The 115343-nt window shown below is 62.3% G+C and carries 101 protein-coding genes, 2 tRNA genes and 4 pseudogenes; 65 read left to right on the top strand and 42 right to left on the bottom strand.

All coding sequences use genetic code 11. From position 1 onward, the window contains the following. The first annotated feature begins 224 nt into the window (after positions 1-224). The 4 genes from secA to NCT03_RS12050 all read left to right on the top strand — a co-directional run bounded on the left by secA (position 225) and on the right by NCT03_RS12050 (position 5790). Positions 225-3038: a preprotein translocase subunit SecA gene (gene secA / locus NCT03_RS12070; RefSeq protein WP_250465707.1), complete on the top strand. Its 2814-nt coding sequence runs from the start codon at positions 225-227 to the stop codon at positions 3036-3038. Between the two features lie 171 nt (positions 3039-3209). Then, on the top strand, positions 3210-4451 hold the full coding sequence (gene argJ / locus NCT03_RS12060) for a bifunctional glutamate N-acetyltransferase/amino-acid acetyltransferase ArgJ (RefSeq protein ID WP_284503181.1): 1242 nt from the start codon (positions 3210-3212) through the stop codon (positions 4449-4451). 26 nt (positions 4452-4477) lie between these two features. Continuing rightward, positions 4478-5341, top strand: a complete 864-nt coding sequence (locus tag NCT03_RS12055; protein WP_244826292.1) for an ATP-binding protein — start codon at positions 4478-4480, stop codon at positions 5339-5341. A 5-nt stretch (positions 5342-5346) separates the two neighbouring features. Next, positions 5347-5790, top strand: coding sequence for an NUDIX domain-containing protein (locus tag NCT03_RS12050; RefSeq protein ID WP_250465704.1), 444 nt, complete (start codon positions 5347-5349; stop codon positions 5788-5790). On the opposite strand, the gene NCT03_RS12045 is transcribed toward NCT03_RS12050, so the two are convergent. From NCT03_RS12045 to NCT03_RS12005, 9 genes are all read right to left on the bottom strand, one after another. Then, entirely contained in the window at positions 5787-5978 is a 192-nt protein-coding gene (locus NCT03_RS12045) for a DNA gyrase inhibitor YacG (RefSeq protein WP_244826290.1), read from the bottom strand. The genes NCT03_RS12050 and NCT03_RS12045 overlap by 4 nt on opposite strands. 67 nt (positions 5979-6045) lie before the next feature. Beyond that, entirely contained in the window at positions 6046-6801 is a 756-nt protein-coding gene (gene zapD, locus NCT03_RS12040; protein ID WP_244826289.1) for a cell division protein ZapD, read from the bottom strand. A 147-nt stretch (positions 6802-6948) separates the two neighbouring features. After that, complete coding sequence (coaE, locus tag NCT03_RS12035; protein WP_250465701.1) at positions 6949-7554, bottom strand: dephospho-CoA kinase; 606 nt, start codon at positions 7552-7554, stop codon at positions 6949-6951. A 16-nt stretch (positions 7555-7570) separates the two neighbouring features. Continuing rightward, positions 7571-8482 carry a prepilin peptidase gene (locus tag NCT03_RS12030; RefSeq protein ID WP_250465699.1) on the bottom strand — a complete coding sequence of 304 codons (912 nt, stop codon included), beginning with the start codon at positions 8480-8482 and terminating at the stop codon, positions 7571-7573. 31 nt (positions 8483-8513) lie between these two features. After that, complete coding sequence (locus NCT03_RS12025) at positions 8514-9722, bottom strand: type II secretion system F family protein (RefSeq protein ID WP_250492734.1); 1209 nt, start codon at positions 9720-9722, stop codon at positions 8514-8516. After that, positions 9719-10912, bottom strand: a complete 1194-nt coding sequence (locus NCT03_RS12020) for a GspE/PulE family protein (RefSeq protein WP_250492733.1) — start codon at positions 10910-10912, stop codon at positions 9719-9721. Before NCT03_RS12020 ends, NCT03_RS12025 begins: the two co-directional genes overlap by 4 nt. A gap of 74 nt (positions 10913-10986) precedes the next feature. Beyond that, positions 10987-12276 carry an HlyC/CorC family transporter gene (locus tag NCT03_RS12015; RefSeq protein WP_250465693.1) on the bottom strand — a complete coding sequence of 430 codons (1290 nt, stop codon included), beginning with the start codon at positions 12274-12276 and terminating at the stop codon, positions 10987-10989. Positions 12277-12435: 159 nt separating this feature from the next. After that, positions 12436-12512: transfer RNA gene (locus NCT03_RS12010), tRNA-Pro, on the bottom strand. Between the two features lie 41 nt (positions 12513-12553). Next, entirely contained in the window at positions 12554-13546 is a 993-nt protein-coding gene (locus tag NCT03_RS12005) for a polyprenyl synthetase family protein (RefSeq protein WP_244826283.1), read from the bottom strand. A 247-nt stretch (positions 13547-13793) separates the two neighbouring features. Between NCT03_RS12005 and rplU the strand changes: the two genes are divergently transcribed. The 4 genes from rplU to proB all read left to right on the top strand — a co-directional run bounded on the left by rplU (position 13794) and on the right by proB (position 16915). Then, positions 13794-14105 (top strand): 50S ribosomal protein L21, encoded by a 312-nt coding sequence (rplU, locus tag NCT03_RS12000; protein ID WP_244828118.1) that lies wholly within the window; start codon positions 13794-13796, stop codon positions 14103-14105. 52 nt (positions 14106-14157) lie between these two features. After that, complete coding sequence (rpmA, locus tag NCT03_RS11995) at positions 14158-14418, top strand: 50S ribosomal protein L27 (protein ID WP_014192314.1); 261 nt, start codon at positions 14158-14160, stop codon at positions 14416-14418. A 210-nt stretch (positions 14419-14628) separates the two neighbouring features. Continuing rightward, positions 14629-15747 carry an Obg family GTPase CgtA gene (gene cgtA, locus NCT03_RS11990; RefSeq protein ID WP_250465691.1) on the top strand — a complete coding sequence of 373 codons (1119 nt, stop codon included), beginning with the start codon at positions 14629-14631 and terminating at the stop codon, positions 15745-15747. Between the two features lie 49 nt (positions 15748-15796). Continuing rightward, a complete protein-coding gene (gene proB / locus NCT03_RS11985; protein WP_250465689.1) occupies positions 15797-16915 on the top strand; it encodes a glutamate 5-kinase in 1119 nt (372 codons plus the stop codon). A gap of 102 nt (positions 16916-17017) precedes the next feature. Here the strand turns inward: proB and NCT03_RS11980 are convergent, their stop codons facing one another. Further along, a complete protein-coding gene (locus tag NCT03_RS11980) occupies positions 17018-17581 on the bottom strand; it encodes a CNP1-like family protein (RefSeq protein ID WP_370652138.1) in 564 nt (187 codons plus the stop codon). On the opposite strand from NCT03_RS11980, the gene NCT03_RS11975 reads away from it, so the two are divergent. Beyond that, complete coding sequence (locus NCT03_RS11975; RefSeq protein ID WP_244828158.1) at positions 17541-17687, top strand: hypothetical protein; 147 nt, start codon at positions 17541-17543, stop codon at positions 17685-17687. The two genes, NCT03_RS11980 and NCT03_RS11975, sit on opposite strands and share 41 nt — an antisense overlap. Here NCT03_RS11975 and NCT03_RS11970 read toward each other — a convergent pair whose 3' ends face one another. Further along, complete coding sequence (locus tag NCT03_RS11970; RefSeq protein WP_244826279.1) at positions 17688-18338, bottom strand: RNA pyrophosphohydrolase; 651 nt, start codon at positions 18336-18338, stop codon at positions 17688-17690. It abuts the gene before it with no gap. A 295-nt stretch (positions 18339-18633) separates the two neighbouring features. Between NCT03_RS11970 and NCT03_RS11965 the strand changes: the two genes are divergently transcribed. Further along, positions 18634-20370, top strand: coding sequence for a proline--tRNA ligase (locus tag NCT03_RS11965; RefSeq protein WP_250465688.1), 1737 nt, complete (start codon positions 18634-18636; stop codon positions 20368-20370). Between the two features lies 1 nt (position 20371). Next, complete coding sequence (locus NCT03_RS11960; protein WP_244826277.1) at positions 20372-20971, top strand: MarC family protein; 600 nt, start codon at positions 20372-20374, stop codon at positions 20969-20971. Positions 20972-21019: 48 nt separating this feature from the next. On the opposite strand, the gene NCT03_RS11955 is transcribed toward NCT03_RS11960, so the two are convergent. Together NCT03_RS11955 and ffh are read right to left on the bottom strand one after the other, a co-directional pair. Further along, a complete protein-coding gene (locus NCT03_RS11955; protein ID WP_244826276.1) occupies positions 21020-21571 on the bottom strand; it encodes a hypoxanthine-guanine phosphoribosyltransferase in 552 nt (183 codons plus the stop codon). A gap of 115 nt (positions 21572-21686) precedes the next feature. Next, a complete protein-coding gene (gene ffh / locus NCT03_RS11950; protein WP_244826275.1) occupies positions 21687-23054 on the bottom strand; it encodes a signal recognition particle protein in 1368 nt (455 codons plus the stop codon). A gap of 121 nt (positions 23055-23175) precedes the next feature. On the opposite strand from ffh, the gene NCT03_RS11945 reads away from it, so the two are divergent. From NCT03_RS11945 to NCT03_RS11935, 3 genes are all read left to right on the top strand, one after another. After that, entirely contained in the window at positions 23176-24087 is a 912-nt protein-coding gene (locus tag NCT03_RS11945) for a cytochrome C assembly family protein (protein ID WP_244826274.1), read from the top strand. 28 nt (positions 24088-24115) lie between these two features. Next, positions 24116-24466: a PP0621 family protein gene (locus NCT03_RS11940; RefSeq protein ID WP_244826273.1), complete on the top strand. Its 351-nt coding sequence runs from the start codon at positions 24116-24118 to the stop codon at positions 24464-24466. 974 nt (positions 24467-25440) lie between these two features. After that, complete coding sequence (locus NCT03_RS11935; protein ID WP_250465687.1) at positions 25441-28446, top strand: ribonucleoside-diphosphate reductase subunit alpha; 3006 nt, start codon at positions 25441-25443, stop codon at positions 28444-28446. A 159-nt stretch (positions 28447-28605) separates the two neighbouring features. On the opposite strand, the gene NCT03_RS11930 is transcribed toward NCT03_RS11935, so the two are convergent. Continuing rightward, a complete protein-coding gene (locus tag NCT03_RS11930; protein ID WP_244826271.1) occupies positions 28606-30000 on the bottom strand; it encodes an MFS transporter in 1395 nt (464 codons plus the stop codon). A 119-nt stretch (positions 30001-30119) separates the two neighbouring features. Here NCT03_RS11930 and NCT03_RS11925 point away from each other — a divergent pair, with 119 nt between their 5' ends. From NCT03_RS11925 to NCT03_RS11910, 4 genes and pseudogenes are all read left to right on the top strand, one after another. Next, positions 30120-30332, top strand: a complete 213-nt coding sequence (locus NCT03_RS11925; RefSeq protein ID WP_250465684.1) for a DUF3820 family protein — start codon at positions 30120-30122, stop codon at positions 30330-30332. Positions 30333-31028: 696 nt separating this feature from the next. Continuing rightward, positions 31029-32288 carry a ribonucleotide-diphosphate reductase subunit beta gene (locus tag NCT03_RS11920; RefSeq protein WP_250465682.1) on the top strand — a complete coding sequence of 420 codons (1260 nt, stop codon included), beginning with the start codon at positions 31029-31031 and terminating at the stop codon, positions 32286-32288. Between the two features lie 104 nt (positions 32289-32392). Then, positions 32393-32729 (top strand): annotated as a pseudogene (locus NCT03_RS11915) (hypothetical protein). A gap of 31 nt (positions 32730-32760) precedes the next feature. Then, positions 32761-33489 (top strand): histone H1-like DNA-binding protein, encoded by a 729-nt coding sequence (locus tag NCT03_RS11910; RefSeq protein WP_244826268.1) that lies wholly within the window; start codon positions 32761-32763, stop codon positions 33487-33489. Positions 33490-33753: 264 nt separating this feature from the next. On the opposite strand, the gene NCT03_RS11905 is transcribed toward NCT03_RS11910, so the two are convergent. The 9 genes from NCT03_RS11905 to NCT03_RS11865 all read right to left on the bottom strand — a co-directional run bounded on the left by NCT03_RS11905 (position 33754) and on the right by NCT03_RS11865 (position 42085). Continuing rightward, positions 33754-34233 carry an outer membrane lipoprotein gene (locus NCT03_RS11905; RefSeq protein ID WP_244826267.1) on the bottom strand — a complete coding sequence of 160 codons (480 nt, stop codon included), beginning with the start codon at positions 34231-34233 and terminating at the stop codon, positions 33754-33756. Positions 34234-34250: 17 nt separating this feature from the next. Beyond that, a complete protein-coding gene (locus NCT03_RS11900) occupies positions 34251-35189 on the bottom strand; it encodes a carbohydrate kinase family protein (protein WP_244826266.1) in 939 nt (312 codons plus the stop codon). 136 nt (positions 35190-35325) lie between these two features. Then, complete coding sequence (gene tpx / locus NCT03_RS11895) at positions 35326-35826, bottom strand: thiol peroxidase (RefSeq protein ID WP_250492731.1); 501 nt, start codon at positions 35824-35826, stop codon at positions 35326-35328. Positions 35827-35941: 115 nt separating this feature from the next. Beyond that, positions 35942-37357, bottom strand: coding sequence for a DUF3426 domain-containing protein (locus NCT03_RS11890; protein ID WP_250492730.1), 1416 nt, complete (start codon positions 37355-37357; stop codon positions 35942-35944). A gap of 49 nt (positions 37358-37406) precedes the next feature. Then, positions 37407-38309: a 50S ribosomal protein L11 methyltransferase gene (prmA, locus tag NCT03_RS11885; protein ID WP_244826263.1), complete on the bottom strand. Its 903-nt coding sequence runs from the start codon at positions 38307-38309 to the stop codon at positions 37407-37409. A gap of 14 nt (positions 38310-38323) precedes the next feature. Then, positions 38324-39697 carry an acetyl-CoA carboxylase biotin carboxylase subunit gene (accC, locus tag NCT03_RS11880; protein WP_244826262.1) on the bottom strand — a complete coding sequence of 458 codons (1374 nt, stop codon included), beginning with the start codon at positions 39695-39697 and terminating at the stop codon, positions 38324-38326. Positions 39698-39880: 183 nt separating this feature from the next. Beyond that, entirely contained in the window at positions 39881-40354 is a 474-nt protein-coding gene (gene accB, locus NCT03_RS11875) for an acetyl-CoA carboxylase biotin carboxyl carrier protein (RefSeq protein ID WP_244826261.1), read from the bottom strand. A gap of 529 nt (positions 40355-40883) precedes the next feature. Then, on the bottom strand, positions 40884-41423 hold the full coding sequence (locus NCT03_RS11870; protein ID WP_250492728.1) for a TlpA family protein disulfide reductase: 540 nt from the start codon (positions 41421-41423) through the stop codon (positions 40884-40886). A gap of 14 nt (positions 41424-41437) precedes the next feature. Next, on the bottom strand, positions 41438-42085 hold the full coding sequence (locus NCT03_RS11865) for a UDP-N-acetylmuramate--alanine ligase (protein ID WP_244826259.1): 648 nt from the start codon (positions 42083-42085) through the stop codon (positions 41438-41440). Positions 42086-42303: 218 nt separating this feature from the next. On the opposite strand from NCT03_RS11865, the gene mpl reads away from it, so the two are divergent. The 16 genes from mpl (at position 42304) to pyrF (ending at position 59520) form a co-directional block, all read left to right on the top strand. Further along, positions 42304-43698 carry a UDP-N-acetylmuramate:L-alanyl-gamma-D-glutamyl-meso-diaminopimelate ligase gene (gene mpl / locus NCT03_RS11860; RefSeq protein WP_250492727.1) on the top strand — a complete coding sequence of 465 codons (1395 nt, stop codon included), beginning with the start codon at positions 42304-42306 and terminating at the stop codon, positions 43696-43698. Then, positions 43695-44294, top strand: coding sequence for a YqiA/YcfP family alpha/beta fold hydrolase (locus tag NCT03_RS11855; protein WP_244826257.1), 600 nt, complete (start codon positions 43695-43697; stop codon positions 44292-44294). Before mpl ends, NCT03_RS11855 begins: the two co-directional genes overlap by 4 nt. An 81-nt stretch (positions 44295-44375) precedes the next feature. Next, complete coding sequence (locus NCT03_RS11850; protein WP_250492726.1) at positions 44376-46466, top strand: ribonuclease catalytic domain-containing protein; 2091 nt, start codon at positions 44376-44378, stop codon at positions 46464-46466. Between the two features lie 61 nt (positions 46467-46527). Further along, positions 46528-47376 carry a shikimate dehydrogenase gene (aroE, locus tag NCT03_RS11845; RefSeq protein ID WP_250492725.1) on the top strand — a complete coding sequence of 283 codons (849 nt, stop codon included), beginning with the start codon at positions 46528-46530 and terminating at the stop codon, positions 47374-47376. Continuing rightward, positions 47376-48128 (top strand): monofunctional biosynthetic peptidoglycan transglycosylase, encoded by a 753-nt coding sequence (gene mtgA, locus NCT03_RS11840; protein WP_244826254.1) that lies wholly within the window; start codon positions 47376-47378, stop codon positions 48126-48128. The genes aroE and mtgA overlap by 1 nt, the downstream gene beginning before the upstream one ends. A gap of 443 nt (positions 48129-48571) precedes the next feature. Next, positions 48572-49453, top strand: coding sequence for an IclR family transcriptional regulator (locus NCT03_RS11835; protein WP_250492740.1), 882 nt, complete (start codon positions 48572-48574; stop codon positions 49451-49453). Continuing rightward, positions 49450-50412, top strand: a complete 963-nt coding sequence (locus tag NCT03_RS11830) for a 2-dehydro-3-deoxygalactonokinase (RefSeq protein WP_244826253.1) — start codon at positions 49450-49452, stop codon at positions 50410-50412. Before NCT03_RS11835 ends, NCT03_RS11830 begins: the two co-directional genes overlap by 4 nt. An 18-nt stretch (positions 50413-50430) precedes the next feature. Next, the gene (locus tag NCT03_RS11825; protein ID WP_250465664.1) at positions 50431-51117 is read left to right on the top strand and encodes a 2-dehydro-3-deoxy-6-phosphogalactonate aldolase; all 687 of its coding nucleotides are present in this window, start codon (positions 50431-50433) and stop codon (positions 51115-51117) included. Next, positions 51114-51893: an SDR family oxidoreductase gene (locus tag NCT03_RS11820; protein ID WP_250492724.1), complete on the top strand. Its 780-nt coding sequence runs from the start codon at positions 51114-51116 to the stop codon at positions 51891-51893. The genes NCT03_RS11825 and NCT03_RS11820 overlap by 4 nt, the downstream gene beginning before the upstream one ends. Positions 51894-52006: 113 nt before the next feature. Then, the gene (locus tag NCT03_RS11815; RefSeq protein WP_244826250.1) at positions 52007-53014 is read left to right on the top strand and encodes an arabinose ABC transporter substrate-binding protein; all 1008 of its coding nucleotides are present in this window, start codon (positions 52007-52009) and stop codon (positions 53012-53014) included. Between the two features lie 59 nt (positions 53015-53073). Further along, positions 53074-54588, top strand: a complete 1515-nt coding sequence (gene araG / locus NCT03_RS11810) for an L-arabinose ABC transporter ATP-binding protein AraG (protein ID WP_250465661.1) — start codon at positions 53074-53076, stop codon at positions 54586-54588. Between the two features lie 24 nt (positions 54589-54612). Continuing rightward, the gene (gene araH, locus NCT03_RS11805) at positions 54613-55629 is read left to right on the top strand and encodes an L-arabinose ABC transporter permease AraH (protein ID WP_244826248.1); all 1017 of its coding nucleotides are present in this window, start codon (positions 54613-54615) and stop codon (positions 55627-55629) included. 75 nt (positions 55630-55704) lie between these two features. Beyond that, the gene (locus tag NCT03_RS11800) at positions 55705-56493 is read left to right on the top strand and encodes an SDR family NAD(P)-dependent oxidoreductase (protein ID WP_244826247.1); all 789 of its coding nucleotides are present in this window, start codon (positions 55705-55707) and stop codon (positions 56491-56493) included. Further along, positions 56484-57359: an SMP-30/gluconolactonase/LRE family protein gene (locus tag NCT03_RS11795; RefSeq protein ID WP_244826246.1), complete on the top strand. Its 876-nt coding sequence runs from the start codon at positions 56484-56486 to the stop codon at positions 57357-57359. The genes NCT03_RS11800 and NCT03_RS11795 overlap by 10 nt, the downstream gene beginning before the upstream one ends. Before the next feature lie 82 nt (positions 57360-57441). Next, positions 57442-58575, top strand: a complete 1134-nt coding sequence (locus NCT03_RS11790) for an aldose 1-epimerase (protein WP_250492723.1) — start codon at positions 57442-57444, stop codon at positions 58573-58575. A gap of 132 nt (positions 58576-58707) precedes the next feature. Continuing rightward, complete coding sequence (gene pyrF / locus NCT03_RS11785; RefSeq protein ID WP_250465655.1) at positions 58708-59520, top strand: orotidine-5'-phosphate decarboxylase; 813 nt, start codon at positions 58708-58710, stop codon at positions 59518-59520. A gap of 156 nt (positions 59521-59676) precedes the next feature. On the opposite strand, the gene NCT03_RS11780 is transcribed toward pyrF, so the two are convergent. The 3 genes from NCT03_RS11780 to thiL are packed head-to-tail and all read right to left on the bottom strand — an operon-like array spanning position 59677 to position 61750. Then, the gene (locus NCT03_RS11780; RefSeq protein ID WP_244826243.1) at positions 59677-60177 is read right to left on the bottom strand and encodes a CinA family protein; all 501 of its coding nucleotides are present in this window, start codon (positions 60175-60177) and stop codon (positions 59677-59679) included. Positions 60178-60216: 39 nt separating this feature from the next. Then, positions 60217-60756 (bottom strand): phosphatidylglycerophosphatase A family protein, encoded by a 540-nt coding sequence (locus NCT03_RS11775; RefSeq protein ID WP_244826242.1) that lies wholly within the window; start codon positions 60754-60756, stop codon positions 60217-60219. Then, positions 60746-61750 (bottom strand): thiamine-phosphate kinase, encoded by a 1005-nt coding sequence (gene thiL, locus NCT03_RS11770; RefSeq protein ID WP_250492739.1) that lies wholly within the window; start codon positions 61748-61750, stop codon positions 60746-60748. The genes NCT03_RS11775 and thiL overlap by 11 nt, the downstream gene beginning before the upstream one ends. A gap of 263 nt (positions 61751-62013) precedes the next feature. Here thiL and NCT03_RS11765 point away from each other — a divergent pair, with 263 nt between their 5' ends. The 4 genes and pseudogenes from NCT03_RS11765 to NCT03_RS11755 form a co-directional block, all read left to right on the top strand. Further along, positions 62014-64308, top strand: coding sequence for an NADP-dependent malic enzyme (locus NCT03_RS11765; protein WP_250492722.1), 2295 nt, complete (start codon positions 62014-62016; stop codon positions 64306-64308). Positions 64309-64759: 451 nt separating this feature from the next. Continuing rightward, the gene (locus NCT03_RS11760; protein WP_250492721.1) at positions 64760-65278 is read left to right on the top strand and encodes a ribonuclease; all 519 of its coding nucleotides are present in this window, start codon (positions 64760-64762) and stop codon (positions 65276-65278) included. 15 nt (positions 65279-65293) lie between these two features. Continuing rightward, positions 65294-65401, top strand: a pseudogene (locus tag NCT03_RS34380) (barstar family protein); the annotation flags it as partial. A 69-nt stretch (positions 65402-65470) separates the two neighbouring features. Further along, positions 65471-65866 (top strand): annotated as a pseudogene (locus NCT03_RS11755) (barstar family protein); the annotation flags it as partial. Between the two features lie 98 nt (positions 65867-65964). On the opposite strand, the gene NCT03_RS11750 reads toward NCT03_RS11755, so the two are convergent. Then, entirely contained in the window at positions 65965-66702 is a 738-nt protein-coding gene (locus tag NCT03_RS11750) for a 16S rRNA (uracil(1498)-N(3))-methyltransferase (RefSeq protein ID WP_244826238.1), read from the bottom strand. Between the two features lie 64 nt (positions 66703-66766). Then, a complete protein-coding gene (locus NCT03_RS11745; protein WP_244826237.1) occupies positions 66767-67180 on the bottom strand; it encodes a VOC family protein in 414 nt (137 codons plus the stop codon). Between the two features lie 347 nt (positions 67181-67527). Between NCT03_RS11745 and tkt the strand changes: the two genes are divergently transcribed. Both tkt and gap read left to right on the top strand, forming a co-directional pair. Then, positions 67528-69579, top strand: a complete 2052-nt coding sequence (gene tkt / locus NCT03_RS11740; RefSeq protein WP_250465645.1) for a transketolase — start codon at positions 67528-67530, stop codon at positions 69577-69579. A gap of 42 nt (positions 69580-69621) precedes the next feature. Next, positions 69622-70632, top strand: coding sequence for a type I glyceraldehyde-3-phosphate dehydrogenase (gene gap, locus NCT03_RS11735; RefSeq protein ID WP_244826235.1), 1011 nt, complete (start codon positions 69622-69624; stop codon positions 70630-70632). Positions 70633-70820: 188 nt separating this feature from the next. Here the strand turns inward: gap and NCT03_RS11730 are convergent, their stop codons facing one another. Continuing rightward, complete coding sequence (locus NCT03_RS11730) at positions 70821-71516, bottom strand: FadR/GntR family transcriptional regulator (RefSeq protein WP_244826234.1); 696 nt, start codon at positions 71514-71516, stop codon at positions 70821-70823. Between the two features lie 231 nt (positions 71517-71747). Here NCT03_RS11730 and NCT03_RS11725 point away from each other — a divergent pair, with 231 nt between their 5' ends. Both NCT03_RS11725 and alc read left to right on the top strand, forming a co-directional pair. Further along, complete coding sequence (locus NCT03_RS11725; protein WP_244828113.1) at positions 71748-73067, top strand: C4-dicarboxylate transporter DctA; 1320 nt, start codon at positions 71748-71750, stop codon at positions 73065-73067. Positions 73068-73108: 41 nt separating this feature from the next. Next, positions 73109-74128 (top strand): allantoicase, encoded by a 1020-nt coding sequence (gene alc / locus NCT03_RS11720; protein WP_250492720.1) that lies wholly within the window; start codon positions 73109-73111, stop codon positions 74126-74128. A 185-nt stretch (positions 74129-74313) separates the two neighbouring features. On the opposite strand, the gene fur is transcribed toward alc, so the two are convergent. Then, on the bottom strand, positions 74314-74742 hold the full coding sequence (gene fur / locus NCT03_RS11715) for a ferric iron uptake transcriptional regulator (protein WP_244826232.1): 429 nt from the start codon (positions 74740-74742) through the stop codon (positions 74314-74316). Positions 74743-74973: 231 nt separating this feature from the next. Between fur and NCT03_RS11710 the strand changes: the two genes are divergently transcribed. The 9 genes from NCT03_RS11710 to NCT03_RS11670 all read left to right on the top strand — a co-directional run bounded on the left by NCT03_RS11710 (position 74974) and on the right by NCT03_RS11670 (position 84386). Further along, positions 74974-75765: an outer membrane protein assembly factor BamE gene (locus NCT03_RS11710; RefSeq protein WP_244826231.1), complete on the top strand. Its 792-nt coding sequence runs from the start codon at positions 74974-74976 to the stop codon at positions 75763-75765. 102 nt (positions 75766-75867) lie between these two features. Beyond that, complete coding sequence (gene dapB / locus NCT03_RS11705; protein WP_250492719.1) at positions 75868-76665, top strand: 4-hydroxy-tetrahydrodipicolinate reductase; 798 nt, start codon at positions 75868-75870, stop codon at positions 76663-76665. Positions 76666-76670: 5 nt separating this feature from the next. Next, on the top strand, positions 76671-77336 hold the full coding sequence (locus tag NCT03_RS11700) for a MotA/TolQ/ExbB proton channel family protein (RefSeq protein WP_244826229.1): 666 nt from the start codon (positions 76671-76673) through the stop codon (positions 77334-77336). 14 nt (positions 77337-77350) lie between these two features. After that, complete coding sequence (locus NCT03_RS11695) at positions 77351-77779, top strand: ExbD/TolR family protein (RefSeq protein ID WP_250465639.1); 429 nt, start codon at positions 77351-77353, stop codon at positions 77777-77779. 460 nt (positions 77780-78239) lie between these two features. Next, positions 78240-80834 carry a leucine--tRNA ligase gene (gene leuS / locus NCT03_RS11690; protein WP_250492718.1) on the top strand — a complete coding sequence of 865 codons (2595 nt, stop codon included), beginning with the start codon at positions 78240-78242 and terminating at the stop codon, positions 80832-80834. Positions 80835-80887: 53 nt separating this feature from the next. After that, entirely contained in the window at positions 80888-81439 is a 552-nt protein-coding gene (locus NCT03_RS11685; RefSeq protein ID WP_244828112.1) for an LPS-assembly lipoprotein LptE, read from the top strand. Positions 81440-81461: 22 nt separating this feature from the next. Further along, positions 81462-82562: a DNA polymerase III subunit delta gene (holA, locus tag NCT03_RS11680; RefSeq protein ID WP_250492717.1), complete on the top strand. Its 1101-nt coding sequence runs from the start codon at positions 81462-81464 to the stop codon at positions 82560-82562. Positions 82563-82688: 126 nt separating this feature from the next. Next, a complete protein-coding gene (locus NCT03_RS11675) occupies positions 82689-83960 on the top strand; it encodes a glutamate-5-semialdehyde dehydrogenase (RefSeq protein WP_250465734.1) in 1272 nt (423 codons plus the stop codon). A 9-nt stretch (positions 83961-83969) separates the two neighbouring features. Then, a complete protein-coding gene (locus tag NCT03_RS11670) occupies positions 83970-84386 on the top strand; it encodes a CopD family protein (RefSeq protein ID WP_244826225.1) in 417 nt (138 codons plus the stop codon). Positions 84387-84396: 10 nt separating this feature from the next. On the opposite strand, the gene NCT03_RS11665 is transcribed toward NCT03_RS11670, so the two are convergent. Further along, complete coding sequence (locus NCT03_RS11665) at positions 84397-86025, bottom strand: hypothetical protein (protein ID WP_502800368.1); 1629 nt, start codon at positions 86023-86025, stop codon at positions 84397-84399. A gap of 337 nt (positions 86026-86362) precedes the next feature. After that, on the bottom strand, positions 86363-87202 hold the full coding sequence (locus tag NCT03_RS11660) for a MurR/RpiR family transcriptional regulator (RefSeq protein WP_244826223.1): 840 nt from the start codon (positions 87200-87202) through the stop codon (positions 86363-86365). Between the two features lie 300 nt (positions 87203-87502). Between NCT03_RS11660 and edd the strand changes: the two genes are divergently transcribed. The 7 genes and pseudogenes from edd to NCT03_RS11620 all read left to right on the top strand — a co-directional run bounded on the left by edd (position 87503) and on the right by NCT03_RS11620 (position 95202). Then, positions 87503-89392, top strand: a complete 1890-nt coding sequence (gene edd, locus NCT03_RS11655; RefSeq protein ID WP_250492715.1) for a phosphogluconate dehydratase — start codon at positions 87503-87505, stop codon at positions 89390-89392. 85 nt (positions 89393-89477) lie between these two features. Further along, on the top strand, positions 89478-90110 hold the full coding sequence (gene eda, locus NCT03_RS11650; RefSeq protein ID WP_250492714.1) for a bifunctional 4-hydroxy-2-oxoglutarate aldolase/2-dehydro-3-deoxy-phosphogluconate aldolase: 633 nt from the start codon (positions 89478-89480) through the stop codon (positions 90108-90110). Positions 90111-91191: 1081 nt separating this feature from the next. Continuing rightward, a pseudogene (locus NCT03_RS11645) lies at positions 91192-91299 on the top strand (hypothetical protein); the annotation flags it as partial. Positions 91300-91742: 443 nt separating this feature from the next. Continuing rightward, positions 91743-92072 carry a DUF2827 family protein gene (locus NCT03_RS11640; protein WP_250492713.1) on the top strand — a complete coding sequence of 110 codons (330 nt, stop codon included), beginning with the start codon at positions 91743-91745 and terminating at the stop codon, positions 92070-92072. 59 nt (positions 92073-92131) lie between these two features. Continuing rightward, the gene (locus NCT03_RS33810; RefSeq protein WP_284503178.1) at positions 92132-93004 is read left to right on the top strand and encodes a hypothetical protein; all 873 of its coding nucleotides are present in this window, start codon (positions 92132-92134) and stop codon (positions 93002-93004) included. 328 nt (positions 93005-93332) lie between these two features. Beyond that, the gene (locus tag NCT03_RS11625; RefSeq protein WP_244826209.1) at positions 93333-94697 is read left to right on the top strand and encodes a GntP family permease; all 1365 of its coding nucleotides are present in this window, start codon (positions 93333-93335) and stop codon (positions 94695-94697) included. Positions 94698-94707: 10 nt separating this feature from the next. Beyond that, entirely contained in the window at positions 94708-95202 is a 495-nt protein-coding gene (locus NCT03_RS11620; RefSeq protein ID WP_250492711.1) for a gluconokinase, read from the top strand. 107 nt (positions 95203-95309) lie between these two features. Here NCT03_RS11620 and purB read toward each other — a convergent pair whose 3' ends face one another. The 3 genes from purB to NCT03_RS11605 form a co-directional block, all read right to left on the bottom strand. Continuing rightward, positions 95310-96698 carry an adenylosuccinate lyase gene (gene purB, locus NCT03_RS11615; protein WP_244826207.1) on the bottom strand — a complete coding sequence of 463 codons (1389 nt, stop codon included), beginning with the start codon at positions 96696-96698 and terminating at the stop codon, positions 95310-95312. Between the two features lie 95 nt (positions 96699-96793). Continuing rightward, entirely contained in the window at positions 96794-97501 is a 708-nt protein-coding gene (murU, locus tag NCT03_RS11610; RefSeq protein WP_250492710.1) for an N-acetylmuramate alpha-1-phosphate uridylyltransferase MurU, read from the bottom strand. Positions 97502-97507: 6 nt separating this feature from the next. Continuing rightward, positions 97508-98533 (bottom strand): aminoglycoside phosphotransferase family protein, encoded by a 1026-nt coding sequence (locus NCT03_RS11605; RefSeq protein WP_250492709.1) that lies wholly within the window; start codon positions 98531-98533, stop codon positions 97508-97510. Positions 98534-98776: 243 nt separating this feature from the next. On the opposite strand from NCT03_RS11605, the gene NCT03_RS11600 reads away from it, so the two are divergent. The 4 genes from NCT03_RS11600 (at position 98777) to rsmA (ending at position 104522) form a co-directional block, all read left to right on the top strand. Beyond that, on the top strand, positions 98777-101167 hold the full coding sequence (locus NCT03_RS11600) for an LPS-assembly protein LptD (RefSeq protein WP_244826204.1): 2391 nt from the start codon (positions 98777-98779) through the stop codon (positions 101165-101167). 125 nt (positions 101168-101292) lie between these two features. Beyond that, positions 101293-102657, top strand: coding sequence for a peptidylprolyl isomerase (locus NCT03_RS11595; protein ID WP_502800367.1), 1365 nt, complete (start codon positions 101293-101295; stop codon positions 102655-102657). 6 nt (positions 102658-102663) lie between these two features. After that, complete coding sequence (gene pdxA / locus NCT03_RS11590) at positions 102664-103665, top strand: 4-hydroxythreonine-4-phosphate dehydrogenase PdxA (protein ID WP_250465609.1); 1002 nt, start codon at positions 102664-102666, stop codon at positions 103663-103665. A gap of 47 nt (positions 103666-103712) precedes the next feature. Then, positions 103713-104522, top strand: coding sequence for a 16S rRNA (adenine(1518)-N(6)/adenine(1519)-N(6))-dimethyltransferase RsmA (gene rsmA, locus NCT03_RS11585; RefSeq protein WP_250492708.1), 810 nt, complete (start codon positions 103713-103715; stop codon positions 104520-104522). A 3-nt stretch (positions 104523-104525) separates the two neighbouring features. Here rsmA and NCT03_RS11580 read toward each other — a convergent pair whose 3' ends face one another. Then, positions 104526-104753, bottom strand: a complete 228-nt coding sequence (locus tag NCT03_RS11580) for a hypothetical protein (RefSeq protein WP_244826201.1) — start codon at positions 104751-104753, stop codon at positions 104526-104528. 175 nt (positions 104754-104928) lie between these two features. On the opposite strand from NCT03_RS11580, the gene NCT03_RS11575 reads away from it, so the two are divergent. Beyond that, positions 104929-106197 (top strand): metallophosphoesterase family protein, encoded by a 1269-nt coding sequence (locus tag NCT03_RS11575; protein WP_250492707.1) that lies wholly within the window; start codon positions 104929-104931, stop codon positions 106195-106197. A gap of 4 nt (positions 106198-106201) precedes the next feature. Beyond that, positions 106202-109651 (top strand): ATP-binding protein, encoded by a 3450-nt coding sequence (locus tag NCT03_RS11570; RefSeq protein WP_250492706.1) that lies wholly within the window; start codon positions 106202-106204, stop codon positions 109649-109651. On the opposite strand, the gene NCT03_RS11565 is transcribed toward NCT03_RS11570, so the two are convergent. Beyond that, a complete protein-coding gene (locus NCT03_RS11565) occupies positions 109648-110721 on the bottom strand; it encodes a helix-turn-helix transcriptional regulator (RefSeq protein ID WP_244826198.1) in 1074 nt (357 codons plus the stop codon). The two genes, NCT03_RS11570 and NCT03_RS11565, sit on opposite strands and share 4 nt — an antisense overlap. 164 nt (positions 110722-110885) lie before the next feature. Between NCT03_RS11565 and NCT03_RS11560 the strand changes: the two genes are divergently transcribed. Further along, positions 110886-111332 carry a hypothetical protein gene (locus NCT03_RS11560; protein WP_250492705.1) on the top strand — a complete coding sequence of 149 codons (447 nt, stop codon included), beginning with the start codon at positions 110886-110888 and terminating at the stop codon, positions 111330-111332. Positions 111333-111549: 217 nt separating this feature from the next. Here the strand turns inward: NCT03_RS11560 and NCT03_RS11555 are convergent. From NCT03_RS11555 to tolA, 5 genes are all read right to left on the bottom strand, one after another. Further along, positions 111550-111625, bottom strand: a tRNA-Lys gene (locus tag NCT03_RS11555). A gap of 165 nt (positions 111626-111790) precedes the next feature. Further along, positions 111791-112540 carry a tol-pal system protein YbgF gene (ybgF, locus tag NCT03_RS11550; RefSeq protein WP_250492704.1) on the bottom strand — a complete coding sequence of 250 codons (750 nt, stop codon included), beginning with the start codon at positions 112538-112540 and terminating at the stop codon, positions 111791-111793. A gap of 55 nt (positions 112541-112595) precedes the next feature. Then, positions 112596-113102 (bottom strand): peptidoglycan-associated lipoprotein Pal, encoded by a 507-nt coding sequence (gene pal / locus NCT03_RS11545; RefSeq protein ID WP_244826195.1) that lies wholly within the window; start codon positions 113100-113102, stop codon positions 112596-112598. A gap of 54 nt (positions 113103-113156) precedes the next feature. Then, positions 113157-114449 carry a Tol-Pal system beta propeller repeat protein TolB gene (tolB, locus tag NCT03_RS11540; protein ID WP_244826194.1) on the bottom strand — a complete coding sequence of 431 codons (1293 nt, stop codon included), beginning with the start codon at positions 114447-114449 and terminating at the stop codon, positions 113157-113159. 120 nt (positions 114450-114569) lie between these two features. Then, positions 114570-115343 (bottom strand): cell envelope integrity protein TolA (gene tolA / locus NCT03_RS11535; protein WP_250492703.1); only part of this gene is annotated, 774 nt, incomplete at its 5' end.

Raw genomic sequence — 115343 nt, 5'->3', positions numbered from 1 at the left:
GCGCAAGCCTTATTCGGCAACCGCGCCGGAACAAACTTTCAAACGGTTGACTGTCGCGTTCCCCCGACGCGCGCGAGCCCACGCGGACGTAAGGTCTGCCAAACTCGCGTGCTAAAATTCCCGATTCGATTTCACCCAATGGACTTAAGTCGCCGGGGTTCTCCGAACTCGGACGCAGCAAGCAACATGCGCCCATCCGAAGCCGCGACGCAGACACTGATCCGATGACCACCGGTTTCCTTCAGAAGATTTTTGGCAGCCGCAATCAGCGGCTGGTCAAGCAGTACCAAAAGACCGTTGTGGCGATCAACGCCCTCGAGCCGACCGTCGAGAAATACACGGACGATCAGCTACGCGCGAAGACGGACGAGTTCCGCCAGCGCGTCGCGAGCGGCGAATCGCTCGACGTGCTTCTGCCCGAGGCATTCGCGGTCTGTCGCGAAGCGAGTCGGCGCGTCCTGAAAATGCGCCACTTCGACGTCCAGTTGATCGGCGGCATGGTGCTGCATTACGGCAAGATCGCGGAAATGCGCACGGGCGAAGGCAAGACGCTCGTCGCCACACTCGCCGCGTATCTGAACGCGCTGTCGGGCCGCGGCGTGCACGTCGTGACGGTGAACGACTACCTCGCGCAACGCGACGCCGAATGGATGGCGCGTCTCTACAACTTCCTGGGTCTTTCGTGCGGCGTGAATCTGTCGCAAATGGAACACGGCCAGAAGCAGGAAGCCTACGCGGCGGACATCACTTACGGCACGAACAACGAATTCGGCTTCGACTATCTGCGCGACAACATGGTCTACGAGACCAACGCGCGCGTGCAGCGGCCGCTCAACTTCGCCATCGTCGATGAAGTGGATTCGATCCTCATCGACGAAGCGCGTACGCCGCTCATCATTTCCGGTCAGGCCGAAGATCACACCGACCTCTACGTGCGCATGAATGCGCTCCCGCCGCTGCTCGAACAGCAGATCGGCGAGGAGAAGGCGGACGGCACGGGCGTCGAAAAGCCGGGCGACTACACGCTCGACGAGAAAGCGCGTCAAGTGTTCCTCACCGAATCGGGCCATGAAAAGGCGGAGCGTCTGCTTGCCGAATGGGGTTTGATCGGCGAGGGCGAAAGTCTCTACGCGCCGCAGAACATCACCTTGATGCACCACGTGTACGCCGCTTTGCGCGCGCACACGCTGTTCTTCCGCGATCAGCACTATGTCGTGCAGGGCAGCGAGGTCGTTATTGTCGACGAATTCACGGGCCGCATGATGACGGGCCGCCGCTGGTCGGACGGTCTGCATCAGGCAGTGGAAGCCAAGGAGCACGTGCAGATCCAGAGCGAAAACCAGACGCTCGCTTCCATCACGCTGCAAAACTATTTCCGCATGTATTCCAAGCTGTCCGGCATGACCGGCACGGCTGACACGGAAGCCTACGAGTTCCAGGAAATCTACGGTCTGGAAACGGTCGTGATCCCGACCAACCGGGCGCCGAAGCGTGTCGACAAGCAGGATCAGATCTACAAGACATCGAAGGAACGTTACGACGCCGTCATCCGCGACATTCGCGAGTGCGTCGAACGCGGTCAGCCAACGCTCGTCGGCACGACGTCCATCGAAGCGTCGGAATTGCTCTCCGGCTTGCTCACTCAGGCAGGCATTCGCCACGAAGTGCTGAACGCGAAGCAGCACGCGCGCGAAGCGGCCATCGTCGCGGAAGCGGGGCGTCCGAGCGCCGTGACCATTGCGACCAACATGGCCGGTCGCGGCACGGACATCGTGCTTGGCGGCAATGTCGAGAAGCAGGCTTCGTTCATCGAGGCGGATCTTTCGATTGCCGAAGGCGAAAAGGCCCGGCTGATTCAGAAGCTGCACGACGAATGGCAGATGCTGCATGACACCGTGAAGGAAGCGGGCGGCCTGCATATCATCGGGACCGAGCGGCATGAATCGCGCCGTATCGACAACCAGTTGCGCGGCCGCGCGGGCCGTCAGGGCGATCCGGGTTCGTCGCGCTTCTATCTTTCGCTGGATGATCCGCTTCTGCGCATTTTCGCGGGCGACCGCGTGCGCGCGATCATGGACCGCCTGAAGATGCCGGAAGGCGAGCCGATCGAAGCGGGCATGGTCACGCGGTCGATCGAAGGGGCGCAGCGCAAGGTGGAAGCGCGCAACTTCGACATCCGGAAGCAACTGCTCGAATACGACGACGTCTCCAACGATCAGCGCAAGGTGATCTATCAGCAGCGCAACGAGTTGCTGGAAGCGACGGACGTGCAGGAAACCATCGCGGCCATGCGTCAGAGCGTGATCGGCGACCTGGTGCGCAACTTCGTGCCGGCGGGCAGTATCGAGGAACAGTGGGACGCGCCCGAGCTCGAAGAAGTGCTGCGCAATGACTGGTCGCTCGATCTCGCCGTGCAGGAGATGATCAACGAGTCGAACTCCATCGACGCCGAGGAAATCAACGAAGCCGTGCTCGCCGCCGCCGACGAAGCGTACGAGGCGAAGGTCGCCATGGTCGGCCGCGATTCATTCAGCGCGTTCGAACGCTCGATCATGCTGCAGACGCTCGACAGCCGCTGGCGCGAACATCTGGCCGCGCTCGATCATCTGCGTCAGGGCATCCATCTGCGCGGCTATGCGCAGAAGAACCCGAAGCAGGAATACAAGCGCGAGGCGTTCGAACTCTTCGCGGCCATGCTCGACGAGGTCAAGCAGGAAGTCACGCGCGTCGTGATGAACGTGCAGATCCAGTCGCCGGAGCAGCTCGAAGAAGCCGCCGAACAGTACGAAGAGCGCGGCAGCCATCTGGAGAACGTGTCGTTCACGCACGCGGACTTCAACGCGCCGGCGGCAGCGCCCGCGCCCGCCGCGGTGGCGGCATCCGCCGCCGCGCAGATGGTCAATCAGGCTATGTCCGCAGGCGACGACGTCAGCGTCGTCACACGTTCAGCCGACGATCTGCCGAAGGTCGGCCGCAACGACCCGTGCCCGTGCGGCAGCGGGAAGAAGTACAAAAACTGTCACGGCAAGCTGGCTTAATAGGCTGCTCAGACGAAACGGACCAAGCGACGCAGCAATGCGTCGTTTGTCCATCTGGCGCTTTCGCGCGCGTTTCACGGCGTCGCTCCGCTCCCGGCGCGCGTCAGTCCTTCATCCTGTGCCGGCCTGGTCTTCTCACCGGCACGCGTCACCTACAGCTGAGTCGCGAACATGGCCGTCAATTTCCCCTCGATCGATCCCGCAGCGCTTCATCCCGTCGCCGGCGTCACGCTAGGCTGGGCCGAGGCGAACATTCGCAAGCCCAACCGCAAGGACGTGCTGGTCATTCGCGTCGATGAAGGCGCGACCGTGGCGGGTGTGTTCACGCAAAATCGTTTTTGCGCCGCGCCGGTAATCGTCTGCCGCGAGCATCTCGAAGCCGTTCGCGCGGGCGGCAAGGGCATTCGCGCGCTCGTCATCAACACGGGCAACGCGAATGCGGGCACCGGCGAGCCGGGCCTCGTGATCGCTCGCGAGACTTGCGCGGAGCTTGCGCGCCTCGCGAACCTCGACGCGCAGCAGATCCTGCCGTTCTCCACGGGCGTGATTCTCGAGCCGCTACCGCTCGATCGTCTGAAAGCGGGCTTGCCTGCCGCGCTGGCCAATCAGCAGGCCGCGCACTGGTTCGAAGCCGCGCAGTCCATCATGACCACGGACACGCTGCCGAAAGCCACGTCGCGTCAGGTGCGGATCGACGACCACACGGTGACCTTTTCGGGCATCAGCAAGGGCGCGGGCATGATCAAGCCGAACATGGCCACCATGCTCGGTTTCCTCGCCTTCGATGCCAACGTCGCGCAACCCGTGCTCGACGAACTGGTGAGGCACGTTGCGGATCGCTCGTTCAACTGCATCACCATCGACGGCGATACCTCGACCAACGATTCATTCATCCTGATCGCGTCGGGCAAATCGAGCCTGCCGGCAATCACTTCGACGGATTCACCCGCTTACGCTGCTTTGCGCGATGCAGTCACTGCCGTCGCACAAGAACTGGCGCAGCTCATCGTGCGCGATGGCGAAGGCGCGACCAAGTTCATGACGATCACCGTCGAAGGCGGCAAGGACGTCGCGGAATGCCGCCAGATTGCTTATGCAATCGGCCATTCACCGCTCGTGAAGACCGCGTTCTATGCGTCGGACCCTAATCTCGGGCGTATTCTCGCGGCAATCGGCTATGCGGGCGTGGCGGACCTCGACGTCGGCAAGGTCGATCTTTACCTCGACGACGTGCTCGTCGCGAAAGCGGGCGGGCGTAACCCCGAGTATCGCGAGGAAGACGGCCAGCGCGTGATGAAAAAGAGCGAGATCGCGATTCGCGTGCTGCTCGGCCGTGGCGACGCACAAGCCACCGTTTGGACCTGTGACCTTTCGCACGATTACGTGAGCATCAACGCCGACTATCGCTCCTGATCCGGCGCGCCCAAGAAAAAGACACCATGGACAAGCTCGAACAATTCCTCACGCGTGCCGAAGCGGTGCTGGCGCGCATCGAAGGCATGTTGCCGCCCGCGGCGCCGGAAATCGACTGGGAATCCGCAGTGGCGTTTCGCTGGCGCAAGCGCCAGGGGCGCGGCTATCTGCAGCCGGTGACGGCTGTTTCGCAGATTGCGCTGGATGATCTCCAGAACATCGACCGTCAGAAAGGCCTGATCGAACAGAATACGCGTCAGTTCGTGCAGAAGCTGCCCGCCAACAATGTGTTGCTGACGGGCGCGCGCGGCACGGGTAAATCGTCGCTCATCAAGGCTTGCCTGAACGCGTATTCGAAAGACGGCCTGCGTCTGATCGAAGTCGACAAAGACGATTTGCACGACCTTGGCGATATCGTCGATCTCATTTCAACGCGACCGGAACGCTTCATCGTGTTCTGCGACGATCTTTCCTTCGAGGAAGGCGAGTCTGGCTACAAGGCGCTCAAAGTCGCGCTCGACGGCTCGGTTGCCGCGCAGTCTGACAACGTGCTCATTTACGCGACGTCGAATCGCCGTCACTTGATGCCCGAGTACATGAGCGAAAACGAGACGTACAAGCACACGTCCGATGGCGAGATTCATCCGGGCGAAGTCGTCGAAGAGAAGATTTCGCTGTCGGAGCGTTTCGGGCTGTGGGTGAGCTTCTATCCATTCAAGCAGGACGATTATCTGGCGATCGTCGGCCATTGGCTGAAGCATTTCGGCGTCGATGAAGCCGAGATTGCCGGCGCTCGTGGCGATGCGCTCGTCTGGGCGCTCGAGCGCGGTTCGCGTTCGGGCCGTGTTGCATGGCAGTTCGCGCGCGACTGGTCGGGACGCAAGCAATGACGGACATGACCGACGCCAGGCACGAGAACGAGGCGACCATCGATCTTGCGCCCGATGGCCGCAAGGTGACGAAAGTGGCCGTCGGCGTCATGGTTCAGCCGGACGGGCGCTATCTGCTTGCGCAGCGTCCGCCGGGCAAGCCATACGAAGGTTACTGGGAATTTCCGGGCGGCAAGCTGGAAAGAGGAGAGGGCGTCGAGGCTGCGCTTGGCCGGGAGTTGCATGAAGAGCTGGGTATCGACGTGGTCGCCTGTGAACTTTGGCGCACGCTCGAACACGATTATCCGCATGCCTACGTGCGGCTGTTTTTCTGCAAAGTGACGGAGTGGAAGGGCGAGCCGCTCGGGCGCGAAGGGCAGGCTATCTCTTGGCAGACTCTGCCGGTGGACGTGGCGCCGCTGCTGCCTGCAGCCATTCCCATTCTGGAATGGCTCGCCGAAGAAGCTTAGTTCAGGCTGCCGCGCGTGTCGTCGTCAGGCGGCGTTTCCTGGGCGTTGCCTCCGATCTTGTACTTTTCGGTGGCCCAGGCGCCCAGATCGATCTGCTTGCAACGCTCAGAGCAGAAAGGACGAAAACGGTTTTCCGGTACCCAGCGAACTTCCTTGGCGCAGGTCGGGCATTTGACGACAGTGGTCATGACGATGAGACGTAACGAATGGAGCGGGCTTCGATCTATCCTCGATACGAAACGGAAATGCTCGGGTTCAAAGGCTGCAAAGCGTCAGATGAAAGGGCACGTCGACATCGACGGCGCGCGGCTTGAGATCGCCGTCCTGCACGGTGAAACGCACCCACAGCATGTACTTGTTTGCGCTTGCTTCGGGAATCACGCGAACTTCTTGCGACACCCGCACCTGCATTAGTTGATACGTTCTGCCGGACAACATCTGCTGATAGCTGCCCTGCATGGCCATGACTTTAGACGCCTGGCCGGATTCGCGCGCAAGCCGCAATACGATGGCGGCGGCGTCGCGCAAAGCGAGCATGGGCATGACCCATTTGGCGATGTCCTGCCGGCGCTCTTCCACCGGCAACTGCTGCCACGCGTAATACGAGGGCAAATCGAATTTGCACGTACCGCCGGGAATGATCGTACGACTACGAATACTTGCGAGCCACTCGTTGTCCGCAAGATGCTGGCCGGTCTTGCCGTGCATGTCCGCAAGGCCCGCGAGCGTCTGTTCGATCTCGCCCAGCACCGCTTCCAGCGCTTCTTGTTCGATCCCGGGATTGCCGCGAAAGGGCGCGAGCGTCTGGCGCTGGCGCTCCAGTTCCTTCATGAGATCGGCTTTGAGGTCCGTACGGCCCGCGACTTCGGCGATCTCGAAGAGCGTGATCAACGCGACATGATGCTCCCGCGGATCTTCCTGAGTCAGAAAGAACGTGAAGCGCTCGAACAGGTCTTCGAGACGCAACAGCGTCCGGATTCGCTCGTTGAAGGGATACTCGTAAAGGATCAAGCGCTCGCCTCGGCGTAGGTCGGTTGCTTCCCCGGCAGGGAAGTCAGGACATTCTAATGCTGCATCCCTACCCTAGCAAATCGCGCCACATTTAGGTCGATTTCGAAGCATTTCGATAATTTCGCCCATGCCGGCCGCAACGAACGCTCATTCGGACGCCAGCGCGAGATAGCGGGCGTGCAAGGTGTCGACATGACGGGCGAGCGTGTCCAGCGTGGATGTTTCATCGTTTATGACGATATCGTCCGCTGCTTCGAGGCGTGCTTTCCGCGTTGCCTGCTTCGCAATGATCGCAAGCACTTGTTCGCGCGCAAAGCCATTACGCCGCATGACGCGCGCGATCTGCGTTTCCACCGGGCAATCGACCACCAGCACGCGTGACACTCGCGTCTTCCAGTTGCCCGATTCCACCAGAAGCGGTACGACGACGATGTGATACGCGCCCGTTGCAGCCTGCCGCTGACGCTCGGTCTCCGCGCGAATCAGCGGATGCACGATGCCTTCGAGCCGGGCCTTCGCGGTATCGTCGGAGAAGACGAGCGTGCGCATTTTCGTGCGGTCGAGCGAGCCGTCGGTTGCAACGAACTCTCGGCCAAACTCATTCGCGATAAGCGGCATCGCGACGCCGCCCGGCGCTGTCACCTGATGCGCGATGAGATCGGTATCGACTAGCGGCACGCCGCGCGCCGCGAAAAGATCAGCGACCGTGCTTTTGCCGCTGCCGATGCCGCCCGTCAGACCGATGCTGAACATCCGTGGCTCCTTGTCGTCATCCGAACAAAGCATAAAGCGGCGTACCGATAAAAAGCGTGATCGCGCCGCCCGCCGCGAGGAACGGCCCGAACGGCAGCGGTTCTTCGAAGCGCATGCGCCCGCGCCACGTCGCCACGATGCCGAAGGCCGCGCCCGCGACCGCCGAGATCAGCACGACCTGCGCAAGCGCTTCCCAGCCGAGCCACGCGCCGATAGCCGCGAGTAGCTTGAAGTCACCATAGCCCATGCCTTCGACGCCGCGCGCGAGTTTGAAGAGCCAGTAGACGCACCACAGGAAAAGGTAGCCCGCGATGGCGCCGGTCACGGCATCGTGCAGGGTCGCAAACCCGCCCGCGCCGAAATTGACGATGAGCCCGGCCCAAAGCAGAGGCAGCGTCAGCACATCGGGCAAATAGCGCGTGTCGTAATCGATGAGACTGGCCGCCAAGAGCGTCGCGCACAGCCCGAACGCGGCGAACGCGGGCCAGTCCGGTCCGAACGCGTAGAGCGAAAGCGCGGCGAACGTGGCCGTCGTCAGTTCGATCAGCGGATAACGCGGGCTTACGCGCGCGCCGCATGACGCGCATCTTCCACGCAGAGCGAGATAGCTGACGACGGGAATGTTTTCCCACGCGCGCAGGACGTGACCGCAATGAGGGCACGCACTGCGCGGCACGGCAAGGTTGAAGCGTTCTGGGTAGGAATCGCCTTCGGGCTGCGGAGCATTTGGAAGCGCTGCATCGACTTCGGCGCGCCAGGCGCGTTCGAGCATGACCGGCAAGCGGTGCACGACGACGGTGAGAAAGCTGCCGATCACGAGGCCGAACACGATGGCGAAGCCGTACTGAACGGCGTACGGAAGCGCGGCAAAAGCCGCGAAATAGCGGCTGGCGTAATGAACGGCGGATGGATCGAACAAAGGCTGCATGTTAGTGAAACGATGGCTTTGGCCCGCGATGCTACACCACGTTGCCGAGCTGAATGATGGGAAGATACATCGCGATGACGAGACCGCCCACGAGCGCGCCCAGCACGGCGATCACCACGGGTTCGCACAGACTCGCAAAGGTGCCGATGCGATCGTCCACCTGCCGGTCGGCAAGGCTCGCGAGATCGAGCAGCATGGCGTCGAGCGAGCCGGATTCCTCGGCGACGGCGATCGGCTGTACGACGTCATCGGGGAAGCACCGCAGCGCGCGCATGGCGGCCGCGAGACGCTCGCCGCGCCGCAGACGCACGGCGATCTCCACGGTGGCGTCGTCGAACACGCGATTTCCGGTGGCCTGAGTGAGCGAATCGAATGCGTCGGAGAGTGGCGTGCCGGCCGCGAGCAGCGTGCCGAGCGCGCGGCTCCAGCGCGCCACTGCAAGCGAGCGCAGCAACGTGCCCGCGAGCGGCAAACGCAGCGCGGCGAGATCCGCGCGCCGTCGCGCCTGCGGTGACCGCTTCAGCCGATGTACGCCGATCAGCGCCACGCACGCGCAAACCACCACGAACGGCACGCCATGACGCGCGACGCCGTCCGATAGCGCGAGCACGAAGCGGGTCGGCGCGGGCAGGGCGGCGCCGAAGCCGTCGAAGATCGTCTTGAAGGTCGGCACGACGCCGATCAGCAGCCCCGCCGTGATCGCGAGCGACAGCAGTAGCACCATCACCGGATAGGTCAGCGCGGCCCGCAGCTTCGCGCGTTGCGACGCGCTGCGCTCGCGGTCATCGGCGATACGTCCGAGTACGGCAGGCAGCGCGCCCGCCACTTCGCCGACCGCGACGAGCTGACAATACAGCGCATCGAACGAAGCGGGATGACGCGCTAGCGCCGCCGAAAACGGCACGCCGCGTGTAATGTCGCGGGCGAGCGTGCGCATGAGACGTGTCAATCCGCCGCGCGAACCGGCATTGGATAGCATGTCGAGCGCATTTGCGAGCGGCAGTCCCGCGCGCAGCAAACCGGCGAGCTGACGCGTAAAGACCGTGGTCTCGATCCCTTTCGTGCGCGGCGCCGGGGCCCGGCCGAGTGCCTCCAGCCCGATGACGATCACGCCGTTGGACCGAAGCGACGCGCGCGCCGATGCGGCATCGGCGGCGATGGTCTTGCCGCTGCGGCGCCGGCCGTCGGCATCGACGCCGCGCCACGCGAAGCGCGTGTCCGTGGATTCGTCGCGCATCATGCGATTTCCGTGGCCTCGGTGGCTTCCGCGACGCTCGTCACGCCCTCGCGAACGCGTGCGAAAGCGGCATCGCGCAAGGCGGGCATGCCGTGCAGTTGCGCCGTGCGGGCAATGGCGTGCGTCGCCGCGCGTCCGACGATGAGTTCGCGGATGTCATCGGAAACCGGCATCACCTGATGCACGCCGACGCGCCCGCGATATCCGATGCCATGACACGCCGGACACCCACGCGGCTCGAACGGCCGGATGCCGTCGTCTAGCGTAAGTGGCGCGGGCGCGCGACACGCCTCGCACAGCTTGCGCACGAGCCTTTGCGCGGTGACGAGCCGCAGCGCGGATGCGAGGTTATACGGCGCGACGCCGATATCGATCAGCCGTGCGATAGCCGCGGGCGCGTCGTTGGTGTGCAGCGTCGAGAGCACGAGATGGCCGGTCTGTGCGGCTTTCACGGCGACGTCGGCGGTTTCGGCATCGCGGATTTCCCCGACCATCACGATGTCCGGGTCTTGCCGCATGAACGCGCGCAAGGCGACGGCGAAGTTGAGCCCCGCCTTGTCGCGCACGTTCACCTGATTGATACCCGCGAGTTGAATCTCCACCGGGTCCTCGACCGAGCAGATGTTGCGCGCCTCGGCGTTGAGCATCTGCAGGAAACAATAGAGCGAGAGCGTTTTGCCGCTGCCGGTCGGACCCGTCACGAGCACGAGACCATGCGGCGCGCGAATGGCGGACTCGACCGTGCGGCTTTGCTGCGCATCGAGCCCGAGGGCATCGAGCGAAAGAGCGGGCGGCAGCGCGTCGAGCCTGCGCAATACCAACTTTTCGCCGAACACGGTCGGCAGCGAACTCACGCGATAGTCGCCAATCTGCCCGCCCGCCAGCGCGAGGCGCAGCCGCCCGTCCTGTGGTACGCGCCGCTCGGCGATATCAATCCGCGCCAGCACCTTGATTCGCGTGATGACGGCATCGCGCAGATGCGTTGGCGGATGCCGCAACACATGGAGCACGCCATCGACACGCAAACGAACGCGCCAGCCATGCTCGCCCGGCTCGATGTGGACATCGGACGCGCCGCGCGACGCCGCTTCGCGCAACGTATCGGCGACGAGCGTGACCGCGGGCGCGTCTTGATCGGAAGGGGACTCGGGTGCCGGATCGGCGGTTGAAGCAAGGCGAAAGGGAGAATTCATGCGCGTGAGCCGGTCGATGTCGGAAGGCTCCGATCATCTCGCGGCGCACGGCGCGTGCGTAGTCGTCCGAATGGCTAACGCTGCGGGCGTTTGACCGGCGCGACGGGGCGGAAAATCTTGACCGTGCGGATGGCTTGATCGTCGCTGCGCATGACTTCGAAATACACGCCCGCGATGCGCACCGACACGTCGCCGTCCGGAATGTCCTCCAGCGTTTCGAGGATCAGACCGTTGAGCGTCTTGGGGCCATCGGTCGGCAGGGTCAGCTTGAGCCAGCGGTTGAGTTCGCGCAGCGGCATGCTGCCCGCCACGATGCACTCGCCTTTGTCGTCCCAGCCGCCCCGCGAACCTGCGCCGCGCGGAATCGTCGTCGTGAATTCACCGATCAGTTCTTCGATGATGTCTTCCGGCGTCACGAGCCCCTGCAATTCGCCGTATTCGTTGACGACGATCGCGATTCGCTGGCCGCTTTCCTGAAAGTACTGAAGCTGCTGGAACACGGGCGTTCCGGTCGGCACGAAGTAAGGCTCGGCGAGCAGCGCGCGCAGCGTCTCGCGTTCGAGTTCCTGGTTATGCAGCGCGGACAAGGTCTTGCGCACGTGGAGCACGCCTAGCACGCGGTCGATATCGCCCTGAAACACCACCAGCTTATTGTGATAGCAGGTTTCGAGCTGATGCAGAATTTGGTCGAAGGGCGCATCGAAGTCGAGCGCTTCAATGCGTCGGCGCGGGATCATCACGTCATCGACGGAAATGTTCTCCAGATCGAACAGATTCAGCAGGATGCTGCGGTGCTTGGTCGGCATGAAACTGCCCGATTCCAGCACGATGGTGCGCAATTCTTCCGGCGAAATGCGCTGATCGCGGCCGCCTTTCGTGTTGATGTGCAACGCGCTCAGAATGGCGTTGGCGAAAAGATTTACGAACCACACGAGCGGCCGCGCGATGCGCATGAGCGGCGAAAGGATCAGGCTCGCGGGCAGCGCGACTTTTTCGGGATACGTCGCGCCGACTATTTTCGGCGCAATTTCTGCGAACACGATGATGAGAAACGCGACCATGCCCGTCGTGATCGACAGGACCATGTTGTTGTGGCCGAAAGTCTTGAGCGCAATCGACGTGGTGAGAACCGGGATGATCGTATTGATCAGGTTGTTGCCGATGAGAATGACCGAAAGCAGTTGATCGGTCTTGGCGAGTAGTCCTTGCGTGGTGCGCGCGCGCAGCGATCCGTGACTGGCAAGGAACTTCAACCGATGGCGATTGAGCGCCATCATCGACGTTTCGGAGATCGAGAAAAAACCGGAAAGAATGAGCAGCAGAAAGATGGCGCAAATTTGCGCCCATAAGGGAAGGTTGTCCACGCGTTGATCGAGTAGGGGCGGTGATGGGGACGACTATAACAGACGGTTTTATTGACTTGCCTGCTGCGTGCACGCGCTTGGCGGACCCATGGCAGACGCGTAAATCAGCCGCGCAAAAAAAAACCCGCATGGCGGACCATGCGGGTTTTTCAGCAATTCTGGTCGGGGTGAGAGGATTCGAACCTCCGGCCTCTACGTCCCGAACGTAGCGCTCTACCAGGCTAAGCTACACCCCGAATTTGTTTTTACCTGGACTTTAGAGGCGGTTTAGTCTGTTTCAAGACTGCCTCGACGTCGAGTAAGAACATAATTCTATCAGGCTTTCTTTGTAAATGGAATCTGGAAACGAAGAAATCGCGCTTGCCGCGGCGTGCGCTTCCTTGCGCGCGCACTCCAGCGTGTGATCGAGCGCGCCGGAAGTCGTAATGGCGTGGAAGATTGTATCGAATCGATCCGTGCCGCCTTGCTCGATCGCCTCGCGCGCGAGTGTTGCTTGCTCCGGCGTGCCGTGCTCCATCAAATAGATGAGCGGCAGCGTGGGCTTGCCTTCGCGCAGGTCGTCGCCGGCATTCTTGCCCATGGATTCAGGCGTACCGGTGTAATCGAGCCAGTCGTCCATGATCTGAAACGCGGTGCCGATGCGCCGGCCGAATTCCGCCGCCGCTGCTTCCGTGCGCGCGTCAGAGCCTGAAAGTACCGCGCCGAGCTGAGCCGCCGCTTCGAAAAGCTTCGCCGTCTTGTAGCGGATCACCTGCATGTAACGCGCTTCGTCCACGTCCGGATCGTGCATGTTCAGAAGCTGCAGCACTTCGCCTTCGGAGATGACGTTGGTCGCGACGGATAAAATCTCCATCACGCGCATCTTGCCGACGGTCACCATCATTTCGAACGAGCGCGAATACAGGAAGTCGCCGACCAGCACGCTCGCGGCATTGCCGAAGAGCGCATTGGCCGTCTTGCGGCCGCGACGCAGGTCGGATTCGTCGACCACGTCGTCGTGGAGAAGCGTCGCCGTATGAATGAACTCGACCACGGCAGCCAGTTCATGCCGGTGCCCCGTCGTGTCCCCGAGCGCGCCCGCGACGAGCAGCAAGAGCGCCGGCCGCAAGCGCTTGCCGCCCGCGCCGATGATGTACTCGGAAATCTGGTTGATGAGCATCACTTCTGATGCCAGGCGCTGCCGGATGACGCGATTGACCTGCTGCATGTCCTCGGCGATCGGGGCAAGCAGTGCGGCGGCGTTGGGAGGGGAAGTGGCGGTGGACGACATGATCGGCTAATAAGGTGATGCGGCGGATTATAAGGCGAATCCGACTGACCACGCGTGTCGGGCGCGAGCATCGGAGGCGTTTGCCTGCGAAATCGGCGTCAAATCGGACTGTTTTCGCCGAGGATCGCGCCGTCATGCACAACGCACGGGATTGTCAATGCGTTTTGACGAAGCCTCTAACCCTATGTATAATCTCGTGTTTTCCTCGCGCGGTGCGTGGAAAAATGAATTCAGAGTGAGGTTCTCAATGTACGCGGTCATAAAAACCGGCGGCAAGCAGTACAAAGTTGCCGTTGGCGAAAAATTGAAAGTAGAACAGATACCGGCAGACATTGACGCTGAAATCACGCTCGACCAGGTTCTCGCAGTAGGCGAAGGCGAATCGATTAAGTTCGGTGCGCCGCTGGTCAGTGGGGCTTCCGTCAAGGCTACCGTGGTCTCCCAAGGTCGTCATGCCAAAGTGACCATCTTCAAGATGCGTCGCCGGAAGCACTACCAAAAGCACGCTGGCCATCGCCAGAACTACACCGAACTGCGCATCGACGCGATCAACGCCTAAGGCGTGGTCGCATCGTTATCGTTACGCGGAAATCGGTTAAGGAGCTAATCAAATGGCACACAAAAAAGCAGGCGGGTCTTCCCGCAACGGCCGCGACTCAGAATCGAAACGCCTCGGCGTGAAGGTTTATGGCGGCCAGGCAATCAACGCAGGCGGCATCATCGTTCGCCAGCGCGGCACGCGCATGCACCCGGGTGAAAACGTCGGCATCGGCAAGGATCACACGCTGTTCGCGCTGGCCGACGGTCACGTCAAGTTCGTGACGAAGGGCGCAGCAAGAAAGCACACGGTCGTCGTCGTCCCGGCAGCTTAAGTTTTACTGCACGGGCTTCAGGACCGACAAAGGCCCCGCGAAGTTCGCGGGGCCTTTTGTTTTTTGGATGCGCGAAACGCCGCATCGCCAGGAATTCTTCATCACCATGGCTGGCGCACGTCAGTCACGGCAAAATAGTATCTCGACCGGAATTTGAGCTTCAATGCTTGTTCCGGTCTCATCGAGCAGAAACACGGGACGGAGCAACGCATGAAGTTCATTGACGAAGCGAGAATTGAAGTCATCGCCGGCGACGGGGGAGATGGCAGCGCGTCGATGCGCCGCGAAAAATTCGTCCCGTTCGGCGGACCGGACGGCGGCGACGGCGGTCGCGGCGGCAGCGTCTACGCAGTTGCGGATCGCAATATCAATACGCTGATCGACTACCGGTTCTCGAAGAAGCATCAGGCGCGCAACGGCGAAAACGGTCGTGGCGCGGACTGCTACGGCAAAGGTGGCGACGACATCACGTTGCGCATGCCGGTCGGCACCATCATCACGGATCAGGACACGGGCGAACTCATCGCCGATCTGACCGAACACAATCAGCAGATTCTGATTGCCCAAGGCGGCTCGGGCGGCCTCGGCAATCTACATTTCAAGTCGAGCACGAACCGTGCGCCGCGTCAGAAGACCGACGGCAAGCCGGGCGAGCGCCGCATGCTCAAGCTCGAGCTGAAGGTGCTCGCGGATGTCGGTCTGCTCGGCATGCCGAACGCGGGGAAATCCACGTTTATCGCGTCGGTGTCGAACGCGCGGCCGAAGATCGCCGATTATCCCTTCACCACGCTTGCGCCGAATCTCGGCGTGGTGCGCGTGGGTCCGAGCAAGAGCTTCGTGATCGCGGACATTCCCGGCCTGATCGAAGGCGCGGCGGAAGGCGCGGGGCTTGGGCATCGCTTTCTGCGTCACTTGCAGCGCACGGGCGTGCTGTTGCATCTGGTCGATCTCGCCCCGTTCGATGAAAACGTCGATCCCGTTGCCGAGGCGAAGGCCATCGTCAACGAACTGCGCAAATACGACGAGTCGCTCTACGAAAAGCCGCGCTGGCTCGTGCTGAACAAGCTCGACATGGTGCCGGAAGACGAACGTCGCGCGCGTATCGACGACTTCGTCGAGCGTTTCGAATGGACCGGGCCGGTGTACGAGATTTCGGCGCTGACCGGTCAGGGTTGCGAGGCGCTCATCTACGCAATCTACGACTACATTTCGCAGAACTCGGACGCGTCGCGCGCGGCCGAGGCCGAGGATCTCGCGGCGGACGTGCGCTTTCGCGACACGCCTGTGAAAGAGCAAGCAGACAAAGACGTAGACGAAGACGAAGAGTAACGACGCGGCCCGCCCGCGTGGGCCGCGACATCCGAGGAGAATGCGCACGATGCGTTCGGTCATCGCCGCTGCGAAGCGAATCGTAGTGAAAGTAGGGTCCAGCCTCGTTACCAACGACGGGCGCGGGCTCGATCATGCGGCAATCAATCGCTGGGCGGCGCAAATCGCGGCCTTGCGCGAGCAGGGCAAGGAAGTCGTGCTGGTGAGTTCCGGCGCGATCGCGGAGGGCATTCATCGGCTTGGATGGACCAAACGTCCGCGCGAAATCGACGAATTGCAGGCCGCCGCCGCCGTCGGGCAAATGGGGCTCGCGCAGGTCTACGAGAGCAGCTTCGGCGCGCACGGCATTCGCACCGCGCAGATTCTGCTGACGCACGCCGACCTGGCCGACCGCGAGCGCTATCTGAACGCGCGTTCCACGTTGCTCACGCTGCTGCGTCTGGGCGCGGTGCCGATCATCAACGAGAACGACACGGTCATCACCGACGAAATCAAGTTCGGCGACAACGACACGCTCGGCGCGCTCGTGGCGAATCTGATCGAAGGCGACGCGCTCGTCATTCTCACCGACCAACGCGGCCTCTTTACCGCCGATCCGCGCAAGGACCCGAGCGCGACGCTCGTCGAACAGGCGGACGCCGGCACGCCCGAACTCGAAGCCATGGCGGGCGGCGCGGGTTCGAGCCTCGGACGCGGTGGCATGCTGACGAAGATTCTCGCGGCGAAGCGCGCGGCGCATAGCGGCGCGAACACGGTGATCGCAAGCGGCCGCGAAGCCGATGTGCTCACGCGGCTCGCTTCCGGCGAGATGATCGGCACGCAACTCATCGCGCGTACGGCGCGCATTGCGGCGCGCAAGCAGTGGATGGCGGATCACCTTCAAATGCGCGGTCACGTGGTGATCGACAACGGCGCGGTTCAGAAGGTCATCGCCGAAGGCAAGAGCTTGCTGCCGATCGGCGTGATCGACGTGAAGGGCGCGTTCGATCGCGGCGAAGTCATCGCCTGTTTGGACGACGAAGGACGCGAAGTGGCGCGCGGTATCACGAATTACAGCAGTTCAGAAGCGCGGCTGATTCATCGGCGGCCGAGCGGCGAGATTGAAACGGTGCTCGGCTATATGCTGGAGCCGGAGCTGATTCACCGCGATAATCTGGTGCTCGTCTGAGACTTGATACGTAAAAGGCCCGCTTGAAAGCGGGCCTTTTCGCATGAGTTGAGCGCACGTTCGACGCAACTCAACTCAACGTAAACTCAACGCAACCCAACTTCAGCGCACGTTGATGGAACTCTGTGTGCGCTTGTACTGAATGTTGCTGGCGATCTGCTTGGCCGTGCCGACCGGCAGTTTGCTCGTGCAGAAATAATCCTGATACAGCGCCGCCTGATACGCATTCAATTCGCCATTCTCTATGCGGCGAAAGTCGAATGCGACCTCGCGATCCCAAGCCGTACCGTTATCGTTGATGCTCGCGTAGCGGCGCCATTCGTAGGTATCGCAGCGAATGCCTTCGTAATTCACATTGCGCGCGCCGCTCGGGCTCGTCGCGACGATCACATAGCGAATGACGCCATCCTTGCCGACCGAAAGCGAAGTCTTGTCGACGGCGAAAATCAGCGGCGTATTCTGCGACACGTTGAACGCAAGCAGATTCGAGGCTTCGGGCAGCGGCGGAAGCGTATCGACCTTTTCCTCGGTCCACTCCGGCTTCTGGTCGAGCAGATAGGTGAAGACGCCATCGTCCTGTGTGGACGGGCCTTTGTTGCTTGAGCAGGCAGCGAGCGTGGCCAGCATGGCCACGGATACCGCAGCGGACAACGCAAATGAACCAATGGCTTTCAATTCGATCTTCCCGAAAACAGGTGCGCATACGGCAACGGCACGGCGAATTGCTCGCCGTGCCGTGCTCAGTGTCAAAGTAAAAGAAGAACCGCAGTGATCAGTCGCACGAAGACCGCTGCACGATGATATGCACTTCCTCGCTGATCGTGCATTCTGCCTGAACCTCGTTGCCAGCGACGGTTACGGCAGGTGCTTCGATCGTCATCGTCTGGACGACGCGTGGATAGCGTGGTCCGTGATGCGCGACGCGCTCGCCGCGTTCGACGCGGGAGTTGGTACGCCGCAAGAAGCGGGATAGCTCGGTCAGAGCCAGTTGATAAACGTCACGCTTGAACTCGATTACCGCATCCAGCGGGACCCAGTATTCGTTCCAGCGCCAGGCATCGAATTCCGGATGGTCCGTCGCGCGCAGGCAAATGTCACAGTCGCGTCCCACCATGCGCAGCAGAAACCAGATCTGTTTCTGTCCGCGATAATGTCCGCGCACTTCGCGCTTGATGAACTTATCCGGCACCTCATAACGCAGCCAGTCGCGCGTGCGACCGACGACCTTGACGTGCTCCGGAAGCAAGCCGGTTTCTTCGTGTAACTCCCGATACATCGCTTGCACAGGGGTCTCACCGTACTTGATGCCCCCTTGCGGAAACTGCCAGGAATGTTCACGCAGCCGCTTACCCCAAAACACTTCGTTGCGCGCGTTCAAGAGGATGATGCCGACGTTCGGGCGAAAGCCTTCACGATCCAGCATACAACCACCTTCGAATCCTTTAAAATTGCTTTGATTATAAACAGATAACGGGCACGGCGTATTGGAATCAACCCGCGGAACCGGCCTTCGTCATTAGCCCGGGTTCGAAGCACGCATAAGCGACTTTTTGCCAGAGCACTCCGCGTGCGGCAAAATCTTCTTCCGTTGGCCGAAGTAGCGCATCGACGCGCTGCCTCTGCTCCGTACAAAGCCGTCGTCCGTCCCGTCGTTCACACGTATCGCCAGTTTCGAGAGCCAGAGCTTTCGAAGCGCGTGGCGCATTTGGAAAACTCGAATGAAAGCATCCCGTTTCTTCATCGGCACCCTGAAAGAGGCGCCCTCCGAGGCCGAAATCGTCAGCCACAAGCTCATGATGCGCGCTGGCATGATCCGTCGCGTCGCGGGCGGCATTTACGATTACCTGCCAATCGGTTTGCGTTCGGTACGCAAGGTCGAGGCCATCGTGCGTGAAGAGATGAACCGCGCGGGCGCGCTCGAACTGCTGATGCCCGCCGTGCAGCCGGCCGAACTGTGGCAGGAATCGGGACGCTGGGAACAATACGGCCCCGAACTGCTGCGCTTCAAGGACCGTCACGACCGCGACTTCGTCATGGGCCCGACGCACGAGGAAGTGGTGACCGAGATCGCGCGCAGCGCAATCAAGAGCTATCGGCAGTTGCCGGTGAACTTCTATCAGGTGCAGACGAAGTTCCGCGATGAAATCCGCCCGCGCTTCGGTGTCATGCGTGGCCGCGAGTTCATCATGAAAGACGCGTATTCGTTCGATAAAGACACGGCCGGCCTCGCCGAGTCGTATCGGAAAATGTTCGATGCCTACGTGCGCATCTTCACGCGCATCGGCCTGGAGTTTCGCGCCGTCGCGGCGGACAACGGTTCGATTGGCGGCAGCGGCTCGCATGAATTCCACGTGATCGCTGAGACGGGCGAGGACGACATCGCGTATTGCCCGGCTTCGGATTTCGCGGCGAACGTCGAGGCTGCCGAAGGCGTGCCGCTCATCGCCACGCGCGCTGCGCCCGCCGAAGAGCTCAAAAAGACGCCGACGCCCGGCAAGGCGAAGTGCGAAGCCGTCGCCGAGTATCTCGGCATTCCGCTCGAGCGCACGATCAAGTCGATCATTCTCGCCACCGACAACGAAGGCGCCGAGCCGACCATCTGGCTTCTGATGCTGCGCGGCGACCATTCGTTGAACGACATCAAGACGGGCAAGTTGCCAGGCCTCAAGGGTTATCGCTTCGCGACGGAAGCGGAGATTTTCGAATGGTTCGGCACGCCGCCGGGCTATCTCGGCCCGATCGGCACGAAAAAGCCGGTGCGCGTAATCGCCGACAGCACGGTCGCGAACATGAGCGACTTCGTGGTCGGCTCGAACGAAGTGGATTTCCACACGACCGGCGTGAACTGGGGCCGCGATCTGCCCGAGCCGGAAGTCGCGGATATCCGCAACGTCGTCGCGGGCGATCCCTCGCCGGACGGTAAGGGCACGCTCGAAATCTGTCGCGGTATCGAAGTGGGCCACGTGTTCCAGCTTGGCACCAAGTACTCGGATTCGATGGGCGCGACCTTCCTCGACGAAAACGGCAAGCCCGCGCCCATGCAGATGGGCTGCTACGGCATCGGAATCACGCGTATTCTGGGCGCAGCCATCGAACAGAACTTCGACGACAAGGGCATCATCTGGCCGGAAGCCATTGCGCCTTTCGAAGTCGTGATCTGCCCGATGGGCTACGATCGCAGCGAAGCCGTGCGCGAGCAGGCCGACAAGCTCTACGCGACCTTGCAGGAAGCCGGCCTCGACGTAATTCTCGACGATCGCGGTGAGCGCCCGGGCGTGATGTTCGCGGACTGGGAGTTGATCGGCGTGCCGCATCGCATCGTCATTGGCGATCGCGGGCTCAAGGACGGCAAGTTGGAATATCAGGCGCGCCGCGATACCGAAGCCACACTCGTGCCGGTGGACGAGGCAGCGGGCATGGTGACGGCCAAGATTCGTGAGGCGCTCGCGAAGTAACGTGCAATACAACTTCCTGTCGGCGACGATTCTGCTTCTGTTGATTACCGATCCGCTCGGCAATATTCCAATCTTCATCAACGCACTGCGCGGCGTCGCTATCGAGCGGCGTCGCGTCGTGATCTTGCGGGAAGTGGCGATTGCGTTCGTGATCCTGCTAGTGTTCATGCTGGCCGGCGACCGCTTCCTGCGCGCGATGAATTTAACGGATCTGTCGTTGCGTATCGGCGGCGGGATCGTGCTGTTTCTGATCGCGCTGCGGATGATCTTTCCGCATCCCGACGGCCCGATGGGCGGCGACTCGCGCGGCGGCGAACCGCTTATCGTGCCGCTCGCCATTCCCGCGCTTGCGGGACCGTCCGCGCTTGCCACTGTAATGCTGCTGACATCGCAAGCGCCGGGGAAGATGCTGGAATGGATCGGCGCGCTCACGGTCACCATGGTCGTGTGCGCCATCGTGCTCGTGCTGGCCGAGAAGATTCAACACTGGCTCGGCGAGCGCGCGGTGACGGCATTCGAGCGCTTGATGGGGCTCGTGCTCGTGGCCATTTCGGTCGAGATGATGCTCACGGGCATACGGACCTTCGTGCATCAGCTATGAAAAAAGCGGCCTCGGCCGCTTTTTTTTCACTGACTACCGAACGAACGCTCATGCGCCTTCGGTCAGCGCGCGAATGGTCGGCAGATTCCGCCAGTAACCCTTCGCGTCCATGCCGCAGCCGAACACATAACGGTCCGGCACTTCGAAGCCGCAGAAATCAGGACGCAGCGGTTTCGCCTTCGGGATGATCTTCTCGCACAGCACCGCCGACAAAAACTGCTTCGCGCCCATCGCCATGATGCGGTCGCGGATAGCAGCCATGGTTTCGCCTTCGTCGAGGATATCGTCGAGTACGAGTACCACGCGATCTTTCACCGATTCGGCCGGCGCCACGCGCCACTGCATTTCGCTGCCGCCCTTGATGGCGTTGCGATAGCGCGTCAGATGGATGTAATCGAACTCGAGCGGGAAGTCGAGATGCGGCAGCAGCATGCCGGTGAAAACGGCCGCGCCTCCCATGACCGAAAGCACGAGCGGGAAATCGTCGCTCGTTGCCGCCTTGATGGCTGCAGCCATGCGTTCGATCGATGCGTTGACGGCTTCGACCGAAACGATCTCTTCGGAGTGGCTGAAAATATGGAGAGCTTCTTCGCGATTCATAGAGGGAAGCGGGGAGGCGGACTACTTAGTGTGGAAAGAAACGGCGGCGTGCGCCCTATGATAAACCCGCGCTCCTCGCGGCGTTCGGCGCGAGCGCGGGCCTGTTCTGTCGCGCCTAGCGCATGCCGGGCATCATGCCCTTCATGCCGCGCATCATCTTTTGCAGGTTGCCGCCCTTGAGCTTCTTCATCATGCCGCGCATTTGCTCGTACTGGTTCAGCATGCGGTTGACTTCCTGCACATGCACGCCCGCGCCCGCCGCGATACGACGTTTGCGCGCGGCCTTGATGAGCTCGGGCTTCGCGCGTTCCTGAAGCGTCATGGAATTGATGATGCCTTCCATGCGACGCATCTGCTTCTCGGCGTTGTTCATGTCCGCGCCTTGCGCCGCTTGCTGAAACTGCGCGGGCAGCTTGTCCATGAGCGAAGAGAGGCCGCCCATTTTCTTCATCTGCGAGAGCTGCGCCTTGAAGTCGTTCAGGTCGAAGTCACCGCCTTTCTTGACCTTGTCGGCGAGTTGCTGCGCGGCTTGCGTGTCGACGCCGCGCTGCGCTTCCTCGACGAGCGCGAGAATGTCGCCCATGCCGAGAATCCGGTTCGCCATGCGATCCGGATGGAACACTTCGAGACCGTCGAGCTTTTCCGCGACGCCGACGAACTTGATCGGCTTGCCGGTGACATGACGCACGGAGAGCGCCGCGCCGCCGCGCGAGTCGCCGTCGAGCTTGGTGAGCACGACGCCGGTGAGCGGCAGGGCGTCGTTGAACGCCTTGGCGGTGTTGACCGCGTCCTGACCGAGCATGGCGTCGACGACGAAGAGCGTCTCGGCGGGCTTGAGCAGCGCGTGTAGCTCGCTGATCTCCTTCATCATGGCTTCGTCGATACCGAGACGGCCGGCCGTGTCGACGATCACGACGTCATGGTAGTGACGCTTGGCCCAGTCGATTGCCGCGCGCGCGATATCCGCGGGCTTCTGATCCGGCTCGGACGGGAAGAAGTCCGCGCCGACCTGCTCGGTCACCGTCTGCAACTGACGAATAGCCGCCGGACGATACACGTCGACAGAAACCGTCAGCACCTTCTTCTTGCTCTTTTCGCGCAGCAGCTTGGCGAGCTTGCCGGTGGTCGTGGTCTTGCCCGCGCCCTGCAAGCCGGCCATGAGAATGACGGCGGGCGGCGTGACCGCGAGATTCAGTTCGGCGGCCTTGCCTTCGTAGTCGCCGCCGATCACGGCAGTCAGTTCGCGCTGCACGACGCCGACGAGCGCCTGGCCCGGCGAAAGGCTCGACAGGACTTCCTCGCCGAGCGCCTTTTCCTTCACCTTGGCGATGAATTCGCGCACGACCGGCAGCGCCACGTCTGCTTCGAGAAGCGCGAGACGCACTTCGCGCAGCATCTCCTGCGTGTTGGCCTCGGTGAGGCGGGCCTCGCCGCGCAGCGTCTTGACGACGCGCGCCATCCGTTGAGTGAGGTTGTCGAGCATGGGGAGCGCTATAGAATGCGGCCCAGAATTCACAGTGACATGGCGCGCTCACCGCGCTGCGCACTATGCTGGCGCAAGGGTGAAGGCGTCGCGGAACCGGGGCCTAGTGTAAACTTCGAACATGGATATTGTACTGTATGCCCTCACTGCGCTTCTCTACGGCGGACTAGCCGTGGCGGGGTGGCGCGCGCATCGTCATACCGCCGTCGAACCGGCGCTGGCGGGCGTGCCTGCGGGCGTAGGCTCGATGACATCGACGTCGCGCGCATCGGGCATGAGCGGTGTCGGGCGCGCTTTATTATTAGTGGCATTGCTGGTGCATGGCGTTCTGCTGCACACCACCATCTTTCCGCAGAACGCGATGATCTTCGGCTTCGCGTTCGCGCTCTCGGCCATGTTCTGGCTGGGCGCGGGCATCTACTGGATCGAAAGCTTCTTCTTTCCGCTCGACGGCCTGCGTCTGCTCGTGTTGCCGCTCGCTTGCGTGGCGTCCTTGCTACCGCTTCTGTTCGGCGGCGTGCGCGTGCTTTCCTATTCCGCCGCGCCAATGTTCAAGCTGCATTTTCTGATCGCCAATATCGCTTATGGGCTGTTCGCCATCGCGGCGCTGCATGCGGTGCTCATGTTGCTGCTCGAGCGCCGGCTGCAGCGCATGCGCGGTCTCAACACGCGTCATGCGGCCAATGGCGGCTGGCTCGCGAGCTGGCTCGATACCTTGCCGCCGCTGCTTACGCTCGAAAAGCTGCTGTTCAGATTGATCGCGGCTGGCTTCGTGCTGCTTACGCTGACGCTGGTGTCGGGCATCGCGTTCAACGAGCAACTGGTCGATCGCGCGCTGCGTCTCGATCACAAGACCGTGTTCGCGTTCCTTTCCTGGGTAATGTTCGGCGCACTGCTGACCGCGCGACGCGTATCCGGCTGGCGCGGACGCGCTGCCTTGCGCTGGGTGCTCGCTTCGTTCGTCGCGTTGCTGCTGGCTTACGTGGGCAGCCGGTTCGTCTTCGAAGTGCTGCTGCATCGCGCAGTGGTGTGAGCGCGGCATTTCCAACCTGTTCAAGTCGATGCGAAACTTCATTCTTCTGATCGCGCTCTTCTTCGTGACCCAATGGCTCCTGAAGAAACTGCGCCGCGCCAACGAGCGCGCTCAAGCCGATGCGCGTTCGTCGGCGGGAAGCGGCGCGCCGGGTTCATCGGGCGCTGCGGGTGCTGCGGGTGCCACTGGTGCGCGTCGCACGCGTGGCGGCGCCGCTGCGAGCGATGCTCCGCAGCTCACCGATCCGCTCATCCGCTGCGTGCAATGCGGCGTGCATACGCCACGCAGCGAGTCGATCGTGGTGGCGGGACAGCGCTTTTGTTGCGATGAACACGCGCGACGTCATGCCGCGAGCCCACGAGGGCGCGACGCGCGTTGAGCCTTCGGTGCCGAAACGAACATGCGCCGCCTCACGTCGAGGATGTCTTGCAGACCGCAAAGGCGCGCTGTTCCCGCAAAGGCCGTGCTGCGGTAAGCACGGTCATCCTCCCTTGACACGCACTAAGCGCATGCGGCGGCTACTTAGCCAACCGTGAACATGAGATGCGGTTTGCGGCTCTATATTGCGGCGAGCGCAGTCTCATACATCTAAACTCTCGCCGACTGCGAACGCCTGTATCGCCAGGATGGCTTCGGCGCGAACGTCCCGCACGCGCAAAAACTCGAAGCGGCCTTCGCGTATAGCGCAATCACGCGCCCGATTCACGCCTGTCCACACATCTTGACTTCGTTATAAACGCCTCGCGGAAGCTCTGTCTCGCTGCGCCGCAGCAAGCTCACGCCCGATCCCTTGCCGTGCTTTGACGCAGCAAAAGTCAACCCCGTGAGCGCATGGTCAGAGCAAATAAAACTTTTTGAGACTGTGCGAAAGTCCACTATACTTGGTGCCGAGAGACGTACTTTGCACTATATCTTGTGTTGTTGAGGCGGCGCCCGCTCTAATGAGCCGGCGCCGTCGGCTTTCCGGCGTAAGAGAAGTTGGCTGGCCCGGGGCGGTGCGCGCGACGCTTCCATCTGCGAGGAATGGGGCATCGGGTGTATCGAGCGCCAGCAAGAAGCACCGTGAAGAAGGCATGCAAGCGAACGTGAGTCGGAACGTGAGTTGAAACGTGAAATCGCGTCGACCGACACCGCGCGCCAACGCGGGCATCGCATGAGACGCCAGAAACAATGCGGGCCGTTATCGGCGTTATTTTTTGCGCGATTCGTGTTCCGAGCCTGCTGTATTCACAGCCTGGCTTTACCGTCAAACATCGCGCGTGTCGCATCGGTTCAACGACGACAGCAAACGCGCGCGGCATAAGTGATAAATCCGCGGACCATCCGCACCATCGAACATCAGGAGTTTTGCACATGCAAACCACCGAGAACGCCACGACTTCCTTCGAAGGCGCATCCGCGCGGCCGCAGGGCGGCGCCAATGCATCGGGCGCGCCAGCGCTCGCGCCGAACACGACGTACGCGGACTACAAAGTCATCCGCCGCAACGGAAGCGTGGTGTCGTTCGAGCCGTCGAAGATCGCCATCGCGGTCACGAAGGCGTTCATCGCCGTGAACGGCGGTCAGGGCGCGGCGTCCGCTCGCGTGCGCGAACTCGTCGACCAACTGACGCAAGCCGTCGTGCGCGCGCTCGTGCGCAGCCGTCCGCATGGCGGCACGTTCCATATCGAAGACATTCAGGATCAGGTCGAACTCGCGCTGATGCGCGGCGGCGAGCACAACGTCGCGCGTGCCTATGTGCTGTATCGCGAGAAGCGCACGCAAGAGCGCGCGCACGCGCCGGAAGTCCGGGCGAACGCGAGCGGCATCAACGTGGTGGACAACGGCGTCACGCATCCGCTCGATCTGGACGCGCTCAAGGCTCTGATCGTCTCGGCCTGCGCCAATCTGGGCGATGCCGTCTCCGCCGATCCGATCGTCGCCGAAACGGTGAAGAACCTGTACGACGGCGTGCCGATGAGCCAGGTCTACGACTCGGCCATCCTCGCCGCGCGCACGATGATCGAAAAAGACCCGGCGTACAGCCAGGTCACCGCGCGCATCCTGCTGCACACGATCCGCCGCGAAATTCTCGAAGGCGAAGTGACGCAAGCCGAAATGGGCGAGCGCTACGCCGAATACTTCCCGCAATTCATCAAGCAGGGCGTGCAAGCCGAACTGCTCGACGACAAGCTCCAGCAATTCGACCTGAAGCGTCTCGGTGCCGCGCTCGACGCGAGCCGCGATCTGCAATTCGGCTATCTCGGCCTGCAGACGCTGTACGACCGCTACTTCCTGCACACGGAAGGCAAGCGTATCGAACTGCCGCAAGCGTTCTTCATGCGCGTCGCAATGGGTCTGTCTCTCAACGAGATCGACCGCGAAGCGCGCGCCATCGAGTTCTACAACGTGCTGTCGTCGTTCGACTTCATGTCGTCCACGCCTACGCTCTTCAACTCCGGCACGCGCCGTTCCCAGCTTTCGTCGTGCTATCTGACGACCGTCGCCGACGACCTCGACGGCATCTACGAAGCGCTCAAGGAAAACGCGCTGCTCTCGAAGTTCGCGGGCGGGCTCGGCAACGACTGGACGCGCGTGCGTGCGCTCGGCTCGCACATCAAGGGCACCAACGGCAAGTCGCAAGGCGTCGTGCCGTTCCTGAAGGTCGTGAACGATACGGCCGTCGCGGTGAATCAGGGCGGCAAGCGCAAGGGCGCGGTGTGCGCGTATCTGGAGACGTGGCACCTGGACATCGAGGAATTCCTGGAACTGCGCAAGAACACGGGCGATGACCGTCGCCGCACCCACGACATGAACACGGCGAACTGGATTCCCGACCTGTTCATGAAGCGCGTGCACGAAGGCGGCGACTGGACGCTGTTCTCGCCGGCTACCTGCCCGGACCTGCACGACCTGTTCGGCGCGGCTTTCGAAAAGGCCTACACGGCTTACGAAGAGAAAGCGGCGCGCGGCGAGATCAAGCTGTTCAAGAAGCTGCCCGCGGCGCAACTGTGGCGCAAGATGCTCGGCATGCTGTTCGAGACCGGCCATCCGTGGATCACGTTCAAGGACCCGTGCAACGTGCGCTCGCCGCAGCAGCACGTGGGCGTCGTGCACTCGTCGAACCTGTGCACGGAAATCACGCTGAACACGAGCGACAATGAAATCGCCGTGTGCAATCTGGGTTCCGTGAACCTGGTCGCGCACCTGGCGAAGCAGGCGGACGGCACGCTCGCGCTGGATCACGCGAAGCTCAAGCGCACCATCAGTGTGGCGATGCGCATGCTCGACAACGTCATCGACATCAATTACTACGCGGTGGCGAAGGCGCGTAACTCGAACCTGAAGCATCGTCCGGTGGGCATGGGCATCATGGGCTTCCAGGACTGCCTGCATCTGCTGCGCACGCCGTATGCGTCGCAAGAAGCGGTCGAGTTCGCGGATCGTTCGATGGAAGCCGTCTGCTACTACGCTTACTACGCGTCGACGGAACTGGCGGAAGAGCGCGGCCGTTACTCGAGCTATCGCGGCTCGCTGTGGGATCGCGGCATCCTCCCGCAGGACACGCTGCAGTTGCTGGCCGAGGCGCGTGGCGGTTATGTCGAAGTCGACACGTCCGAATCCATGGACTGGTCCGTGCTGCGTTCGCGCATCTCGACGCACGGCATGCGCAATTCGAATTGCGTGGCGATTGCGCCGACGGCGACGATCTCGAACATCATCGGCGTGTCGGCGTGTATCGAGCCGACGTTCCAGAACCTGTACGTCAAGTCGAACTTGTCGGGCGAGTTCACGGTGGTCAACGACTACCTGGTGCGCGACCTGAAAGCGCGCGGCCTGTGGGACGAAGTCATGGTGTCGGACCTGAAGTACTTCGACGGCACGCTGTCGCGCATCGACCGCATTCCGGCCGATCTGCGCGCCATCTACGCCACCGCGTTCGAACTGGACGCGAAGTGGGTGGTGGAAGCGGCGGCGCGTCGCCAGAAGTGGATCGATCAGGCGCAGTCGCTCAATATCTACATGGGCGGCGCATCGGGCAAGAAGCTGGACGAGGTCTACAAGCTCGCATGGCTGCGCGGCCTCAAGACCACCTACTATCTCCGCACGATGGCGGCGACGCACGTCGAGAAGTCGACGGTGGCGCACGGCGCGCTCAACGCGGTTCCTTCAGGCGATGGCGGTAGCGGTGCCGCTGGCGCCGGTGGTGTGGACGGATTCAACGGCGGCGCGGTTGGCGGTGCGGCGGCGGGCGGATTCAACGCTGCGGCGGTGGTGGCTGCTGCCGTGCCGGTTGAAGCGGCTCAGGAAGCCGATGGTCCCGTCTGCATGATGCGTCCCGGCGACCCCGGCTTCGACGAGTGCGAAGCTTGTCAGTAAGCTAGTTGCTGGCGGTTCGATCAGGTAGGGCTTTATGTTTCACGCCGGGCCGGCATTGCGTGCTTCGTTGAAGGAAGCGCGCGGTGCCGGCCCGGTTTCGTTTTGGTTCGATCGTTCTGTTTGCTTCGCGGCTTTGCAGCGTGGCGCTTCAGGCTTTCATCAACCTCGCGTTCCTCGCGAAATCTCCGAGCCAGCATCGAGCGGCAATCGCGCGGTTATCGGCATCGACAAAAACGAAAACATTCCGACGACGAAAAACGCGGGCCAAAAATCCGACCACTGCACAGCCGAATGTCCGTTCAGATACTGCGAGAACTCGAGCGTCACGCCGGCAATCGTCACACCCAGCCCGAGCGATACCTGCTGCACGAAGCTCGCGAGACTCGTCGCGCGTCCGACATCGCGCGTTTCGATCTCCGCATAAGCGAGCGAGTTGAGGCTCGTGAACTGCAATGCGGGAAAGAAGCCGCCAAGCAGCACGACTGCCCAGATCAGCCAGGTCGGCGTGCCCGGAAAGAAGGTCCCGCAGGCGGCGATGGCAATGCCGGAAAGCGCCGCGTTGAAGAAGAGCGTGCGTCGAAAGCCGAAGCGCCGCAACACGCGCGACGCCAGCGAGCGCATGAACATGCCGCCGAAAGCCGAAGCGCAGGTGATCGCGCCGGACTTGAATGCCGTCATGCCGAGCCCTTCCTGCAACGCGAGCGGCAGCAGAAACGGCACCGCGCCAAGCCCGATGCGAAAGAGCGATCCGCCGATCACGCTCGCCTGAAACGTCGGCACTTTGAAGAAGCGCAGATCGAGCAGCGGCCGTTCGACGCGCGCCGCATGCATGATGTAGAACGAGACCATGAGCGCGCCGACGACGCACATCGCAACGGCCACGCTTGGCGACACGAGCTCGCCGCCCACGAGCGACAAGCCGAGCAGCAGCAGCACGCCCGCGCCCGCCGAGAGAAAGAAGCCGAACCAGTCGAGCCTACCCGGATGCTCCTCGCGCGAATCCGCGATGTAGCGGTTGGTCAGATAGATACCGAGAATGCCGATCGGAATGTTGATGAAGAAGATCAGCCGCCAGTGCAGATATGTCGTGATGAAACCGCCGAGCAGCGGCCCCACGGCGGGTCCGAGCATTGCGGGCAGCGAGAGATAGTTCATCGCGCGAATGAAGTCCGCGCGCCGCACCGAGCGGAAGATGATGATGCGCCCGACCGGCACCATCATCGCGCCGCCGACGCCTTGGATGAAGCGCGCCACCGTGAATGGTCCGAGCGAGGTGGACGCCGCGCATAGGATAGAGCCGACCACGAACACGCCGATGGCCGCACGAAACACGGTGCGTGCGCCGAAGCGGTCGGCGACCCAGCCGCAGATCGGTATGAAGACGCCGAGGCCGAGCACATAACTCGTGACGGCAATCTTCAGCGTGACGGGATCGCGCCCGAAGGCACGCGCCATTTCGGGAATCGCAGTGACGATGACATTGGCATCGACGCTTTCCATGAACATCGCGCACGCGACGATGAGAGGGGCGATGAGAGCTTTGGCGATCGGCATGGAGAATCGCGTTCGACACGAGGCAGCGAGAGCGGCGATTATGGCACCGATATGGAGCAGCCGACGAGTACGAAACTCGCAACGCGCCGCGATGAACATGGAAGAGGAGTGAAGAAGCGATGGACCCGCAAGACCTGCAACGACTCGTCACGCAGACGATGCCCTACGGCAAGTACAAGGACCGGCTCATCGCCGACTTGCCCGCTCACTATCTCGCGTGGTTCGCGCGTGAGGGTTTTCCAGAGGGCAAGCTGGGTCGCCTGCTTGCGCTCATGCATGAGATCGACCATAACAATTTGCGCTCTCTGCTCGATCCGCTGCGAGGCCGCTGAGGCTGTGCGTCAAGCGCTATAGGTTGTATTTGCCGGGAACGCAAGACACAATATCTAGTGGAAATTGGATGCGCCAAATGCTAGACTTCGGCAACGGTTTCGACGCATCGGAGCGCTTTGCCGAGAGGTCGAAAACAGCCTTCGGTGCATGCATGAACAGGCTTCGAACCCTTGCATCGAGTCACTCGTCGAGCTCATGCATCCGCGTCTCGCGAGACCACGGCAAAGCACATCGAAGCACGGCGAAGAGCATGCAGAGATGACGTATCGACACCACGAATCATCCAAGCGCTTGAGTCTTGTGACATCGCTCGACATTGCATCGCTCGAACATCGCAAGCAAGAACGTCAGCGCTACGCGGCATCTATCGCGAAGAGAGTCATCGAGCAAGCGCGAAGTCACGCGACATGATTTGATCGTCAGCCGCAAAGCCTTATGCGGCAACGCTCTCAGAGCTTCGAGAGAACACGGTCGAAGCACTCGCCGATGTCATCGAACACACTCGATCAGGACCGCTTCACACACGCTTCCACCGATCTTGCATGACGCTTCACACACGATGTGATGAACCAAATGTTGTATGCAGGAAGCAACGCCGAAACTAAAACGCGTGAAAACGAGAATTTCCATGAGCAAACTCTTTTAATGCTCATGGAAAGATGGTACAAACCGAACTAAATTGATGGTGAGAATTTATGCTCAACTGGGATGACGAGACCACTGCCGTAGCTCCCTCGAGCGCTTCGCAACAGAACCCGTTGCAGAACGCTCAAGGCACGACTTTCGGTACGCAAGGTACAGCGCATGTCGATCATCGTGCTGCCCAAGCTCATCAAGCTGCTCATCAGATAGCGCAAGCGAACAACATCTTCTCCGATGGCTTCGTTCCGCCCGCAGCCGCGACTCCTTCCGCTGGCGTCATCGCCGCGCAAAGCGAAGCACGCGTCAACGTCGCGGACAAACGCATCATCAACGGCAAGACCGACGTCAATCAGTTGGTGCCGTTCAAGTACAAGTGGGCGTGGGAAAAGTACCTTGCGGGTTGCGCGAACCATTGGATGCCGCAGGAAGTGAACATGTCGCGCGACATCGCCCTGTGGAAAGACCCGAATGGTCTTTCGGACGACGAGCGCCGCATCGTCAAGCGCAACCTGGGCTTCTTCGTCACGGCAGACTCGCTCGCCGCGAACAACATCGTGCTCGGTACGTACCGTCACATCACCGCTCCCGAGTGCCGCCAGTTCTTGCTGCGCCAGGCGTTCGAAGAAGCCATCCATACGCACGCGTATCAGTACATCGTCGAATCGCTCGGGCTCGATGAAAGCGAAATCTTCAACGCCTATCACGAAGTCGCTTCCATCCGCGCGAAGGACGAGTTCCTGATTCCGTTCATCCAGACGTTGACGGACCCGGCCTTCACCACGGGCACGCTGGAAGCGGACCAGAAATTGCTGAAGTCGTTGATCGTGTTTGCCTGCATCATGGAAGGGCTGTTCTTCTATGTAGGCTTCACGCAAATCCTGGCGCTGGGTCGCCAGAACAAGATGACGGGGGCTGCCGAGCAGTATCAGTACATCCTCCGCGATGAATCGATGCACTGCAATTTCGGCATCGACCTCATCAACCAGATCAAGCTCGAAGAGCCGCAATTGTGGACCGCCGACTTCAAGGCCGAGATCCGCGAGCTCTTCAAGGAGGCGGTCGAACTTGAATATCGCTACGCTGAAGACACCATGCCGCGCGGGGTGCTCGGCCTGAACGCGTCGATGTTCAAGAGCTACCTGCGCTTCATCTGCAACCGGCGTTGCCAGCAGATCGGGCTTGACCCGCTCTACCCGAACGAGGAAAACCCGTTCCCGTGGATGAGCGAAATGATCGACTTGAAGAAGGAACGCAACTTCTTCGAGACACGCGTGATTGAGTATCAAACCGGCGGCGCGCTGACCTGGGAATAACAACAAGCCCAGGACGTGTTGCAGACGAAATCGATGGGACGGCCTGGCAGCGGCGTGACACTCACGCGCGCTCGGCCGACAAGGTTTAGGAGAACGGTCGCCTGATGCAGAGTGCGCCTTGTGACTTAGCTAGCCCGTGCTCGTACACGGCTGCGATAGAAGACAGGCCTTTTGCGATCCCTTCAATGGGATGGGCAAACTTCCCCCCGGAAAACGCCAGCGGCAAGCTCGCTGGCTCGATCAAGCGATGGCCGGCGCCGCGTATCAGCGGTGCTGACACTATCTGGCGCGCGGTGCCAAAGGGCACGGCGCGCCTTGCCGTATTCATTAGCGTAAGCAGGTGGGATCAGCGTACGCCGATGAATAATCCGCTTCGTAGCGTGCGCCTTGAGAAGCGACGCGTGGGAAGCGGGTTTTGACGAAGGGTGTAGTTTGAACTGACTCTCATCTGAAAACCTGAAGGAGAAAAACCATGGCAGTTGCCAAGAAAAAACCCGCAGCCAAGAAGGTTGCAGCAAAGAAAGTCACCGCGAAGAAGGCCGCTCCGGCGAAGAAAGTAGCAGCCAAGAAGGTCGCCACGAAGAAGGTAGCAGCCAAGAAAGTCGCGGTGAAGAAGGTCGCGGCGAAGAAGGTTGCAGCGAAGAAGGCTCCGGCCAAGAAGGCGGCAGCAAAGAAGGTAGCGTCGAAGAAGGTCGCAACGAAGAAGGTTGCTGCCAAGAAGGCGCCCGCCAAGAAGGCTGCAGCGAAGAAGGTAGCCACCAAGAAAGTAGCCGCGAAGAAGGCGCCTGCGAAGAAGGCCGCAGCGAAGAAGGCTGCTGCCAAGAAGGCGCCTGCTAAGAAGGCTGCGGCGAAGAAGGCCCCCGCGAAGAAGGCTGCCGCCAAAAAGGCTGCTGCGAAAAAGGCTCCTGCAAAGAAGGCTGCCGCGAAAAAGGCTCCCGCCAAAACCGCTGCTGCCCCTGCTCCCGCCGCTGCGCCTGCCCCCGCTGCCGCTCCTGCTTCCGCTGCTCCCGCAGCGAAGAAGGCTCCCGCAGCCAAGAAAGCTCCGGCCAAAAAGGCCGCTGCTGCGAAGAAGACTACGGCTGCCGCTCCTGCAACGACGGCAACGACCGTATCGACGCCTGCTCCGGCTCCGGCCGCCGCAGTCAAGACGGCGTTGAATCCGGCGGCAGCATGGCCGTTCCCGACGGGCAGCCGTCCGTAAGTCTTTACGTTCGTAGTTGGCAGGACCACGGCACATACCGATGTGCCTTTCGACCGGGTAGGCCTACCCGGCCTCAAACCCGCTGCTCAGGGAAACCTGGCGGCGGGTTTTTCCGTTCGCATGACTTGGGGCTTCGCCGCGTTTTCGTGAGCCAAAGAAAAAGCGCATGCATCTTTCGATACATGCGCTTCGTTCGGAACGCGAAAGACCTGCGTGCGCTCGATGTGACGAGCCCACACGAGGGCTAATCCTCCGCTGAATACCTTAGTGCGTGACGCGTGTGACGCCGCCACTCGACAGCAGGCGAACCCGCTCGCCTGCCTGGAACACTTCTCCGTTCGAGGTTTGCGTGATGGCGCGCATGTCGCCGTTATCGAGACGCACGGTGATCTCCAGGCCGTTCTTCATGGCGACGTTATTCTCGACCGCGTTACCCGCGACCGCGCCCGCCAGACCGCCGATGATGCCCGCGATGATCGACCCGTTGCCGCCGCCGATGACGCTGGCTGCGGCCACGCCGCCGAGCGCGCCGCCACCTATGGTGCCGAGACCGGTCGGTTGACCGTTGTTCGAGCTGATCTTCACGCCACGCACGCTTTCGACGGTCGCCATGCGCACCGTCTCCTCACGTTGCGCCTGCGAAGCCGTGTACACGTCCGGCGAACTGCTGTTGTAGGCGCAGCCCGTGAGCGCCACCGAGCCGACGAGCGCTACTGCAAGCGCGATACGACTTATCGTTTTCATTCCATTACTCCACTCAATCACGACAGGCTGCTTCCGAAAGCCTGCTTGTAACGCTCTTCAATTTCGGCACGTGCCGGCTCATAAGTTTGCGGACCCTGATGTTCGATCTTCAATGCGCCCATCAGACTTGCAAGACGGCCCGTCTTTTCCCAACCAAGCTTGTTTTCGATACCGTACAGCAGGCCGCCGCGGAACGCGTCGCCGCAGCCAGTGGGATCGACGACTTGCCGCGCTTTCACGGCGGGCACTTCGAGCACGCCGTCCTCGTGATAGATCTGCGCGCCATGCTCGCCGCGCGTGATGATGAGCGCATCGACGCGGCTCATGATGTCTTCGATCGACCATCCGGTCTTGTTGCTCAACAACTTGGCTTCGTAATCGTTGACCGCCACGTAAGTGGCAAGTTCAATCATGCGACAAAGCTCGACACCTTCCAAGATCGGCAGACCCTGACCCGGATCGAACACGAACGGCACGCCCGCCGACGCGAACTGCGCCGCGTGCTCGCGCATGCCGTCTGCGCCATCCGGAGCCACGATGCCAAGCGAGATGTTCTTCGCTTCGTCGGCGCGGTTCAGGTGCGACTCCATCATCGCGCCGGGATGGAACGCGGTGATCTGATTGTTCGCCAGGTCGGTCGTGATGAAGCATTGCGCCGAGTGCTGGTCCGGCAGGACGCGCACGTACTCTTTCGAGATACCGAGCGCGTCGAGCCGGTCGATATACAACTGAGCATCCGCCGCGCCCAGTGTCGCCATGATCTTGGGATCGCCGCCAAGTAGCTTGAGCGCGTAGGCGATGTTGCCCGCGCAGCCGCCGAAGTTGCGCCGCATCGTCGGCACCAGGAAGCTGATGTTCAGCATGTGCACCTGGTCCGGCAGGATGTGGTCGCCGAAGCGGCCCTGGAAAGTCATGATGTTGTCGTAGGCGAGCGAGCCGCAGATAAGCGTAGCCAAGGCGAACGTCCTTTAAGTTTAGGTGCCGAGGAAGAGGGTGCGCATACGGCGCGCGGCGGTGAAACCCTTTTGAGCGTCCACCGCGTCCCGTATGCGGACCGCCGAACCGCCGCGGCGGTCCGGCATGCCGTCGACCTTACTTGAGCGAAGCAAGCGCGGCGTCGTAATTCGGCTCCTGCTTGATTTCCGGCACGAGTTCCGAATGCAGCACCTTGTTGTCTGCGTCCAGGACGACGACGGCGCGTGCCGTCAGGCCCTTGAGCGGTCCGGTCGTGACGTCCACGCCATACGCTTCCGCGAATTCGTGACCGCGAAACGTCGATGCCGTCACCACGTTTTCGATGCCTTCGGTCGTGCAGAAGCGCTTGGCGGCGAACGGCAGATCGCCCGAGACGACTACCACGACCGTGTTGTCGAGGCCGGCGGCGGCTTCGTTGAACTTGCGCGTCGAGGTCGCGCAGGTCGGCGTGTCGAGACTCGGCACAATGTTCAGCACTTTGCGCTTGCCCGCGAAATTCGCCAGCTTGACGTCGCCGAGATCGGCGCCGACGAGCGTGAATTCGGCCGCCTGCTGGCCGGCGCCCGGAAACGTGCCGCGTACGTCGATAGGATTGCCGCCGAGGGTAACTTGACTCATGTTGCGCTCCAGAGAATATGTCAGATGCTGACGGGAAAGCGCGCGCGTTCGTTCATCTTCGATGCCAACGCGCGCGTCAGAAAGGACAGGGTTCGTGCGGCCGCGCGGGCACGCATCACGGATAGAAAACTTGAACCCTGTAGTTCGCGGCGACCGCATCGCCCGTATCCAGCCTCACGACGACCGGCTGCGCGCTTTGCGGCGGAAGGCCGATGGGGAATATCGTACCCGGTCGGGCGTAATCCTGCGGCCATAGCACGCGGCGCACGGCGACGTTGCTCTTGTCGTCGAGCAGGGTGAGTTCGAGCGCAGGATAAGCCAGCGACACATCCGACCGATTGCGCAGCGACAGCTTAAGTTCGAGCTTGTGCGGACCGTCGACCTGACGCAGCCCGGAGCTCTCGATCTGCAGCCCGTCGATATAGCGCGGCGGCGCGATGGTGCAGCCGAACTGATAGCAGATATCCGCGTAGAGCGAATGCGTGCCGGGAACGTAGACCATGACGGATTCGCGTTGCCACCACAATATCTGTCCGATCAGCGTCAGCACGAGCAGCACCGAGAGCACCATGCCCGCCGCGCGCCAGCCCTTGCGCGGACGCGTCCATTCGGGATCGGGCGGATCGAGCGGACCGAGTGCATCGCGCGATTCGCGGATGACCGGGAACGCTTCGTTGGCGCTGGCCGCGTGCGCGGCGCCCGGCGGGCGCGGTGACTTTGCGCCGAAGGCCGGCTCGGGGTCCTTGCCCCAGTCGGCGGCGGGCGCGGGCTCCGGTGCGGGACGCGGCGGTTCGGCCGCGGTCGGCGTCGGGCCGATGAACGGCTCCGCGCGATCGTCCGGCGAAACGAAGCGTGCGGCGGGTGTCTCGGGCGGAGGGACAGGGCGCGTTGGAGATTGTGCGGCCGGGGCGACGTGATCGGCCGGCGGTGCATCGACACGAACGAACTGCTTCGCGGGATGGTTCTGCGCTGGTTGCGTGGATGCAGGCGTATTCGCGTAGACGGTGCGGTCGCTGTCCTCTTCAGGCGCCAAAGGCACGGGCGGCGCGGGCGGCGCAGGCGGATTATTCGCGCCCAGATCGAGCGGTCGAGGCGCAGATGCAGACGGTCCGCTTGGAACCGGCGCAGGTGTCTTTCGCGTGATCGGCTTGGCGGCGGGAGGCGTCGAAGGCTTTACAGCGGCAGGCGCTGCCGGACTCGGCGTCGCCGGCTTCTCTACTTCCTTCGCTATCTTCGGCGTTGCCGGCGCCGTAACACCCGGAGATTCCGCTGCCACCGAATTCGCCGATGCATCGCCATTCGCATCGGATGCAAAGCTTGCAGGACCGACGGCGACTTCATCGTCGATGATCGCCGCATGTTGCGCCTCGTGCGGCGCGGCGTGCTCTTCCGGAAGCTCGAAGCGATGATGCGCGGCGTCGAAGACTTCCTGACAATGGCCGCAACGCACGCGGCCGTCATGCGGCGCGAGCAGATGCGGGTCCAGCCTGAAGACGGTTTCGCAGTGTGGGCAGCGGGTTGCCAGCGCCATAGGAGAGTGCCATTGGCCTCGCGGCCTAGTCGTGGACGATGGCGTTATTCTAAAGGCTTTCGCGCCGAGTTCCGGCGAGGCACACCCAGCCTTCGTGCTCGCGCCAGACGGCGATGTCGATCCACTGCGCGTAGACCGCCGCGACCTCGTCGGCCTGCCGCGCGAGAATGCCCGACAACGCGATACGGCCGCCCGCTTTCACCTTCGAGGCGAGCATCGACGCCATCAGCTTGAGCGGATTGGACAGAATGTTGGCAACAACGATATCGAACTCGCCGGCAGGACATTCGTCGGGCAGACCGTAGGTGACGTCGGCGTGATTGCGTTCGCTATTCTGACGCGCGGATTCCACCGCCTGCGGGTCGATGTCGATGCCATATACCGGCTGTGCGCCGCACTTCTTCGCGAGGATCGCGAGGATGCCCGAGCCGCAACCGTAATCGAGCAACGACTGTCCGGGTTTCACCGACTGCTCCAGCCACTCCATGCAGAGCCGCGTGGTCGGATGGCTGCCCGTACCGAACGCAAGGCCCGGATCGAGTTCTAGCACGAGCGCGTCCGGGTCGGGCGCGTCATGCCACGAAGGCACGACCCAGATACGCTCGCCGATATGAATCGGATCGAACTGCGCTTGCGTGAGCCGCACCCAATCCTGCTCTTCGACTTCGCGCAGGGAATAGGCGGGCGTGTCGGCAAGACCGATTTCATTCGCGGCGGCCGCGAGAAGCACGGCGGGATCGGCGTCGTCGGCGAGCAGCGCGACCACGCGCGAACGCTTCCACGCGCTCTTCTCCGGCGTGAGGCCGGGTTCGCCGAAAAGCGGTTGCTCGTCAGGCGTGTCGGCGTCGGCGTCCTCGACGGAGACCGACAGCGCGCCCACGTCGAGCAACGCATCCGACAGCGCTTCCGCGTGCTCGCGATCCAGCTCGGCGATCAATTCCCGGTAACTCATGCTAATCGACTCGCTTATGCCTTCGACTCTTCGGCCACCGCCGCCTTGCGCGCGGCGAGCTTGTTTTCGAGGTAATGGATGCTCGTGCCGCCTTCGACGAACTTGGCGTCGATCATCAGTTCGCGATGCAGCGGGATGTTGGTCTGAATGCCTTCCACGACCATTTCCGAGAGCGCGATCCGCATGCGGTTGATCGCCTGCTCGCGCGTCGCGCCGTAGGAGATCAGCTTGCCGATCATCGAGTCGTAGTTGGGCGGGACAAAATAGCCGTTGTAGGCGTGCGAATCGACGCGGATGCCCGGACCGCCCGGCGCGTGCCACGACGTAAGACGTCCCGGCGACGGCGTGAACTTGAACGGATCTTCCGCGTTGATCCGGCATTCGATCGCGTGGCCGCGAAACTGAATGTCTTTCTGGCGGATCGAGAGCTTCTCGCCAGCCGCGATGCGAATCTGTTCCTGCACGATATCCACGCCCGTGATGAGTTCCGTCACCGGATGCTCGACCTGCACGCGCGTATTCATTTCGATGAAGTAGAACTCGTTGTTCTCGTACAGGAATTCGAACGTGCCCGCGCCGAGATAGCCCATCTTCTTGCACGCGTCGGCGCAGCGGTCGCCGATACGCTCGATCAGCCGTCGCGCGATACCCGGCGCCGGCGCTTCCTCGACCACTTTCTGGTGTCGGCGCTGCATCGAACAGTCGCGCTCGCCGAGCCAGATCGCGTTGCGGAACGAATCAGCCAACACTTGAATCTCGATATGCCGCGGGTTCTCCAGGAATTTCTCCATGTAGACCTGCGGATTGCCGAACGCACGGCCCGCTTCCTCGCGCGTCATGTTGACCGCGTTCACGAGCGCCGCTTCCGTATGCACGACGCGCATGCCGCGTCCGCCGCCGCCGCCCGCCGCCTTGATGATGACCGGATAGCCGACCGTGCGCGCAATCTTCACGATCTCTTTTGGATCGTCCGGCAACGCGCCTTCCGAGCCCGGCACGCACGGCACGCCGGTCTTGATCATGGTCTGCTTGGCCGTGACCTTGTCGCCCATCATGCGGATGGTTTCGGGACGCGGCCCGATGAACGTGAAGCCCGATTGCTCGACGCGCTCGGCGAAATCGGCGTTCTCGGAAAGGAAGCCGTAGCCGGGGTGGATGGCTTCGGCGTCCGTGACTTCGGCCGCGCTGATGAGCGCGGGCATGTTCAGATAGCTGAGGTTCGACGGCGCCGGACCGATACACACGGCTTCGTCGGCCAACTTCACGTACTTTGCTTCCTTGTCGGCTTCCGAGTAGACGACAACGGTCTTGACGCCCAGTTCGCGGCACGCGCGCTGGATGCGAAGCGCGATCTCGCCGCGGTTCGCAATGAGGATTTTTTCAAACATGGCTGTGGGTCGGCTCATCAACGGGCGCGACGGGCGCGCCCTCGGGAATCGAATCGGCGGCGCGCGGTTCGGGCATCGTGGAAAACCGATGCGAAGCGCGCGGACACGGCGGGCAGCCGGAGATCGAAAACACGGTGCGAGCCATCGTGATGAGGTGCATCCGGCGTCGTCCGGCGTAACGCGTCAGTCGCCGATCACGAAGAGCGGCTGGCCGTATTCGACCGCCTGACCGTTCTCGACGAGGATCTCCTTTACGACGCCGGACTTGTCGGCTTCGATCTCGTTCAGGAGCTTCATGGCTTCGATGATGCAGATGGTCTGGCCTTCCTTGACCGTATCGCCGACCTGGACGAACGGATCCGCGCCCGGCGAAGGCGCGCGGTAGAACGAGCCGACCATCGGCGAAGTGACGATGTGTCCTTGCGGCGCGACGGCAGCGGGGCTCGCGGCGGGCGCCGCCGAACCTTCGCCTGCGCCGCCGGCGAACGGCGCGGGTGCGGCCTGCATTTGCGGCGCGTATTGCTGAGGCGCCTGCATGTAGACCGGCGCCGCATTCTTGACGATGCGAACCTTGCCTTCGCCTTCCGTCACTTCGAGTTCCGAGATGCCGGATTCCGAGACGAGGTCGATCAGCGTTTTAAGTTTACGAAGGTCCATCGAAAATTCCCCTTTCAATGCTTGGAGACCGGGACTGCCCCCGGTGCTTGACTTGACTTTGTGGTGTTCTGACTGTCAGCCGCGGACCGGCAGGGCCAGCGCTTCGGCACGCGTTCGCTGCAAGCGCCGTGCGCTCAACCAAACGTGAGCCGAAGTTGCGGCGGCAGAATCGATTGGCACGCAAGGCGCGTTCATGTCGAATGCGTCATCGTGATGGTTTTGAAGCGCGCTCCCCGATAGCCTGCGAAAAGGCTGGTCGACGAACACCAAACGCGTGTCGGTTTCGACAGCAATGTCGCCTTGCGGCACCGGTTGAGTGTTCATGGTCGCTTCGGGTTGTGCGGAATTCGGCGCACTTTAGCGCTCTTTAGAGAATTTTGTCTAGTTTTACCGTTCCGACAGGGTCTGATCAGTAGGGCAGAAGTTCGGACAAGTCGTAGCGAAAGAGCGAAGTTCCGGCAAGATCGGCGTTCAACCTGCTAACTTGCTGCTTATTGAGCGACACTTCGGTTAAAAACGCAGCGAATTTTTACAGCGCGTCGAGTGTACGCTTAAGTTCGGCGACGTTGACTTCACCAAGCTTGGTCGACCGGACCACGCCTTTTGCGTCGATCACCACGGTGAACGGCAAACCGCCCGCGTTGTTGCCGAAGCTGCGCGCGAGGTCGGCGCCGCCGAAGCCCGTCACATAGACGGGATAGTCCACCTTCACCTTACCGAGAAAATCGTTGACGTTCTTCTCGCTGTCCACTCCCAAGCCAATGAATGTGATGCCTTTTTTCTCATATTCGCGATGTAGCGCCGACAACTCCGGCATTTCCTTGACGCACGGTCCGCACCACGAAGCCCAGAAGTTCACGACGACCGGTCTTCCTTTGAAGGATGCAAGCGGTTGCGCGGTGCCCGAGGCTCCCGGCGGCGCGGCCTTCCATAATTGTTCGACGGCGTTGCCGTTGTTCTGTGTCGCGGCCACGGTTTCGCCGCCGGTGAAGACATGCCCCGCGTAGAAGCCGCCGACCGTCGCCGCGACCGCGACGACTAGAAGCGCCAGAATCCGTTTGCTGTTCATAGGAAAAAATAGAGTCAGCCGCTGATTTCGAGCGACGGGGTATCGGGATGATCGAGCAGCGTGCGCACCGTCGCGGCGTTCGCCCGCGCGAGACGTCCGCGGCCATCGGCGCGCACGGCGCCGCGCAAGTCGTCAGGATCGTAGAGCGCGATGTGCAGGCCCATTGGTTCCTCGCCGGGTATGCGCTGCAAAAAACTCAGCGTTTCCACGTAACCGCGCCCGGCGAAATGCCGCGTCTCCGACACGTCGTACTGAATGTTCGCGTTCAGCAAGTAGATGGCGACTTCCTTCGGGTTGTCGCAGAAGCATTGCAAGTGGACGTCGGAATGCTCGCCCGCCGTGCCGTTGAGTACCGCGCCCGTCAGATAAGGATCGAAGGGCTTCAACCGTTCCATCCATTCGAGCGCGAACTCGCGCATGCGGCGCAGGACGACAGGCTGACTGTCGCTCTGGAAGATCGCCTGATACTCGCGGATCTCCTCTTCGATCTGATCGTTGTCGGGCAAAAACTCGCCGCCGATCTTCGCCTCGCCGACCACCTGCCGCGCCGCCTTGCGCTTGGCTGTGGAGTAGTCGAGGCCGTCTTCGGCGATCATTCTCGCAGCCGCGATGGCGATTTCCTCGCGCACGCGCTGCGGATCGAAATGTGATTTGCGAACCATGGCGAAATAATACTAGATATCGTTGAACGGCTTCGATCGGGTCTCGATCGAGCGTTGATCGGCCCTCGATCGCGCCGGTTTGCATCGGCTGCCGGCGGGCGTAAGGTGGCGGAGTGCGTCGGTTACAATATGCGCCTCCAGGCGTCTTCGCGCACGGCGTGCACGCGGCGCCGTTTCATGTTTCCCGCACTCTTCGCCCACGCGGCGCGACACGGTTTATGCACATCCACATCCTCGGCATCTGCGGCACCTTCATGGGCGGACTCGCCGTGCTGGCGCGCGAAGCGGGCCACAAGGTCACCGGCTGCGACGCCGGCGTCTACCCGCCGATGAGCACGCAACTCGAAGCGCAAGGCATCGAACTGATCGAAGGTTACGGCGTCGAGCAACTCGCGCTCGAACCCGACTTATTCGTGATCGGCAACGTGGTGTCGCGAGGCAATCCGCTGATGGAGGCCATTCTCGACCGCGGCCTGCCTTACACGTCGGGTCCGCAGTGGCTCGGCGAGCACGTGCTTGCGGGCAAGTGGGTTCTGGCGGTTGCGGGCACGCACGGCAAGACCACGACGAGCTCCATGCTTGCGTGGCTGCTGGAAGATTCGGGCTTGAATCCGGGCTTTCTCATTGGCGGCGTGCCACTCAACTTCGGCATTTCCGCGCGACTGACCGACTCGAGCTTCTTCGTCATCGAAGCCGACGAATACGACACCGCGTTCTTCGACAAGCGCTCGAAGTTTGTCCACTATCGGCCGCGCACGGCGGTGCTCAACAATCTCGAATTCGATCACGCCGATATCTTCCCCGATCTCGTCGCCATCGAAACGCAATTTCATCATCTCGTGCGCACGGTGCCGGGCATCGGACGCATCGTCACGAACGGGCGCGAAGGCGCGCTCGAACGCGTGCTGACGCGCGGCTGCTGGTCGAGCGTCGAACGCTTCGGTGTGGATGGCGGCTGGCAAGCGCTACCCGCGACCGAGGGCGCGCGCGTCGACGAGCAATTTGCGGTGTATTGGGAAGGCGAGCGTCAAGGCGTGGTCGAGTGGCAAGTGCAGGGCGAACACAATCGCATGAACGCGCTCGCGGCGATCGCAGCGGCGCGCTCGGTTGGCGTGCCGGCGTCGCAAGCGGTCAAGTCGCTGGCGAGCTTTCGCAACGTCAAGCGGCGCATGGAGGTAAAGGGCAGCGTGGATGGCGTCACCGTCTACGACGACTTCGCGCACCATCCAACCGCCATCGAAACCACCGTTGCCGGCCTGCGCACGCGTATTGGCGACGCGCGCATTCTGGCCGTGCTGGAGCCGCGCTCCAACACCATGAAACTCGGCACGATGAAAGCGCAGTTGCCCGGCAGTCTCGCCGACGCGAATCTCGTGTTCGGCTACGGCGCGCGTGATGGCCGCGACAAACTCGGCTGGGATCTGGCGGAAGCGCTCGCACCGCTCGGCGACAAGGCACAGGCATTCAACGAGATCGAACCGTTGGTGAAGGCGGTCGCGGCCGCCGCGCGCCCCGGCGACCACGTGCTCGTGATGAGCAACGGCGGCTTCGGCGGCGTGCATCAAAAGCTGCTCGACGCACTTTCGGCGCGTCCGTCCGGAGGAAACGCGTGATTCTCTACCTACACGGCTTTCGCTCCTCGCCCCAATCTTTCAAGGCGCGCGTCATGCGTGCGCGTCTGGCGGACCTCGGGCGGCTGAGCGAATGGCAGTGTCCGGTGTTGCCCGTCTCGCCGAAAGAAGCGATCGAACTGGCGGAATCGCTCGTCGCGAATACGTCCGCTGCTGAAATCACCGTGGTCGGCAGTTCGCTCGGCGGTTTCTACGCCACGTATCTCGCCGAAAAGCACGGCTGGCGCGCCGTGCTGCTCAATCCCGCCGTGGTGCCGCAGCGCGATCTGAGCCACTATCTCGGCGAACAGCCGCTGTGGCATGGAGGCGGCAGCATCACCGTGTTGCCGCGCCATCTGGACGAACTGCGCGCGCTCGCCGTCGAGAAGATCACGCAGGCCGAGCGTTACTATCTGATTGCGGCCACCGGCGACGAAGTGCTCGATTACCGCACCATGCTCGCCCACTACCCCGGCGTGCGCACCACGCTGATCGAAGGCGGCGATCACGCCATCAGCGACTTCCCCGACTATCTGGACGACGTGCTCGCGTTCTGCGGACGCGAACCGCCGCCCGCCGTCGCATCCGCGGCCGCGTGACACGCGCGGCGCGAGGACATAGCCCATTCAACCGCCGGCGCGCTTGCCGCGACCCGGTCCACCGTTTTACGAGAGTATTGAGTGAACGTTTTCTTCGAGGAATCGGGTAGTTTCAAGGCCGGATCGGTGCTGTCCAAACAGGGCGATGCCTTCCAGGTCGAATTGCCGGGCGGACGGCGTGCGAAAGTGCGCGCGAAAGACGTGCTGATCGAATTCGATAAACCCGCTGCGGGCGAGCTGATGCAGGAAGCCGACGCCATCGCGCAGGAAATCGATCTCGACTTTCTGTGGGAATGCGCGCCCGACGACGAATTTCCGTTCGCCACGCTCGGCGCGGATTACTTCGGCGACAAATTCGGCGCGGCCGAACGCGCGGCGCTCGTGCTGCGCATGCATGGCGCGCCGGTGTACTTTCGCCGCAAGGGGCGCGGGCAGTATCAGCGAGCGCCGCAAGAGCAATTGCAGATGGCGCTTGCCGGGCTCGAACGCAAGCGTCAGCAGGCGCTCGTGCAAGCGGGCTACGAAGAGGAACTGAAGGCGGGCAAGTTGCCCGAGGCGCTCGCGGGCAAGGCAATCGGTTTGCTTACGAAGCCCGACAAGAACTCCATCGAGTACAAGGCGCTCGAAGCGGCCGCCGCCGCGCGCGGAATTTCGCAAGCGCGGCTCATGCTGGAATGCGGCGGAATTGCCTCGGCGCGCGCCTTGCACGAAGCGAAGTTCCTGTCGGAGTTCTTTCCGCACGGCGTCGGTTTTCCGTCGCTGCAACCCGCGCCTTTCCCGGAAGACTTGCCCGAAGCGGATGTCGAAGCATTCTCCATCGACGACGTCACGACGACCGAAATCGACGACGCCTTTTCCGTCCAGCATCTCTCCGATGGCCGCGTGCGCGTGGGTATTCACATTGCGGCGCCGGCGCTTGGCATCGCGCGGGGCGATGCGATCGACGCGATTGCGCGTGGCCGGTTGTCCACGGTCTACATGCCGGGCGACAAGATCACCATGTTGCCCGACGACGTCGTCAATGTTTTCACGCTCGGTGAAGGCGGCTTGCGCCCGGCGCTGTCGCTTTACATCATCGTGAATCGCGAGACGCAGGAGATCGTCGCCACCGAAACGCGCGCCGAACGTGTATTCGTAAAGTCGAATCTGCGCCACAACCATCTCGACGAACACGTCACCGAGGAAACGCTCGCGGACGGCAGCGGCGATTATCCGCATAAGGCGGACATTGCCGTGCTCTGGCCGCTGGCTCAAGCGCTCTTCGAAAAGCGACAGCAGGCGCGCGCCACTTACGGTCTGAAGCGCGAAGTGCAGCGCAATAACGACTTCAATTTCTATGTCGAAGGCGAGCACATCACCATTACGCCGCGCCGCCGTGGCTCGCCGCTCGATCTGATCGTCGCCGAACTGGCGATTCTCGCGAATTCGTCGTGGGGCGCGTTTCTCAACGATCACGGCGTACCGGGCATTTACCGTTCGCAGCGCGGTTTCGGCGGTCCCGGTCCAAAGCGCACGCGCATGCAGACCACGCCCGCGCCGCACGAAGGCTTGGGCGTCGCGCAATATGCGTGGAGCACCTCGCCGCTGCGCCGTTATGTCGATCTCGTGAATCAGTGGCAATTGCTCGCGTGCGTTCAGCATGGCGTGACGGCCAAGCTCGCCGCGCCGTTCAAACCGAAGGACGCGGATCTCTTCGCCGTGGTGCAAGGTTTCGACGATACCTACACCGCTTACGCCGATCATCAGCGCCGCATGGAGTATTTCTGGTGTCTGCGCTGGCTCAAGCAGGAGAACAAGCGGCAAGTTCCGGCATCGGTCATCAAGGACGATCTGGTGCGTCTCGAAGAAATTCCGCTGATCCTGCATGTGCCCGGACTCGGCGTGCATGCGCGCGGCACGCGTTTGATGCTCGAAGTCGTATCTATCGATGAACTGACCGTCGAGGCGTCGTGCCGCCTGCTGCACGTGATCGACGCGCCCACGCAAAGCGCGCCGGTGGAAGAAGACGAAGCCGAGGAAGAGATCGTCGAAACCGTCGATCTCAGCGCCGAAAGCGAAGCCGAAGCGCAGGCGGAAGTCTCCGCGACGGAGCCGTCGGCCGAAGGTGCCGAAGGTGCCGACGGAGTCGAGGGTGCAGGCGAATCGCAAGAGTCTTCGGAGCGGGCGGAATGAAGCCGCGCGCCGGCATGATCCAGGGCGCGCACGCCGCGCGCCAACTCACGGGACGCGCGCGATGACGCAACGCGATCAATACGTGGTGATCGGCAATCCGATCGAGCACAGCAAATCGCCGTGGATTCACGCGAAATTCGCTATCCAGACCGGCGAGCCTATCGAGTACGGACGCATCCTTGGGCCGCTCGGCGGCTTCGAGGAGCAAGCCAGAACGTTCATGGCGTCGGGCGGACGCGGCATGAACGTGACCGTGCCCTTCAAACTCGACGCCCACGCTTTCGCCAATACACTCTCGCCGCGCGCAGCCGCTGCGGGCGCGGTCAACACGCTGTCGTTCGGTGCGGATGGCGTGCGCGGCGACAACACGGACGGCGTCGGCCTCGTGCGCGACATCGAAGTGAATCTCGGCGTGAGCCTCACGGGCAAGCGCGTGTTGCTGCTCGGCGCGGGCGGCGCGGCGCGCGGCGTCGTGCTGCCTATCTTCGATCGCTCGCCGGCGGCGCTCACCATCGTGAATCGCACGGCTGAGAAGGCGCTGCAACTGGTCGATCAGTTCGCGGAAGCCGCGCTCGCGTCGAACGTGCGGTTTGCGGGTGGCAGCGCGAAGAGCGCGGAAGAAGGGCGCTACGACGTCATCGTCAACGCGACCGCGGGCAGTCTCGACGCCGCCTTGCCCGATTGCGACGACGCCGCGTTCGGCGCCGGCACGCTCGCCTACGACATGATGTACAGCGCGAAGCCAACGGTGTTCATGCAGCACGCCGAACGCCTTCAAGCGCGCGCGGCGGATGGCCTCGGCATGCTCGTCGAACAGGCGGCCGAATCGTTCTTCATCTGGCGCGGCGTGCGCCCGGACGGCGGCGCGGTATTGCGCGAGCTGCGCCAGGTGCTCGCAGCCAAAGTCTGATGACGACCGCACCCATTTCCGAGCACACGCGCACGCGGCAGCGGCGCGGGGTGCGGCTCGGTCCCGCGCGCTGGATCGGTTATGGCGTGTCGGTGCTGGTTATCGCCGCGCTCGCGACGCAGCTCTACTTCTTCGCGCAGATCGCGGTCTGGACCGTGGTAAATCCCGGCGCGACGGCCTTCATGCGCGCCGACGCCTGGACCCTCGCGAAAGAGCGTCCTGGCATCGAACTGCAACGCACGTGGGTTCCGTACGACCAGATTTCGCGCAATCTGAAGCGCGCGATCATCGCGTCGGAAGACTCCAACTTCGTCAATAACAACGGCTACGAAACCGACGCCATCTTGCAAGCGTGGGAAAAAAACAAGGCGCGCGGAAAGATCGTCGCGGGCGGTTCGACCATTTCGCAGCAACTGGCGCGGAATCTGTTCTTGTCGCGCGAGAAAAGCTATATCCGCAAGGCCGAGGAACTCGTCATCACGTCGATGCTCGAGCTTCTGATGGACAAGCAGCGCATCTTCGAGATCTATCTCAATTCGGTTGAGTGGGGTAATGGCGTCTACGGCGCGCAGGCGGCGGCCCAGTATTACTACAAGACGACGGCGGCAAAGCTGTCCGCGTCGCAAAGCGCACGGCTTGCCGTCATGCTGCCGCGTCCGAAATACTTCGACGATCACCGCGCGACGCCGTATCTGACCAGGCGCGCCAACGTAATCGCGCGGCGAATGGGCGCGGCCGAGTTGCCCGAGTGAAATTTAGCTGGCCGCGATAAACAAGTTAAAGCCCTGATTTATCAGGGCTTTTTCGTTTGTAAAAGGCTGTCGGCCGTCAGCTTTACTCCCATTATGTGAACAGTGCGATCACATATTGAATTATCGAGATAGGCGGAACTACAATCCGACCACAGCATAAAAAGCACACGCGCCGGTCCTCCGAGACGGGCGCGACGAAGAATATCCAGAACAACGGAGACAAGTCATGCAATCGATCGCCTGCCCGCGTTCGCGGGTCGCGTCACGCGCCTCATCTTTCGGATTCGTCATCGCTTCGGCGGGCGCTTGGGCTTGTGCCGCGCGCGCCGTCCAGCTTGCACGCTTCGCATGACGCGCGTCGTGTTCATCGAGGAACGAGCGGCATGACTAAAATCGAACAAACCGAATCCGCGCCGAACGTGCGCGATATGTCGGCCAACGCCATGAACGACGGCGCCGACAAGAAAAGCAACGGCCATCATCGGCGCGATCCGGACGCCTTCGCGCTGCCGAGCGCGCTCGTCGACATCACGCCGCAACAGGCAGGCACGCAAACGCTCTTGCGCGGCCTCGCGATTCTCGAAGCCGCCGCCAACGGCGCGCGCGATCTGCGCTCGTTCGGCGCGGCGCTCGGCACCACGCGCAGCACGACGCATCGGCTCGTGAGTTCGCTCGTGCAGGCGCGTTATCTCCGGCAAGTGCAGGGCGGTTATCTGCTCGGGCCGAAACTGATCGAACTCGGCACCATCGCGCTCGAACAGATGCCGCTCACGGCGGTCGCGCGTCCGCATTTGCAATCGCTCGCGGAACACACGCGCGACACCATTCACCTCGGCGTGCGCGACGGCGACGACGTGCTCTACATCGACAAGATTCCGGGCACGCGCGGGTTGGAAATGCGCTCGCGCGTGGGGCATCGCATGCCGCTGGCATCGACGGGAATCGGCAAGGCAATGATGCTCGACCTCGAAGCCAACGTCTGGAAGAAGCTGCTCGATGCATCGCTGCGCGCGCTCGCCCGCACGAGTTTCAAGCCGGAGAACCGGCCGGACATGGACACGTTTTTGCAGCGCATGACACGCTATTCGCAAGGTGGCTTTACCTTCGATCTCGAAGAGAACGAGGCGTCGATCCGCTGCGTGGCGGCGCCCGTGCGCGATGCGTCGGGTGCGATCGTCGCGGCGCTTTCGGTGGCGAGCACGATTCCCTATATGCCCCACGAACGCATGGAAGAACTGATTCCGGTCGTGCAGCGCGAAGCGCGCGCGATCTCCGAGGAACTCGGCTGGCGCGCGCCGCAAGCCAACCGCAGGATCAAGCGATGAGCGCGCCCGTTCTGATCGCGCTCGACTGGGGCACGACGTCCCTGCGCGCTTATCTGCTCGATGCCGCGGGCGCCGCGCTCGACACGCGCGCTTCGTCGGCGGGAATCATGAAGCTGCCCGCTGGCGGCTTCGATCAGGCTTTCGAGGAAACCTGCGGCGCTTGGCTGAGCGCAAATGCGCAACTACCCGTCATCGCGGCGGGCATGGTCGGCAGCGCGCAGGGTTGGATGGAGGCGCCTTACGTCGAAACGCCCGCCGATGCCGACGCGCTCGTCGCGGGCATCGTCACGGTAAAGGCGGCGCGGGGCGCGACCGTTCATGTCGTGCCGGGCGTGCTCGAACGCGGCACGCTGCCGAACGTGATGCGCGGCGAGGAGACGCAGATTTTCGGCGCGCTCGCGAGCGATGCGTCGCTGAACACGGCGAGTGGCGCGCTCATCGGTCTGCCGGGCACGCATGCCAAGTGGGCATTCGTGCAAGCGGGACGGATCGAACGCTTCTATACGTTCATGACGGGCGAGACCTTCGGCGCATTGCGCGATCACACCATCCTCGGCCGCACGATGGAGCAGGACGCGAAGCCGGACAGCGCGGCGTTTCTGAGAGGCGTCGATACCGCGCGCGATGCCGGTCATGCCGGCCTTCTGGCGACGATCTTCAGCACGCGCACACTCGGACTGACCGGTCAGCTCACGGCGGCCGAGCAGCCGGATTATCTGTCGGGACTTTTGATCGGCCATGAACTGCGCGGCCTGAACGAAGTGCTGGCGCGCGAGAACGCGACGCTCGCGGGCAAGACGTTGCGTCTGATCGGCAACGATGCGCTGTGCGACCGCTATCGCGCGGCTCTCGCGCAATACGGATGCAACGACGCGCAGACGGTGGCGCAAGCGACCGAATCCGGGCTTTATCGAATCGCATTGCAGGCCGGGTTGATCGCCAAGCCCGCGCGCATGTGACACGGAAAGGAGAAACGAATGCAACCGCCCATCAATCTACCCGCGCCTTACGGCATGCACGGCGGCCTCGCGAAAGCGTTCGCCGCGTGTCCGCTGATCGCGATTCTGCGGGGCATCACGCCCGAGGAAGCCGAGGCGCACGGCCGCGCGCTGTATGAAGCGGGCTTTCGCATCATCGAAGTGCCGCTCAATTCGCCGCAGCCGTTCGACAGCATCGCGGCGATTCGCCAGGCGCTGCCCGCCGATGCCATCGTCGGCGCGGGCACGGTGCTGCATGCGAGTTACGTCGACAGCGTGCGCGCGGCAGGCGGCGAACTGATCGTGATGCCGCACAGCGACGCCGATGTCGTGCGCGCGGCGAAAGCGCAGGGGCTCGCCTGCGCGCCGGGCGTGGCAACGCCGAACGAAGCGTTCCTCGCGCTCAAGAACGGCGCGGACGTATTGAAGATGTTCCCCGCCGAACAACTCGGCGCGCATGTCGTGAAGGCGTGGCGCGCGGTGATCGCGAAGGAAGTGCCGCTGGTGCCGGTGGGTGGCGTCGCGCCGGACAACATGGGGCCGTTTCTCAGCGCGGGCGCGAACGGCTTCGGTCTCGGCTCGGCGCTGTACAAGCCGGGGCAGAGCGAAACGGCGACGGCATCGCATGCGAAGGCGTTCATCGACGGACTAGCGGTCGCGCGTTCCACACGGGGCGAGAAGCAATGAACCGCCTCGCCGGCAAGGTCGCGATGATCACGGGCGCCGGGCGCGGCATCGGTGCGGCGATCGCGCTGGCGTTTGCGCGCGAGGGCGCGGCGGTCGCGCTCGCCGAACTCGATATCGAGACGGCGCAAGCGACGGCTGAACGCATCGCGAAGGAAGCGAATTCGACGCGCGTCGTCGCGATCGGCACGGACGTGACCCAAAGCGCATCGGTGAAGGAAGCGGTCGCGCAAACCGAAAGCGCGTTCGGCCCGCTCGACGTGCTCGTGAACAACGCGGGCATCAACGTGTTCTGCGACCCGCTCACGATGACCGACGAAGACTGGCGGCGCTGCTTCGCCGTCGATCTCGACGGCGTCTGGAACGGCTGCCGCGCGGCGCTGCCCGGCATGGTCGAGCGCGGCGCGGGCAGCATCGTGAATATTGCCTCGACGCATTCGTTCAAGATCATCCCCGGCTGCTTTCCGTATCCGGTGGCCAAGCACGGCGTGATCGGACTGACGCGCGCGCTCGGCATCGAGTACGCGCCGAACAACGTGCGCGTGAATGCCATCGCGCCGGGTTATATCGAAACGCAACTGACGCTCGACTGGTGGAACGGCCAGCCCGATCCAAAGGCCGCGCGTCAGGCCACATTGGATTTGCAGCCGATGAAGCGTATCGGCCAGCCGCGAGAAGTGGCGATGACGGCGGTGTTCCTTGCATCCAACGAGGCGCCGTTCATCAACGCGAGTTGCATCACGATCGATGGCGGGCGCTCTGCGCTCTACCACGACTGAAGTCACGAATGACGCACTGGCCGTGGTGCGGCATCACTACAAAAACGCGGCCGCCAACCAACTAAGCGCCCGTGCGCGGGCATGATTCGAGCAAAAAGTCGGGAGACAAAACGATGAAACGCAGACTGTTCCTTACGCTTCTCGCCGCTGCGACGGCCACGAGCGCCACCATGATCGCCGCGCCGGTTGCGCAAGCCGCCGACGACGTCAAGATCGGCTTCCTGGTGAAGCAACCCGAAGAACCGTGGTTCCAGGACGAGTGGAAGTTCGCCGAAATGGCCGCGAAAGCGAAGGGCTTCACCCTCGTGAAGATCGGCGCGCCGTCGGGCGAAAAGGTCATGAGCGCGATCGACAACCTTGCCGCGCAAAAGGCTCAGGGGTTCATCATCTGCACGCCTGACGTCAAGCTCGGACCGGGCATCGTGGCCAAGGCGAAGGCCGACAAGCTCAAGATGATGACGGTGGACGACCGTCTCGTCGACGGTTCCGGCAAGCCGATCGAAGCCGTGCCGCACATGGGCATTTCGGCTTACAACATCGGCAAGCAAGTCGGCGACGGTATTGCGGCCGAGATCAAGAAGCGCGGTTGGGACGTGAAGGAAGTCGGCGCCATCGACGTGACTTACGAACAGCTGCCGACCGCGCATGACCGCACGGCCGGCGCCACCGACGCGCTCGTGGCATCGGGCTTTCCGAAGGCGAACATCATCATGGCGCCGCAAGCGAAGACCGACACCGAAAACGCGTTCAACGCCGCGAACATCGCGCTCACGAAGAACCCGCAGTTCAAGCACTGGGTGGCCTACGCGCTCAACGACGAAGGCGTGCTCGGCGCGGTGCGCGCGGCGGAAGGCCGTGGCTTCAAGGCTGACAACATGATCGGCATCGGCATCGGCGGCTCGGATTCGGCGATCAACGAGTTCAAGAAACCGAACCCGACGGGTTTCTACGGCACGGTCATCATCAGCCCGAAGCGTCACGGCGAGGAAACCTCGGACCTGATGTACGCGTGGATCAAGGACGGCAAGGCGCCGCCGGCACTCACGCTCACGACCGGCATGCTGGCAACGCGTGAAAACGTGGCGTCGGTGCGTCAGCAGATGGGCTTGGCATCGAACTAAGTCATTGGACGAGAGCGGGCCGCGCGTGGCGTGGCTCGCTCGAAGCATAAGGAGGCGATGTGTCAGCGACGCTGCGTTTTGACAATATCGGCAAGGTTTTTCCAGGCGTGCGCGCGCTCGACGGCGTGTCGTTCGACGTCAACGCCGGCGAAGTTCACGGTCTGATGGGCGAGAACGGCGCGGGTAAATCGACCTTGCTCAAGATTCTCGGCGGCGAGTATCAGCCCGATTCGGGGCGCGTGCTCATCGACGAAAAGGAAGTGCATTTCGGAAGCGCCGCGGCTTCGATTGCTTCGGGCATCGCGGTGATCCATCAGGAATTGCAGTACGTGCCGGACTTGACCGTGGCCGAGAACCTGCTGCTCGGCGCGCTGCCGAACCGGCTCGGCTGGGTCAACAAGCGCGAGGCGAAGAAGCACGTGCGCGACCGGCTGACGGCAATGGGCGTCGATCTCGATCCCAACGCCAAGCTGCGCAAGCTCTCGATCGCGCAGCGGCAGATGGTGGAAATCTGCAAGGCGCTGTTGCGCAACGCGCGCGTGATCGCGCTCGACGAACCGACGAGTTCGTTGTCGCATCGCGAGACGGAAGTGCTCTTCAAGCTCGTGCGCGATCTGAAGGCGGACAACCGCGCGCTCATCTATATCTCGCATCGCATGGACGAGATTTACGAACTGTGCAATGCCTGCACCATCTTCCGCGACGGCCGCAAGATCGCGTCGCATCTTTCGCTGAAAGACTTGCCGCGCGACACGCTGGTTCAGGAGATGGTCGGCCGCGAGATCAGCGATATCTATAACTATCGCGCGCGGCCGCTCGGCGACGTGCGCTTCTCGGTCAAGAACCTGCAAGGCGCCGCCCTGAGCGCGCCGGCGAATTTCGAAGTGCGGCGCGGCGAGATCGTCGGTTTCTTCGGGCTGGTGGGCGCGGGGCGCAGCGAATTGATGCACCTCGTCTACGGTGCGGACAAGAAGAAGGAAGGCGCGATCGAACTCGACGGTCAGCCGATCAAGGTGCGCAGCACGGGCGAAGCGATTCGACACGGCATCGTGCTGTGCCCGGAAGATCGCAAGGAAGAGGGCATTGTCGCGATGGCGACGGTCGCGGAGAACATCAACATCTCGTGCCGCAGGCATTATCTGCGCGCGGGTTTGTTCCTCGATCGCAAGAAGGAAGCGCAGACGGCGGATCGCTTCATCCAGCTCTTGAAGATCAAGACGCCGAGCCGCAGACAGCGCATCCGCTTTCTGTCGGGCGGCAATCAGCAGAAAGCCATTCTGTCGCGCTGGCTCGCGGAGCCGGATCTCAAGGTCGTGATCCTCGATGAACCGACGCGCGGTATCGACGTCGGCGCCAAGCACGAGATCTACAACGTGATCTATCAACTGGCGGAGCGCGGCTGCGCCATCGTGATGATTTCTTCGGAACTGCCCGAAGTGCTGGGCGTGTCCGACCGGATCGTCGTGATGCGGCAAGGGCGTATAGCGGGCGAATTGCCGCGCGGGAAGGCGAACGAGCAGTCGGTGTTGAGTCTGGCGCTGCCGCAATCGGACACGGTCGCGGAAGCGGCTTAAAGAGAGAAGACAGGGGAGCACATCATGGAAGCAAGAGAAAACATCGTCGGGCAAGCGGGTGAGGCGGTGGCGAACGCGCTGATTCCGCAGAAAAACGACAAGCAAAAGTGGTATCAGCAACTGACGGAATACAGTCTGATCGTGATCTTCGTGGTGATGTTCGCCACGATGTCGCTGACGGTCGATCACTTCTTTTCGATCGAAAACATGCTCGGACTGGCCTTGTCGATCTCGCAGATCGGCATGGTGGCCTGCACGATGATGTTCTGCCTCGCCTCGCGCGACTTCGACCTTTCGGTCGGCTCGACGATCGCCTTCGCCGGCGTGCTTTGCGCGATGGTGTTGAACGCGACGGGCAATACGTTCATCGCGATCATCGCGGCGGTGGCGGCGGGTTCGGTGATCGGCTTCGTGAACGGCGCGGTGATCGCCTATCTGCGCATCAACGCGCTGATTACCACGCTCGCCACGATGGAAATCGTGCGCGGCCTGGGCTTCATCGTGTCGCACGGTCAGGCGGTGGGCGTGTCGTCGGACACCTTCATCGAACTCGGCGGACTGTCGATGCTGGGGATTTCCCTGCCTATCTGGGTCACGCTTGCATGTTTCATCGTTTTTGGCGTATTGCTCAACCAGACTGTGTACGGCCGCAATACGCTCGCAATTGGCGGCAATCCGGAAGCCTCGCGGCTCGCGGGCATCAACGTGGAGCGCACGCGCGTGTGGATCTTCCTGATCCAGGGCGCGGTCACCGCGCTCGCGGGCGTCATTCTCGCTTCGCGGATCACGTCGGGTCAGCCGAATGCCGCTGAAGGTTTCGAATTGAACGTGATTTCCGCGTGCGTGCTGGGCGGCGTGTCGCTGCTCGGCGGACGCGCGACGATCTCTGGCGTCGTGATCGGCGTGCTCATCATGGGCACGGTCGAAAACGTGATGAACCTTTTGAACATCGACGCGTTCTATCAGTACCTCGTGCGCGGCGCGATCCTGCTGGCCGCCGTGCTGCTCGATCAGCTGAAGAATCGCGGGTCGCGGGACTGAGCCTCCGGTCGTGTCGTTTGCATCGCCGCGAGAGCCATACGGCTTTCGCGAAGCCAAACTCTTGTGAACAAGCCCATGTCAGCCACTGAAAAGAAGCTCGCCGTTTATCCCAGCCTCGCGGGCAAGACCGTGCTCATCACGGGCGGCGCCACCGGTATCGGCGCGTCCTTCGTGGAAAACTTCGCCGGTCAGGGCGCGAAGGTCGCGTTCTTCGATATCGATACGGCCGCGGGCGAAGCGCTCGCCGACCGGCTCGGCGCGTCGCTGCCCGAAGGCCGTTTCAAGCCGCTCTTCCTGCGTATCGATCTGACCGACATCGACGCCTTGCGTAAAGGCATCGTCGATGTGCGCTCGGCGCTCGGGCCCATCAGCGTGCTCGTCAACAACGCGGCGAACGACAAGCGTCATTCGATCGAATCGGTGACGCCCGAATCGTACGATGCCGGCATCGCGGTGAACATTCGCCATCAGTTCTTCGCGGCGCAGGCGGTCATCGAAGACATGAAGCAGCTCGGCGGCGGCTCGATCATCAATCTCGGCTCCATCAGCTGGATGCTCAAGCAAGGCAATTTCCCGGTCTACGTCACGTCGAAGTCGGGCGTGCAGGGCATGACGCGCGGCCTCGCGCGCGATCTCGGCAAGTTCGGCATTCGCGTGAATACGCTCGTGCCGGGCTGGGTGATGACCGAAAAGCAAAAGACGCTTTGGCTAGACGACGCAGGCCGCGAAGCCATCAAGCTCGGCCAGTGCATCGACGCCGAACTGATGCCGGAACATCTCGCGCGCGCGGCGCTGTTCCTGGCGTCGGACGACAGCAGCATGTTGACCGCGCAGGATATCGTCGTCGACGGAGGATGGGCGTGAAAGCGCGCCTTCTCGTCGACAGCCAGTGCGCGCTCGGCGAAGGCGCGACGTGGTGCGCGCGAAGCGGCCGCTTCTACTGGACCGATATCGAAGGCAAGCGTCTGTGGCGTTACGATCCGCGCGATGGCAAAAGCGAATCCTTCGAAATGCCCGAGCGGCTCGCGTGCTTCACGCCGTGCGCCGATGCGGGACGCTTGCTGCTCGGCCTTGCATCGCGGCTCGCGTTCTTCGACCTGACGACGCGCGAGATCGAGACCATCATGCTCGTCGAAGCCGATTTGCCGACGCGTCTGAACGATGGCCGCTGCGACCGCGAAGGGCGCTTCGTGTTCGGCACTAAGCACGACGTGGAGGATGCGCAGGCGGTCGGCGGGTTCTATCGGCTGAATCACGATTTGTCGCTCGAACGGTTGCCGCTTCCCGACTGCGCGATCTCGAACAGCATCGGCTTCAGCCCAGATGGCGCGACGATGTACTACTGCGATTCCCCGACGCGCCAGATTCGCGCGTGCGATTACCCGAGCTTCGCGAACGACCGCGTGTTCGTCGAATTGAGCGATGCGACGGGCGTTCCCGACGGTTCCATCGTCGATGCCGATGGCGGGCTCTGGAACGCGCAATGGGGCGGTTATCGCGTGGTGCGTTATGCACCCGATGGCCGCGAAAGCGCGCGTGTCGATGTGCCGAGCGCGCAACCGAGTTGCGTCGCGTTCGGCGGCGCGGACTTCGCATCGATGTATGTGACGAGCGCGCGCGTCGGACTGAACGAGCGTGCCTTGCAGACCGATCCGCATGCAGGCGGCGTGTTCATCGCCACACCGGGCGTGCGCGGAATCGAAGAAGCGGTATTTCAGGGCAAGCCATGAAACCAAGGCGCCGCGCTCTGCGTTCAAGCGCGCCCAAGCCCGGCCACGCCGGGCCGTTTCGCCTCTCGCTGGAGTACGAGCCATGACTGCTGCGCGCACAGAAACAGGATCGAACGCGGTATCCGCATCCACGGCGCAGGCGAACGCCCGCCGTTCTCGTCTCGCCGCCGCCAAGGAGCCGCCGATACGCCCCGGCCCGGGCACCGCGGCGGTCGCTATCGGCAGCGCGGGCGTCGCTGGCTGCATCACGCTTGCAAACGCGCATTTGCGGCTCGATGTCGCGCCTTCGCTCGGCGGCGGCATCACCCGATTCGACTGGCGTCATGAAGGCGCGCTCGTGCCGATCTTTCGACCTTGCATCGAACCGGGCCCGGACACCGATCCGAATAAGCTCGCCTGCTATCCGCTGCTGCCGTATTCGAATCGCATCGGCAATGGGCAGTTCGAGTTTTCCGGCCGCGCCATCGACGTGCCGTGCAACCGCGCGGGCGAACCGCTGCCCATTCACGGCGACGGCTGGCTCGGCGCGTGGCAAGTGGAAGACGAAGACGCAGACGCAGCCCATGTGCGCATGACGCTCGACCGGCGCGACGGCAAGCCGTATTCGTATCGCGCAACGCAGACTTATGCCTTGGACGACGCGACGCTCGTCGTGACACTCGACGTTCAGAACACGGGCGATCAGGCGCTGCCGTTCGGTCTCGGGCTGCATCCGTTTCTGATGCGCGAAGCGGATACGGAGTTATCCGCGGCGGCGGGCGGTCTGTGGCTTTGCGGCGACGACTGGCTGCCGGTGCGTCACGTTCCCGCGCCGCCCGCGTGGCAGTTCGGCGTGGCATACCCGATGCCGTCCGAGATGGTGAACAACGCCTTCACCGGCTGGAGCGGACGCACGAGCGTGCTGTGGCCCAGGCGTCGGCTGTCGCTCATCATCGCCGCCGATACCGACTACTACGTGCTCTACGCGCCGCCCGGCGAGAACTTCTTTTGTTTCGAGCCGGTGGATCATCCGATCAACGCGGTGAACCTGCCCGGTGGAGGCGAGGCGCACGGCATGACGGTGCTCGAACCGGGCGAGCGGCTCGCGCGTACGTTTCGCTTCACGGTCGAGCGAACGGGCGATGCGTCGCGGCGGGCCAGTCCACGCACGCGCGCTCGCGCGGGTTCCGGCGCGAAGGCGAAGGCACGCGCAACGCATGCACGCGTGGATGGCTGAACGAAAGCCAGATGACAGACGCCTGAGAGCAAGCGATCAAAGCGGCGGCTTGCCGGACGATTCGGACGAGTAGGGTGGAACGCCGGCACGTTAAAATGCGTGCCATCGACGTTCTTCGAGAAGCCTCCCGCCATGTCCTTCATTCAATCGCTCAACGCCGCGTGGTCGCGCACGCAATCGCTGCTGTGCGTCGGTCTCGATCCCGAGCCGTCGAAGTTCCCGGCCGCGCTCAAGGGCCGTTCGGACGCGATCTTCGAGTTCTGCCGCGATATCGTCGATGCCACCGCGCCTTACGCGTCATCGTTCAAACCGCAGATCGCGTACTTCGCGTCGAATCGCGCGGAAGATCAACTCGAAGCGCTGATCGCGCATATCCACGAGAAGCATCCCGGCATTCCCGTGATCCTGGATGCCAAGCGCGGCGACATCGGCAGCACGGCGGAGCAATATGCGCGCGAGGCGTTCGAGCGCTATCGTGCGGATGCGGTCACGGTCAACCCGTACATGGGTTTCGATTCCATCGAGCCGTATCTCGCGCATAAAGGCAAGGGCGTGATCGTGTTGTGCCGGACCTCGAACGCGGGCGGCTCCGATCTGCAGTTTCTCGATACAGGCGGCAGGCCGCTTTATCACGTGGTCGCGACGCTTGCGGCCGAAAGGTGGAATAAGAACGGTCAGCTCGGACTCGTGGTCGGCGCGACGTTTCCGAGGGAAATCGAAGCGGTGCGTTGTATCGTCGGCGAGATGCCGTTGTTGATTCCAGGTATCGGCGCGCAAGGCGGCGATGTCGAAAGAACCGTGCGCGCGGGCCGCACTGGCAACGGCACGGGCATGCTGATCAATTCGTCGCGCGCGATCATCTACGCGAGCAAGGGCGAGGATTACGCTCAAGCCGCTGCGGACGCGGCGAAGAAAACGCGCGATTCCATCAACGCGTATCGATAAGAACGATGCGCGGCTTCGGCAATGCGACGATGCATAGAAGCCGCGCTGAAACGTGGATCAGCGGGTATCGATGAATTCGCGGCGTTTCAACGCTACGCCAACTCACGACCAATACCGCGAAGTCAGAACGCGATGCGATCGAAGCCACATCGCCGCTTACTTCTCCCTGCGCTCCAGCAACTCCAGCAAGCCCCTCAACGCATGCGCCGCCGCCTGCGTGCGTACTTGTTCGCGGTCGCCCTTGAACAACTGCGTCTCGACAGCCGTATGCAGCCGATTGCTCCACGCAAACGACACCGTTCCCACCGGCTTCGCCTCGCTGCCGCCCCCTGGCCCCGCCACGCCCGTGATCGACACCGCCACCTGCGCGCGGCTGTTGCGCAAGGCGCCTTCGGCCATTGCTTTCGCCACCGGCTCGCTCACCGCGCCATGCTGCTCGATCAACGCAGCCGGCACGCCGATCATCTCGGTCTTCGCGAGGTTCGAATACGTGACGAAGCCGCGCTCGAACCACGCACTGCTGCCGGAAATATCCGTGATCGCCGCCGCGACCATGCCGCCCGTGCACGACTCGGCGGTCGCGAGCGTCAGCCGTTCGTCGCGCAGCTTGTTGCCGACGCGAATCGCGAGTTGGTGAACGACGGTATCGGTTGCCATGACGATGTTCCGAAGGGTTGAAGGTGAGAAGAACGACCGTCAGACGGTCATGCGCCAGAGCGCGATCACGAGCAGCGAGAAGAACGCCGCGACCAGGTCGTCGAACATGATGCCGAAGCCGCCTTTCAAATGGCGGTCGAAATAGCGAATGGGCGGCGGCTTGACCATGTCGAAAAAGCGAAACACGACGAACGCCCACAACTGGCCGGTGAACGTCGCGGGCGTGACGAGCAGCAACACGAGCCAGAACGCAATGATCTCGTCCCACACGACCGCCGACGGGTCCGCGACATTCATCTTCTTCGCGGTGAAGCCGCAGAACCAGCATCCGGCAACAAAGCCGATGACGATCAGCGCGCCCCATTCGGCCACCGTCAGATACTGATTGAACACGACGAACGAAACCCACGCGAAGAGCGTACCGACGGTGCCGGGCATGATCGGCGAAAGCCCGCTGCCGAAACCGAGCGAAAGAATATGCAGCGGATGCGTGAGCATGAAGCGCGCGCTCGGCTTGCGCGGCGCGCCGCGCGCAGTGGGGGGATCGCCCGGGAGCGCCGGGGTCGGGTCAGTCTGCATGAAAGTGGTCGAAGCCTTGCAACGTCAGTGAAAGCGGCGCGCCCGTGTTGTCGCGCCAGTCGATGGCGGGCGTACTCGTCGTGCACGGCGCGCTCATCGCTTCGATTGTACCGATGCGCGTCAACGCCATGCCCACGCGTTCTGCAATGCGAGCCACGGCGTCACGCCGCTCGCGCGGCGCGGTGAAGCAGAGTTCGTAGTCGTCGCCGCCCGCGAGCGCGCATTGGCGGCGCGCGGCTTCGGGCAAGGCGCGAACGGCATCGGAGCACGGCACGGCGTCGGCATCGACGATGGCGCGCACGCTCGAGCGCCTGAGGATATGCATGAGATCGCCGGCCAGGCCATCCGAGATATCGAGCGCCGCGTGCGCCACGCCGCGCAGCGCGAGACCGAGCGCCACGCGCGGCTCGGGGCGTTCGAGCGCCACGTTCCATGCGGACGACGCCGCCGGCCATTCGCCGCGTATTGCGCCGAGTCCCGCGCGGGCATCGCCCAAGGTGCCGGAAACGTAGATGTCGTCGTCGGGCTTCGCGGCATCGCGACGCAATGCCGCGCCATGCGGCACGTCGCCGAAAACGGTGATGCAGATGTTGAGCGGACCGCTCGTGGTGTCGCCACCGATCAGCGCGCAGTCGAAGCGCTGCGCGAGCGCGAAGAGGCCGTCGCTGAATGCGGCGAGCCACGCTTCGTCGGCGCGCGGCAAGGCGAGCGCAAGCGAGAACGCGTGCGGCTTCGCGCCCATCGCGGCGAGATCGGAAAGGTTCACGGCGAGCGCCTTGTGACCGAGCGCGTTCGGATCGACATCGGGAAAGAAGTGACGGCCTTCGACCAGCATGTCCGTGGAAATAGCCAGTTGATGTCCGGCGGGCGGCGCGATCAGCGCGCAATCGTCACCGATGCCAAGCGGCATGGCGGCCGCGTTGTCGTGTCGTGACGATGGCGGGCTCGCGCGGCGGGCGAAGTATCGATCGATCAGTGAAAACTCGGAGAGCATCGTGGGCGTCAAGGCTGATTGTTGCGCTGCAAGATAGAAATGTATTGGACGGCAAAATGCATCGGCGAGCGGTGAACGTACCCGCATCGTGTCTCGAAAAAACCGGCCGATGCGCTGAAAGCCTTACTGCGCTTCAGGATCAGACCTTTTAAAGTCACGGCACTTGTAGCTGAATTGCATGGACTGTGGGCTAAAGCGCTACACGAATGGCGCTACAATGCGTTCGAACTTCCATTCTAATTCCCGCACTGCTAGCCCGCCTTATGACGACTGACGCCAATACCAAGCTTCGCGAAGCCGCGCTCGACTATCACGAGTTTCCGGTCCCCGGAAAGATCGCAATTGCGCCGACCAAGCAGATGATCAACCAGCGCGATCTCGCGCTGGCTTACTCGCCGGGCGTCGCGTTCGCGTGCGAGGCGATCGTCGAAAATCCGCTCAACGCCGCACGCTTCACCGCGCGCAGCAACCTCGTGGGCGTCGTGTCGAACGGCACGGCGGTGCTGGGTCTCGGCAACATCGGTCCGCTCGCTTCCAAGCCGGTGATGGAAGGCAAGGCCGTGCTCTTCAAGAAGTTCGCGGGCATCGACGTGTTCGACATCGAGCTCAACGAAAGCGATCCGCACAAGCTCGTCGAAGTGGTCGCCGCGCTCGAACCGACGTTCGGCGGCATCAATCTGGAAGATATCAAGGCGCCGGATTGCTTCATCGTCGAGCGCGAGTGCCGCAAGCGCATGAAGATTCCCGTCTTCCATGACGATCAGCACGGCACGGCTATCGTGGTCGCGGCAGCCATCACCAACGGCCTGAAGGTGGTCGGCAAGGACATCGCCGAAGTGAAGCTCGTGGCGTCCGGCGCGGGCGCGGCGGCGCTGGCCTGTCTCACCTTGCTCGTCGATCTCGGCATGAAGATAGAGAACATCTTCGTCACGGACTTGGCCGGCGTGGTCTATAAAGGCCGCACCGAACTCATGGACCCGGACAAGGAACGCTTTGCTCGCGAGACCAGCGCGCGCACGCTCGCCGAAGTGATGGAAGGCGCGGACGTGTTCCTCGGCTTGTCGGCAGGCGGCGTGCTCAAGCAGGAAATGGTCAAGGGCATGGCCGCGAAGCCGCTCATTCTCGCGCTTGCCAATCCGACGCCGGAGATCCTGCCGGAACTCGCGCTCGAAGTGCGCCCCGATGCCGTGCTTGCCACCGGCCGCACGGACTACCCGAATCAGGTCAACAACGTTCTGTGCTTTCCGTTCATCTTCCGTGGCGCGCTCGATGCGGGCGCGACCACCATCACGAAGGAAATGGAAATCGCGGCGGTGAACGCAATCGCGGAACTGGCGCGTCAGGAACAAAGCGATATCGTCGCGACCGCGTACGGCATTCAGGACTTGTCGTTCGGCCCCGAGTATCTGATTCCGAAGCCTTTCGATCCGCGTCTCATCGTGAAGATTGCGCCAGCGGTGGCCAAGGCCGCGATGGACAGCGGCGTGGCGACGCGTCCTATCGAGGACATGGACGCCTACGAACAGCACTTGCAGCAGTTCGTCTACCACAGCGGCACGACCATGAAGCCCGTGTTCCAGCTCGCGCGCAGCGTGGAGCCGGAGAAGAAGCGCATCGTGTTCGCGGAAGGCGAGGAAGAGCGCGTGCTGCGCGCCGTGCAGATCGCCGTCGACGAAAAAATCGCCAAGCCGATTCTCATCGGCCGGCCGGCGGTCATCAGACAGCGCATCACGAAGTTCGGTCTGCGTCTCACGCCGGATGTCGACTTCACGATGGTCGACACCGATCACGACGAGCGCTACCGCGACTTCTGGCAGACGTACTACAAGATGATGGCGCGCAAGGGTATCAGCGAGCAGATGGCCAAGCTCGAGATGCGCCGCCGCACCACGCTCATCGGCGCGATGCTGGTGGAAAAGGGCGAAGCCGACGGCATGATCTGCGGTACGGTAAGCACGACGCATCGGCATTTGCACTTCATCGATCAGGTGATCGGCAAGAAGGAAGGCGCGAAGGTCTACGCGGCCATGAACGGCCTCGTGTTGCCGGGCCGCCAGATTTTCCTGGCCGACACGCACGTCAACGTCGACCCGACGCCCGAGCAGCTCGCGGAAATCACCATCATGGCGGCGGAAGAGGTGAAGCGTTTCGGCATCGTGCCGAAGATCGCGCTGCTGTCGCATTCAAACTTCGGCACGAGCAACGCGCCGACCGCGCAGAAGATGCGCGAGGTGCTGGCTATCCTCAAGCAACGCGCGCCCGATCTCGACGTCGATGGCGAAATGCACGGCGACGTCGCGCTCGACTCACGTCTGCGCAAGGAAGTGCTGCCGGAATCGACGCTCGAAGGCGACGCCAATTTGCTGATCCTGCCTAACATCGACGCCGCGAACATTTCGTACAACCTGCTGAAGACGGCGGCGGGCAACAACATTGCCATCGGTCCGATGCTCCTCGGCGCGGCAAAACCGGTGCATGTGCTGACGGCATCGGCGACGGTGCGGCGTATCGTCAACATGACGGCGCTGCTCGTGGCGGACGCGACGGCTGCACGGTAAACGAATGAACTGAGCGTCTGCTGTACGACGACGTGCCAATTGAACGCGGCGGAATTTTCCGCCGCGTTTTTTTTGGCAGCAAAAAACGCGGGCGAAAAAAAAGCGTGCCGTGGGTCGTTGGCACGCTTCGAGGCAAGAGCAAAGGGGATTCACTCGCCCTCCAAGGGTCAAAAACAGAGCCTCGGCGGAGCGCCTGCCGTGAAGCCGACAAGTGAGGCGACTCGTCATATGGCTTCGCGGCTCTGCGGGACAAATTATTATCTCGTTCAGGATAAAAATCTCTCAGATTTGGGCTAAATATTGACTTGATTTTTTGCCAATCTCCATGCTTTTTGGCAATTTTAAGGAAGAATTGCCGATTTCTCGCGGAACGTTGCTTCCCCTTGTCATTAGCGATACCCTTGCATCTTTCATGGTCGTCGAATTCTGATAACGCGGGGACAACCGTTTCGTGATGCGTGCATGGGTTTCAACCATCGTCGCCTTGAGTCTCATTCTTGGCGGGTGTGGCAAGGACGAATCCCGTGGCGGCGCACCAGATGCGGCATCCGCGGGTCCCGCTGCCATTCAGGCAAGCGAGGCGCCGGGAACGCCCGCCGAATCGGCAGGGTCTCTTGGTCGGGGACCGGTGCGGGAACCCACGCAACGGTCTGCCGAATCCGGCCGGCCTAAGCGTGACGGGCTCGCCACCATCGGCATTGCGCAGTTGCCGAAGCAGGCAGTGGCTACATTGCGGCTGATCGAAGCGGGCGGCCCTTTCCCTTATCCAAAGGACGGAGTCGTGTTCGGCAATCGCGAGCGTGTGCTGCCGCGGCATCCGCGTGGTTATTACCACGAGTACACGGTGCCCACGCCGCGTTCGCGTGACCGGGGCGCCCGGCGAATCGTGTGTGGCGGGTCGAAGCGGCAGACCGGCGACTGCTACTACACGGAAGACCATTACGCCAGTTTCAAACGCATTGCGGACTAACTAGGGATTAACGGCATGAGCGACAACATCTACGCGCACGACAACGGCGTCGCGAGTGATCTTTTCGCAACCGGCGATGGCAACCTGTTCCAGCGAGTATTGCGGCTACGCATGACAGAACACGACAACAGACCCGATGACGAGCCGAATCCGGTGCAGGCGCATCCTCAGGAACCGGCGGAGGAATCCGAGTCTCTTTTCGCGACGGTGCGGCCGAATATCGTGCAATCCATCCGCGCGTTCCGTGTTCAGGAACTCGCCGACGAAGCGAATCGACTCGAACAGCATTTTCTTTACGCGTATCTCGGGCAGGCGCAGAGCAAGCAGGAAATCCTGGAGACCATTGCAACGTCGTTCCTGTTTCCCAAGCACTTCGGCAAGAACTACGACGCGCTGTACGACTCGCTGACCGATCTCGTCCACAAGGCGGGCTCGCAACCGGGCTTCGTGATCGTGCTGGAGCAATTGCCGATTGCGCAGAAATTCGACAAGGAAGGGCGCGAGACGCTGCTCGACGTGTTCCGCGACGCGGCCGAGTTCTGGGCCGAACGGCGCGTGGCGTTCCGCGTGTTCTATTCGTTCGTGTGACGCGCTGAAGCGAGCGCTGCTCGCGCGACGTTTGAAATGAATCAGCCCGATGGGTCTTGCTCATCGGGCTGATTTTGTTTTGCGGGCTGTCGTCCCGTTCACCAGCCGCCCCAACGCGCGGCGAGCGCGGCCAGCACCGCGATTCCCGCCGTCTCCGTGCGCAACACGCGCGGTCCGAGACCGAGCGCGGAGAAACCCGCCGCCACAATCTCACTTTCTTCCAATGGCGAAAATCCCGCCTCCGGTCCAATCAGCAAAGTCACCGGTTCGCGCGGCGCTTTTGCGGGCAGCGTCGCGAACGTGAGTTCCGCGCGCGGCGAAAGCAGCAAGCGCAGCTCACCATCGGAGGCGGGCGGCAAGTCGGCGAGCCAGGCGTCGAGATCGCGCGGCGGCGCGACGTGCGGTACGCGATTGCGTCCGCATTGCTCGCAGGCGGCGCGCACGAGCGCTTGCCAGTGCGCCTGACGCTTGAGCGCGCGCTCGCCCGCAAGCCGCACGACGCCGCGCTCGGTGGTCAGCGGCACGATATCCGCGACGCCCAGCTCCACCGTCTTCTCGATCAGCCAGTCCATCTTGTCGCCGCCCGCGACGCCTTGCGCGAGTATCACGCGATACGGCGGCTCCGCGTCACGTTCGTCGTGTTCGTCGATCCGCGCGCTGGCCGCGCGTTTCGCGATCTCGGTCAGCTCCGCGCGATACTCGCCGCCTTCGCCATCGAAGAGCGTGATGACATCGCCGGTCTGGAGGCGCAGGACGTGCACGTGGCGCACGACATCGTCGGGGAGGGGCAAGGTTTGGCCCACCGCGAGCGGGCCGTCAACGTAAAAGCGTGGCATAGGTAACGATCGCGGATGCAGAACCCGCGGATAGTGAAGTTGCCTTGAGGGAATGAAACAGCGCTTAGTTCAGATGCCGCGCAATCGCCCAGCGATAGCCATCCGGATCTTCGATCTGCGCAAAGCGGTCGCCCCAGAACTGATCCTGTGGCTCGATGAGCGCTTTTGCGCCCACGGCGATGGCCTGCGCGAAGGTGGCATCCACGTCGTCCACATAAAGATAGAACGACTGCGGCGCCATGATGCCGGAGCTCTTCGGCGTGCGCGCCTGCGAGCCGTAAGCGCCCTCCGGCGCGAACATCACGATCAACTGGCCGCGATACGTCATCTCGACGTGGATGATGCTGCCATCGTCGTTCACGCTGTCGCGCACCGCGAAGCCGAGCGCCTTCTCGTAGAACCCGATGCTCACGCGCGCATCGCGCACGGTGAGATAGGGCGTCAACCAGGGCACGTCGGCCGGGCGTGGGTCTGTCATCGAAAGCACTCCTTCAAGCCTTGCTGCACGAATACGGTGAGGGACATTCTGCCACGAAGCCCGGCATGCCATCCGGAGGCGCCGGCGCTCGAAGCGAAGCAGCCGCTGCACGGAACGTGCCCGCCGCGATGGTCAGCGATGCGCGTCGAACGGCGATGCTTTGGCGCTTGCTCGCGGCCTGTCAATCGGACCGGTCTGTTAGAATGACGGCCTCCCGATCCTCGTCGTTTCTCGTCGTTCCGGTCCTGAAAACGTTGTGTGCCGCGGGTCCGGCGCGTAGCAGAATCACTGCGGATTATTTCAGGACCAGCCGGAAGCTCCCGAGCTTTCCAAGCACTCGACACGACATGACGACCCAGCCCTCCAGTCAGACCGCCCTCATGGCCAACGCGATCCGCGCGCTTGCCATGGATGCCGTTCAACAAGCCAACTCCGGTCACCCCGGCATGCCCATGGGCATGGCCGAAATCGGCGTCGCGCTGTGGTCGCGCCATCTGAAGCACAACCCCACGAATCCGCACTGGTTCGACCGCGACCGTTTCGTTTTGTCGAATGGTCACGGCTCCATGCTGCTGTATTCGCTGCTGCACCTGACCGGCTACGACCTGCCGATCGGTGAACTGAAGAACTTCCGCCAACTGCATTCGAAGACGCCGGGTCATCCGGAAGTGGGCATGACGCCGGGCGTCGAGACCACCACCGGGCCGCTCGGTCAGGGCGTCGGCAACGCGGTCGGCATGGCGCTCGCCGAAGCGTTGCTCGCGGCCGAGTTCAACAAGGCCGACGCGAAGATCGTCGATCACCATACGTATGTTTTCCTCGGCGACGGTTGCCTGATGGAAGGCATCTCGCACGAAGCCGCATCGCTCGCGGGCACGCTCAAGCTGAACAAGCTGATCGCGCTGTACGACGACAACGGCATCTCCATCGACGGTCACGTCGAACACTGGTTCCACGACGACACCCCGAAGCGTTTCGAAGCCTACGGCTGGAACGTGATCCGCGCGGTAGACGGCCATGACGTCGAAGCGGTCGATGCCGCCATCGCCACGGCGAAGAACTCGGACAAGCCCACGCTGATCTGCTGCCGCACGGTCATCGGCAAGGGTGCGCCGACGAAGGCGGGCGGTCACGACGCGCACGGCGCGCCGCTCGGCGACAAGGAAATCGCCGCGACGCGCGCGGGCCTCGGCTGGAATTACGAGCCGTTCGTGATTCCGCAGGAAGTCTATGCGGCGTGGGACGCGAAGGAACAAGGTACGCACGCCGAAGCCGAGTGGAACAAGGCGTTCGAGGCCTACCGCGCGAAGTACGGCAGCGAAGCGGTCGAATTCACGCGCCGCATGAAGGGCGAATTGCCGGCTGACTGGAAGGCGAGCGCGGCGAAGATCATCGAAGATGCGAACCAGCGCGCCGAAACGGTCGCTTCGCGCAAGGCATCGCAACAGACCATCGAAGGTCTGGCCGCTGCGTTGCCGGAACTGCTGGGCGGTTCCGCGGATCTCACTGGATCGAACCTCACGAACTGGAAAGCGTCGAAGCCCGTACGCGCTGCCGGCGACGCAGAAAACGCGAACCCCGGTCACGCGGGCATTCAGTGGGGCAACCACATCAATTACGGTGTGCGCGAATTCGGCATGAGCACGGCCATCAACGGTCTTGCGCTGCATGGCGGCTTCCGCCCGTTCGGCGGCACGTTTCTGACGTTTTCGGATTACAGCCGCAACGCGCTGCGCGTCGCGGCGCTGATGAAGTCGCGCTCCATCTTCGTGTTCACGCACGACTCCATCGGTCTCGGCGAAGATGGCCCGACGCATCAGTCGATCGAACACGTGTCGAGCCTGCGTCTGATTCCGCAACTGCAGACGTGGCGCCCGGCCGACACCGTGGAAACGGCGGTGGCCTGGACGCATGCAATCGAACATCAAGGTCCGTCCACGTTGATCTTCAGCCGGCAGAATCTGCAATTCTCGCCGCGCAACGACGTGCAGATCGCGAACATCGCGAAGGGCGGCTACGTGCTGCGCGACTGGAACGACGACATTCCGGCGCGCAAGATCATCCTCATCGCGACCGGCTCGGAAGTGCAGCTCGCGATGCAGGCGGTCGAGGCACTGGCGAAGGACGGCATCGGCGCGCGCGTCGTCTCGATGCCCTGCACCAACGTGTTCGACAAGCAAGACGCCGAATACCGCGAGCGCGTGCTGCCCAAGGGCGTGGCGCGCGTGGCGATCGAGGCGGGCGTGACGGATTTCTGGCGCAAGTACGTGGGCCTCGAAGGCGGCGTGGTCGGCATCGACACGTTCGGCGAATCCGCACCGGCGGGCGAGCTGTTCAAGCATTTCGGCTTCACGGTGGAACATGTCGTCGAGACGGCGAAGTCCGTGCTCGCGGCCTGAACCCGGCAGTCAACGGTTTTTTTAGCCATCAGGAGATTGACCATGACGATTCGCGTTGCAATCAACGGCTACGGCCGGATCGGCCGCAATACGCTGCGAGCTTTCTACGAAAACGGCAAGAAACACGACATCGAGATCGTCGCCATCAACGATCTCGGCGATGCCAAGACGAACGCGCATTTGACGCAGTACGACACGGCGCACGGCAAGTTCCCGGGCGAAGTGTCGGTGGACGGCGATTACCTCGTCGTCAACGGCGACAAGATTCGCGTGCTGGCCAACCGCAACCCGGCCGAACTGCCGTGGGGCGAGTTGAACGTCGACGTCGTGCTGGAATGCACGGGCTTTTTCACGACGAAGGAAAAAGCGAGCGCGCACATCAAGGGTGGCGCGAAGAAGGTCATCATCTCGGCGCCGGGCGGCAAGGACGTGGACGCGACCATCGTGTATGGCGTGAACCACCACGTGCTGAAGGCATCCGACACGGTCATCTCGAACGCGTCGTGCACGACGAACTGTCTCGCACCGCTCGTCAAGCCGCTGAACGACAAGATCGGTCTCGTGAACGGTCTGATGACCACCATCCACGCTTACACGAACGATCAGGTTTTGACCGACGTGTATCACGAAGACCTGCGTCGCGCGCGCTCGGCCACGCATAGCCAGATCCCGACGAAGACGGGCGCGGCTTCGGCGGTCGGTCTCGTGCTGCCGGAACTGAACGGCAAGCTGGACGGCTATGCCATTCGCGTGCCGACCATCAACGTGTCGGTGGTCGATCTGTCTTTCATCGCCGCTCGCGATACGACGGTCGAGGAAGTCAACAAGATCATGAAGGAAGCAGCGGAAGGTTCGCTCAAGGGCATTCTCGGCTACAACGAGGCGCCGCTCGTGTCGATCGACTTCAATCACAACCCGGCTTCGTCGACTTTCGATGCAACGCTCACGAAGGTGTCGGGCCGTCTCGTGAAGGTGTCGAGCTGGTACGACAACGAGTGGGGCTTCTCGAACCGCATGCTGGACACAGCTGTAGCGCTCGCGAACGCGAAGTAAGCTTGGTGCACTGACCGACGTAAAAAAGCCGCTCTTCGGAGCGGCTTTTCTTTTCCCGCGCGGGTTCCGGCTTACGCGAAATTTCTGCCGGCAATGCGACACGACGTAAGCCGCAGCCGCCGCAGCCGCGTTCGCCGATGCCGTGCCCCTGAGATCGATTCGACAGCGCATCGCTGGAAATGCCGGACCTACGCTCGGTGTGGCACCGGAAAATGCACGCCCGCGCGTTGCGCCGCGTTGACGATGTGCCGCTCTATTGCAATGCCGGCTTTCTCGCCGTCACGCGCCTTGAGTGCTTCGACGATCACCATGTGTTCGTTATAAGTCGAAAGCACGAGCTCGCGCCGATAGAACGGCAAGCGCTGGCTCTCTTTCATGATGTCGGCGCTGCCACGCAAGATGGACTCGATGGCCGCATTGCCCGCGAGACTCACGATACGCATATGGAATGCGAAGTCGAGTTGCGCGGCTTCCTCGAGTTCCGCCGCCATGAGCGCGCCTTGCAGCGCGTTCAGATTGTCATCGAGCCAGTCGATGTCGGCGTCGCCGATGGAATGCGCCGCCAGCCGCGCGACGAATCCTTCGAGCGCGAAGCGCATCTGATACGTATCGGGCAACGACGCCTGATCGGCAAACCGCCAGCCATGCGCGCTCGACGCCTGCGCGCTGCTCACATACACACCCTTGCCGGGACGGATGTGCAGCATGCCGAGCGCTTCGAGCGTGGTCAGCGCCTCGCGCAACGAAGCACGGCTGATCGCCAGTTCCTCCGATAGTTGCCGCTGCGCGGGAAGCAAACTGCCCACGGGATACATGCTCGACTCGATACGCTCGCGGATGGTCGCGATGGCGGCATCGGTCACGGTATGCGGAACGTTTTTCATAGGAAGAATTGGGGAATGGCCGGTCTGACCGCCATTGTATGCGCGCCTTTCGTACGCGTGTGCTCCGGTTCGAATCAAGCGATTCCATGCCAGAAGGCAACAGGGTAAACCGTTAGCACGCGTTGCTTGACGCGGTTATATCGGCTTTCTAATATGCCTCATCACATCACTGGTCCGACCAGTCGGAACAGTTGCCTGGAAATGAAACCCTTCAACGACAAGGAGAAGGTCGTGTCGAGATTCCTGAATTCGCTGTTCGGCAGGGTGATGATCGCGCTGGTCATCGGTATCGTGGTCGGCGCGCTTTTTCCCCACTTCGGCCAGTCGCTGCGGCCGCTGGGCGATGGCTTTCTCAAGCTCATCAAGATGGTGATCGGGCCAATCGTGTTTTGCGTCGTCGTCAGCGGCATGGCGAGCGCGGGCGATCTGAAGAAGGTCGGGCGCGTCGGTCTGAAAGCGGTGGTCTACTTCGAGATCATGACTACGCTGGCGCTCGTGATCGGCGCGATCCTCGCGTGGGTGACGCGTCCGGGCGTCGGCATGAATATCGACCTGCATACGCTCGACGCGTCGTCGCTCACGACCTATACGGAACACGCGAAGAGCCTCAAGGACACGGCGGGTTTTCTGCTGAAGATCATTCCCGATACCGCCATCGACGCCTTCGCCAAGGGCGACATCCTGCAAGTGCTGGTGTTTTCCGTGCTATTTGGCTCGGCGCTCTCGTTGCTCGGCGACAAGGCGAAGCGCGTGACCGGTCTGATCGACGAACTCTCGCACGTGTTCTTTCGCATCATGGCGTTCATCATCAAGCTGGCGCCGCTCGGCGTGCTCGGCGCGATTGCGTTCACGACCGGGCAGTACGGCGTCGAATCGTTGAAGCAACTCGGCCTGCTCGTGGCCGTGTTCTATGCAAGCTGCTTCCTCTTCGTGTTCGTCGTGCTCGCAGTGGTGATGCGCCTCGCGGGCTTCTCCATCTTCAAGCTCGTGCGCTATCTGCGCGAAGAATTGTCGATCGTGCTCGGCACTGCATCGTCCGATGCCGTACTGCCGCAGATCATGCGCAAGCTCGAATGGATGGGCATCAAGGACTCGACCGTCGGCCTCGTGATTCCGACCGGCTATTCGTTCAATCTCGACGGCTTCTCGATCTACCTCACGCTCGCGGTGATCTTCATAGCGCAGGCGACCAACACGCCGCTTTCGCTGCATGACCTGATCGTCGTGGTGCTCGTGTCGCTCGTGACCTCGAAAGGCGCGCACGGCATTCCCGGCTCGGCCATCGTGATCCTTGCGGCCACGCTGTCGGCCATTCCCGCGATTCCCGTGCTCGGTCTCGTGCTGATTCTGCCGGTCGACTGGTTCGTCGGCATTGCGCGGGCGGTGACGAATCTCATCGGCAATTGCGTGGCGACCGTGGTCGTGGCCGTGTGGGAGAACGACATCGACCGGGCGCGCGCCAGGCGTGTGCTCGACCAGGACGCGGATTATCGCTTCGTGCCGGCCGCGCCCGAAACCTCGCATGGGCATGAGAACGCGCACGCGATCTGATGCCGAAGCTGCGCTCGATCTTCAAATAAAAGGACATACGAATGGCAAACCCGATTCTCGATCCCGATGCGCCCGCCTTCACGCGCCGCTATATGAACCTCGCGGACCCGCGTCTTGGCGCGCAGGCGCTCTTCGCCACGGACGAATTCTTCGCGCCGAAGGAACGCATGCTGGAGCCGCAGCCGGCGGTGTTCATTCCCGGCAAATACGACCAACACGGCAAGTGGATGGACGGCTGGGAAACGCGCCGCAAGCGCACGACGGGCTATGACTTCTGCGTCGTCAAGCTCGCGCGCGCGGGCACGATTCACGGCATCGATATCGATACGAGTCACTTCACCGGCAACTTTCCGCCGGCCGCGTCGGTCGAGGCGTGCTACAGCCCGAACGCCGATCCAGCGAGCGCGCCCGAAGACGGCGACTGGCGCGAGATCGTGCCGGCGACGACCTTGCAGGGCAATCGTCATCACTATGTCGAGATCGCCGATACGCGCGCTTACACGCACTTGCGCGTGAACATTTACCCCGATGGCGGGATCGCGCGGCTACGTGTGTATGGTCAGCCGAAGACGGATTTTTCGCGCATCGAGCGCGGCACGCTGCTGGACCTCGCGGCTGTCGAGAACGGCGCGTATCTGGTCGCGGCGAACAATCAGCACTTCGGGCCAGCATCGCAAATGCTGATGCCGGGACGCGGCGTGAATATGGGCGATGGCTGGGAAACGCGTCGCCGTCGCGAGCCTGGCAACGACTGGGCGATCGTGGCGCTGGCCGCGCCCGGCGTGATCCGCGCGATCGAAGTCGATACCGCGCATTTCAAAGGCAATTTCCCGGATCGCTGCTCGCTGCAGGCGGCGCGCGTCGAGGGCGGCACGGATGAATCGCTCGTGACGCAAGCCATGTTCTGGCCTGTGCTGCTCGACGAGCAAAAACTCGCTATGGACAACGTGCATCGCTTCGAGAAGGAGCTCGCGAAGCTCGGGCCCGTGACGCACGTGCGCTTCAATATTTTTCCGGATGGCGGCGTGTCGCGGCTGCGCGTCTTCGGCGAAATTCAATGAAGACGCCGATGCTTGTCTTGCTCGCGCGCCGAGCGTTCGCGTTCATCGATCAAGGTGCGTGAACCTAATTGCGAATCGTGCGCATACGCATCTCGCAAATCGTACAGGCGAAATGAAACCGCCGTCCATCGTTGCCGATGGGCGGCGGTTTTGCCTGTTGCGCGCCGGACACCCGGCGCATCCGCTCAATGCTTGCGGTGCGGGCAGTTTTCTTTCGTGCAGGCGCCGTACAAAGCCAGCGCATGCTCGTGGAGCTTGAAGCCGCGCTCTTTCGCGATGGACTGCTGACGGCGTTCGATCTCGGCGTCGAAGAACTCTTCCACGCGGCCGCAGTCGATGCACACGAGGTGATCGTGATGCGAACCTTCGTTGAGTTCGAAGACGGCCTTGCCCGATTCGAAATTGCTTCGCGACAAAAGTCCGGCTTGCTCGAACTGCGTGAGCACGCGATAAACCGTGGCGAGACCGATATCCAGCTCTTCGGTGAGCAGGTTTCGATACACGTCTTCAGCGGTCAGATGGCGCACCGGACTGTGCTGGAAGATTTCGAGAATCTTGAGGCGGGGCAGGGTCGCCTTGAGCCCGATATTTTTGAGATCGGCGGGATTGGTCATGGCTAGGCATCCCTAGAGTACAATTTGAGGTTCTCATAGTAATGCGTTTTGACCGTTCCCGACATCATGAACAGAAATGACACGGATCGGTCCGCATGAGCACGTGACTGTCGCGTATTGGCTCACGTATTGGCTTGGATTGGCTTGGATTGGCGCGGCCTTCGAAAACGCCTCGCGCGAAAGGTTGAAATGTTCTCAAAAATTTTATCGAATTGCAGGGAGAGCCGTCGCATGCGGGGAACCATGATCGCTGCAACCGTGGCCGCATTGCTGGCCGGTTGCTCGACTTACGACAGCATCACGCAGAAGATCGCGCAGAGCATCACGCCGTATCGGATCACGGTCGTGCAAGGCAATTTCGTTTCGCAGGAAGCAGCAAGCCAGATGCAGGTCGGCATGTCGCGCGATCAGGTCAAGCAAATTCTCGGCACGCCGCTTCTCACCGACATGTTCCACGCGGATCGCTGGGACTACGTCTTCTACTTCAAGCGCGGTTCCACGTCGGTCGTGCAGCAGCGCGACTTCGTCGTGAACTTCGCGAGCGAGCGCGTGGTGAGCTGGTCGGGCGGCGAGAATCTGCCTTCGAACCTCGAACTGCTCGCGGAAATCGACGGCGACAAAGGCGTGAAGGTCGCGAAGGCCGCGGTGCCTCCCGCTTCCGCGCCGGTTGCGGCATCCACCGTGGCCGTGACCGCTCCGGCGGGCGAGCCTTCCACGCAGCCAAACGCAGCGGCGGCTTTTTCGGGCGACGCGAACCAGCAAGCGGCGCAGGCCGCGAATCGCGCGACCGCTCAGGTGGATACGCCAACGGGCCGTCAGCGCTCTTCGGCCTACAGCAGCGCGCCGCAAAGCGCGGGCGGTGCGCCGGGTTCGGCGGGCGCGGGCGGCAGCAACTCGCAAATCCAGTTGCAGCGCAAGCCGCAGCAAATCAACATTCCGGATAGCAGCGCGGTAGGCCCGGCGAGCACGTCGCCCACGCCTTCCAACGCCGGTAGTCAGACGCAGTTCTCCATGCCGCAGTAACGCGGCGCCGACGGGAACCGGCGCGCTCCTCGCGCGGTTCCCGTTGCTTCCAATCTGCATCATCCAGCGCGTGACCGTTGCGCGCTTCGACACGAGACAGCCATGAAGATCGCCATCGCCGGGGCATCGGGCCGCATGGGCCGGATGTTGATCGAAATCGTTCTCAACGATTCCGACGCGGAACTCGTCGGCGCCCTCGACCGGCCCGGCGTGCCGCAGCTCGGCCAGGACGCGGGCGCGTTTCTCGGCAAGACCACGGGCGTCCTGCTCACCGACGACATCGAACGCGTGTTCGCCGCCGCCGATTATCTGATCGACTTCACGCGCCCCGAGGGCACGCTCGCGCATCTCGAAGCCGCGCTGCGTCACAACGTGAAAATGGTGATCGGCACGACCGGTTTCTCCGATGAACAGAAGGCGCAATTGCGAGCCGCGGGCGCGAAGATCGGCGTCGTGTTCGCGCCGAACATGAGCGTTGGCGTGAACGTCACGCTCAAGCTGCTCGAATTCGCGGCGAAGCACTTCGCGGAAGGCTACGACATCGAAGTGATCGAGGCGCATCACCGGCACAAGGTGGATGCGCCTTCTGGCACCGCGCTCGCCATGGGCGAGGCAGTGGCCAAGGCGCTCGGCCGCGACCTCAAGGACTGCGCCGTCTACGCGCGCGAAGGCGTGACCGGCGAACGCGACCCATCGACCATCGGTTTCGCGACCATTCGCGGCGGCGATATCGTCGGGGATCACACGGTCATGTTCGCGGGCATCGGCGAGCGCGTCGAGATCACGCATAAATCGGCGAGCCGTCTGTCTTACGCGCAGGGCGCGCTGCGCGCGGTGAGGTTTCTCGCGAGCCACGACAAAGGCTTTTTCGACATGCAGGACGTCCTCGGGCTGCGCTGAGATTCATGGCGGCCACAGGCGTCATTCATTATCTTCAAAGCGGCGATGCGGTCACGCATGCGATTGCGGGCGTGCTTCTCGCCATGTCGTTCGCGAGCTGGTGTTTTCTGCTGGTAAAGGCGTGGGTGCTCACGCGCGCGAAGCGTCAGGGGCCGCGCGGGGTGCAGCGGTTCTGGCAGGCGGCGACGCTCAAGGACGGCATCGGCGCCTTGCGTGCAGTCGATCGCGAGCGCGTATATCTGCCGCTCGCCGAGGCTGCGTGGCGTGCGTCGGAAGCCGAGATGCCGGGCGCGTTGCTCGCGCGCGTGGAACGCAGCGAACGCGTGCTGCGCGCGTTGCGGCAAGCGTTGCTGAATTCACAGCGGCGGCTGGAGTTCGGGCAGGTTCTGCTGGCGTCGGTGGGCAGCACGGCGCCGTTCGTCGGGCTGCTCGGGACCGTGTGGGGCATTTATCACGCGCTGACCAGCATTGCGGCGAGCGGACAGGCAATGATCGAAACCGTCGCCGGTCCGGTTGGCGAGGCGCTTATCATGACGGCCTTCGGGCTCGTCGTGGCCATTCCGGCGGTGCTCGCCTACAACGTGCTCGGGCGCTACGTGCGGCAGATTTCCGAGGAACTCGACGGCTTCGCGCACGATCTGCACACGTTCGTGTGCGGTGAAGGCAAGTAGGGGAGCGCGAGGCGATGGCGTTCGGCGGACTCGACAAAAAGCCCAATAACGCGCCAATGGCGGACATCAACATGACGCCGCTCATCGACGTCATGCTCGTTCTGCTCGTCATCTTTATCATCACCGCGCCGCTTTTCACGCATGCGATCCGGCTCGATCTGCCGAAAGTCGCGTCGCAGCCGGCGCGCGAGACGCCGCAGACCATCACGCTTTCCATCGACGATGCGGGCAAGCTCTACTGGAACGACGCGCCCATCAGCATGAACGACATGCGCGCGCGTTTCGCGGATGCCGCCAAGGCCGCGCAAAAGCCCGAAGTGCATTTGCGGGCGTCGAGCGCGACGCGCTACGAGGTCATCGCGCAGGTGATGGGCGCGGCGCAGCAGGCGGGGTTGGAGCGGATCGGGTTCGTTACGCAGCCGGTCGGGCAACCGGCGCGGTAGGCGCGTCCTTTATGTTTTGCGGCGGTTGGCAGCGCCGGGCGGGATGCAACTTCAGCGTGCCGGTCAAATGTATTTTCCCGCTTCGTACACTTGAGCTTTGCAGCGACGGGAGACGCGAAGCGCGGCACAATCCCAATGCGCTCCTCGATCAAGCTTGCATTGCGCGTATGTCGCTCGATCGGCTTACTTGGCGGCGTTTGACTTCTCACCGGCGGGCGCTCGAAGCTTTGCATCGGCACCAAGCACCGCGCCGCCTCCGCCAGAAAGCCCCGCACACGCATCTCGAAGCCTGCCGCCATCGCCTGAGCAAGTTGACACGACGGTATAATCGCCCTTTGCCCGTGCTTTGCGTTGCTCGTCAGCAGCAGGACGAAACACCGGGCGCAGCGCCAATCCAGACCGACACGCCGCAAAGCGCGTCCGAGGTCCGTTCCCAGCATTTGCGTAAAGCCACCACACCATGCACGATAAATACGTACCCGCCGACGTCGAATCCGCCGCGCAGAGCAACTGGCGCGCGAACGACGTCTACCGGACGACCGAGACGTCGGCCAAGCCCAAGTTCTATTGCGTCTCGATGCTGCCGTATCCGTCGGGCAAGCTGCACATGGGGCACGTGCGCAACTACACCATCAACGACGTGATGTACCGTTATCTGCGCATGAACGGTCACAACACGCTCATGCCGATGGGCTGGGACGCGTTCGGCATGCCCGCCGAAAACGCGGCCATGGCGAACAACGTGCCGCCGGCAAAGTGGACCTACGAAAACATCGCGTACATGAAGAAGCAGATGCAGTCGATGGGTCTCGCCATCGACTGGTCGCGCGAAGTCGCCACCTGCTCGCCCGAGTACTACAAGTGGAACCAGTGGCTGTTTCTCAAGATGCTGGAAAAGGGCATCGCGTACAAGAAAACCGGCACGGTGAACTGGGACCCGGTCGATCAGACCGTGCTCGCGAACGAGCAAGTCATCGACGGGCGCGGCTGGCGCTCGGGCGCGCTCGTCGAGAAGCGCGAAATTCCGATGTACTACCTGCGCATCACCGACTATGCGGACCAGTTGCTCGACGATCTCGAAGGCCTCGGCTGGCCCGAGCGCGTCAAAATCATGCAGCAGAACTGGATCGGCAAGAGCTTCGGCGTGAACTTCGGTTTCCCGTATGAGATCGATGGCGAGGCGAAGCTGCTGCGCGTGTTCACCACGCGCGCCGACACCATCATGGGCGTCACCTTCGCGGCGATTGCTGCGGAGCATCCGCTCGCCACGCGCCTTGCCCGCGACAACGCGGACTTGCAGGCGTTCATCGAGGAATGCAAGCGCGGCGGCGTGGCGGAAGCCGATGTCGCCACCATGGAAAAGAAGGGCATGCCCACCGGTTTCTTCGTCACGCATCCGCTGACGGGCGAACAGGTCGAAGTGTGGATCGGCAACTACGTGCTGATGTCCTACGGCGAAGGCGCGGTCATGGGCGTGCCCTCGCACGACGAGCGCGATTTCGCGTTCGCGAAGAAATACGGCTTGCCGATCAAGCAGGTCATCGCCGTCGAAGGCAAGACATATTCGACCGATGCCTGGCAGGAATGGTACGGCGACAAAACCGCCGGGCGTCTCGTCGACAGCGGCAAGTACGACGGCATGACGACCGAGGAAGCCATCAACGCGATCGCCGCCGACTTGAAAGCGAAAGACTTCGGTGACAAGCAGATCACCTGGCGTCTGCGCGACTGGGGCATTTCGCGTCAGCGCTACTGGGGCACGCCGATTCCAATCATCCATTGCCCGAGTTGCGGCGACGTGCCGGTGCCGGAAAAAGACTTGCCGGTCGTGCTGCCGGAAGACCTCGTGCCGGACGGCACGGGCAATCCGCTCGCGAAGTCCGAAGCGTTCCTGAACTGCGCGTGCCCGAAATGCGGCGCGGCGGCGAAGCGCGAAACCGACACGATGGACACCTTCGTCGATTCTTCCTGGTACTTCTCGCGCTACAGCGCGCCGGACGCCAAGACCATGGTCGACGAACGCACCGATTACTGGATGCCGATGGACCAGTACATCGGCGGTATCGAGCACGCCATTCTGCACTTGCTGTACTCGCGCTTCTGGACCAAGGTCATGCGCGACATGGGCCTCGTGAAGTTCGGCGAGCCCGCGAAGAATCTGCTCACGCAGGGCATGGTGCTCAACGAAACGTTCTATCGCGAAGACGCGGCGGGCAAGAAGACCTGGTACAACCCGCTGGATGTCACCGTCACGCACGACGACAAGGGCCGTCCCACCGGCGCGACCTCGAACGCGGACGGTCAGCCGGTCGTGCTCGGCGGCGTCGAGAAGATGTCGAAGTCGAAGAACAACGGCGTGGACCCGCAGACGCTCATCGACCAATACGGTGCGGATACGGCGCGTCTTTTCGTTATGTTCGCCGCGCCGCCGGAGCAATCGCTCGAATGGTCGGGCGCGGGCGTGGAAGGCGCGAGCCGGTTCCTGCGCCGTGTGTGGCATTTCGGACACGACAACGCTGAAGCGCTGCGTCAGCACGCGAAGCTCGATGCATCGAAACTCAACGATGCCGATCGCGCGCTGCGCCGCGAAATCTATACGGTGCTCAAGCAAGCCGACTTCGACTACGGCCGCCTGCAGTACAACACGGTCGTTTCGGCCGCGATGAAGATGCTCAACGCGCTCGAAGGCGCGAAGCAGTCGAGCGAAGGCGTGCTCAACGAAACCTTCAGCGTGCTGTTGCGCGTGCTGTATCCGGTCGTGCCGCACGTCACGTTTCAGTTGTGGTCGGAACTCGGTTACGCCGATAGCTTCGGTCCGCTGCTCGATGCGCCGTGGCCGAAGGTCGACGAAGCCGCGCTCGAACAATCGGAGATCGAACTCGTGTTGCAAGTCAACGGCAAGGTCCGTGGCGCGCTGACGGTCGCGAAGGACGCATCGCGCGAAGACATCGAAAAGGCCGCGATTGCGCACGAGATGTTCGAGAAGTTTGCCGAAGGGCGTGCGCCGAAGAAGGTCGTCGTGGTGCCGGGACGCCTCGTCAACGTGGTCGTCTGATGATGAGCGCCAAGGGAGTGGATGTGACCGGAAAACGAGTCGAGGCAACCGGCATGGGCAGGCGTTCGTTTCTGGCGCTGCTTGGCGGCGCGCTCGCCGTATCCGCGTGCGGCTTCCAGTTGCGCGGACAGCAGGACTACGCGTTCAAGCGGCTCTCCATTTCGGGCGGCACGCCGCAAATGGTCGCGCGGCTCGAACGCATGGTGCAGGGCGGCAGCGATACGGTCATCGTCAAGGCAGGCGAGAAGCCGGACGCCACTTTGTCGCTGTCCGAGGGTACGGGCATGGGCACGCTGAGTCTGAATTCGCAGGGCGTGGTGCAGGAATACGAGCTCGATTTCCGGCTGACGTATTCGCTGCTCGGCGCCGACGGCACGTTGCTGATTCCGCCTAGCGTCATCGCGCTGAATCGCGCAATGACCTACAGCGACCAGTACACGCTCGCGAAATCGCAGGAAGCGACGCTGCTCTACAACGACATGCGTAACGACGCCGTCGATCAGTTGACGCGCCGGCTTGCCGTCGTGCGTTCGCTGCATCCGGCGCCAAGCGAGCAGACGCCGGGCATCGCGCCACGCGCGCCGTTGCCGACGCCGCCGCTTTGAACGCGCGCGCTCATCGACCATCATGCAGTTGAAGCTCGACGCGCTCGAAGCGCACCTCGCGAAAGGTCCGAAGGGTCTGTACGTCGTTTATGGCGACGAGCACCTGCTCGCGCAGGAAGCGTGCGACCGCATCCGAGCCGCGGCGCGCGCGGCGGGTTTCACGGACCGTACGGTGTTTACCGTCGAGCGTGGTTTCGACTGGAGCGGGTTGATCGGCGCGACGCAGTCGATGTCGCTCTTCGGCGACCGGCAACTGATCGAGTTGCGCATTCCCACGGGCAAGCCGGGCAAGGAAGGCGCGGAAGCGTTGAAGACGCTCGCCGCCGCCAATAACCCCGACATCCTCGCGCTCGTCACCTTGCCGCGTCTCGATGGCGCGACGCAGAAGTCCGCGTGGTTCACGGCGCTGATCGGCGCGGGCGTCGCGCTGAAAATCGATCCAGTGGAACGCGCGCAATTGCCCATGTGGGTCGGTCAGCGGCTTTCGTTGCAAGGTCAGCGTGTGGCGCCAGGCGAAGAAGGGCGGCGAGCGCTTCTGTTCATTGCCGAACGCGTGGAGGGCAATCTGCTCGCGGCGCATCAGGAAATCCAGAAGCTCGGGCTGTTGTATCCGCAAGGCGTATTGAGTTTCGAGCAGATTCACGATGCCGTGCTGAACGTCGCGCGCTACGACGTCTTCAAGCTCAACGAGGCCATGTTGACCGGCGATATCGGCCGGCTCGCGCGCATGCTCGACGGTCTGAAGGGCGAAGGCGAAGCCGCCGTGCTCGTGCTGTGGGCGCTGGTCGAAGAGGTGCGTACGCTGCTGCGTATCAAGCGCGGCGTGGCATCGGGCAAACCGCTCGCCACGCTCATGCGCGAGAACCGCGTCTGGGGTCCGCGCGAACGGTTGATCGGCCCGGCGCTCTCGCGCGTGACCGAGGAAGCGCTGGAGAAGGCGCTTTCGCTGGCGGCGCGGCTGGATCGGCAGGTGAAGGGGCTGTCCGGGAGCACGGGCAAGCGCGGCAGCGAACCGCCGCCCGATCCCTGGGCCGGCATGTTCGAGCTAGCCATGGCTGTCGCGCATTCCAGCAAGGCCGCGCATGCCGCCGCCGTTGCGCCACCGGCGCGAGTGCGTCGCTAGACGCTTGAGCGGGCGCTGTTGCAATACGCTCACCGCTTAGAATGATTTTTTCAGTGCTCGCCGTTGTTCGGACGAAGCGCGATATCCAGACATTGCGGACGCCTGCGGCCCGCAAAGAGACACATGATGAACATCGATCACTACATGGCCGACCTTGGCCGGCGCGCGCGCAAGGCGTCGCGTGCCATGGCGCGGGCATCGACGGCGGCCAGAAACGCGGCGCTGCATGCGGTGGCGCTCGCTATTGCCGAGGAGCGCGAAGCACTCAAAGCGGCGAATGCCCGCGATCTCGCCCGCGCGCGCGAGAAGGGTCACGACGCGGCGTTCATCGACCGTCTGACGCTGTCGGACAAGGCGCTCGACACGATGGTCGAAGGCTTGCAACAGGTCGCGGCGCTGGCCGATCCCATCGGTGAAATCAGCGGGCTCAAGTATCGGCCGAGCGGCATTCAGGTCGGGCAGATGCGCGTGCCGCTTGGCGTGATCGGCATCATTTATGAATCGCGGCCGAACGTGACGATCGACGCGGCCGCGCTGTGCCTCAAGTCGGGCAACGCCACCATTTTGCGCGGCGGTTCCGAGGCGCTGGAATGCAACACGGCGCTTGCAAAGCTCATCGCCAAGGGCCTCGAAACGGCCGGCTTGCCGCAAGATGCGGTGCAGGTCGTCGAGACGGCGGATCGCGCGGCGGTCGGCAAGCTCATCACCATGACGGAGTTCGTCGACGTGATCGTGCCGCGCGGCGGCAAGAGCCTCATCGCGCGGCTCATGGAAGAAGCGCGCGTGCCCATGATCAAGCATCTCGACGGCATCTGCCACGTTTATGTCGATGACCGCGCGGATCTCGCCAAGGCCGCGGTGATCTGCGACAACGCGAAGACGCATCGCTACGGCACCTGCAACACGATGGAAACGCTGCTCGTCGCGCGAGGCATCGCGCATGAGGCACTGCCGGCGCTCGCGCGCGCGTTTCAGGCAAAGGATGTCGAACTGCGTGTGGACGGACTTGCGCGCGCCGTGCTCGAAGCGGCGAATGTGGGTTCGCTCGTCGATGCCACCGAGGTCGACTGGACCACCGAATACCTCGCGCCGGTTCTGGCGATCAAGGTCGTCGAGGACCTCGATGAAGCGATCGAGCACATCAACATCTACGGCTCGCATCATACGGATGCCATCGTCACCGAAGACCACGACCGCGCCATGCGCTTTTTGCGCGAGGTCGATTCGGCGAGCGTGATGGTCAACGCATCGACCCGTTTCGCCGATGGCTTCGAATTCGGTCTCGGCGCGGAAATCGGCATCTCGAACGACAAGCTGCACGCGCGCGGACCTGTCGGGCTGGAGGGGCTGACGTCACTAAAATACGTCGTGCTCGGGCGCGGCGAAGTGCGTCAGTAAGGTTACGCGATGCTCTGGATCAAATCGCTGCATATCGTGCTGGTCGCGTCGTGGTTCGCCGGGCTTTTCTATCTGCCGCGCATTTTCGTGAATCTCGCGATGGAAAAGGACGCGGCTGCAACCGCTCGCTTGCTGCTCATGGCGCGCAAGCTGTTTCGCTTCATGACGTTCATCGCGGTGCCCGCCCTGGCGTGCGGGCTTTGGTTGTGGCTCGTGGTAGGCATTGGCGCGGGGCAGGGCTGGCTGCATGCGAAGCTCACCGTCGTTGCGCTGATCATCGTTTATCACGCTTATTGCGGGCGCTTGCTGCACACGTTTCAACGTGGCGAGAATAAGCGGTCGGACAAGTGGTATCGGATGTTCAATGAATTGCCGGTGCTGGGTCTTTTAGGCGCGACGTTGCTTGTCGTGGTCAAGCCTTTTTAGCTTGCCTTTTTCACGCATCGCGCTGTTCAAGTAGCGCTAGCACTATTTCGCCGAATGCTTCCGGCCGTCCCTCGAAGAAGCGTTGCACGACTTTCGTTTCAAGCATCCACGCGCGTAGCGCTTCTCTCTCATCCCGGTTATTCGCCAACCGGACAGCAGCCTCAACGTAGTCGTTCACAGTCGTGGCGACCATCCATTCCGGCATCGACGCGCGTGCGAACATCGCGCCGTCGATATGCTCGAACACTTCCGGACCCGTTTTGCAGATACCGGGCAAGCCGACTGTGAAGGCATCTACGATTCCGTTTGTGTTGCCGAATGGAAAGGGGCTCAGAAACATGTCCATGTTGGCGAGCTGTTCGGCGTATTCCTCGTAGGGCAAGAATCCGTGAATCGTGAATGAGCCGGAAGGAAGATACTCGCTCAGCACGCGATTCAGGTGCATCAAGGTGAACACCTTGCTGCCGCTCGCAATCAAATGCAGATGCACTTGCGGCCCTGCCCGCTGCGCGATTGCCCTGCAGGCAGTGAAGAAGGACGGATTGAGCTTCATCGGCGTCGCGGCGATGGCAATGTCAGTGCGGTTCTTGCCAACCGGCGTGCGGGCCGGAACCGCGCTCAATAAACTCGATGCGATATAAGGCTGTCCGTCCTTCGGCAGCCGCATGAGTTTTTCGCTGAAGCAAGCCGGGTCGCCGACATAATCATCTTCGACACTGATGTAGTCGATGCAGTCCGAATGCGTCGTCGCCGGGTGCCCGAGCGCCGCAATTTGCAGCGGCGCGACGCGGGTGTTTGACAAGAAAATGGTCAGAACCGACATGCCCACGCTCGGCATGTACAGCACGCTTGGGTGCTCCGTTTGCGCGAAGTCGCGAATGAGGCGGACTTGGTCGAGCACGTTGGCGCCTTCCGGGAGATCGATAGTTCGATCGAATACCCGACGACCCGCATCGTCGATAAAGCGAGGTGCGCAGAACGCGACTGTTTCGAAGCAACGTCTTGCCGCAGCGAGCGTTGCGGAATGCGTTCGCACGATCGAATGCCCGCTGTTGAAACTTTCCGCGACGACCAGCATGAGCGGAGGTGCGTTCCGTTCGCGCTCGGGTGGTGGCTTGGTCGTATCGAGATCGGTCAGCCCGAAATTCGCAAGACCCAGGCGCACGAGACCGTTGATGCCTTGTTTCACGGCATGTCGGTTTCCCTCGGTGTAAGTGCAATGCATATACAGCGCCCAGAGACTCGTCAGATCGAGCGGCGGCGACTCATTCAGTTTGTCGATCGAGCCGGTCAGCCATTCGAGCAAGCGGATGCGTCGTGCACACGCAATCGCGCTGCCGCCGAATTGTTCTCCTCCGATACCGATGGCAAGACTCAACGCCGAAGCGCGGTCGGCGTTCCAAAGTTGCGCGATATCGAGGTCGATGCGTGATTCCGGGCTGTACAGAATGCTCAGGCGTCGAGCGGTGTCGGCAGAAAGAGTGGATGCGTCGGCGTTGCCTTGGCGACGAGCAAGCAACTCACGCACGAAATGGTCGGTATGACCGGGCGACGTGGCAGCCGCGATGCTCCAGATGAGCGAACGCTGAACTTGCAACGATTGCAAACGAACGTCGGTCCAGGTGAATCGCGGATTCACGAGCATGCTTCCTAAAGCATGACAAACGCGGCTGGCGAAATGCTCGTCCGACTCGGATCTATTGGCGAACGCTCGGGCGTCGCCGTGGGACATGAGGTCGGCCAGATTCATATACGGAAATCTTGCCAACCGTTCCGAGAACTTGCCGAACAGGGCGAGAGCTTCATCGAAGTCTTCGCCATTGATACAGGACTCGAAACGTTCAAGTGAAAATACGCCGCTGGTTTCCATTTGCTCTACTGATCACTTAATCGCTGAAGCTCATACTAAATGATCGTACTGGCAAAGTAAGCCGATTGAACCAACTGTCACATTCGCGGCCGGTGTGCTGCGTCGATCAAAGGTCGACGCGTCTTCGTTCCAGCACATCCTTGGCCTCGGCAAGACGCGCAGCCAACTCAGGGCCACGTGCCAACGCCATGCCGACCGCGAGAATATCGCCGATGGCCAAGTGCGATACGCGGGAAGTCATCGGCGAGAAAATATCCGTGTCTTCGTCGACATTCGCGAAAAGCCCGATATTCGCCATGCGCGCGAGCGGCGAATTGCCATGCGTGATAGCGATCACGCTCGCGCCGCGATCCATTGCCGATTTGCACGCGTCGAGAATGTCTTTTGTGCGGCCAGTATTGGAAATGGCGACGACGACATCGCCGGGTCCGAGCAGCGCCGCCGAAGTCGTATAGGTATGCGGGTCCGAATACGCAACCGACGGCACGCCGAGGCGGAAGAACTTGTGCTGCATATCCAGCGCCGCGATGCCCGATCCGCCCGCGCCATAGAACTCGATGCGACGCGCGTTGGCCAGCACGCCAATCGCGGCGGCGACGCTGTCCGACGACAAGCTGTTGCGCACCTGGATCAGCGCGCCGATGGTGCGGTCCAGAACCTTCGCGGCAACGCCCGCAGGCGGCTCGTCGCTGCGGACATCGCGATAAACCGTGGGAACGTCCCCTGCCACGCTTTGAGCAAGACGAATCTTGAACTCGCGAAAGCCGGAAAAGCCCAACGCCTGACAGAAGCGCGCGATCGTCGGCTGACTGACGCCGGCCCGCGCCGCAAAATCGGTCATCGACAAGTCGAGTACCTCGCGCGGCGCTTCGAGCACGTAGTCGGCCAGCTTGCGCTCCGAAGGGCGCAATTGTTCTCGCATCGCCTCGACTTGGGACAGTAACATCGGGAATCTCGCCTATGCTGGAAAATTGCCTGCGACTATAGCTGATCGCTGCTTTGTACATTTACTACACGATCCGATGTGTAGGTTTAGGGGATTTCCCTGAGTTCGCTGCCGGTAAAAGCGCCAGATACGCGAACGCTTAACAAATAAAGGCGGATCGCAAGTTGTCTGCTTGTAGTTTTTCTACTAACATTTCGTTTCACGGCACGACGCAAAATAATCAGATAGCTGCCAGTCCTCGCGACGTCCAACCCAATACCTCGACGGCAAGCACGCCGGGAGTGAGACAAAGGAGCTCCGATGGTTTCCCCGCATTCGCAACTCAAGAAGGTCACCGACCGCGTGATCGAACGCAGCAAGTCCACCCGTTCGGCTTATCTGGCGCGCATCGACGCCGCGCGCGGCAAGTTCCCGGCGCGCGGCGCGTTGTCGTGCGCCAACCTCGCGCACGGCTTCGCGGGTCTCGAAGGGCAGGAAAAGTTCGCGATCAAGGCGGTGCGCGAGCCGAACATCGGCATCGTGTCTTCTTATAACGAAATGCTGTCGGCGCATGCGCCGTACAAGAGCTTCCCCGACATCATCAAGCAGGCGGCGCAGCAGCACGGCGGTATTGCGCAATTCGCGGGCGGCGTGCCGGCCATGTGCGACGGCATCACGCAGGGCAACGCTGGCATGGAGTTGTCGCTGTTCTCGCGCGAAGTCATCGCCATGAGCACGGCCGTGGCGCTCACGCACAACATGTTCGATGCCGCCTTGTGCCTCGGCGTATGCGACAAGATCGTGCCGGGTCTCGCCATCGGCGCGCTGCAGTTCGGACATCTGCCGACCATCTTCGTGCCCGCCGGTCCGATGACGAGCGGCCTCACCAACGACGACAAAGCGAAGGTTCGTCAGGAGTTCGCGACGGGCAAATGCAACCGCGACGCATTGCTCGAAGCGGAAGCGGCGGCTTATCACGGTCACGGCACATGCACGTTTTACGGCACGGCGAACAGCAATCAGATGCTGATGGAAGTGATGGGCCTGCATCTGCCGAGCGCTGCGTTCGTGCATCCGCATACGCCGTTGCGCGATGCACTTACCGCCGAGGCCGCGCGTCGCGTACTGGATATCACTCTCGAACGCGGCCACTACACGCCGATTGGCCACGTGGTCGATGAGAAAGCGATCATCAACGGCATCGTCGCGTTGTTGGCGACAGGCGGCTCCACGAATCACACGCTGCATCTGGTGGCGATAGCGCGCGCGGCGGGGATCATCATCGACTGGAACGACTTCGATCAACTGTCGCAGGTCGTGCCGTTACTCGCGAAGATCTATCCGAACGGCAAGGCCGATGTGAACCATTTTCACGCGGCGGGCGGCGTTGCGTTCCTCGTGCGCAGTCTGCTCGAAGGCGGCTTGCTGCATGAGGACGTGCAGACGGTCGTCGGTCATGGGCTGTCGCATTACACGAAGGAGCCGAAGCTCATCGACGGCAAGCTCCAATGGGTCGACGGCGCTAAAGAAAGTCATGACAGCAAGGTGCTGCGTAGCATTGGCGAGCCGTTTCAGCCGGATGGCGGTTTGCGGCTCATGCAAGGCAAACTCGGGCGGGGTGTGATCAAGATCTCGGCGGTTGCGCCTGAGCATCGCGTGGTGAAGGCGCCGGCTATCGTGTTCAATTCGCAGGAAGAAGTGCAGGAGGCGTTCGACAGGGGCGAGCTCAAGCGCGATTTCGTGGCGGTCGTGCGCTTTCAGGGCGCGCGCGCGAATGGCATGCCGGAGTTGCATCGATTGACGCCGTTGCTCGGCGTGTTGCAGGATCAGGGCTTCCATGTGGCGCTCGTGACCGATGGGCGCATGTCGGGCGCATCGGGCAAGGTGCCTGCGGTAATCCACATATCGCCTGAAGCGTTGTTGCATGGTCCGATCGGCAAGGTGCGCACGGGCGATATGATCGTGATCGATGCGCCGTCGGGCGTGCTCGACGTCGACATCGATGCCGATGAATGGGCGGCGCGTGAAGTGGAGGCGCCGCTGCATCAGGCGCAAAACGAGGCGGGCTTCGGGCGTGAGCTGTTCGGCGTGTTCCGTCACGCGGCGTTGCCGGCGGAAGAGGGCGCGTCGGTGTTTGGCGCGCTGCTTGACGCCGCGTCTGCTCCGTCGCACCGCTCGCCCGATGTCGTGAAGGCGCATGCGACACATTGAGTCATAGGCCGTTGCTGCCTGAAAAAAACCTCGCGGCTTGGCCGTTAGACAACGGCGCCGCATCAAACACCAGGAGTCGTATCACATGAAAACGGTAAGCGAAATCGTCCGTCTGGGTCCTGTCATTCCTGTTCTTGCCTTCGATTCGGTCGAGCAGGGCGAGCACGTCTCGCGCGCGCTGCACGCTGGCGGCGTGAAGGTGTTGGAGATTACTTTGCGCACGGCCGCGGGTATCGCGGCAATCGAGCGGGCGAGTCAGCTTGCGGACGATATCGTCGTGGGCGTCGGCACGATCACGAAAGCCGAGCATTGTGCACAGGCAAAGAAGGCGGGTGCGCAATTCGGTGTGTCACCCGGCTTGACGCGAGACATGCATAAGGCTGCGCAAGATGCGGGCTTGCCATTGCTGCCTGGCGTGATGACACCGAGCGACATCATTACGGCGATGGAACTTGGATATGAAATCGTGAAGTTTTTCCCGGCGCAGCAGGCGGGTGGAATTCCGATGCTGCAGGCTTTCCATGGGCCGTTTCCGAATTTGAAGTTCTGTCCGACGGGCGGGATTACTGCCGAGACGGCGACGAGCTTCTTGGCGCAGCCGAATGTGGTTTGCGTGGGCGGGTCTTGGTTGACGCCGAAGGCTGCGCTGGCTGCGCAGAATTGGGAGGAGGTTACGAGGCTGGCGCGGGCGGCTACGGAGTTGGCGGCGCAGGGGTGAGTTGCTGGGCTAAAGAGGTGTGATTTCTCTCGCGCATGAGCTTGTCCTTGGAGGCGCGTCCTTTGTACGAAGGTGACGTGCCCTGAGCCGAGCTCGCGTTTCGTGGTGGAACTCGCTTATCGAGCCCTCTTCCGATCTAGCCGGTTCTTGTTGGCCCGCATCTTCGACGTGACGCTTGAAATATCGACTTCTGCTTTTTGTGCGTCACGCCCGCGCTGCACACACCCTTGATGGCGGTGACGTAGGACCCAAGAGCTCATCCTTCAAAATGCTTGGGGGTTCTTCAACAAATTTCGGCTGACACTGACGAGTTAAGCGTTGTGTCGTGTTGAGTAAGAGTTCAGCACTTGGTCGTCGACGTTTTTAGTCTTATCCGTCAGACCAACGGCTCGAGCAAGCCGTCGCTGAGTGGCTCCGCACCACTGGCTGCATCACGGCAAGATGCAGACGATGTGTGAATTAACAATTCAATCGATGCTTCTAAGTTAAATTTGAGCATCTTAAAAATTGAAATCTACTCAACGTGCGAAACGGCCCGATGGTTTCGTTTGTTGAGCGATTTGGTTCAAACCAGTACTGTTCGCCAATTCATTAAGACAGGCTAAGAAAGGTGTGGATTTGAATAAACAGATTCTGCGAATTTTCTCCGCTATACGCCGTCGATAATTGAATTCGTGATCCACGGACACGAACGATTTCAGTAGTATAAAAAGAGCGAGCTGAGACAAAGAGAATCATTGATATCCGCACTGGTGATGGCTGAAAGCAGGTGACAGAGAAACGAACTTGACCGCAGGATGCTGAACCAGAAGTAACTGCTTCTGCAAGACTCGACATTTGCTGACGCTTGCGAGCGAGCAACGATAAGCAAGCAACAAGCGACGTGCGACGCGAAGCGAAATAGGCCCGATTCGACACCTAGTGCGCCTTCGCTTCTTCCTAAGTGGAACAAGTACACATGGCTCGATGTATTGGTTCGAACCGCACCTCGACGCTATAGCAGAGTAACAGAGGCCACCGTATTGCACTGTGCTGGCGTCGGTGCGCGCATTCGTGCATTTTCATTCGTCGCAACCAAGACGCTGCTAATGCAATGCTTGCGACGCGTATCTTGTTCATGAGCGAGGTGGCGAATCTTGCCGACATGGTGGGCGCGGACATCGAGGCAGTGCGGCGTGGCATAGGATCGTGCCGTCAAGACGAGCCTCAGTGATATAAAGCGAGACATCGTTACGAACTGTGGCGACGCTTTCTTGCGCCGATCTTCCTCACGCTCTTTGAGTAAAATGCCCCGAAACTTCTTGGCTTTTCCACCGAAAGCGGTCGGACGTTTTAGCCTGCCAGACTGCCTTGCAGCGTTGGCAGACTAGAACCCTGGCACCGTCATAGGACGACTCTCATAAACCGTCAGGTTCACTGGGAATTTCAGGTGTTCTTCTATATATTTGACCAAGGAATCCGCTTTTTGTCCCCCGGCAAAAACGCTTGATTACGGTCTCTCCTGCTTCCCATCAGCGTTTGGCAAATGGCAACGCGTGCGTCTTTGGGCACAGCAGTCTCTCAAACGCAAAGCCAACAGCGCAGCGTTTCAATTTCTGAAAATGCGCTTCGTCTTTTCTGGGATAACAACTAATGACAATCCGAATCGGAATTTCTGTCGTAACGCATCAAGGACAGAACATCTGGCAGAACGGGCTTGGGCAAAATGTCATCTTCTTGGCGGAAGCTCTCCAACGGTTGCCGTTCGTAGAAAGCGTTTCGTTGATTGATGTTGGCGATCAAAACGCGATGCCGCCGCAAGTCGATCTGTCGTCTAGAAGGGTGCGCATCATGCGCGCAGCGGACGCAACCAATCATGTCGATGTGATTTTCGAGATGGGCGGCGCGCTGGATACCCAGTGGCTTGATCTCATGCGCGCACGCGGCAAGAAGGTGGTTTATTACTGCTGCGGGCAGACGTAGACAGCGTGCTCAGGCTTGTCGACAACGTGCTGACCGAGCTATTGGTCGAACTCAGACCAGTGGACAAGCTGCTCACCGCGCCGTTGGTGGTACTCAAACCGGTCGACAACGAAGTGACCGTCGTCGCCAGACCATTAACCGCGCTTGAGGTCGTGCTGAAACCTGTCGACAGGCTGTCGACCGAGCTGTTCAAGGTGCTCAAGCCGGAAGACAGGCTGCTCACCGCACTATTCGTGGTGTCGAGAACCGTCGACAACGAGCTGGCGCCAGTCGAGATGGAACTCGAAAGCGAGCTCATGCCTGTCGACAGCGTATCCACTCGACTGCTCGTGGTGCTCAATCCCGTGGAGATACTGTCAACCTTGCTGCCCACCGTGCTGACGTCGGTGGAAAGGCTCGTCACCGCGCTATTCGTCGTGCTCAGTCCGGTCGACAGAGAGCTCACGGACGATGACATCGAGTTCACGCTGCCATTGACAGTACTAAAGCCGGAAGAAAGACTGTTGACCGCGATGTTGGTCGTGCTGAGCCCGGTAGAAAGACTGTTGACCGCGCTATTGGTCGTGCTCAAGCCAGTCGACAGGCTGCTAACCGTGCTTGTCGTGGAACTCAGAACGGTCGACAACGAGCGCGTTTGCCCAGGCGCTCGATTCAAGCAACCATCAATTACCCGGCAGTTGAAAGATGTTCAAGTATCTTATTTCCATCATCTCCGCAGCGGCAATGTTGTCTGCATGCACCACCGACACAGGCATGGCCTATACGGCTCGAAAGGTGAACATCGCAAATCAGGGCGAAGCCTATCGTGCCACATGCTCCGGTCTGTTCGAGTCGCAGAAGTCGTGCATGAGCGCGGCGACAAAGATTTGCCAGGATCGCCAAGTGGTTTTGGTGCAGGCAGTCGACGGTCTGCAAGGCAATCAAGGCCGTAACAATCCGCGCGAGATCACCTTCACCTGCGGTTCTGCCGCATCGACCGCGAATCCGGCGTCTTGATTCAAGCTGTTCGAATTAGCGCGAAGCAATAGGCACGAAAGAGCCGACTCTCAACGAGAGTCGGCTCTTTTCATATTCAAGCGACGGCGCGCGCATCCAAATTTAGCTTTATGTTGTCCTTCGACCGCTTTACGGACGACTTTCCCGCTTACCAGTAAAATCCCGATTCTTCGGCGCGGTGCACGCGCTTGCCCGTTGCTTCTTTGCAGCGACGGCAAACGCACGCATAGCGCCAAAAACCTCAACAAAATCAAAGGAGGCGTCATGCCGGCCGTCCACGGGAGCATGCTCCTGCTCTATGCGGTAATCGCGATCGCGGTTCTGATCCTGATGATCGCGCGTTATAAGGTTTACCCGTTTCTCGTTCTGATCATCGTGTCCGTGCTGCTCGCGCTTGCGGTCGGCATGCCGATGGACAAGATCGTCAAGGCGTTCGAGACCGGCAACGGCAATACGCTCGGGCATATTGCCATCGTCGTGGGTCTCGGCACGATGCTCGGCAAAATGATGGCGGAATCCGGCGGCGCCGAGCGCGTCGCCAATACGCTGATCAATGTCTTCGGCGAAAAGAACATTCACTGGGCGATGATGGTCGTGGCGATCATCGTGGGCTTGCCGGTGTTCTTCGAGGTGGGTTTCGTGCTGCTGATTCCGATCGCGTTCAATGTCGCCAAACGCACGGGCAAATCCTTGCTGCTGATCGGTCTGCCGATGGTCGCCGGCCTTTCGGTCGTGCACGGTCTGATTCCGCCGCACCCGGCCGCGTTGCTCGCGGTGCAGGCGTATCACGCCGATATCGGCAGGACGATTGCATATGGTCTGATCGTCGGGATTCCGACCGCCATTGTCGCCGGGCCGCTTTTCGCGCTCATGATCCACAAGTACATCAAGCTGCCGGACGCCAACGCGCTGGCCGACCAGTTCATCAGCAAGCATGGCGATACGGAAAAAAAGCGCGATCTGCCGAGCTTCGGCATTACGCTCTTCACCATTCTGTTGCCGGTGATTCTCATGCTCGTCGGTAGTTGGGCTGACTTGGTCTTCACGCCGAAGACGCTGCCCAACGACCTGCTACGCTTCGTCGGTCAGTCCGACATGGCGCTTCTGATTGCTGTGCTGGTCAGTTTCTGGACTTTCGGTGCGGCGCGCGGCTTCAATCGCGATCAGATCCAGAAGTTCTGCGGCGAATGTCTTGCGCCGATCGCGGGCATCACGCTGATCGTGGGCGCGGGCGGAGGTTTCGGCAATATCCTGCGTGAGAGCGGCATTTCTCAGCAGATCGTCGCCACGGCTTCGCAAGCGAATCTTTCGCCCTTGCTGCTCGGCTGGTTCGTCGCCGCGCTGATTCGCCTGGCCACCGGCTCGGCGACTGTCGCCATGACGACCGCATGCGGTATCGTGGCGCCGATTGCAGCGGCGGCAGGCGGTCACGTCAGTCCCGAATTGCTGGTACTTGCTACCGGCTCTGGCTCGCTGATCTTCTCGCACGTGAACGATGGCGGCTTCTGGCTGATCAAAGAGTATTTCGGGATGACGGTCGGACAGACGTTCAAGACCTGGTCGTTGCTCGAAACGCTGATTTCCCTGATGGGTTTAGGTTTGACCTTCGCGCTCGCGGCGGTCGTGTAAGGAGATTTTGATGATTCTGATCGCGATGGGCGTCTCGGGCGCCGGCAAAACCCGCATCGGCGAAATGCTGGCGGAACGCTTGCAATGCCCGTTCACTGACGGCGACGCGTTCCACAGCGCCGCCAACAAGGAAAAGATGCACAAGGGCATCCCGCTGACGGACGACGACCGCTGGCCGTGGCTCAAGACGATCCGCGCGGCGATCGAAGAGAAAAAGCGCGCGGGCGAAACGGCGGTGTTCACGTGCTCGTCGTTGAAGCGCTCGTATCGCGACATCTTGCGCGATGGCGACAAGGACGTCGTTTTTGTCTATCTGCAAGGCACGTTCGACGTGTTGAAGGAGCGCCTGCAAACGCGCACAGGCCACTTCTTCGAGCCGTCGCTGTTGCAAAGCCAGCTCGATACGCTCGAGGAGCCGGGCGAAGACGAGGCGATCATCGAGAGTATTGAACTCACGCCTGAGCAGATCGTGGATAACGTGATCGAGAAGCTCAAGAGGCGCTGAGTCAGGAGCGATAGGCATCAAAAAAGGCCCCGCGTGTTCAAGCGCGGGGCCTTCTTTTATGAAGCGAGCAAGTGCGGAAGGGCCGGCTCAAGCGGCCCGATCGAACGTCAAGCGATTCGCTTCGCCAGCTCGACCGCCTTGCCGATATACGAACCCGGCGTCATGTCGAGCAGCAACTGCTTTGCATCCGCGGGAATCGCGAGACCATTGATGAACGTCTGCAAGCCTTCGCGCGTGATGCCTTTGCCGCGCGTCAGTTCCTTCAGTTGCTCATACGGATTCTCGATGCCGAAACGGCGCATCACCGTTTGCACGGGCTCGGCGAGCACTTCCCAGCAATTGTCGAGATCTTCGTTCAGGCGCGCCGCGTTCACCTCGAGCTTGTCCAGACCGCGGATCAGCGCGTCGTAGGAGAGCAGCGAGTAGCCGAATGCCACGCCGATATTGCGCAGCACCGTCGAATCGGTGAGGTCGCGCTGCCAGCGCGAAATCGGCAGCTTGTCGGAAAGATGGCGCAGCGTCGCGTTTGCGAGGCCGAGATTGCCTTCCGAGTTTTCGAAGTCGATTGGGTTGACCTTGTGCGGCATCGTCGATGAACCAATCTCGCCCGCCTTCGTGCGCTGCTTGAAGTAGCCAAGCGAGATATAGCCCCACACGTCGCGATCGAGGTCGAGCAGAATCGTGTTCGCGCGCGCGACGGCATCGAACAGTTCGGCCATGTAGTCGTGCGGCTCGATCTGGATCGTGTACGGATTGAACGTGAGCTTCAGACGGTTTTCGACGACATCCTTCGAAAACGCTTCCCAGTCGAACTCCGGATACGCCGACAGATGCGCGTTGTAATTGCCGACCGCGCCGTTCATCTTGCCAAGCAGCGGCACCTCGACGATACGTTCGATGGCGCGCGACAGACGCGCCGCCACGTTGGCGATTTCCTTGCCGAGCGTCGTCGGGCTCGCGGGCTGGCCGTGCGTGCGCGAGAGCATTGGCTGTTCGGCGTGTGCGTGCGCGAGCTTCACCAGGCGCTCGTGCACCGAGCGCAGCGCGGGCACGATCACATGTTCGCGCGCGCCGGCGAGCATGAGCCCGTGCGACGTGTTGTTGATATCTTCCGACGTACACGCGAAGTGAATGAACTCGCTCGCGCGCTCCAGTTCCGGCTGACCCTTGACCGATTCCTTCAGCCAGTATTCGACTGCCTTCACATCATGATTCGTGACGCGCTCGATGTCCTTGATGCGCGCCGCGTCGTGCGCCGTGAAGCGCTCGGCCAAGCTCAGCAGAAATTGCTCGGATGCCTCGGAGAAGCGCGGCACTTCGGCGAAGCCCGCACGCGACAGCGCGATCAGCCAATGAATTTCGACCGTCACGCGGTGACGCATGAATGCGGCCTCGGAGAGCCATTCGCGCAGGGCTTCGGTCTTGGAGGCGTAGCGACCGTCGAGCGGCGAAAGCGCGGTGAGCGCGAAGAGGGTATCGGGACGGGTATCGGACATGATGGCTTGGCGTGTCAGCTTCTGCTTGCGGCTGGAAGGAAAAGACGGCAGAACTGCGCATTTTACCATCGGATGCGTCCCAATCCCGGCGCGCCTCAGGCTTGGGCGCGCAATGCCCGGTCGAGCGCGTCGAGTTGCGCGGGCGTGCCGACGTTCTCCCAGCGGCCTACGTACAACTCGCCGGTGGCGCGTTTCCCCGCGATGGTCTCGCGGTAATACGGCGTCAGCGCGCGGCGCGTACCCGGAGTCAGGTCATGGAACATGCGCGTGTCGTAGAGACCGATGTTGCCGAACGTATGGCGCGGCGCGCCGTCGATGGCGAGCAGCCCGTCTTCGCGCAACGCAAAGTCGCCGTTTGGATGGAAGGGCGGATTAGGCACCATCACGAGATGCATGCCGGGCGTATCGCGCGATGCGAGCTTGTCGGCGCGTTCGCCGAGCGACGCATAGTCGAACTCGCAGAACACATCGCCGCTCACCGCGATAAAAACGCCGCGCCCGATCAGATGCAGCGCCTGCGCGATTCCGCCCGCCGTTTCCAGCGCGTCGGTCTCGGCGGAATAGCGCAACTCGACGCCCCAGCGCGAACCGTCGCCGAGCGCGTCTTCGATCTGCTCGCCGAGCCACGCGTGATTGATGACGATGGTTTGGATGCCCGCCGCCGCGAGCCGCTCGATCTGCCAGACGATCAACGGCTTGCCGCCAACTTCGAGCAGCGGCTTCGGGCAGGAATCGGTGAGCGGGCGCATGCGTTCGCCGCGGCCGGCGGCGAAGATCATCGCCGTGTTGAGGATTTGACTCATGGCCGCTCAGAACGTATAGCCGACTTCGATCGCGCGGCCTTCCCACTGATCGAGCAGCCGCGCGAAGGGGAAGAGCGGCGCGTAGCGTTCGGCCACCTTGCGCGCGTAGCCGATGAAGCGCGGCAAGTCCGCCAGATAGTGCGACTTGCTATCGCGATAATGAATGCGCGCGAACAGCCCGAGCACCTTGATGTGCCGCTGCAGGCCCATCCACTCGACCTGACGATAGAACTCGCCGAAGTCCGCATCGACCGGAAGGCCGGCCTTTCGCGCGCGTTCCCAGTAGTACACGATACAGTCGAGCTGAAACTCTTCGTCCCAGCTGATGAACGCGTCGCGCATGAGCGATGCGATGTCGTACGCAATCGGCCCGTACACTGCGTCCTGAAAATCCAGCACGCCGGGGTTCGGCTCCGCGACCATCAGATTGCGCGGCATGAAGTCGCGCAGCATGAAAGTGCGCGGTTGCGCGAGCGCGCTTTTGACGAGCAGATCGAAGGTCTTGTCGAGCGTCTTGCGCTCGGCTTGTGTGACCTCGCGGCCAAGGTGACGGCCAATGAACCACTCGGGCATCAACTCCATCTCGCGACGCAGGAACGCTTCGTCGAACGGCGGGAGCACGCCTTCGCGCGAAGTCTGCTGAAAGCGGATCAGCGCGTCGATGGCGTCGCGCATGAGCCCGCGCGCGTTCTTTTCATCGAGGACGGAGATGTAGGTGGTCGTGCCGAGATCGGTCACGAGCATGAAGCCGGCCTCGAAGTCGGCCTCGAGAATCTTCGGTACATGCACGTTGGCGGTTTCGAGCAAGCCTGCCACTTGCACGAACTCGCGGCATTTCTCGGGCGGCGGGGCATCGACGGCGATGAGCGTGCTGCCATGCTCCGATGCGCTCTCCAGCCTGAAGTAGCGGCGAAAGCTGGCGTCGGCCGACGCGGGCGCGAGCGTCGCGACATCGAGCCGGTAACGATCGGTGAGGGTTTGCAGCCACGAACGAAGTTGTTCGAAGCGGGAATCGGGGGGAATGTGCGTCATAAATTCGAGAGGCAAAACATCTTGCCATATAATACCCCACGACTTTTTTAAGCGATCCGTTTCAAGCCTGGCGCCAGGCCCGACGACTGTCCGCGTCACCGTTCGATCGAGTGTCGTCCCTGCCTGGCAACGGACCGTCCAGTTTCGACCTCGACGCATGTGCGGTCACAGCGCGGCCAAAAGCGCGGCCGCAGACTTGTCGGCATCGCGCTCACGCGAACGGGATCGAACCGCCACCCATACATGCCGCCACGACAGTTTCCCGCATCGAAGATTCCAGGCGACGCTCAGCCACGCCGGCGGCGGCTCGTCGCCGCGCTTTTATCCGTTCCGGGCCTGATGCCCGCTTTCGCGCACGCTCAGCTTGCAGGACCCGCAGCCGAACCGCAGCCAATCGACGGTCCCGGCAGCCTGCGTCTCGCGCCCCAACTGGAAGAGCGCCCGCTGAAGAGCGGCCAGCAGCCAACGAGTTTTCTTCTCGGCGACAAGACCACTGGCACGTCCGACGAGGACATGGCGGCGAAAGGTTCGGCGGAAATCCGGCGCACGGTGACGGTCATAAAGGGCGATGCGCTCCATTACGACCAGGACACCGACATGGCCGATGCTTTCGGCAATGTCAGGCTCATCAACAACGGCGTGTCGTTCGTGGGTCCCGAAGCGCATTTGAAGGTGGAGGCGAACGAAGGGTTCATGACGAACCCGAAGTACCACTTCCTGCTGACGGGCGGCTCGGGCAGCGCGGAGCGCATCGATATCATCGATAACGAGCGGGCGCGTGTCGATCACGGCACCTACACGGCCTGCGCGTGCGAAACCAATCCGGCCTGGTACATCAAGGGCAGTTCGTTCGATTTCGATACCGGCGCCGAAGACGGCGTCGCGCATAACGGCGTGCTGTTCTTCCAGGGTGTGCCGGTATTCGCAAGCCCGTGGCTGTCGTTTCCGTTGACGGGCGACCGCCGCAGTGGCTTTCTGCCGCCGACTTTTTCGGTGAGTTCGAACACGGGCTTCGAACTGACGGCGCCGTACTATTTCAACATCGCGCCTAATCGCGATCTGACGGTGACGCCGCGCGTCATGACGCAGCGCGGTGTGCTGATGGAAGCGACGTACCGCTATCTGTCGCCTACTTACTCCGGCTCGTTCACTGGCGACTATTTGCCGAACGATCGCGAAACGCACACGAACCGCTATGCCATCTTCTGGAAGCATTTTCAGAACTTCGGCGGCGGCTTTGCGGGTTACGTCAATTACAACAAGGTTTCGGACAGTCAGTATCCGGAAGACCTGGGCAACGCGTCGAACCAGTTCCTGAACGGCACGCAGTTGCTCTACCAGCAGGAAGCGGGTCTGACATACAGCAACGGACCGTGGTCCGTGCTTGCGCGCGAACAGCGCTGGCAGACGTTGCAGCCGTCGGTCCCGCCGTATGCGCGCGAACCGCAGTTGAACGTGCAGTACAGCAAGTTCAACGTCGGCGGTTTCGACTACGGCGCCGAAGCGGATTTCACGCGCTTCACGATCACCGAGGAAGGCGCGACCGACGGTCAGCGCATGTACTTCAACCCGTACGTGAGTTACGGGGTCAACGCGCCGGGCTACTTTGTCACGCCGAAGATTCAGTGGCACTTCGCCTCTTACGACCTGAGCCATATCGCGACCGGGCCGATTGCGGGCCAACCGCTGACGCCGGCAGGTCAGCCGAAGAACTTCACCGAATCGATCCCGACGCTCAGTTTCGACTCGGGTCTCGTGTTCGACCGCTCGGTGCGGCTCTTCGGCCAGGACTACATCCAGACGCTGGAACCGCGGCTTTACTACGTCTACACGCCGTATCACAACCAGAATTTCGCGCCGATCTTCGATACCGCCGAAGCCGACTTCGGTCTCGCCGAGATTTACACGCCGAACACGTTCGTCGGCAACGACCGGATCGCGGACGCAAACCGCATCACGGCGGGCCTCACGACGCGCTTCATCAACCCGGCGACGGGCGATGAACGTGCGCGTTTCGTCATCGCGCAGCAGTACTATTTCACGAGCCAGCGCGTCACGATCTCCGAGGATCAGCCGATCAACGAGGCCAAGCACTCGGACCTCATCGCGGGCGCGGCGATCAAGCTGGGAGCTGGTTTCGCCTCGGAAACCGCGTTCCAATATAATGTCGACAACAATCAGCTCGTGCGCTCGAGCATCGGCTTCGCGTTCAGCCCGGCCGACCGCAAGGTGATCAACGTCGGCTACCGCTACACGCGTTCCAACCAGACCACGCTCGTGAACGAGCCGATCAACCAGATCCTGGTGTCCGGCGAGTGGCCGCTCACGAATCGTCTCTATGCGGTCGCTCGTGTCAATTATGATCTTGCGAGTCATCGGCTCGTCGACGGCCTCGTGGGCTTCCAGTACGATGCCGACTGCTGGGCGCTTGGTTTCGGCGCGCAACGTTACGCTAATGGCGTCAACACCAGCGGTCAGCCCTCGTCCGGCACGCGCGTGCTCGCGCAGCTTACGTTCAAGGGCCTGTCGAACGTCGACAACGGCCTCGTCAGCGCGTTCCGCGCGAGCGTCCAGGGCTACCAGCCTCCGCCGCCAGCAGCGCCGCCGCTCGCCCGCTACAGCAACTACGAGTGAGCCTCGGGGAACGCAGGCGGACAAGGCATCCTCTAACACGCAGCTAAGAAGCAGTAAGGCGGCTCGCCAGAACCGCACGAGAAGCAGCATACGAACGGGCACGACCCGTATTTGATGGAGTATCTGTGGCAAACGTGAATATGTTTCGATCGACGGTAGTTGCAACAAGCGTGATCGCTGCCGCTCTGATCCTGAGTTCGCCGGCCGGTGCGCAGGCGTTGTCGAATGGCAGCAGTGCCCAAGTCACCGATTCGGTCGTCGCGATCGTCAACGACGGCGTCATTACGCGGCGCGAACTCGAAGACCGCTCGCGCCTCATCGCGCAGCGTCTGCAACAACAGAACGCGCCGGTGCCGCCCGCTGAACAATTGCAGCAGCAGGTGCTCGATCAGATGGTGCTCGAGCGCATTCAGTTGCAGCGCGCGAAGGAAGACAACATCGTCGTCGACGACGCCACCGTGAACCGCACGCTCGAGCGTCTTGCGCAGCAAAACCAGATGACGCTCGACGTCTACCGCTCGCGCATCGAGGCGCAAGGCGTGCCCTGGGCCACCTTCACGCGCGACGCCCGCACCGAACTCACGCTCTCCAAGCTGCGCGAAAAGGAAGTGGACAGCAAGATCACCGTGTCCGACGGCGAAGTGGCGAACTACATCGCCAGCCAGCGCGGTCCCGGCGCGCGCAACTCGAGCGATCTGCACCTGCAGCACATCATGTTCAAGCTGCCTTCCGACGCATCTTCCGCCGATGTCGCGAAGGTGCAGGCGCAAGCCGACGCGGTGCTTAAGCAAGCGCAAAACGGCGACGACTTCGCGAAACTTGCCAGGCAGAATTCGCAGGACACGGACGCAGGCAAGGGCGGCGACCTCGGCTTTCGCACGCCGGGCACGTTGCCGGCGGGCATCGTGTCGGCAGTGGCCACGCTGCGTCCCGGTCAGGTCGTGCCGACGCTTCTGCGCACCGACGGCGGCTTCGAGATCGTCAAGCTGGTCGAACGCCGCGCGAGCCAGGGCACCGCGGCCGATGCGCCGAAGCTCGTGCAGACGCACGTGCGTCACATTCTGCTGCGCGTGTCGGATGGCATGTCGGAACAATCCGCGCGCCAGAAGCTGCTCGACATCAAGCAGCAAGTGCTCTCGGGCGGCGATTTCGCGAACTTCGCGCGCACGTATTCGCAAGACGGTTCGGCCTCGCAAGGCGGCGATCTCGGCTGGATCAGCCCGGGCGAAACCGTGCCCGAGTTCGAACGCGCGATGAACAGTCTGCAGGACGACGCCGTGAGCGACCCGGTGCGCAGCGAATACGGCTATCACCTGATCCAGGTGCTGGGTCGGCGCGACGCGGAAGGGTCGGCCACGCAGCAGCTCGATATCGCGCGTCAGGCCATTGGTCAGCGCAAGGCGGAACAGGCGTACTCCGACTGGCTGCGCGAACTGCGTGACACCGCCTACGTGCAGTACAAGGGCATTGCGGCGCAAGCCCAGCAGTAAAAAAGCATGAACGCCGACACCCATCCGCTCGCCCCGGCGATCACCATCGCGATCACCACGGGCGAACCGGCGGGCGTCGGTCCGGAATTGACGGCGGCCGCCTTGCAGGAAGCGCACGCGCGCTGGCCGTTAGCGCGCTTCGTCGTGCTGGGCGACCGCGAGTTGCTCAAGGCACGCGCTGCGTCCTGGCCTGCCGCGCATGGTGGAATCGAGATCGAGCATCATGCGCTTGCCGCGCCCGCCGAGGCCGGCAAGCTGAACGCGGCCAACGGCCGTTACGTGCTGAATCTGCTCGATGCAGCCATCGACGGCGCGCTCGCAGGCCGGTTCGACGCCATCGTTACCGCACCGCTGCAAAAGAGCACGATCAACGACGCCGGCGTGCCTTTCACCGGCCACACCGAATATCTCGCCGAGCGCACGCATACGCCGCAAGTCGTGATGATGCTGGCGGGCACGGGCGAGCGGCCATTGCGCGTTGCGCTTGCCACCACGCATCTGCCGCTGAAGGACGTGTCCGCGGCACTGACCATCGACGGATTGGTCGAGACGCTGCGCATCATCGATCACGATCTGCGCGCGCATTTCGGCCTCGCCGCGCCGCGTATTCTCGTGACCGGGCTGAACCCGCATGCGGGCGAGAACGGTTATCTCGGCCGCGAGGAAATCGATGTCATCGCGCCCGCGCTCGAATGTGCTCGCGCGCTCGGTATCGACGCGCCGGGTCCGTATCCGGCGGATACTCTGTTTCAGCCGCGCTATCTGAAAGACGCCGATTGCGTGCTCGCGATGTTCCACGACCAGGGCTTGCCGGTACTGAAATTCGCAACCTTTGGCGAAGGCATCAATGTCACGCTGGGTTTGCCGATCATCCGCACTTCCGTCGATCACGGCACGGCGCTCGATCTCGCGGGCACGGGCCGCGCCGATGCGGGCAGCATGATCGCGGCCATCGACGCCGCCGTCACGATGGCGCGCCACAAGCACCGAGACAAGCGCGGCGTCTGAGCGTCGCGCGGTTCTTCATTCACATCAGTTTCAAAGGCGTCAGACCGATGTCCACCAGACACCAGGGCCATTTCGCGCGCAAGCGCTTCGGGCAGAACTTTCTCGTCGATCAGGGCGTGATCGATTCGATTGTCGATACGATCGCGCCGAAACACGGCGAACGCATGGTCGAAATTGGACCGGGTCTTGCCGCGCTGACCGAGCCGCTGATCGAACGGGTGGCCACGCCCGAGTCGCCGCTGCACGCAGTGGAACTCGACCGCGATCTGATCGGCCGGTTGGAAAAGCGCTTTGGCGAGCGTCTCGTCGTACATTCCGCCGATGCGCTCGAATTCGACTTCGGCTCGCTCGCGCTGGAAGGCGACAAGCCGACGCTGCGTATCGTCGGGAATCTACCGTACAACATTTCGAGTCCGCTCTTGTTCCACCTGACGAGCTTCGCGCCCAAGGTGATCGACCAGCACTTCATGCTGCAGGACGAAGTGGTCGATCGCATGATTGCCGAGCCCGCCAGCAAGGACTACGGCCGCCTGTCCGTGATGCTGCAATACCGCTACGTGATGGACAAGCTGATCGACGTGCCGCCCGAATCTTTCCAGCCGCCGCCGAAAGTGAATTCCGCGATCGTGCGGATGATTCCGTTCGCGCCGCACGAACTGCCCGTGGTGGATGAGGCGACCTTGAGTGAAGTCGTCAAGGCTGCTTTCGCGCAGCGTCGCAAGGTCCTGCGCAACAATCTCGGCGCGTATCGCGACCGAATCGACTTCGACGCGCTCGGCTTCGATCTCGCGCGTCGCGCCGAAGAAGTGCCGGTGGCGGAGTTCGTTGCGCTGGCACAAGCGCTCGTGCGGGCTTGAGTGTCATAGACATAGCGCGGCGCTCGAAACGTCCGAAAGCAGCCGCATGAGACGTTCGAGCCGCATGCGCTGGTCGCGATGCAGGCCGCGCGTCGCGCTGACCTGCTGCACGCGACTGCGCCAGTACGTCTGGCCGAACAGCGAATTCGCGCCTTCCTTCGACAGGACGCGTTCCAGATGCACGATCGCGGCATCGACTGTCTGCGTGGTGTAAGGGCTCGTTGCGCTCACTTGTTCTCCTCGTTCTGTTCGTTCTTCGGCGGATGCGAGTGAGTCATTGTGCAAGCCCGCAGGGACACATCGCGTCCCGAAGAAACGCGTTCCAACGCGACGCGATTCGTTCATTGCGGCTGCTATCATCGTCGCTCCGCGCGGTCATCGAGTACATCAAAAAGGAGGCAACGCCATGCGGTTCGTTCACGCGGCGGATATCCATCTGGACAGCCCGTTGCACGGTCTCGCCGCTTATGCCGACGCGCCCGCCGATCTCTTGCGCAACGCCACGCGCGACGCATTCACGAAGCTCGTCGATGTCGCGCTCGAAGAGGCGGTGGACTTCATGGTCATCGCGGGCGATCTCTACGACGGCACCTGGCGCGACTACAACACGGGCATCTTCTTTTGCCGCGAGATGGGGCGCTTGCGACGCGCGGGCATTCCGGTTTATGTGCTCTTCGGCAATCACGACGCCGAGAGCGAGATGACGAGCCAGTTGCAGCTGCCCGACAACGTGCACACGTTTTCGAGCAGAAAGCCGCAGACCTTTCGACTCGACGCCCTGAAGGTGGCGCTGCACGGCCACAGCTTCAAGGAAAAAGCGGTCACGACGAATCTCGTCACCGCGTATCCGCAGCCGGTCGAAGGCTACTTCAACATCGGCGTGTTGCATACCGCGCTCGAAGGCAGCGCGGCGCACGCGAGTTACGCGCCGTGCTCGATCGCCGAGTTGCACGCGCGGCAATATCGTTACTGGGCGCTTGGCCACGTGCACGATTTCGCCATCTGGCAAGAGGCCTCCACGATCGTGTTTCCTGGCAACTTGCAGGGCCGCAATATCCGCGAAACGGGCCGGCGCGGCGCGGTGATCGTCCACGTTTCGGAGACGGAAGAGGTGAGCGTCGAGCGGCTTTTCATCGATGTCTTGCGCTGGGAGTCCGTTATCGTCGATGCCAGCGAAGCCGTCACGCTCGATGACGTCGCGCTCGCGGTCGGACGCGCGCTCGATGCGCTCGTCGAATCCGCCGCGCAACCCGTGCCGCTCGCGGTGCGGGTGACCATCACCGGCGCGACCGAAGCGCATGGCGCGCTATTCGGTCTCGAAGCGCAACTGCGCGCCGAAGTGTTGGCGCAGATCGCGGCGATCAGCCACGACCGTCTGTGGCTGGAAAAAGTGAAGATCGCGACGCAGCCGATCGTGCATTCGAGCGCGGCGGGCGAACCGTTCGCCGGCGGCGCCGATGCGCTCGCCGACCTGCACGCCTTGTTGGTCGAAGCCGAGTCCGACCCGGAATTTCTAAGCATGTTGAAAGAGCGTTTGATCGGTCTGGCGTCACAGGCGCCGAGTGAATTACAAAAGTCGGTGCCCGAACTCGAATACGTGCGCAACGACGATCTCGCGCGGATCGTCGCCGAAGTGCGCTCCGGTCTGATCGCCCAACTCGCGGATGCGGAATAGGCTCATGCGCATCGGCAAGCTAGAACTGATTCGCTTTGGCAAGTTCACGGATCGCGTCATCGAATTTCCGGCGGCGCCGCAGGATTTTCACTTCATCGTCGGACCGAACGAGGCGGGCAAGTCGACCATCAAGACGGCGATTGCCGAATTGCTGTTCGGCATTCCGCAGCGCTCGCCGCTCGCGTTCGTGCATCCGCAGAGCGATCTGCAACTCGGCGCAACGCTGCAACTGAACGACGAGACGCTCGCGTTTCATCGCACCAAGAGCCGCAAGGCGTCGCTTGCCAAACCCAATGGCGACGCGCTCGCCACCGATGCGCTCGCGCCCTTCATCGGCACGGCGGACAAGAGCTTCTTCGAGCAGATGTACTGTCTCGGCCACGAAGGATTGATTGCGGGCGGACGAAGCATTCTCGATGCATCGAGCGATGTCGGGCAGGTGCTGTTTCAATCGGCTGCGGGCATTGCGAGTCTCGGCGCCGTGCGACAACGCCTGGCCGAGGAAGCGGACGCGCTCTGGGCCAAGCGCAAGTCAGGCGACCGCGCGTATTACATCGGCCTCAAGCAATTCGAGGAAGCCACGAGCGAACTAAAGATGGCAAGCGTGCGCACGACGCAATGGCGCAAGACATATACGGCGGTCGATGAAGCCGAGGAGCGCGGCCGCGCGCTCGAAACGCGTCGCGCGGAACTCGAAGCGAAACGCGGCAAGCTGGAGCGGATTCGCCGCGTCGCGCCGTATTTGAACGTGTGGCGCGAGAAGGCGGCCGAGCTTGCGGAACTCGGCGAAGTCACCGAGCTTCCCGCCGACGCCGAAGCTGTTTTGCAAAGCGCGCTGACACGGCTTGCATCGGCGCAAACCGCGCACGAGCTGCACGCGAAGGCGACGGCGCAACGTCAGGCGGAGCTGAACGAAATCCGTATCGACCACGCGTTGCTCGCGCTGGAAACCCGCATACGCGCGCTCGACACCACGCGTCATCGGTGCGCGCATCACGCGACCGACATCGCGCGACTCGAACACGATGTCGCCGCGCGCCTGCGCCAAGTCGCGCAGGATTGCGCGGAACTCGGCTGGCCGCAAAACGAAGCGGGCGCGCGTCAGGCGCTGCCCGGACAGCTTGCGTTGCAGACGGTCACGAGCCTGATGCGCGAACGCGGCACGTTGGAGACGGCGGCGCGCAATGCGGCGCGCTCGGTCGATGAAACGCTCGCCCAGATCGGGACATTGAAGGCGCGACTTGGCGGCATCGCCGAGGGCGAGGTCTCGCAGGAGTTGCGTCGCGCGCTGCGGCAGGCGCAGAAGTATCGCGAAACGGGCGCGGCGCAAGACCGTCTCGGCGACGCGCGCCGCGAAGCCGCGCAAGCGCTCGAAGCGGGCCTTGCATCGCTTGGCCAATGGTCGCGGCCAATTGCCGAACTGCAAGCGATGAACTTGCCGTCGATCGAGCGTATCGCCATCTTGCGCAGCGAGCGGCAGGAGTTCGCGCTTCGGCTGACGCGCGCCGCCGATCGCATGAACGAAGCGCACGACGCGCTGCACGCCACGCAAACCGAACTCGCCGATTTCACGCAGACGCATGATGTCGTCACGGGCGATCAGGTTCGCGGAGCTCGCGAGACGCGCGATGCCGCGTGGCACGCGCTCAAGAGTGGCGCGACGCCGCTCGATTCGGGCGCGCCGCTTTTCGAGACGGCGATGCACACCGCCGATGACCTTGCCGACCGCAGACTCGATTCCATCGGACAAGCCACGCAGTTCAGCGCGTTGCAGCGGCGCGTGGCGGTCGATCAGGAAACCCTCGCACGAAGGCAACGCAGCGCGGACGAAGCCGCAAAAGCGCTCGCGGACGTCGATGCGGCGTGGCACGCGCTCGCATCACAAAGTCAGATCGCGGAGATGGCGCTCGACGACGTCCCTTCATGGCTCACGCGTCGCGAGCACGTAATCGAGGCGGCGCGCACGCTTGCCCGGCGCGCGGAAGAGTTCGAGCGCGAAAGCGCCGAAGCGGCCACGCGCCATGAAGACCTCGCGCGGCATTTGCCGTTGGCGGAAGCCACCGCCGACTTTGACGCGCTCTGCGACGCCGCCGAAGCGCATATCGGCGCCATCGACGAAGCGGTGATCGAACGGCGTCATATCGTCGGGCAACTCGACGAAGCGCAAGCGGAACTGGTCACGCGGCAGAACACGGCCAAGGCCGCTGCGCTTGCCTTCGAGCGATGGCAAGCCGAATGGTCGCAAGCCGCGGCGAAAGCGGGCGTGGCGGCTGCGGCGGACTCGCAGGCGGCGGCCGAATTGGCCATTGGTATCGTCCACAAGATCGGCGAACAGCTCGTGCAGATCGACGCCATTCGCCACGGACAGATCGACGCCATGCGCGCGGCGCTCGCCTCGTTCGAGTCCGATGCAAGGCAGCTCGCGCTTGAACTCGATGGCACGAACCATGTGCGTGAGCCCGGCGCAATCGCGGCCGAACTCTCGGCGCGGCTCGATACCGCGTGCGCGGCGCGTGCCGATGCCGAGCGTCTGAAGAAGGAACTGGCATCGGCGAGCGAGCAGGTGAGCCGCGCCGAGGCGGGCGTCGAGGAAGCGAAGTCGGCGCTGCGTCCGCTTTACGAGCGGGCCCGCGTGGACAGCGCGGAGTTGCTCGCGCCGCTCATCGGCAAGTCGCAGAAGAAGCGCGCGTTGCTCGCCGCGATCGATGCCGCGCGCGACGCGCTGATCCAAGGTGGCGACGGCCTCGCGCTCGACGTTCTGATCGCGGAAGTGGAGGGCGCGGACCTGTCCGGTCTGCACGGCGAACTGTCGCTGATCGGCGCGGCGCTCGGCGATTCCGTGAAAGCATCGAGCGAACTGGCGACGGAGCTCGATGCCGCGCGCCGCGAACTCAACGCGATCTCGGGCGAAGGCAACGCCGCGCGCGCCGAAGCGAAGCGGCAGGAAGCGCTATCCGTCATGGCCGATGCCGCCGAGCGCTTCGTCAAGGTGGAGACGGCATCTACGCTCCTGAAGTGGGCGATCGACCGATACCGCGAACGCCGTCAAGGCCCGATGCTCACGCGCGCAAGCACGATTTTCTCGGAGCTCACGCTCGGCGCGTTCTCGCGGCTCGCCGTGGATTACGACCGCCAGCCGATGGCGCTCGCCGCCATTCGCGAGAGCGGCGAACACGTCGAGATCACCGGCATGAGCGAAGGCACGCGCGATCAGCTTTATCTCGCGCTGCGTCTGGCTGCGTTGGAGGAGCATGCCGAGAAGGCGTCGCCGCTACCGTTCGTGGCCGACGATCTCTTCATCAATTTCGACGACGGCCGCGCGCGCGCCGGCCTGCGCGTCTTGAGCGCAATCGCGATGCACACGCAGGTGATTTTTTTGAGCCATCACGATCATCTCGTGGACATGGTGCGCGAAGTGTTCGGACCGAAGGTCAACGTGCACTTCATGCGCTAGGCGGTTTCACTCGCACGCGCGTACCGAGCCGCGAGCTTGCGGAAGTCGTCCGCGAATTCGTCGCGCAGCGTTTGCGGCGCGAGAATCTCGACACCCGCGCCGAGCGCGCGCAGCCACCAGCGCAGCTTGAGGCTCGGCGTCACCGTGCCGGTCACCTTCATGCGGCCGTCGGGCAGCATGTCGATATGCTGATCTTTCGACATCGGCGACTCGCGTAGCTGGTTGCCCGAACTGCCTTCGAACGCGAGTTCGAGGCGCACGGGCGGCTCGGGCAGAAAGTCGAAGACCTGCTGCGTCTCGATGTACTTGCGCAGCTTGAAGTCTTCGGGATACGTGAAGGACTCGCCCGACTCGGACACCGAACGAATGCGGTCCAGCCTGTACAGCGCGCGCACCCATTCCTTTTCGCCTTTTTCCGGGCGCGGCGCACGGCCCGGGTCCTGCGCGACCATGTACATCACGCCAGCGGATTCGACGAGCGCGAGCGGCCAGAGCGTCCTGGTTTTTGGCGCGTCGCCTTGCTCGCCTTTGTACGCGGCGCGGTACTGCACGAGCAGTTCGCGCTCGAAGAAAGTCGCTGTCGCCACGGCCTGAAAGATGTCCGGACGCAGCTTTGGACGAATCAGCGTGAAGGCGCCATCGACGGAATCGATCTTGTCCGCCCACGCGCGGTAGATGCGGCTGTCCGCCTTTTCCTGCGAGAGCCGCGCTTCGGCTGCCTTGAAGAGCGGGTCGATGTCGCGCGTGACCGCGTTCGGCAGCTTGTTGCCGGCAAAGCGCTGCAGGATGTGAAACGCCACCGCTTCCGATGCGCTCATCAAGCCGACGCCTTCCTGCAGACCATGCAGCCATGGCTTGCGTTGCCAGAGCAGTTCGCGGCCATTTTGCATCGACATGACGCGCGATTCGGCTTCGAGCGCGGTGAGATGCCGCTGCACTTTTTTCGTGTATCCAACGCGATGCCCGCGCTCTTCGAGACGACGGCGAATTTCGGGTGTGGAGAGCCACGCGAGCGCGTCGCGTTCGGTTGGCAGCACGCGGAGAATGGCTTCGTCGAGGCTCGAGGTCATGACGGTGCGTTGGGTTGGAAGCGGAGAGGTTTGATTATAGGCAGCATTAGGACAGAGGATGTCTCGAACGGTCGAGCGCTGTTTAGGATTGTTCTAGTGACGTTTCGCGCGGCGAGCGGAAAGAATGCCCACGTTTAAACGAGCGTCGAGGAGCATTCAGAAGCATGAGCAAACGAGAGCAAGCCAACGAGAAGCTTTTACAAAAGCTCAAAGGCCGGACAACACATGCCATCCAGCGGTATTTCTTCTCGCACGGCGTGTGCGTGAGCCGGTTGGACATTCATCGCGCGATGCGGCTGCCGGAACATGAACCGACTTTTCTCGCGCTGAGACCTTCGTTTGCGCAGGTCAACGAAGCGATCGGTTTGCTGGGCGATATCGGATCGTTGTCACTTCCGTCGAAGGAAAAGTCGATGCGCGCGGTGTGCGAGATCGAAGCGCGGTTGCAAGAGCGGCACGGCGCGGTCGACGGATTGGATGCGGCGCTCGCGCGACTCGATGTGGCCATGCGTTCGGTGCCAGCCCAGCCAAAGCTCTGGCCTCATGCAGCGTGGGGCCTGTTATTGCTGATGATGGCTACATCGAGTGGCCATTCGCGCTCGCCGGACTGATCGTGTTCGGCGCCGGACTTGGCAAGCACTTGAAGTACAAGCGGCGCCGTGCAGACGCGGATCGCGCTGTGAGCGAGGCCAACGCGAATTTTGAATCGGTAGCGGCGCTTGAGTTGACGCCAAGGGTCGAATTGCTCGAACGATGAAGACTAGTGCTGGTGCGAAGCCAGCGAAGAAAAAGGAAAGGGCCGCGCTAAGCGCGGCCCTTCGATTTCTTTGGTAGGCCGTACGGGATTCGAACCTGTGACCAACGGATTAAAAGTCCGCTGCTCTACCAGCTGAGCTAACGACCCAAAGAGGCGAAATTATAATCGGCCGTTTCGGATTCTGTCAAGGCAGCGCGGGCTGCGCGCGCATCGACGAAACAAAGAAAAACGCCCGCGGCGCAACGGCCCGCGGGCATTCGTCTCGAGAGGCGCGAAACCCGAAAGCTTCGCTCGATGCTTCGATGCTTCTTGTCACTTCACCTGCGACATCTTGCTCTGCGCCGACTGTGCGACTTCAGTGCCGGAGTACTGCGAGATGATCTGCTGCAGCGTCTGTTTTGCAGCCGCTTTCTGACCCTGTTCGATCTGGTTATTCGCGATTGCGAGCAACGCCTCAGGCGCTCGCGGATGCGTTGGGTACGTCTTCACCAGATTCTGCCAGACCGCAGTCGATCCCTTGTAGTCGCGCTGCGCATACAGCGCGTTGCCGAGCCAATACTGCGCGGTCGGCTGATACGGGCTCTGCGGATACTTCGAGACGAATGCCTTGAACGAAGTCGCGGCATTCTTGTAGTCACCGTTGCGGAACTCGGTCGATGCCGCGTTGAACGCTTCCGTCTCGCCAGGTTGCACGGCGCCCGATACGCCGTCGATAGTCTGCTGCTGCGGCTCGAACTTCTTCAAGCGCGTATCGAGGTCGGCGTAATAGTCTTTCTGCTGCTTCTGCAGCGTGGCAACCTGATTGCCCAGATCCTCGTTCTGCCCTCGAAGCGTCGCGACCTGCTGATTAAGCTGATCGATACGATTCGACTGATCGAGGATCGTGCGCTGCGCGGCGGACAACTGGTTGCCCAGACTGTCCGTCTTCGTGCGCAGATCGAGTACGGCCTTGCGCGCTTCGTTGTCGTCGAAGACGCCAGCGTGCGCGGGCACGGCAAGTATCGTCGAACCTGCGACGCACGCGGCTGCGGCAAGGCGCAGCAAGGAAAAGCGATACAACATAGGGCAACTCACCCGTGACTAAGTTATGTTACGTGGACTACTGCTATTGCTGCTGTTATTGCTGGTAGGCGAGATCCGCACGGCGGTTCTGGGCGTACGACGAATCGTCGTGACCCGTCGCCATCGGCTTTTCCTTGCCGAGGCTCACGGCTTCCATTTGCGAATCGGCAACGCCCATCAACGACATGGCGCGACGCACGGCTTCCGCACGCTTCTGACCAAGCGCCAGGTTGTACTCGCTCGTGCCGCGCTCGTCGGTGTTGCCTTGAATCAGGACGTGACGTTCCGGGTGGCTCTTCAGGTACGTCGAGTGTTGTTGCAGCAGCGGCTGATAGTCGTCCTTCACGGCGTAGCTGTCGAAGTCGAAGAAGATGCTGCGCTTGGCGAGCGGGCTGTTCGGGTCGTTCAGCGGGTCGATGTTGACCTGCTTGACGTCCGTCGGGTTCGGCTGCGTGCCGACCGAGCCCTTGTTCGCGCCTTCATCGAGCTTCACGCCCGAGTGACAAGCTGCCAATGCGCCGACCATCGCAACTGCCAGGCCGATACGAAGTTTCGACATCATGGTACCTCTCCTTGTGTTGTAGCTGAACGTTGTATTTGAACGTGTTTGCTGAACTTACTGCATGAACGGACCCCAGGACGGCTCGCGCACCACACCGCCCTGTACGGACAAGACTTGCCGCGTACGACCATCGGTCGATACGGCTGCCAACACGCCACGTCCGTTCACTTGGGTGGCGTAGAGGATGTACTGACCATTCGCCGCGAAGCTCGGCGATTCGTCATGCGTCGTGTCGGTTAGCCCCGTCGCCGTGCCGGACCCGAGGTCCTGCAAATACAGCTTGAAGCCGCCACCGGTGCGCGAAATGTACGCGAGTTGCTTGCCGTCCGGACTCACGCGCGGGCTTGTGTTGTAGCTGCCCGTAAACGTAACCCGCTGGGCCGCGCCGGCGTTTTCACCCGCCGCCGGCATCTTGTAGATCTGCGGTTGGCCGCCGCGATCGCTCGTAAAGTAAATGGAGTTGCCATCGGGCGAGAAGGCCGGCTCGGTATCGATGGAACTGCCTTGTGTCAGACGACGCAGGCCAGAGCCGTCCGCGTTGACTTCGAAAACCTGCGTATTGCCGGTGCGCGACAAGGCCACGGCCAGCTTGCTGCCGTCAGGCGACCACGCCGGCGCACTGTTGTTGCCCTTCTGATTCGATACGACCACGCGCCGCCCGGTCGGCAGATCGTGGATGTAGACCACCGGCTTCTTCTTTTCGAACGACACGTAGGCGACCTTCGTGCCGTCCGGCGACCATGCCGGCGAAATGATCGGCTCCGGGCTGGAAAGGGCGATCTTCGCGTCCTGACCGTCCGAGTCCGAAATCTGCAATTGGTAGCGTCCGCCCGTCTGAATGACGTAGGACAGACGGGTTGCGAATACGCCGCGGCCACCGAGCAACTTGGCGTAGATGTAGTCCGCGATCTTGTGTGCGCTCATGCGCAGGCCGCTTTCGGCGGAAACGAGCGACAAACCGCCGAGGTTCTGCTGCTTGACCGTGTCGTAGAGACGGAAGCGCACTTCGTACTGGCCGTTCGGCAGCTTGTTGACGCTACCCGATACGAACGCGTCCGCGCCCTTGGCTTTCCATGCGCCGAGATCGACGGAATCGGTCTCGGAAACCGGCGTGCCGCCCGCGTCGATATTCGTGAATTTGCCGCTTCTCTGCAGGTCCTGACGAATGATCGCGCTGACCTGTTGCGGTGAGCTGCCCTCATTGGCGAAGTTGGCCGTGGCGATCGGAAACTGGGTAGAACCGACGCCAGTCACGAGCACGTTCAACTGGGCATGTGCGGCGGTACCGGCGGCGATCAGACAGGATGCGACCAGCGTTTTCAAGCCAAGCTTCTTCATCAAACTCATGCTGTATTCGTTCCAGAAAAATGCGTTTTCAAGTGACCCGAGACTGCAGAAACAGACCCCCGATTGCACGATTCGTTCCCGTGCGGCAACGGTCTCGCGCTTTGCAGTGATCCCGCGCAATCAACTGCCAGCCGGGCGCAGCGTGATCGTAAATGACCCTGGCGCCTGGTCGTTAATGTCCTTCGGCATGGGATCGGAGCGCTGCACCGCGCGCAACGCGGCAGCGTCCCACTGCTCGTTGCCGCTCGACCGCGTAATGGTCGCCGAAAGCAGCGTGCCCGAAGGCGCGCAGCGCACCGACACGACCGTTTCCAGCCCGGACGTTTCGCCCGACCAGATGATATTCGGCCGCACGCGACGCTGCACCTTCTCGGCATAGCCCGCCGACGCCGCGTTGCCGCCCGCGCCCTTGCCGGTGCCACCCTTGGCCAGCCCTTCGCCGCTCGAATTCGTGCCGCCGCCGAGCTGCCCTTGCAGCTGCGCGAGGCGCGACTTGCGTTCGGCATCGACCTTCGCCTTCGCTTCCGCATCCGCCTTGGCTTTTGCCTGCGCCGCGGCCTTGGCCTTGGCTTGCGCATCGGCTTTTGCCTTGGCTTCGGCATCGGTTTTCGCCTTGGCTTCCTTCTGTTCCTGAAGCTGCTCGGCCTTTTGCGCTTCGGCTTGTTGCTGCTGACGCGCCTTGTCCTGTTGCAGCTTCGCCTGCTGTTGCTTTTGCAGGTCGGCCTGACGTTGCTGTTCGATCTGCTTCTGCTTGTCCTGCATGGCCTTCTGCGCGGCGGGGGGGGGGGGGGGGGGGGGGGGGGGGGGGGGGTGGGGGGGGGGGGGGGGGGGGGGGGGGGGGGGGGGGGGGGGGGGGGGGGGGGGGGGGGGGGGGGGGGGGGGTGGGGGGGGGGG

It is taken from the genome of Caballeronia sp. GAWG1-1 (assembly GCF_023631465.1).
Lineage (GTDB): Bacteria > Pseudomonadota > Gammaproteobacteria > Burkholderiales > Burkholderiaceae > Caballeronia.
The sequence above is the reverse complement of the archived record's forward strand: the minus strand, read 5'-3'. Positions and strand labels throughout refer to the sequence as shown.

What these genes read in the sequence shown, in the direction of transcription:
- secA (WP_250465707.1), top strand. Translation starts at nt 225, where the DNA reads ATGACCACCGGTTTCCTTCAGAAGATTTTTGGCAGCCGCAATCAGCGG.
- argJ (WP_284503181.1), top strand. Translation starts at nt 3,210, where the DNA reads ATGGCCGTCAATTTCCCCTCGATCGATCCCGCAGCGCTTCATCCCGTC.
- NCT03_RS12055 (WP_244826292.1), top strand. Translation starts at nt 4,478, where the DNA reads ATGGACAAGCTCGAACAATTCCTCACGCGTGCCGAAGCGGTGCTGGCG.
- NCT03_RS12050 (WP_250465704.1), top strand. Translation starts at nt 5,347, where the DNA reads ATGACCGACGCCAGGCACGAGAACGAGGCGACCATCGATCTTGCGCCC.
- NCT03_RS12045 (WP_244826290.1), bottom strand. Translation starts at nt 5,978, where the DNA reads ATGACCACTGTCGTCAAATGCCCGACCTGCGCCAAGGAAGTTCGCTGG.
- coaE (WP_250465701.1), bottom strand. Translation starts at nt 7,554, where the DNA reads ATGTTCAGCATCGGTCTGACGGGCGGCATCGGCAGCGGCAAAAGCACG.
- NCT03_RS12030 (WP_250465699.1), bottom strand. Translation starts at nt 8,482, where the DNA reads ATGCAGCCTTTGTTCGATCCATCCGCCGTTCATTACGCCAGCCGCTAT.
- NCT03_RS12025 (WP_250492734.1), bottom strand. Translation starts at nt 9,722, where the DNA reads ATGATGCGCGACGAATCCACGGACACGCGCTTCGCGTGGCGCGGCGTC.
- NCT03_RS12020 (WP_250492733.1), bottom strand. Translation starts at nt 10,912, where the DNA reads ATGAATTCTCCCTTTCGCCTTGCTTCAACCGCCGATCCGGCACCCGAG.
- NCT03_RS12005 (WP_244826283.1), bottom strand. Translation starts at nt 13,546, where the DNA reads ATGTCGTCCACCGCCACTTCCCCTCCCAACGCCGCCGCACTGCTTGCC.
- rplU (WP_244828118.1), top strand. Translation starts at nt 13,794, where the DNA reads ATGTACGCGGTCATAAAAACCGGCGGCAAGCAGTACAAAGTTGCCGTT.
- rpmA (WP_014192314.1), top strand. Translation starts at nt 14,158, where the DNA reads ATGGCACACAAAAAAGCAGGCGGGTCTTCCCGCAACGGCCGCGACTCA.
- cgtA (WP_250465691.1), top strand. Translation starts at nt 14,629, where the DNA reads ATGAAGTTCATTGACGAAGCGAGAATTGAAGTCATCGCCGGCGACGGG.
- proB (WP_250465689.1), top strand. Translation starts at nt 15,797, where the DNA reads ATGCGTTCGGTCATCGCCGCTGCGAAGCGAATCGTAGTGAAAGTAGGG.
- NCT03_RS11975 (WP_244828158.1), top strand. Translation starts at nt 17,541, where the DNA reads ATGGCCACGGATACCGCAGCGGACAACGCAAATGAACCAATGGCTTTC.
- NCT03_RS11970 (WP_244826279.1), bottom strand. Translation starts at nt 18,338, where the DNA reads ATGCTGGATCGTGAAGGCTTTCGCCCGAACGTCGGCATCATCCTCTTG.
- NCT03_RS11965 (WP_250465688.1), top strand. Translation starts at nt 18,634, where the DNA reads ATGAAAGCATCCCGTTTCTTCATCGGCACCCTGAAAGAGGCGCCCTCC.
- NCT03_RS11955 (WP_244826276.1), bottom strand. Translation starts at nt 21,571, where the DNA reads ATGAATCGCGAAGAAGCTCTCCATATTTTCAGCCACTCCGAAGAGATC.
- ffh (WP_244826275.1), bottom strand. Translation starts at nt 23,054, where the DNA reads ATGCTCGACAACCTCACTCAACGGATGGCGCGCGTCGTCAAGACGCTG.
- NCT03_RS11945 (WP_244826274.1), top strand. Translation starts at nt 23,176, where the DNA reads ATGGATATTGTACTGTATGCCCTCACTGCGCTTCTCTACGGCGGACTA.
- NCT03_RS11940 (WP_244826273.1), top strand. Translation starts at nt 24,116, where the DNA reads ATGCGAAACTTCATTCTTCTGATCGCGCTCTTCTTCGTGACCCAATGG.
- NCT03_RS11935 (WP_250465687.1), top strand. Translation starts at nt 25,441, where the DNA reads ATGCAAACCACCGAGAACGCCACGACTTCCTTCGAAGGCGCATCCGCG.
- NCT03_RS11930 (WP_244826271.1), bottom strand. Translation starts at nt 30,000, where the DNA reads ATGCCGATCGCCAAAGCTCTCATCGCCCCTCTCATCGTCGCGTGCGCG.
- NCT03_RS11925 (WP_250465684.1), top strand. Translation starts at nt 30,120, where the DNA reads ATGGACCCGCAAGACCTGCAACGACTCGTCACGCAGACGATGCCCTAC.
- NCT03_RS11920 (WP_250465682.1), top strand. Translation starts at nt 31,029, where the DNA reads ATGCTCAACTGGGATGACGAGACCACTGCCGTAGCTCCCTCGAGCGCT.
- NCT03_RS11910 (WP_244826268.1), top strand. Translation starts at nt 32,761, where the DNA reads ATGGCAGTTGCCAAGAAAAAACCCGCAGCCAAGAAGGTTGCAGCAAAG.
- NCT03_RS11905 (WP_244826267.1), bottom strand. Translation starts at nt 34,233, where the DNA reads ATGAAAACGATAAGTCGTATCGCGCTTGCAGTAGCGCTCGTCGGCTCG.
- tpx (WP_250492731.1), bottom strand. Translation starts at nt 35,826, where the DNA reads ATGAGTCAAGTTACCCTCGGCGGCAATCCTATCGACGTACGCGGCACG.
- NCT03_RS11890 (WP_250492730.1), bottom strand. Translation starts at nt 37,357, where the DNA reads ATGGCGCTGGCAACCCGCTGCCCACACTGCGAAACCGTCTTCAGGCTG.
- prmA (WP_244826263.1), bottom strand. Translation starts at nt 38,309, where the DNA reads ATGAGTTACCGGGAATTGATCGCCGAGCTGGATCGCGAGCACGCGGAA.
- accC (WP_244826262.1), bottom strand. Translation starts at nt 39,697, where the DNA reads ATGTTTGAAAAAATCCTCATTGCGAACCGCGGCGAGATCGCGCTTCGC.
- accB (WP_244826261.1), bottom strand. Translation starts at nt 40,354, where the DNA reads ATGGACCTTCGTAAACTTAAAACGCTGATCGACCTCGTCTCGGAATCC.
- NCT03_RS11870 (WP_250492728.1), bottom strand. Translation starts at nt 41,423, where the DNA reads ATGAACAGCAAACGGATTCTGGCGCTTCTAGTCGTCGCGGTCGCGGCG.
- NCT03_RS11865 (WP_244826259.1), bottom strand. Translation starts at nt 42,085, where the DNA reads ATGGTTCGCAAATCACATTTCGATCCGCAGCGCGTGCGCGAGGAAATC.
- mpl (WP_250492727.1), top strand. Translation starts at nt 42,304, where the DNA reads ATGCACATCCACATCCTCGGCATCTGCGGCACCTTCATGGGCGGACTC.
- aroE (WP_250492725.1), top strand. Translation starts at nt 46,528, where the DNA reads ATGACGCAACGCGATCAATACGTGGTGATCGGCAATCCGATCGAGCAC.
- mtgA (WP_244826254.1), top strand. Translation starts at nt 47,376, where the DNA reads ATGACGACCGCACCCATTTCCGAGCACACGCGCACGCGGCAGCGGCGC.
- NCT03_RS11835 (WP_250492740.1), top strand. Translation starts at nt 48,572, where the DNA reads ATGAACGACGGCGCCGACAAGAAAAGCAACGGCCATCATCGGCGCGAT.
- NCT03_RS11830 (WP_244826253.1), top strand. Translation starts at nt 49,450, where the DNA reads ATGAGCGCGCCCGTTCTGATCGCGCTCGACTGGGGCACGACGTCCCTG.
- NCT03_RS11825 (WP_250465664.1), top strand. Translation starts at nt 50,431, where the DNA reads ATGCAACCGCCCATCAATCTACCCGCGCCTTACGGCATGCACGGCGGC.
- NCT03_RS11820 (WP_250492724.1), top strand. Translation starts at nt 51,114, where the DNA reads ATGAACCGCCTCGCCGGCAAGGTCGCGATGATCACGGGCGCCGGGCGC.
- NCT03_RS11815 (WP_244826250.1), top strand. Translation starts at nt 52,007, where the DNA reads ATGAAACGCAGACTGTTCCTTACGCTTCTCGCCGCTGCGACGGCCACG.
- araH (WP_244826248.1), top strand. Translation starts at nt 54,613, where the DNA reads ATGGAAGCAAGAGAAAACATCGTCGGGCAAGCGGGTGAGGCGGTGGCG.
- NCT03_RS11800 (WP_244826247.1), top strand. Translation starts at nt 55,705, where the DNA reads ATGTCAGCCACTGAAAAGAAGCTCGCCGTTTATCCCAGCCTCGCGGGC.
- NCT03_RS11795 (WP_244826246.1), top strand. Translation starts at nt 56,484, where the DNA reads ATGGGCGTGAAAGCGCGCCTTCTCGTCGACAGCCAGTGCGCGCTCGGC.
- NCT03_RS11790 (WP_250492723.1), top strand. Translation starts at nt 57,442, where the DNA reads ATGACTGCTGCGCGCACAGAAACAGGATCGAACGCGGTATCCGCATCC.
- pyrF (WP_250465655.1), top strand. Translation starts at nt 58,708, where the DNA reads ATGTCCTTCATTCAATCGCTCAACGCCGCGTGGTCGCGCACGCAATCG.
- NCT03_RS11780 (WP_244826243.1), bottom strand. Translation starts at nt 60,177, where the DNA reads ATGGCAACCGATACCGTCGTTCACCAACTCGCGATTCGCGTCGGCAAC.
- NCT03_RS11775 (WP_244826242.1), bottom strand. Translation starts at nt 60,756, where the DNA reads ATGCAGACTGACCCGACCCCGGCGCTCCCGGGCGATCCCCCCACTGCG.
- thiL (WP_250492739.1), bottom strand. Translation starts at nt 61,750, where the DNA reads ATGCTCTCCGAGTTTTCACTGATCGATCGATACTTCGCCCGCCGCGCG.
- NCT03_RS11765 (WP_250492722.1), top strand. Translation starts at nt 62,014, where the DNA reads ATGACGACTGACGCCAATACCAAGCTTCGCGAAGCCGCGCTCGACTAT.
- NCT03_RS11750 (WP_244826238.1), bottom strand. Translation starts at nt 66,702, where the DNA reads ATGCCACGCTTTTACGTTGACGGCCCGCTCGCGGTGGGCCAAACCTTG.
- NCT03_RS11745 (WP_244826237.1), bottom strand. Translation starts at nt 67,180, where the DNA reads ATGACAGACCCACGCCCGGCCGACGTGCCCTGGTTGACGCCCTATCTC.
- tkt (WP_250465645.1), top strand. Translation starts at nt 67,528, where the DNA reads ATGACGACCCAGCCCTCCAGTCAGACCGCCCTCATGGCCAACGCGATC.
- gap (WP_244826235.1), top strand. Translation starts at nt 69,622, where the DNA reads ATGACGATTCGCGTTGCAATCAACGGCTACGGCCGGATCGGCCGCAAT.
- NCT03_RS11730 (WP_244826234.1), bottom strand. Translation starts at nt 71,516, where the DNA reads ATGAAAAACGTTCCGCATACCGTGACCGATGCCGCCATCGCGACCATC.
- alc (WP_250492720.1), top strand. Translation starts at nt 73,109, where the DNA reads ATGGCAAACCCGATTCTCGATCCCGATGCGCCCGCCTTCACGCGCCGC.
- fur (WP_244826232.1), bottom strand. Translation starts at nt 74,742, where the DNA reads ATGACCAATCCCGCCGATCTCAAAAATATCGGGCTCAAGGCGACCCTG.
- NCT03_RS11710 (WP_244826231.1), top strand. Translation starts at nt 74,974, where the DNA reads ATGCGGGGAACCATGATCGCTGCAACCGTGGCCGCATTGCTGGCCGGT.
- dapB (WP_250492719.1), top strand. Translation starts at nt 75,868, where the DNA reads ATGAAGATCGCCATCGCCGGGGCATCGGGCCGCATGGGCCGGATGTTG.
- NCT03_RS11700 (WP_244826229.1), top strand. Translation starts at nt 76,671, where the DNA reads ATGGCGGCCACAGGCGTCATTCATTATCTTCAAAGCGGCGATGCGGTC.
- NCT03_RS11695 (WP_250465639.1), top strand. Translation starts at nt 77,351, where the DNA reads ATGGCGTTCGGCGGACTCGACAAAAAGCCCAATAACGCGCCAATGGCG.
- leuS (WP_250492718.1), top strand. Translation starts at nt 78,240, where the DNA reads ATGCACGATAAATACGTACCCGCCGACGTCGAATCCGCCGCGCAGAGC.
- NCT03_RS11685 (WP_244828112.1), top strand. Translation starts at nt 80,888, where the DNA reads ATGGGCAGGCGTTCGTTTCTGGCGCTGCTTGGCGGCGCGCTCGCCGTA.
- holA (WP_250492717.1), top strand. Translation starts at nt 81,462, where the DNA reads ATGCAGTTGAAGCTCGACGCGCTCGAAGCGCACCTCGCGAAAGGTCCG.
- NCT03_RS11675 (WP_250465734.1), top strand. Translation starts at nt 82,689, where the DNA reads ATGAACATCGATCACTACATGGCCGACCTTGGCCGGCGCGCGCGCAAG.
- NCT03_RS11670 (WP_244826225.1), top strand. Translation starts at nt 83,970, where the DNA reads ATGCTCTGGATCAAATCGCTGCATATCGTGCTGGTCGCGTCGTGGTTC.
- NCT03_RS11660 (WP_244826223.1), bottom strand. Translation starts at nt 87,202, where the DNA reads ATGTTACTGTCCCAAGTCGAGGCGATGCGAGAACAATTGCGCCCTTCG.
- edd (WP_250492715.1), top strand. Translation starts at nt 87,503, where the DNA reads ATGGTTTCCCCGCATTCGCAACTCAAGAAGGTCACCGACCGCGTGATC.
- eda (WP_250492714.1), top strand. Translation starts at nt 89,478, where the DNA reads ATGAAAACGGTAAGCGAAATCGTCCGTCTGGGTCCTGTCATTCCTGTT.
- NCT03_RS11640 (WP_250492713.1), top strand. Translation starts at nt 91,743, where the DNA reads ATGACAATCCGAATCGGAATTTCTGTCGTAACGCATCAAGGACAGAAC.
- NCT03_RS11625 (WP_244826209.1), top strand. Translation starts at nt 93,333, where the DNA reads ATGCCGGCCGTCCACGGGAGCATGCTCCTGCTCTATGCGGTAATCGCG.
- NCT03_RS11620 (WP_250492711.1), top strand. Translation starts at nt 94,708, where the DNA reads ATGATTCTGATCGCGATGGGCGTCTCGGGCGCCGGCAAAACCCGCATC.
- purB (WP_244826207.1), bottom strand. Translation starts at nt 96,698, where the DNA reads ATGTCCGATACCCGTCCCGATACCCTCTTCGCGCTCACCGCGCTTTCG.
- murU (WP_250492710.1), bottom strand. Translation starts at nt 97,501, where the DNA reads ATGAGTCAAATCCTCAACACGGCGATGATCTTCGCCGCCGGCCGCGGC.
- NCT03_RS11605 (WP_250492709.1), bottom strand. Translation starts at nt 98,533, where the DNA reads ATGACGCACATTCCCCCCGATTCCCGCTTCGAACAACTTCGTTCGTGG.
- NCT03_RS11600 (WP_244826204.1), top strand. Translation starts at nt 98,777, where the DNA reads ATGCCGCCACGACAGTTTCCCGCATCGAAGATTCCAGGCGACGCTCAG.
- pdxA (WP_250465609.1), top strand. Translation starts at nt 102,664, where the DNA reads ATGAACGCCGACACCCATCCGCTCGCCCCGGCGATCACCATCGCGATC.
- rsmA (WP_250492708.1), top strand. Translation starts at nt 103,713, where the DNA reads ATGTCCACCAGACACCAGGGCCATTTCGCGCGCAAGCGCTTCGGGCAG.
- NCT03_RS11575 (WP_250492707.1), top strand. Translation starts at nt 104,929, where the DNA reads ATGCGGTTCGTTCACGCGGCGGATATCCATCTGGACAGCCCGTTGCAC.
- NCT03_RS11570 (WP_250492706.1), top strand. Translation starts at nt 106,202, where the DNA reads ATGCGCATCGGCAAGCTAGAACTGATTCGCTTTGGCAAGTTCACGGAT.
- NCT03_RS11565 (WP_244826198.1), bottom strand. Translation starts at nt 110,721, where the DNA reads ATGACCTCGAGCCTCGACGAAGCCATTCTCCGCGTGCTGCCAACCGAA.
- NCT03_RS11560 (WP_250492705.1), top strand. Translation starts at nt 110,886, where the DNA reads ATGAGCAAACGAGAGCAAGCCAACGAGAAGCTTTTACAAAAGCTCAAA.
- ybgF (WP_250492704.1), bottom strand. Translation starts at nt 112,540, where the DNA reads ATGTTGTATCGCTTTTCCTTGCTGCGCCTTGCCGCAGCCGCGTGCGTC.
- pal (WP_244826195.1), bottom strand. Translation starts at nt 113,102, where the DNA reads ATGATGTCGAAACTTCGTATCGGCCTGGCAGTTGCGATGGTCGGCGCA.
- tolB (WP_244826194.1), bottom strand. Translation starts at nt 114,449, where the DNA reads ATGAGTTTGATGAAGAAGCTTGGCTTGAAAACGCTGGTCGCATCCTGT.